At 38.9% G+C, this 115,343-nt stretch carries 101 protein-coding genes, 1 tRNA gene, 1 rRNA gene and 4 pseudogenes (1 of these 107 running past the window's edge); 66 read left to right on the top strand and 41 right to left on the bottom strand.

The window, feature by feature from the left end; genetic code table 11:
- Both CRT24_RS03075 and CRT24_RS03070 read left to right on the top strand, forming a co-directional pair.
- On the top strand, positions 1 to 818 hold the 3' portion of the coding sequence (locus tag CRT24_RS03075) for a RagB/SusD family nutrient uptake outer membrane protein (protein ID WP_099369776.1). Its footprint begins 775 nt before the window's first position; 818 of the gene's 1,593 nt are visible here — the last part of the coding sequence; its start codon lies off the left edge, out of view; its stop codon occupies positions 816 to 818.
- A 107-nt stretch (positions 819 to 925) separates the two neighbouring features.
- Positions 926 to 1,861 carry a glycoside hydrolase family 43 protein gene (locus CRT24_RS03070; RefSeq protein WP_099369775.1) on the top strand — a complete coding sequence of 312 codons (936 nt, stop codon included), beginning with the start codon at positions 926 to 928 and terminating at the stop codon, positions 1,859 to 1,861.
- Between the two features lie 1,196 nt (positions 1,862 to 3,057).
- Here the strand turns inward: CRT24_RS03070 and CRT24_RS03060 are convergent.
- Both CRT24_RS03060 and CRT24_RS03055 read right to left on the bottom strand, forming a co-directional pair.
- On the bottom strand, positions 3,058 to 3,249 hold the full coding sequence (locus CRT24_RS03060) for a cold-shock protein (protein WP_099369773.1): 192 nt from the start codon (positions 3,247 to 3,249) through the stop codon (positions 3,058 to 3,060).
- A gap of 305 nt (positions 3,250 to 3,554) precedes the next feature.
- Complete coding sequence (locus tag CRT24_RS03055; RefSeq protein WP_099369772.1) at positions 3,555 to 4,580, bottom strand: acyl-CoA desaturase; 1,026 nt, start codon at positions 4,578 to 4,580, stop codon at positions 3,555 to 3,557.
- A 908-nt stretch (positions 4,581 to 5,488) separates the two neighbouring features.
- Here CRT24_RS03055 and CRT24_RS03050 point away from each other — a divergent pair.
- The gene (locus CRT24_RS03050; RefSeq protein ID WP_099369771.1) at positions 5,489 to 6,814 is read left to right on the top strand and encodes an IS4 family transposase; all 1,326 of its coding nucleotides are present in this window, start codon (positions 5,489 to 5,491) and stop codon (positions 6,812 to 6,814) included.
- Between the two features lie 289 nt (positions 6,815 to 7,103).
- Here the strand turns inward: CRT24_RS03050 and CRT24_RS03045 are convergent, their stop codons facing one another.
- Positions 7,104 to 8,285, bottom strand: a complete 1,182-nt coding sequence (locus CRT24_RS03045; protein ID WP_099369770.1) for an MFS transporter — start codon at positions 8,283 to 8,285, stop codon at positions 7,104 to 7,106.
- Between the two features lie 241 nt (positions 8,286 to 8,526).
- Between CRT24_RS03045 and CRT24_RS03040 the strand changes: the two genes are divergently transcribed.
- The 6 genes from CRT24_RS03040 to CRT24_RS03010 all read left to right on the top strand — a co-directional run bounded on the left by CRT24_RS03040 (position 8,527) and on the right by CRT24_RS03010 (position 21,386).
- Positions 8,527 to 11,721 (top strand): S41 family peptidase, encoded by a 3,195-nt coding sequence (locus tag CRT24_RS03040; protein ID WP_099369769.1) that lies wholly within the window; start codon positions 8,527 to 8,529, stop codon positions 11,719 to 11,721.
- Positions 11,722 to 11,952: 231 nt separating this feature from the next.
- Positions 11,953 to 12,531 (top strand): sigma-70 family RNA polymerase sigma factor, encoded by a 579-nt coding sequence (locus CRT24_RS03035; RefSeq protein WP_099369768.1) that lies wholly within the window; start codon positions 11,953 to 11,955, stop codon positions 12,529 to 12,531.
- A 12-nt stretch (positions 12,532 to 12,543) separates the two neighbouring features.
- Complete coding sequence (locus tag CRT24_RS03030) at positions 12,544 to 13,548, top strand: FecR family protein (protein WP_099369767.1); 1,005 nt, start codon at positions 12,544 to 12,546, stop codon at positions 13,546 to 13,548.
- A 93-nt stretch (positions 13,549 to 13,641) separates the two neighbouring features.
- Positions 13,642 to 17,154 (top strand): TonB-dependent receptor, encoded by a 3,513-nt coding sequence (locus CRT24_RS03025; protein WP_099369766.1) that lies wholly within the window; start codon positions 13,642 to 13,644, stop codon positions 17,152 to 17,154.
- Positions 17,155 to 17,167: 13 nt separating this feature from the next.
- Positions 17,168 to 19,153 (top strand): RagB/SusD family nutrient uptake outer membrane protein, encoded by a 1,986-nt coding sequence (locus CRT24_RS03020; RefSeq protein WP_099369765.1) that lies wholly within the window; start codon positions 17,168 to 17,170, stop codon positions 19,151 to 19,153.
- 670 nt (positions 19,154 to 19,823) lie between these two features.
- Entirely contained in the window at positions 19,824 to 21,386 is a 1,563-nt protein-coding gene (locus CRT24_RS03010) for a calcineurin-like phosphoesterase C-terminal domain-containing protein (RefSeq protein WP_099369763.1), read from the top strand.
- A gap of 59 nt (positions 21,387 to 21,445) precedes the next feature.
- Here CRT24_RS03010 and CRT24_RS03005 read toward each other — a convergent pair whose 3' ends face one another.
- The 3 genes from CRT24_RS03005 to CRT24_RS02995 form a co-directional block, all read right to left on the bottom strand.
- Positions 21,446 to 21,697 carry a glycosyltransferase gene (locus CRT24_RS03005; protein WP_099369762.1) on the bottom strand — a complete coding sequence of 84 codons (252 nt, stop codon included), beginning with the start codon at positions 21,695 to 21,697 and terminating at the stop codon, positions 21,446 to 21,448.
- 252 nt (positions 21,698 to 21,949) lie between these two features.
- Entirely contained in the window at positions 21,950 to 22,876 is a 927-nt protein-coding gene (locus tag CRT24_RS03000; RefSeq protein ID WP_099369761.1) for a GT-D fold domain-containing glycosyltransferase, read from the bottom strand.
- Between the two features lie 230 nt (positions 22,877 to 23,106).
- Positions 23,107 to 25,323: an Ig-like domain-containing protein gene (locus tag CRT24_RS02995; RefSeq protein ID WP_099369760.1), complete on the bottom strand. Its 2,217-nt coding sequence runs from the start codon at positions 25,321 to 25,323 to the stop codon at positions 23,107 to 23,109.
- Between the two features lie 184 nt (positions 25,324 to 25,507).
- Here CRT24_RS02995 and CRT24_RS02990 point away from each other — a divergent pair.
- The 3 genes from CRT24_RS02990 (at position 25,508) to CRT24_RS02980 (ending at position 27,854) form a co-directional block, all read left to right on the top strand.
- Positions 25,508 to 25,580 (top strand) — tRNA-Lys (locus tag CRT24_RS02990).
- A 186-nt stretch (positions 25,581 to 25,766) separates the two neighbouring features.
- Positions 25,767 to 27,071: a site-specific integrase gene (locus tag CRT24_RS02985; protein ID WP_099369759.1), complete on the top strand. Its 1,305-nt coding sequence runs from the start codon at positions 25,767 to 25,769 to the stop codon at positions 27,069 to 27,071.
- Between the two features lie 507 nt (positions 27,072 to 27,578).
- Positions 27,579 to 27,854, top strand: coding sequence for a hypothetical protein (locus tag CRT24_RS02980; RefSeq protein ID WP_144034496.1), 276 nt, complete (start codon positions 27,579 to 27,581; stop codon positions 27,852 to 27,854).
- Between the two features lie 119 nt (positions 27,855 to 27,973).
- Here the strand turns inward: CRT24_RS02980 and CRT24_RS02975 are convergent, their stop codons facing one another.
- The 8 genes and pseudogenes from CRT24_RS02975 to CRT24_RS02940 all read right to left on the bottom strand — a co-directional run.
- Positions 27,974 to 28,423 (bottom strand): PhzF family phenazine biosynthesis protein, encoded by a 450-nt coding sequence (locus tag CRT24_RS02975; RefSeq protein WP_256962586.1) that lies wholly within the window; start codon positions 28,421 to 28,423, stop codon positions 27,974 to 27,976.
- Between the two features lie 221 nt (positions 28,424 to 28,644).
- Positions 28,645 to 30,438 (bottom strand): heavy metal translocating P-type ATPase, encoded by a 1,794-nt coding sequence (locus CRT24_RS02970; protein WP_099369758.1) that lies wholly within the window; start codon positions 30,436 to 30,438, stop codon positions 28,645 to 28,647.
- Between the two features lie 10 nt (positions 30,439 to 30,448).
- The gene (locus tag CRT24_RS02965) at positions 30,449 to 31,210 is read right to left on the bottom strand and encodes a phosphatase PAP2 family protein (protein ID WP_093099842.1); all 762 of its coding nucleotides are present in this window, start codon (positions 31,208 to 31,210) and stop codon (positions 30,449 to 30,451) included.
- An 11-nt stretch (positions 31,211 to 31,221) separates the two neighbouring features.
- The gene (locus CRT24_RS02960; protein ID WP_045754281.1) at positions 31,222 to 31,791 is read right to left on the bottom strand and encodes a cytochrome b/b6 domain-containing protein; all 570 of its coding nucleotides are present in this window, start codon (positions 31,789 to 31,791) and stop codon (positions 31,222 to 31,224) included.
- A 35-nt stretch (positions 31,792 to 31,826) separates the two neighbouring features.
- Positions 31,827 to 32,984 carry an efflux RND transporter periplasmic adaptor subunit gene (locus CRT24_RS02955; RefSeq protein ID WP_086946604.1) on the bottom strand — a complete coding sequence of 386 codons (1,158 nt, stop codon included), beginning with the start codon at positions 32,982 to 32,984 and terminating at the stop codon, positions 31,827 to 31,829.
- A gap of 66 nt (positions 32,985 to 33,050) precedes the next feature.
- The gene (locus CRT24_RS02950; RefSeq protein WP_099369757.1) at positions 33,051 to 37,391 is read right to left on the bottom strand and encodes a CusA/CzcA family heavy metal efflux RND transporter; all 4,341 of its coding nucleotides are present in this window, start codon (positions 37,389 to 37,391) and stop codon (positions 33,051 to 33,053) included.
- Positions 37,392 to 37,551: 160 nt separating this feature from the next.
- Positions 37,552 to 37,938 (bottom strand): hypothetical protein, encoded by a 387-nt coding sequence (locus tag CRT24_RS02945; RefSeq protein WP_045754278.1) that lies wholly within the window; start codon positions 37,936 to 37,938, stop codon positions 37,552 to 37,554.
- A 96-nt stretch (positions 37,939 to 38,034) separates the two neighbouring features.
- Positions 38,035 to 38,664, bottom strand: a pseudogene (locus CRT24_RS02940) (TraM recognition domain-containing protein); the annotation flags it as partial.
- A gap of 29 nt (positions 38,665 to 38,693) precedes the next feature.
- On the opposite strand from CRT24_RS02940, the gene CRT24_RS20590 reads away from it, so the two are divergent.
- Positions 38,694 to 38,954 carry a hypothetical protein gene (locus CRT24_RS20590; RefSeq protein ID WP_045754276.1) on the top strand — a complete coding sequence of 87 codons (261 nt, stop codon included), beginning with the start codon at positions 38,694 to 38,696 and terminating at the stop codon, positions 38,952 to 38,954.
- Between the two features lie 445 nt (positions 38,955 to 39,399).
- On the opposite strand, the gene CRT24_RS02935 is transcribed toward CRT24_RS20590, so the two are convergent.
- On the bottom strand, positions 39,400 to 40,245 hold the full coding sequence (locus CRT24_RS02935) for an AraC family transcriptional regulator (RefSeq protein ID WP_045754275.1): 846 nt from the start codon (positions 40,243 to 40,245) through the stop codon (positions 39,400 to 39,402).
- Between the two features lie 18 nt (positions 40,246 to 40,263).
- Positions 40,264 to 40,788 (bottom strand): FUSC family protein, encoded by a 525-nt coding sequence (locus CRT24_RS02930; RefSeq protein ID WP_045754274.1) that lies wholly within the window; start codon positions 40,786 to 40,788, stop codon positions 40,264 to 40,266.
- A 116-nt stretch (positions 40,789 to 40,904) separates the two neighbouring features.
- On the opposite strand from CRT24_RS02930, the gene CRT24_RS02925 reads away from it, so the two are divergent.
- From CRT24_RS02925 to CRT24_RS02915, 3 genes are all read left to right on the top strand, one after another.
- Positions 40,905 to 41,819, top strand: coding sequence for an AEC family transporter (locus CRT24_RS02925; RefSeq protein WP_045754273.1), 915 nt, complete (start codon positions 40,905 to 40,907; stop codon positions 41,817 to 41,819).
- 123 nt (positions 41,820 to 41,942) lie between these two features.
- Positions 41,943 to 42,722, top strand: coding sequence for an SDR family NAD(P)-dependent oxidoreductase (locus tag CRT24_RS02920; RefSeq protein ID WP_099369756.1), 780 nt, complete (start codon positions 41,943 to 41,945; stop codon positions 42,720 to 42,722).
- A gap of 33 nt (positions 42,723 to 42,755) precedes the next feature.
- Positions 42,756 to 43,229, top strand: coding sequence for a Dps family protein (locus tag CRT24_RS02915; protein ID WP_045754271.1), 474 nt, complete (start codon positions 42,756 to 42,758; stop codon positions 43,227 to 43,229).
- 1,011 nt (positions 43,230 to 44,240) lie between these two features.
- Here the strand turns inward: CRT24_RS02915 and CRT24_RS02905 are convergent.
- Positions 44,241 to 45,348 (bottom strand): annotated as a pseudogene (locus CRT24_RS02905) (IS3 family transposase).
- A gap of 180 nt (positions 45,349 to 45,528) precedes the next feature.
- Between CRT24_RS02905 and CRT24_RS02900 the strand changes: the two are divergent.
- The 3 genes and pseudogenes from CRT24_RS02900 to CRT24_RS21370 form a co-directional block, all read left to right on the top strand.
- On the top strand, positions 45,529 to 45,900 hold the full coding sequence (locus tag CRT24_RS02900) for a VOC family protein (protein WP_099369755.1): 372 nt from the start codon (positions 45,529 to 45,531) through the stop codon (positions 45,898 to 45,900).
- A gap of 41 nt (positions 45,901 to 45,941) precedes the next feature.
- Positions 45,942 to 46,541 (top strand): hypothetical protein, encoded by a 600-nt coding sequence (locus CRT24_RS02895; RefSeq protein WP_144034495.1) that lies wholly within the window; start codon positions 45,942 to 45,944, stop codon positions 46,539 to 46,541.
- Positions 46,542 to 46,915: 374 nt separating this feature from the next.
- Positions 46,916 to 47,014: pseudogene (locus tag CRT24_RS21370) on the top strand (DUF1801 domain-containing protein); the annotation flags it as partial.
- 39 nt (positions 47,015 to 47,053) lie between these two features.
- On the opposite strand, the gene CRT24_RS21175 reads toward CRT24_RS21370, so the two are convergent.
- Positions 47,054 to 47,461 (bottom strand): hypothetical protein, encoded by a 408-nt coding sequence (locus CRT24_RS21175; RefSeq protein WP_144034494.1) that lies wholly within the window; start codon positions 47,459 to 47,461, stop codon positions 47,054 to 47,056.
- A 191-nt stretch (positions 47,462 to 47,652) separates the two neighbouring features.
- Between CRT24_RS21175 and CRT24_RS02890 the strand changes: the two genes are divergently transcribed.
- From CRT24_RS02890 to CRT24_RS20575, 17 genes are all read left to right on the top strand, one after another.
- Positions 47,653 to 48,276, top strand: a complete 624-nt coding sequence (locus CRT24_RS02890; protein WP_218962566.1) for a patatin-like phospholipase family protein — start codon at positions 47,653 to 47,655, stop codon at positions 48,274 to 48,276.
- A 274-nt stretch (positions 48,277 to 48,550) separates the two neighbouring features.
- The gene (locus tag CRT24_RS21365) at positions 48,551 to 48,784 is read left to right on the top strand and encodes a RidA family protein (RefSeq protein ID WP_218962569.1); all 234 of its coding nucleotides are present in this window, start codon (positions 48,551 to 48,553) and stop codon (positions 48,782 to 48,784) included.
- Positions 48,785 to 49,083: 299 nt separating this feature from the next.
- Positions 49,084 to 49,959 (top strand): AraC family transcriptional regulator, encoded by an 876-nt coding sequence (locus CRT24_RS02875; RefSeq protein WP_144034492.1) that lies wholly within the window; start codon positions 49,084 to 49,086, stop codon positions 49,957 to 49,959.
- A gap of 290 nt (positions 49,960 to 50,249) precedes the next feature.
- Complete coding sequence (locus CRT24_RS02870; RefSeq protein ID WP_099369750.1) at positions 50,250 to 50,891, top strand: hypothetical protein; 642 nt, start codon at positions 50,250 to 50,252, stop codon at positions 50,889 to 50,891.
- Between the two features lie 75 nt (positions 50,892 to 50,966).
- Positions 50,967 to 51,818 (top strand): NAD(P)-dependent oxidoreductase, encoded by an 852-nt coding sequence (locus CRT24_RS02865; RefSeq protein ID WP_257213961.1) that lies wholly within the window; start codon positions 50,967 to 50,969, stop codon positions 51,816 to 51,818.
- A gap of 69 nt (positions 51,819 to 51,887) precedes the next feature.
- Positions 51,888 to 52,343, top strand: coding sequence for a DoxX family protein (locus CRT24_RS02860; protein WP_257213956.1), 456 nt, complete (start codon positions 51,888 to 51,890; stop codon positions 52,341 to 52,343).
- Between the two features lie 12 nt (positions 52,344 to 52,355).
- Positions 52,356 to 52,991 carry a LysE family translocator gene (locus CRT24_RS02855; protein ID WP_099369748.1) on the top strand — a complete coding sequence of 212 codons (636 nt, stop codon included), beginning with the start codon at positions 52,356 to 52,358 and terminating at the stop codon, positions 52,989 to 52,991.
- Between the two features lie 17 nt (positions 52,992 to 53,008).
- On the top strand, positions 53,009 to 53,446 hold the full coding sequence (locus CRT24_RS02850; RefSeq protein ID WP_099369813.1) for a carboxymuconolactone decarboxylase family protein: 438 nt from the start codon (positions 53,009 to 53,011) through the stop codon (positions 53,444 to 53,446).
- Between the two features lie 32 nt (positions 53,447 to 53,478).
- Complete coding sequence (locus CRT24_RS02845) at positions 53,479 to 54,075, top strand: hypothetical protein (RefSeq protein ID WP_099369747.1); 597 nt, start codon at positions 53,479 to 53,481, stop codon at positions 54,073 to 54,075.
- A gap of 11 nt (positions 54,076 to 54,086) precedes the next feature.
- Entirely contained in the window at positions 54,087 to 54,524 is a 438-nt protein-coding gene (locus tag CRT24_RS02840) for a hypothetical protein (RefSeq protein ID WP_134776054.1), read from the top strand.
- 183 nt (positions 54,525 to 54,707) lie between these two features.
- Entirely contained in the window at positions 54,708 to 55,376 is a 669-nt protein-coding gene (locus CRT24_RS02835) for a flavin reductase family protein (RefSeq protein ID WP_099369745.1), read from the top strand.
- 25 nt (positions 55,377 to 55,401) lie between these two features.
- Entirely contained in the window at positions 55,402 to 55,767 is a 366-nt protein-coding gene (locus CRT24_RS02830) for a nuclear transport factor 2 family protein (RefSeq protein ID WP_099369744.1), read from the top strand.
- 99 nt (positions 55,768 to 55,866) lie between these two features.
- Positions 55,867 to 56,889, top strand: a complete 1,023-nt coding sequence (locus CRT24_RS02825; RefSeq protein ID WP_180269050.1) for an alpha/beta fold hydrolase — start codon at positions 55,867 to 55,869, stop codon at positions 56,887 to 56,889.
- A 38-nt stretch (positions 56,890 to 56,927) separates the two neighbouring features.
- On the top strand, positions 56,928 to 57,776 hold the full coding sequence (locus CRT24_RS02820) for a sigma-70 family RNA polymerase sigma factor (RefSeq protein WP_099369742.1): 849 nt from the start codon (positions 56,928 to 56,930) through the stop codon (positions 57,774 to 57,776).
- A 35-nt stretch (positions 57,777 to 57,811) separates the two neighbouring features.
- Positions 57,812 to 58,396, top strand: a complete 585-nt coding sequence (locus CRT24_RS02815; protein ID WP_099369741.1) for an FMN-dependent NADH-azoreductase — start codon at positions 57,812 to 57,814, stop codon at positions 58,394 to 58,396.
- Between the two features lie 2 nt (positions 58,397 to 58,398).
- Positions 58,399 to 58,755, top strand: coding sequence for a nuclear transport factor 2 family protein (locus CRT24_RS02810; protein ID WP_099369740.1), 357 nt, complete (start codon positions 58,399 to 58,401; stop codon positions 58,753 to 58,755).
- 203 nt (positions 58,756 to 58,958) lie between these two features.
- Positions 58,959 to 59,234: a hypothetical protein gene (locus CRT24_RS20575; RefSeq protein ID WP_144034491.1), complete on the top strand. Its 276-nt coding sequence runs from the start codon at positions 58,959 to 58,961 to the stop codon at positions 59,232 to 59,234.
- Between the two features lie 224 nt (positions 59,235 to 59,458).
- Here CRT24_RS20575 and CRT24_RS02800 read toward each other — a convergent pair whose 3' ends face one another.
- Together CRT24_RS02800 and CRT24_RS21170 are read right to left on the bottom strand one after the other, a co-directional pair.
- The gene (locus tag CRT24_RS02800; RefSeq protein ID WP_099369738.1) at positions 59,459 to 59,752 is read right to left on the bottom strand and encodes a putative quinol monooxygenase; all 294 of its coding nucleotides are present in this window, start codon (positions 59,750 to 59,752) and stop codon (positions 59,459 to 59,461) included.
- Positions 59,753 to 60,090: 338 nt separating this feature from the next.
- On the bottom strand, positions 60,091 to 60,216 hold the full coding sequence (locus tag CRT24_RS21170; protein ID WP_257213955.1) for a hypothetical protein: 126 nt from the start codon (positions 60,214 to 60,216) through the stop codon (positions 60,091 to 60,093).
- Positions 60,217 to 60,673: 457 nt separating this feature from the next.
- On the opposite strand from CRT24_RS21170, the gene CRT24_RS02790 reads away from it, so the two are divergent.
- The 6 genes from CRT24_RS02790 (at position 60,674) to CRT24_RS02765 (ending at position 66,839) form a co-directional block, all read left to right on the top strand.
- Positions 60,674 to 61,654 (top strand): PD40 domain-containing protein, encoded by a 981-nt coding sequence (locus CRT24_RS02790; RefSeq protein WP_144034490.1) that lies wholly within the window; start codon positions 60,674 to 60,676, stop codon positions 61,652 to 61,654.
- Positions 61,655 to 61,670: 16 nt separating this feature from the next.
- The gene (locus tag CRT24_RS02785) at positions 61,671 to 62,273 is read left to right on the top strand and encodes a hypothetical protein (RefSeq protein WP_099369735.1); all 603 of its coding nucleotides are present in this window, start codon (positions 61,671 to 61,673) and stop codon (positions 62,271 to 62,273) included.
- 48 nt (positions 62,274 to 62,321) lie between these two features.
- Positions 62,322 to 64,352 carry a sensor histidine kinase gene (locus CRT24_RS02780; RefSeq protein ID WP_099369734.1) on the top strand — a complete coding sequence of 677 codons (2,031 nt, stop codon included), beginning with the start codon at positions 62,322 to 62,324 and terminating at the stop codon, positions 64,350 to 64,352.
- Positions 64,345 to 64,965: a response regulator transcription factor gene (locus CRT24_RS02775; RefSeq protein ID WP_099369733.1), complete on the top strand. Its 621-nt coding sequence runs from the start codon at positions 64,345 to 64,347 to the stop codon at positions 64,963 to 64,965. The genes CRT24_RS02780 and CRT24_RS02775 overlap by 8 nt, the downstream gene beginning before the upstream one ends.
- 152 nt (positions 64,966 to 65,117) lie before the next feature.
- A complete protein-coding gene (locus CRT24_RS02770) occupies positions 65,118 to 66,152 on the top strand; it encodes an OmpA family protein (RefSeq protein ID WP_180269049.1) in 1,035 nt (344 codons plus the stop codon).
- Positions 66,153 to 66,182: 30 nt separating this feature from the next.
- Positions 66,183 to 66,839 carry a hypothetical protein gene (locus CRT24_RS02765; RefSeq protein ID WP_144034489.1) on the top strand — a complete coding sequence of 219 codons (657 nt, stop codon included), beginning with the start codon at positions 66,183 to 66,185 and terminating at the stop codon, positions 66,837 to 66,839.
- 245 nt (positions 66,840 to 67,084) lie between these two features.
- Here the strand turns inward: CRT24_RS02765 and CRT24_RS02760 are convergent, their stop codons facing one another.
- From CRT24_RS02760 to serC, 4 genes are all read right to left on the bottom strand, one after another.
- Positions 67,085 to 67,852, bottom strand: a complete 768-nt coding sequence (locus CRT24_RS02760; RefSeq protein ID WP_099369730.1) for a DUF3050 domain-containing protein — start codon at positions 67,850 to 67,852, stop codon at positions 67,085 to 67,087.
- A 154-nt stretch (positions 67,853 to 68,006) separates the two neighbouring features.
- Complete coding sequence (locus tag CRT24_RS02755; protein ID WP_099369729.1) at positions 68,007 to 68,240, bottom strand: FMN-binding negative transcriptional regulator; 234 nt, start codon at positions 68,238 to 68,240, stop codon at positions 68,007 to 68,009.
- 57 nt (positions 68,241 to 68,297) lie between these two features.
- Positions 68,298 to 69,188 carry a DMT family transporter gene (locus tag CRT24_RS02750; protein WP_257213954.1) on the bottom strand — a complete coding sequence of 297 codons (891 nt, stop codon included), beginning with the start codon at positions 69,186 to 69,188 and terminating at the stop codon, positions 68,298 to 68,300.
- A 22-nt stretch (positions 69,189 to 69,210) separates the two neighbouring features.
- On the bottom strand, positions 69,211 to 70,293 hold the full coding sequence (serC, locus tag CRT24_RS02745) for a 3-phosphoserine/phosphohydroxythreonine transaminase (protein ID WP_099369727.1): 1,083 nt from the start codon (positions 70,291 to 70,293) through the stop codon (positions 69,211 to 69,213).
- A gap of 136 nt (positions 70,294 to 70,429) precedes the next feature.
- Here serC and CRT24_RS02740 point away from each other — a divergent pair, with 136 nt between their 5' ends.
- The 10 genes from CRT24_RS02740 to CRT24_RS02695 all read left to right on the top strand — a co-directional run bounded on the left by CRT24_RS02740 (position 70,430) and on the right by CRT24_RS02695 (position 83,923).
- Positions 70,430 to 71,890 (top strand): PLP-dependent aminotransferase family protein, encoded by a 1,461-nt coding sequence (locus tag CRT24_RS02740; RefSeq protein WP_257213953.1) that lies wholly within the window; start codon positions 70,430 to 70,432, stop codon positions 71,888 to 71,890.
- A 616-nt stretch (positions 71,891 to 72,506) separates the two neighbouring features.
- Complete coding sequence (locus CRT24_RS21165; RefSeq protein ID WP_257213960.1) at positions 72,507 to 72,626, top strand: ATP-binding protein; 120 nt, start codon at positions 72,507 to 72,509, stop codon at positions 72,624 to 72,626.
- Positions 72,627 to 74,494: 1,868 nt separating this feature from the next.
- The gene (locus CRT24_RS21160) at positions 74,495 to 74,617 is read left to right on the top strand and encodes a hypothetical protein (protein WP_257213952.1); all 123 of its coding nucleotides are present in this window, start codon (positions 74,495 to 74,497) and stop codon (positions 74,615 to 74,617) included.
- A 24-nt stretch (positions 74,618 to 74,641) separates the two neighbouring features.
- Positions 74,642 to 76,300, top strand: coding sequence for a hypothetical protein (locus tag CRT24_RS02725; RefSeq protein WP_099369725.1), 1,659 nt, complete (start codon positions 74,642 to 74,644; stop codon positions 76,298 to 76,300).
- Between the two features lie 102 nt (positions 76,301 to 76,402).
- A complete protein-coding gene (locus CRT24_RS02720) occupies positions 76,403 to 76,846 on the top strand; it encodes a DUF1080 domain-containing protein (protein ID WP_257213951.1) in 444 nt (147 codons plus the stop codon).
- A 126-nt stretch (positions 76,847 to 76,972) separates the two neighbouring features.
- Entirely contained in the window at positions 76,973 to 77,431 is a 459-nt protein-coding gene (locus CRT24_RS02715; protein WP_099369811.1) for a MaoC family dehydratase, read from the top strand.
- A gap of 20 nt (positions 77,432 to 77,451) precedes the next feature.
- On the top strand, positions 77,452 to 78,516 hold the full coding sequence (locus CRT24_RS02710; RefSeq protein ID WP_099369724.1) for a 3-oxoacyl-ACP synthase III family protein: 1,065 nt from the start codon (positions 77,452 to 77,454) through the stop codon (positions 78,514 to 78,516).
- Positions 78,517 to 78,660: 144 nt separating this feature from the next.
- Positions 78,661 to 81,900: a TonB-dependent receptor gene (locus CRT24_RS02705; protein WP_099369723.1), complete on the top strand. Its 3,240-nt coding sequence runs from the start codon at positions 78,661 to 78,663 to the stop codon at positions 81,898 to 81,900.
- A 10-nt stretch (positions 81,901 to 81,910) separates the two neighbouring features.
- Complete coding sequence (locus CRT24_RS02700) at positions 81,911 to 83,677, top strand: RagB/SusD family nutrient uptake outer membrane protein (protein WP_099369722.1); 1,767 nt, start codon at positions 81,911 to 81,913, stop codon at positions 83,675 to 83,677.
- 66 nt (positions 83,678 to 83,743) lie between these two features.
- A complete protein-coding gene (locus CRT24_RS02695) occupies positions 83,744 to 83,923 on the top strand; it encodes a DUF6496 domain-containing protein (RefSeq protein ID WP_099369721.1) in 180 nt (59 codons plus the stop codon).
- A 69-nt stretch (positions 83,924 to 83,992) separates the two neighbouring features.
- Here the strand turns inward: CRT24_RS02695 and CRT24_RS02690 are convergent, their stop codons facing one another.
- The 6 genes from CRT24_RS02690 to CRT24_RS02660 all read right to left on the bottom strand — a co-directional run bounded on the left by CRT24_RS02690 (position 83,993) and on the right by CRT24_RS02660 (position 89,143).
- Positions 83,993 to 85,213, bottom strand: coding sequence for an enolase C-terminal domain-like protein (locus CRT24_RS02690; RefSeq protein WP_099369720.1), 1,221 nt, complete (start codon positions 85,211 to 85,213; stop codon positions 83,993 to 83,995).
- A gap of 104 nt (positions 85,214 to 85,317) precedes the next feature.
- The gene (locus tag CRT24_RS02685; protein ID WP_099369719.1) at positions 85,318 to 85,530 is read right to left on the bottom strand and encodes a hypothetical protein; all 213 of its coding nucleotides are present in this window, start codon (positions 85,528 to 85,530) and stop codon (positions 85,318 to 85,320) included.
- Positions 85,531 to 85,928: 398 nt separating this feature from the next.
- Positions 85,929 to 86,246 carry a hypothetical protein gene (locus CRT24_RS02680; RefSeq protein ID WP_099369718.1) on the bottom strand — a complete coding sequence of 106 codons (318 nt, stop codon included), beginning with the start codon at positions 86,244 to 86,246 and terminating at the stop codon, positions 85,929 to 85,931.
- Positions 86,247 to 86,288: 42 nt separating this feature from the next.
- Entirely contained in the window at positions 86,289 to 87,218 is a 930-nt protein-coding gene (locus CRT24_RS02675; RefSeq protein WP_144034488.1) for a sensor histidine kinase KdpD, read from the bottom strand.
- An 849-nt stretch (positions 87,219 to 88,067) separates the two neighbouring features.
- Positions 88,068 to 88,451, bottom strand: coding sequence for a helix-turn-helix domain-containing protein (locus tag CRT24_RS21360; RefSeq protein WP_099369715.1), 384 nt, complete (start codon positions 88,449 to 88,451; stop codon positions 88,068 to 88,070).
- 284 nt (positions 88,452 to 88,735) lie between these two features.
- Positions 88,736 to 89,143, bottom strand: a complete 408-nt coding sequence (locus tag CRT24_RS02660; protein WP_099369714.1) for an AraC family transcriptional regulator — start codon at positions 89,141 to 89,143, stop codon at positions 88,736 to 88,738.
- 1,303 nt (positions 89,144 to 90,446) lie between these two features.
- Between CRT24_RS02660 and CRT24_RS20795 the strand changes: the two genes are divergently transcribed.
- The 3 genes and pseudogenes from CRT24_RS20795 to CRT24_RS02645 form a co-directional block, all read left to right on the top strand.
- On the top strand, positions 90,447 to 90,617 hold the full coding sequence (locus CRT24_RS20795) for a hypothetical protein (RefSeq protein ID WP_180269048.1): 171 nt from the start codon (positions 90,447 to 90,449) through the stop codon (positions 90,615 to 90,617).
- A 368-nt stretch (positions 90,618 to 90,985) separates the two neighbouring features.
- Positions 90,986 to 92,245 carry a fimbrillin family protein gene (locus CRT24_RS02650; protein ID WP_180269047.1) on the top strand — a complete coding sequence of 420 codons (1,260 nt, stop codon included), beginning with the start codon at positions 90,986 to 90,988 and terminating at the stop codon, positions 92,243 to 92,245.
- A 764-nt stretch (positions 92,246 to 93,009) separates the two neighbouring features.
- Positions 93,010 to 93,558: pseudogene (locus tag CRT24_RS02645) on the top strand (DUF6766 family protein); the annotation flags it as partial.
- Between the two features lie 99 nt (positions 93,559 to 93,657).
- Here CRT24_RS02645 and CRT24_RS02640 read toward each other — a convergent pair.
- On the bottom strand, positions 93,658 to 94,485 hold the full coding sequence (locus CRT24_RS02640; RefSeq protein WP_218962565.1) for a 2OG-Fe(II) oxygenase: 828 nt from the start codon (positions 94,483 to 94,485) through the stop codon (positions 93,658 to 93,660).
- A 295-nt stretch (positions 94,486 to 94,780) separates the two neighbouring features.
- Here CRT24_RS02640 and CRT24_RS02635 point away from each other — a divergent pair, with 295 nt between their 5' ends.
- The 3 genes from CRT24_RS02635 (at position 94,781) to CRT24_RS02625 (ending at position 97,428) form a co-directional block, all read left to right on the top strand.
- The gene (locus CRT24_RS02635; RefSeq protein WP_099369711.1) at positions 94,781 to 94,999 is read left to right on the top strand and encodes a hypothetical protein; all 219 of its coding nucleotides are present in this window, start codon (positions 94,781 to 94,783) and stop codon (positions 94,997 to 94,999) included.
- Between the two features lie 125 nt (positions 95,000 to 95,124).
- Positions 95,125 to 96,147, top strand: coding sequence for a nucleoside hydrolase (locus CRT24_RS02630; RefSeq protein ID WP_099369710.1), 1,023 nt, complete (start codon positions 95,125 to 95,127; stop codon positions 96,145 to 96,147).
- Between the two features lie 816 nt (positions 96,148 to 96,963).
- Positions 96,964 to 97,428 (top strand): hypothetical protein, encoded by a 465-nt coding sequence (locus tag CRT24_RS02625; RefSeq protein ID WP_099369709.1) that lies wholly within the window; start codon positions 96,964 to 96,966, stop codon positions 97,426 to 97,428.
- On the opposite strand, the gene CRT24_RS02620 is transcribed toward CRT24_RS02625, so the two are convergent.
- From CRT24_RS02620 to CRT24_RS02605, 4 genes are all read right to left on the bottom strand, one after another.
- Positions 97,425 to 98,180, bottom strand: a complete 756-nt coding sequence (locus CRT24_RS02620) for a LytTR family DNA-binding domain-containing protein (protein WP_099369708.1) — start codon at positions 98,178 to 98,180, stop codon at positions 97,425 to 97,427. The two genes, CRT24_RS02625 and CRT24_RS02620, sit on opposite strands and share 4 nt — an antisense overlap.
- A 1-nt stretch (position 98,181) precedes the next feature.
- On the bottom strand, positions 98,182 to 99,207 hold the full coding sequence (locus CRT24_RS02615) for a sensor histidine kinase (RefSeq protein WP_099369707.1): 1,026 nt from the start codon (positions 99,205 to 99,207) through the stop codon (positions 98,182 to 98,184).
- A 4-nt stretch (positions 99,208 to 99,211) separates the two neighbouring features.
- Positions 99,212 to 99,820: a type IV pilus biogenesis/stability protein PilW gene (locus tag CRT24_RS02610; RefSeq protein WP_099369706.1), complete on the bottom strand. Its 609-nt coding sequence runs from the start codon at positions 99,818 to 99,820 to the stop codon at positions 99,212 to 99,214.
- A gap of 89 nt (positions 99,821 to 99,909) precedes the next feature.
- On the bottom strand, positions 99,910 to 102,054 hold the full coding sequence (locus tag CRT24_RS02605; protein WP_099369705.1) for a TonB-dependent receptor: 2,145 nt from the start codon (positions 102,052 to 102,054) through the stop codon (positions 99,910 to 99,912).
- A 139-nt stretch (positions 102,055 to 102,193) separates the two neighbouring features.
- Between CRT24_RS02605 and CRT24_RS02600 the strand changes: the two genes are divergently transcribed.
- The 4 genes from CRT24_RS02600 (at position 102,194) to CRT24_RS02585 (ending at position 106,441) form a co-directional block, all read left to right on the top strand.
- On the top strand, positions 102,194 to 103,261 hold the full coding sequence (locus tag CRT24_RS02600) for an aminotransferase class I/II-fold pyridoxal phosphate-dependent enzyme (RefSeq protein WP_099369704.1): 1,068 nt from the start codon (positions 102,194 to 102,196) through the stop codon (positions 103,259 to 103,261).
- A 200-nt stretch (positions 103,262 to 103,461) separates the two neighbouring features.
- Positions 103,462 to 103,749, top strand: coding sequence for an HU family DNA-binding protein (locus tag CRT24_RS02595; protein ID WP_093099732.1), 288 nt, complete (start codon positions 103,462 to 103,464; stop codon positions 103,747 to 103,749).
- Between the two features lie 8 nt (positions 103,750 to 103,757).
- Positions 103,758 to 104,612 (top strand): hypothetical protein, encoded by an 855-nt coding sequence (locus tag CRT24_RS02590; RefSeq protein WP_099369703.1) that lies wholly within the window; start codon positions 103,758 to 103,760, stop codon positions 104,610 to 104,612.
- A gap of 275 nt (positions 104,613 to 104,887) precedes the next feature.
- Positions 104,888 to 106,441 (top strand): Rne/Rng family ribonuclease, encoded by a 1,554-nt coding sequence (locus CRT24_RS02585; protein ID WP_099369702.1) that lies wholly within the window; start codon positions 104,888 to 104,890, stop codon positions 106,439 to 106,441.
- 39 nt (positions 106,442 to 106,480) lie between these two features.
- Here CRT24_RS02585 and miaA read toward each other — a convergent pair whose 3' ends face one another.
- The 3 genes from miaA to CRT24_RS02570 all read right to left on the bottom strand — a co-directional run bounded on the left by miaA (position 106,481) and on the right by CRT24_RS02570 (position 109,407).
- The gene (gene miaA / locus CRT24_RS02580) at positions 106,481 to 107,413 is read right to left on the bottom strand and encodes a tRNA (adenosine(37)-N6)-dimethylallyltransferase MiaA (RefSeq protein WP_099369701.1); all 933 of its coding nucleotides are present in this window, start codon (positions 107,411 to 107,413) and stop codon (positions 106,481 to 106,483) included.
- Positions 107,392 to 108,564, bottom strand: a complete 1,173-nt coding sequence (locus tag CRT24_RS02575; RefSeq protein ID WP_099369700.1) for a Gfo/Idh/MocA family protein — start codon at positions 108,562 to 108,564, stop codon at positions 107,392 to 107,394. The genes miaA and CRT24_RS02575 overlap by 22 nt, the downstream gene beginning before the upstream one ends.
- A gap of 72 nt (positions 108,565 to 108,636) precedes the next feature.
- Positions 108,637 to 109,407: a hypothetical protein gene (locus tag CRT24_RS02570; RefSeq protein ID WP_099369699.1), complete on the bottom strand. Its 771-nt coding sequence runs from the start codon at positions 109,405 to 109,407 to the stop codon at positions 108,637 to 108,639.
- 78 nt (positions 109,408 to 109,485) lie between these two features.
- On the opposite strand from CRT24_RS02570, the gene def reads away from it, so the two are divergent.
- Entirely contained in the window at positions 109,486 to 110,073 is a 588-nt protein-coding gene (def, locus tag CRT24_RS02565; protein ID WP_099369698.1) for a peptide deformylase, read from the top strand.
- Positions 110,074 to 110,224: 151 nt separating this feature from the next.
- Here def and CRT24_RS02560 read toward each other — a convergent pair whose 3' ends face one another.
- From CRT24_RS02560 to CRT24_RS02550, 3 genes are all read right to left on the bottom strand, one after another.
- Positions 110,225 to 110,842 (bottom strand): trimeric intracellular cation channel family protein, encoded by a 618-nt coding sequence (locus CRT24_RS02560; RefSeq protein ID WP_099369697.1) that lies wholly within the window; start codon positions 110,840 to 110,842, stop codon positions 110,225 to 110,227.
- A 99-nt stretch (positions 110,843 to 110,941) separates the two neighbouring features.
- Positions 110,942 to 112,630 (bottom strand): M56 family metallopeptidase, encoded by a 1,689-nt coding sequence (locus CRT24_RS02555; RefSeq protein WP_099369696.1) that lies wholly within the window; start codon positions 112,628 to 112,630, stop codon positions 110,942 to 110,944.
- Positions 112,631 to 112,635: 5 nt separating this feature from the next.
- A complete protein-coding gene (locus CRT24_RS02550) occupies positions 112,636 to 112,995 on the bottom strand; it encodes a BlaI/MecI/CopY family transcriptional regulator (RefSeq protein WP_099369695.1) in 360 nt (119 codons plus the stop codon).
- A 215-nt stretch (positions 112,996 to 113,210) separates the two neighbouring features.
- Here CRT24_RS02550 and CRT24_RS02545 point away from each other — a divergent pair, with 215 nt between their 5' ends.
- The 3 genes from CRT24_RS02545 to CRT24_RS02535 all read left to right on the top strand — a co-directional run.
- Complete coding sequence (locus tag CRT24_RS02545; protein WP_099369694.1) at positions 113,211 to 114,131, top strand: NADP-dependent oxidoreductase; 921 nt, start codon at positions 113,211 to 113,213, stop codon at positions 114,129 to 114,131.
- A gap of 9 nt (positions 114,132 to 114,140) precedes the next feature.
- On the top strand, positions 114,141 to 114,506 hold the full coding sequence (locus tag CRT24_RS02540; RefSeq protein ID WP_099369693.1) for a TfoX/Sxy family protein: 366 nt from the start codon (positions 114,141 to 114,143) through the stop codon (positions 114,504 to 114,506).
- Positions 114,507 to 115,097: 591 nt separating this feature from the next.
- A 16S ribosomal RNA gene (locus CRT24_RS02535) occupies positions 115,098 to 115,343 on the top strand; the annotation flags it as partial.

Here is a 115,343-nt window from a genome sequence, read left to right as displayed (position 1 = left end):
CAACATTGATGTCCAAGGAACAGTACCGCGGTGGTTTTGACGATGTTATCACAAAGAACTACCCAGAGGTAGTTTGGGCGGTTAAGTTTACCGATCAAAACAACCTAGGTGGCGGTACTCAGTTCAATTTCTGGTTTAACCAAGATGCTAGTTACGGTGAAGGTTTCACTGATGGACCAATTTACTCATTCTTGGACTTCTTTGCTGATGGTAAATATGAGCAATTGTTTGAAAAAACTGAAGATAGATACCAATTCTGGAAAAGGACCAATAATGCGAGTGCAGAATGGTCTACCAAATGGGCTTATGATAAGTATAAGCACTATGGTGATGGTCATGGAGCAAAACAGAGCAATACTCGTCCAGAGATTTCTTTGATGCGCAGTGCTGAAATGCTATTGATTATGGCTGAGGCTTCTGCAGAATTAAACAATGGTCAAGGACTGGCTCACCTAACAAAACTTCAGAAAGCAAGGGGTGTGAAAAACTTGACTACTGCTGCATCTGGAGATAATCTTTTGGAAGCGATCTATGTTGAAAGAAGGAAAGAACTGTTGTGTGAGGGGGTTACTGGTTTGTATGACTTATTGAGATTACAAAAACCATTGATCAGATACCAAGAGACTCCGACTTACAAAGAAGGTCATTATACTTGGGGAGTTTCATATTTGAATGGCTATGTTGCCAATTCAGCAAACCCAACTGGTACTTTCCCATCTAATGATTATAGGTTATTGTGTCAGATTCCGCAATTGGAAATTGTAAACAATGAAGCTTTAACAGAAGCTGACCAAAACCCATACAGTGGAACAAAGTAATTTTTTGTTATCATAAATTTTGCAAGCCCCGGTAGGATTCTACCGGGGTTTATTTTTGTTAGGGTATTGAAATTGATTATATTTGGTTAAATCAACATAACCTAAACATGTTCAACAAAATTTTTTCTCTCTGTGTCTGTCTATGCTTTATATTTTCATCAAAAGCTCAAGAACAAGACTCAGCATTTATCTTTTCTTACTTTAAGAGCAATGGCGAAGATGGTCTTCACCTTGCCTATAGTGGAGACGGATTAAAATGGTCCGCATTAAAAGGAGACCAGTCTTTTTTGACTCCGGAACTCAGCCCTGACAAGTTAATGCGCGACCCTTGTATTATTAAGGGTGGTGATGGTCTCTATCACATGGTTTGGACCGTCAGCTGGACTCAAAAGGGGATTGGCCATGCTACTTCCAAGGATCTTATCAATTGGTCGGAGCAGCAGTACATTCCGGTTATGGAGCACGAACCTCATGCTAGAAATGCTTGGGCACCTGAGATAACCTATGATCCGTCTACCAAGCAATATATGATTTATTGGGCAACTACGATCACGGGAGAATTCCCTGAAACGCAAGTTGAGGCAGACAATGGCTATAACCACAGAATGTACTATACCTTGACCAAAGATTTCAAGGATTTTACTGAAACCATGCTTCTTTACGAGCCGGGGTTCAATTGTATTGATGCTACGATTCAAAAGAATGGTACAAAATGGATGATGGTCATCAAAGATGAAACCCGTGAACCGGCAGAAAAGAATCTAAAGCTTGCTTACGCTGATGATTTAGAAGGACCATATTCAGAAGCTAGCGAAAAAATAACAGCTGATTATTGGGCGGAAGGTCCCACCGTAATCAAGAATAATGGGGCATGGTATGTTTATTTTGATCGTTATATGGATAATCATTTTGGGGTGATCAAATCCAAGGATTTAAAGAATTGGACAGATGTATCTGATCAGTTGCAGTTTCCGGAAGGGATACGACACGGTACCATATTGAAGATTTCGAATAAAGAATTAAATAAGTTGAAGGCGTTGTAAGAGGTAAAATAGTTACACCCCTATAGGGTTGGGTGGGATGAAATAATCGTTTCTAAAATAGTTAAAGCCCTCACGGGCAATTTTATTAAGTTAGGGTGGTTTAAACATGCCACACCTATAGCGTTGGTTATTGAGATGATTATCTTGTGAAGCTTTCCCTTATGGTTGTGGAAGGTTTTTGAGACTCTTGTTCCAGGTACTGTGTCGGGCCTAGTCCTTAGGAAGGATAAATGATTTTTTTCGTAATTTTTTGAAATTGAAAAAATTTAAGGGTATTTATGCAAGAATCATTAAGAATAATAAAAAAATCGATACTTTATCTAATTTTCTTTTTCATAACGGCACCGTTTATTTTACGGAGTGGGTTTATTGAAGGAGGCCTTAAATTAAAGTATTTCCCCTTAGCTGGTCCATAATACTGCTCATTGTTTGTCTTAAGAAAAATTGAATATTTTAGGAAAAATCTGATAATTTTATTAGCTCCTATTATTTTTTTGACAATATTTGGGTTACACAGAAATGCGAAAGACCTAGTGCCAGCTATGTTCCTAAGATGAACCTTATCTTTGGATATAATTTAATTCCTTTTATAGTAAATTCAAACTAGTTTTATGAAGCTCTTTAGTTTGATTTTATTAATTTCAAGTGTTTTTTAATGTTTCTAATCCTGGTATTAGACAAGAAAGGTAATATAACTGACAAATGGTTTAAAGCTCCTATAAACAATTCATTAGTTACCTCATATTACATATATATATATTAAAATTCCAAAAGATTTTGTTAAATTTTGATTTCATGATTATATACTACGCTTTGTGTATTATGTAATTGCGGTATATAAATAAATATTTGATCTTGGAATATATCCGAAAGTCTATACAGGCGATTGATTAATTGACTACCTTACAATAGTTGACATTGTCTCATTCACTTTGCAAACCAATAGATTTCTCACTCACGCATCCTATTGCGAAATAGGGTCCATTGTTGAAATGGACCATGCCGGTCAACGCAGGGTTTTCAAAAATCATATTAGAAGTTCATTATTAATATTTATTTTTTTATCCCCGGTTTATTCTGTTCAGGACATAGCAGGATTATCGGGGATTTTTTCTTATGCGATATTTGATAAATATTCAAAAAAAATGGCCCTAACAAAAGTTAGAGCCAAATAATTAATATTGAATGGAGTATCCTTAAGCGATACGGACGTTAATAGCGTTCAATCCCTTCTGTCCGCGCTCAACGTCGTATGTAACATTGTCGTTCTCTCTGATATTGTCCCTAAGACCTGTTGAGTGTACAAATAGATCTTGACCACCCTCATTTGGTGTAATAAAACCAAATCCTTTGGTGTTATTGAAAAATTTTACTTTGCCTTCTTGCATCGTTTTAAAAATTAAATAAAAAAATTTTGTTTAGGCCATTGGCCAATAATTTGAAACAACCGTTTCAATAATCATTGTTGGCAAATTGATGTTTCTAAATGTAAACTGAAGAAGTACAGTCTCAAATAGAATCACATCGATCTGATGAAAACAAATTAGCAACTGGATTTACGGAACTAAAATAGATGGGAAAACCGATCGGTTTCAGAAAGCGTAGGCAGAGCCTGATTATATCCAAAGGTATTAAAAATTAATTAAATTCCAAAATTTATTTTCTCATTGATTTAATAACCTTAAAATGTGAGTTAAAAGCGCTCCAAAATGTAGGGGTATTCGTGATAAGATATATTAAATTCTCTACAAGTAGTTTTAACGATTCTGTTTATGTCAGGATAATGAATGTGACTAATTTTAGGAAATAGGTGGTGTTCAACCTGGAAATTAAGACCACCCAGCATCCAAGTCAAGAATTTATTCCTAGTAGCAAAATTTGAGGTAGACTGAAGTTGGTGGACCATCCATTCGTCTTCAACCCTAAAATTTTCAATTGTCTTGAATTCAGTCTTGGAAACGACATGTGCCAATTGAAATATAGTTGCTAAACAAATACCACAAACAATACTTGCTATCAACAGTCCAACCAATGTCGGGATTAAACCCACATAGAATATCGGTAATATGACAAAGACAAACATATGAACCGCCTTACTGATCCAGAAGATAACCTTCTCCCTGAAGGGTATCGAAATATTTATTGAATTTTGTCCAAGTCTCCCCCTTAAAAGCTTTTCATAGTCTTGGTAGAAAATCCAAGCGAGGTAAGATATGGAATATAAAAAAATAAAATATAAATGCTGGAACCTGTGATGTTTTTTGATTGGTTGGTCATGGTGAATACGCATAAATTTTATTTCTATATCGTGATCCTCACCATCGATGTTCGTATAAGTATGATGCGCAATGTTGTGCTTGAGTTTCCAAAGATATATATTCCCTCCCAAAAGGTTCAAGGAATAGCTTAAAACGGAATTGACTTTCCTGTTATCAGAAAAGGTATTGTGCCCTGCATCATGCATGATATTAAACCCAATGGCAGCCAAATTAACGCCCATTATTATACATAGAATTACACTTATTGTCCAATGGTTTTGGATAAATACCAATAAAACAAAATTGATAAGGAGAATAAATATTAATATTGTTGCCTTAATTGCTAATTTTCTGTTTCCAGTCTTCTTGATTTCATTGTTAATAAAATAGTCGTTAATTCTAATTTTAAGGGCTTTGGAAAAGGAAGTTTTGTCTTTTAAAAATTTTACTTTGGTACTCATACTATAGCAATATACTAATAAAGTATTGATTTTTACTGGCAATAAATTTAATTAATTTATATGTCATAGCAAAAAAATGCCGCATAAATATTATGTTATGAAGGTGAAGATTTATAATCATTATTGTTGAAATATAATTCTTGCTAGCTGACTATATCCATGGCCGTATAGTTTTTTACAAACTTGCTAAGTTAAATTAACGCTGATATTTTTGATTAATCCGAAAGTTTTTGGGGTTAGGAAATTTAAGCAAATTATTTCACCTATCTGTAAAGAACGAATGATGTATTTCTGCGAGATGGAACGATTTTGTTAGGGCTCCTGTTGCTGAAGTAATGGAGAATGTTTTGATAGCTTACTAGACTTATCTCCTTACTCTTTCTAATGTAGTATAGATAACTTTCAGGATCTGATTATTTCACCTTCCTGAGTTTGTGAAAGCTATCTTTTTGTCAATGAATTAATTGAATAAGTTACCATAGCAATTTCAATTTCCTAAACTAGTTCTATTTTTAGACCTTGAATTAACAACAGTTGTCCAGGGTAATATAGGTTTCCGAATACCTGTTTGGATGTTTGTCCTAGAGTTGTTTAGTTCGAGATAATAGATGTGAAGATCAACCATTACAGCATACTTAATACAATCTCTAAGGGGCTTTTTGGTCAACTAAAACAATGCATAGGTGCTTGGAGATGGATTGGAAACCTTGTATGGGACAACCTTCATGATATTCGAGAGGATATAGAATTTTAAGGTGGATGAACTTTACATTACTATTGATACTAGTTGCCTTTGGCGTATCACCCCTACAGGGCAATGTCATTAAGTTAAGAAAAAAATAAGGCCACAAATCACGTAAATGTTTAATTTTGAATTCACTACTAAACAAATCTAAACAAGCGTGTTTATGGCCGATGTAAAAATAGCACTTAAAATCATATCAGACCTAAAAAATTTTATTTCTATCTGTTTAACAGATCCTCTGCTGCTCAATCTTTTCAGGAATTCCAAAACCCATTTCACCCGGGACCGCAAGCTCAATTTCGAGAGATTGGTCCTGCTGATCGCCAAGATGTGCAAGCGGACCCTCTCTGTCGAACTGGAAGGTTTCTTTGGTGAGCTGGGCAAGAAGATCAGTTGCTCGGTGAGTGCCTTTTCCCAGCAGAGGAGCAAGCTGAGCCCCCTTTTCTTCCTGGTCTGGAACCGGGTGCTCTGCGAGAGCTTCCTGCGCCATGCACCGGGGGAAACCAGGAGACGGATGGGCTACCGGCTGATCGCAGTTGACGGCTCCAACCTTGCCCTGGTGAACACACCTTCCCTGCAGGCCCACTTTGGCGGCCAGAGCAACCAGAACTCGAGCTTCGTGCAGGCAAAGACCTTCTATCACTACGATGTGCTGAACGACCTGGTGACCCATGCCTGCATAGCCCCATACCGGACCAGCGAGCTGACCATGGCCTCCCATTGGATCGAGGAACTGCCCGTGGACTCCATTGCCATCTATGACAGGTGCTATTCGACGTTCAAGATGTTCGCGCTCCATAGCTGGCAGGAGAGCGAGCGCAAGTTCGTGATCAGGGCGAAGGATTCGCTGGAGTTCGTCAAGAGGTTCCTGAAGACKGGAAAGGTTTCCCAGGTCATCGAGCTTGCCCCAACCCAGGCCTCCATCRGCGGCCTGCGCCAGAGCGGGTTCGCCACGGACAGCTCAACAAGGATCCGCATACGCTTGGTCAGGGTAGAACTGCAGTCGACCACGGAGGTGATCGCGACCAACCTATGGCAGGAAGAGGGGTTTGARAACGATATGTTCGGGGACCTGTACTTCAGGCGCTGGGGAGTGGAGACGAACATCTCCAAACTGAAGAATACCATGCAGATGGAATCCTTCAGCGGRCTGACGGTGGAATCYGTCGAGCAGGATTTCTATGCAACKGTGATGATGTCAAACCTGCATTCGATACTGATCAGGGATGCCCAGGTCCAGCTCGACCGCGATACRTCCACGAAAAAGTACCCCCAAAAGGTCAACGGGAACAAATCCTTCGGAAAATTAAAGGAAAACCTGATAGCCATCTTTTTCAAAAACAGGGAAAGGGAAATCCTCAGGGAGCTCACGGCCTATTTCCTCAAGGACACATTGCCCATTCGAAAGGGAAGATCGTTCCCAAGGCAGCTTAAGACCTCGAATAAAAAGTGCAAGCACAGGACCTACACAAACTACAAACCGGCATGATAAAATCCTTAACTTAATGACATTGCCCATCGGGGTTGGATGACTAATCCCTGTATGGTTAAAACATTATAAACATGATTTCGGTGGCAGTTGGGGAAACCAGACAAAGACAAGCATAGCCAGCTACCACGAGACGATGCAAGCAATACAGCTTTCTGATTTTATGGATGGTGGGGACACGAGCCACGGCGAAGGGGCAAACAAGGCATAGAAGTAAGTCCAGCCATAGCGAGCCGACACCATTGGTGTGGCTTCAAATATGGCTGAAAAAGGTTTAGACCTTAATTTATTATTTTTCGTTGAAGATTTTCAGTCTGCTGACCATGATAAACATCAAGAAGCCAAACAGTGAAAAAATAGCGAATGAGTATCTTAGGCTGAACAACTCCGCAATATAACCGATCAATGGTGGTCCCATCAAGAATCCGAGGTAGGATATACTGGAAACCATTGCGAGAGCAACTCCTGCAGGGATTGTTTTGTGTTTACCTGTAACACTGTACACGGTTGGGACATTACATGCTACACCTAATCCGACCAACATAAATGCGAATGTACAAACCCATAGATTAGGGAAAACAACAGATGCTAGCATGCCTACGAACATCAGAACGCCACTGATTTGTAGAGTGCGCTGTCTACCATATCTGCCAATGAATGCATCTCCCAGGAATCTTCCTAGCGCCATCATAATCATAAATGATGCATAACCTAGTATCACGAGTTTTTCAGGAGCTTTTACTACATCACTGAAATATACACCGCTCCAGTCGAACATAGCACCTTCGGTTGCCATGCTGAAGAATCCGATGACACCTAATTGTACAATAAGGGAGTCTGGTTTGAACTTTGTTTTTTCTTTTTTTTCTGTCTTGGAGCCTTCTTCAGGAACCAAATACTGTTTGTTCAACAGGATATTCAAGACCATGATCAGGATAATACCTATAAAATGGGGGATTGTATTGATCTGGAAGTTGAGGGATAGAAGTCCTATCAAAGCACCCGTAAATCCTGCCAATGACCACGCTCCATGGAAAGAGGACATAATAGATCTTCCATAAAGTTCTTCTGCCAATACCCCTTGCGTATTTACGGCGATATTACACATGTTTCCGGTAACTCCAAAAAGGAATAATGAAGCGCCCAACATCCATGCATTTCCTGAAAACCCAATCAACAGAAGCACCAAGGCATATAGAAATGCTGCCCATGGCATCACTTTATGGCTGCCATATTTATTCACCAATGCTCCAGAAAGAGGCATTGTCAATAATTGACCAATCGGAAGCATTAACAGGATAGTCCCTAATTGAGCTTCAGAAAGTTCTAATGCTGATTTAATAGTAGGAATACGACTTGCCCAACTCGCAAAACCCAAGCCTTGGCCAAAGTAAAACAAAGTTACTGCAATGCGTATTCTGCTTTTCATGGATTGAGAGACATTCGCACCTGCCTCACCTAATGATGTCATTGTGTAATATTTGTTGCAAAATTAATACAATTATTTCGAATTGAGGCATTCTTTAGTGTAAAAAATACACACTTATAAGTCTTTATTAATCTTTGGGTTACATGATGCGCTAATAATGTTGTTATTTAAATCAGGGAGCTCTATTCAGCTTGCTGTTTGTTGTAAAATATTTGTCGAGTAATAATGGATTCTGATTTCGAATTGTACATTTGTTTATTAACAATTTATTACTGACCTTAAAATGAACAAATCACTATTAACCTTAGCTCTTCTATTAGGAGGAGCTACAGCATTGTCTGCCCAGGTTCAGCCCACATTTTTGTCACACCCTACCTTGAGCCCTGATGCTCAAACGATAGTTTTCAGTTTTGAAGGTGATCTTTGGAAAGTTCCTTCTGGTGGAGGTCCTGCTTTTCGTCTGACCGCCATGGAAGGAAATGAGGTGATGCCTAGGATTTCCCCAGATGGACAATGGTTGGCATTCTCGTCGAACCAAAACGGGAACATGGATGTTTACGTCATGCCTATGGCAGGTGGAAATATTCAACAGATTACTCACCATGAATCTACAGACGAGGTTGACAGTTGGAGTTGGGACAGTAAGCAGATATATTTTACTTCTGGCAGGGCCAACAGATTGAGCAGCTACCGTGTAAGTAAGGATGGTGGTACTGCAGAGCGGATTTTTCCACATTTCTTCAATTATATCCATGGAATGGTTGAGACACCAACTGGAGAATTGTTGTTCACAGATACTTGGGAAAGTTATACTGCGGCGAACAGGAAAAGATATAAAGGAGCTTTTAACCCCGATATAAAAGGATATCATCCTAAAACTAAAGCCTATAAAGAATATACCAACTACGAAGGGAAAGATTTATGGCCTACAGTTGATAATAAAGGTACGATCTATTTTGCTTCTGATGAGGCCAATGATGAGTATAACCTATACAGTATAAGCAATGGTACCAAGGTTGGATTGACTCAATTCAATGAGTCGATTCGTAATCCACAAGTTGCTGCGAATGGTTCCAAAGTTGTTTTTGAAAAGGGCTACCAGTTATTTGTTTACGATGTAGCTAGCAAAAACACCATGCAACCAGCAATTTCATTGAGTAGAAATCAAGTCTTGGGCAAGTCCAAGGAATTTGATGTTAAAGGTGCGATCAGCAATTTTGATGTTTCTCCGGATGGGAAGAAAATGGCCTTTGTATCAAGGGGAGAATTGTTTGTCAGTGATATTGATGGGAAGTTTATTCGGCAAATGCCAGGTCAAGGTGAAAGAATTACAGAAGTAAAATGGCTAAAGGATAATAAGACATTGTTGTTTAATCAAACTGTTGGAGGATATTTAAATTGGTACTCTCGTTCGGCAGATGGTAAGGGTGATGTAAAGCAATTGACACAAGACAAGAGAAACAATAGGCAGATCAGCATTAACAATGACCGGAGCAAAGCGGTTTACCTCAGCGGAAGAGATGAGGTTCGTTTATTGGATTTAAACAGTCTAAAAAGTGAGACTATAGTGAAGGATGAGATCTGGGCTTTCCAAAACTCCTCGCCATCATTTTCCCCAGATGATAAGTATGTCCTATTTACTGCGATCCGAAATTTTGAACAGGATATTTTCGTTTATCATATCGCTGATAAAAAAGCCATCAATTTAACGAATACGGGTGTGACTGAAGCTTCTCCTGTATGGTCGAAGGATGGGAAATATGTGTATTTTTCAAGTAATCGAACAAAGCCTGCGTATCCTACAGGGATGGAAAATGCGAGTTTATATCGTTTAGCATTGGAGAATTTCGATGAGCCTTATCGTATTGGGAAATTTGATGAATTATTCAAGGATGGCGAGAAAGATAAAGACAAAGAAAAAAAGGATAGTACAGCAAACAAGAACGACAAAAACAGCAAGGATAAAAAAGATGCTGATAAGCCAAAAGATGATAAAAAGGATGATAAAAAGAAAGTAATGGTATCTATTGATGTTCAAGGTCTATCGGATAGGATTACACAAGTAAGTCCTGCTGCTGGTACTCAATATAATCCGCAGACGTTTGCAAAAGGAGAGAAGTCTTACTTATTTTATCAATCTGACCATGAGGGTAAATGGGCGACCTACAGGATCACTTTCGAGCCTTTTGCCAACAGTAAAACCGAGAAGGTATTTGATGGTGGTATTCAAGATCTAGTGGAAGTTGATGGGAAGTACTTTGCATTGATTGGTAGCAATATCCAGAAATACAACATGGATCAAAATAAACTTGATGCGGTTGATATTAATTTCAAGTTCAATAGAGACCTGGACAAAGAATTCAAACAGATGTTCTATGAAACATGGGCCAATATTGAAGAGAACTATTATGACGAGAATTTCCATGGTGTTGATTGGGAAGGTATGAAAACGAAATATGCGAACTACCTCAACGGAATCAACAATAGGATGGACTTAAGGATTCTTCTAAATGATATGTTAGGGGAGTTGAACTCATCTCATATGGGTTTCAGCACTTTCGGTACAGATGAACGCAAGCAATTTAATTTTGTGACCAATGAATTAGGAGTAGTTTATGATGATAAAGATCCCTACAAGGTTACCCATATTGTTGCCAAGGGACCTGCATCAAAAAAGGAAGTTGATTTGAAAGTTGGAGATGTATTGGTTGCTGTAAATGGAAATAAGATTGACAAGTCCCAGGACCGTGATTCTTATTTGACGTGGCCATCTCTAGCCAAAGAAATTCAACTGACTGTGAATCGAGGAGGAAAGGAGCAAATCATCAACATCAGGCCGCAGAGCAATTCATCATTCAAGGAATTACTATATGATGAGTGGATCAAGGGGAATAGAAAGAAAGTTGATGATTTGAGCAAAAACCGAATTGCCTACTCGCATATGAAAAATATGGGCGGTGATGAGCTTCAATCCTTTTTGATCGATATGGCTGAGCAAGAAAACAATAAAGACGCAGTCATTTTAGATCTTAGATATAATACGGGTGGAAATGTTCATGACGAGGTATTACGCTTTTTATCGCAACGACCATATCTACAGTGGCAATATCGCGGTGGTAAGCGTTCTCCGCAAAGTAGCTTTTCTCCAGCTGGTAAGCCTATCGTACTGTTGATTAACGAACAGTCTTTAAGTGATGCTGAAATGACTGCTGCCGGTTTCAAGGCGTTGAAGCTTGGGAAAGTTATAGGTACTGAGACTTATCGATGGATTATATTTACCTCTGGAAAGGGATTGGTCGATGGGTCATTCTATCGATTGCCATCTTGGGGATGTTATACTTTGGATGGTCAGGACCTGGAATTGACAGGAGTTGCACCAGATATTGCTGTGAAGAATACTGTTGCAGATCGCGTAGCTGACAAAGACCCTCAATTGGAAAGAGCCGTTGATGAAATCCTAAAGGATTTGAAGAAATAGGCTTGTCGAGAGAGGTTTTGATAAATGAAGTGCCCCCGGAAAGTTAGAAGCTATTTGGGGGCTTTTTTTATGACTGATTGAATCAAGAGTTTTCGATTTTCATTGTTTTTATTGCGTTTCGATAGATTTTGGAAATAATTTTTAAAAAAAGTAATCAAAAAGTTGCAAACTGTATTTTAACCATTATTTTTATAATAAATTATACATAATACAAATAACCTAAATTATCTGATGAATCCATTGCCTTCAGTTTCTGGACTATCTTGGGAAGATTATGATCTTGTTTCAAGGCTTAAGAACAACGATAAGACAGCATTTTCGGAGATTTATTTTAAATATTGGGAGAATTTTTTCGACAGCAGTTATTCATTTTTAAGGGATGAGGAGCTAGCGAAGGATGTTCTTCATGATGTGTTCCTGGATATTTGGAGAATTCGTCATAAATTGGAAATTCGATACTCGATCAAGGCGTATATTAGTGTTTGTATCAAAAACAAATGTATTTTTGTCTTGAAAGAGAGGAAAAAGGTTGAAATGCTGAATATAGACAGCTTTGATATTATGACCTCAGAATACGACCAATTAGCATTAAAGGATATTGAATTCCAATTAAATCACGTTCTAAAGAATAAATTGACGAAAAAAAGTAGAACAATATTCGAGTTGAATAGGAATGAAGATTTGACGTACAAAGAAATTGCAGGACGGATGAACCTCAGTGTCAAATCTGTTGAGTATCATATGTCCAAGGTTTTGAGCTTGCTGAAAAAATCAATTTTAATTATTACAACCTCGATTTTATTCTTCTAATTACCGGAGAATATGGATGAAAAAAGCAAAGAAGATTTAGGGAAAGAAATCCACGATAGATTAATCCATTCCATTAAAAAAGATAGAAGGCGGAAGATTAAAAGAAATCTTTCGACGGTGTCTTTTATTTTGGTCTTTGCTATTGTTGGATGTTTAGTTTTTTTCAAGCAGGATCATATCCTTGATTTTTTCAAGAGAACTGAGGGGAAAGAAGTCACTGCAGACTTCCTAGCAGGTACCCTAACGGAACAGAACAATTCATTTTCTAAAACAGAACCTCTATCCGTTGGCAACGACGAATCCAAAGCTATTTTCTTAGATAAGGATAAAAAAATGGTCCTAAATATTTCCAGGCTTGGACTAGGAGAGGATGATATTCTAAATATTAAAACGGGTATTGGAGAAGTTTATAAAGTTGAGCTTCCGGACGGTTCAATTGTCAACCTCAATGCAAATTCCAATTTACATTATGCAGCTTCATATCCTAAAGATCGTAAATTGACTCTAGCAGGAGAAGCTTATTTCGAAGTGAAGAGTTTTAAAAAGGACAATAAAAAAGTCCCTTTTGAGGTCAAGACCGAACAGCAGACCATTCAGGTATTGGGCACTTCATTTAACGTGAAAACCACAGGTTCCTACGATGAAACTTTTTTATATAAGGGGAGCTTAAATGTAAAGGCTGTACATACTGGGGAAAACAATAAATTAAAGCCCGGCAATTTGATACGTGTAAATTCGAATCAGGCATTGATGAAGTCTCTTGATGAAGGGGAGATTGAAGAATATTTAGCTTGGAAAGATGGTTTTCTATATTATGATAACAGGAGCTTAGGATTTATCCTTGAAGACCTTCAAAAATATTATGATTTTAAGTTTGACCGTAATAGTGTTCCCGCAGAGAACTTCACTATTTATTTGGCTCGAGAAAACAAATTAGAGGAATTGATTTTGTTATTAGACGCTTCGAGTCATTCCATTCTACAACTAAACGACAAGGTTCTAACGTTTAGAAAATAAATTAAAATTTTTTTAGGGTAGTCGAAAGAATTGAACTCTATATAAGTAATGAAATTATAAAAGACCACTTTATAATCTATAACACCTACTTATATGAACAAAAAATTCTTTATTCCTTTTCAGGGCTATGAGATATTTGGGAAGCTGATAATTCCAAGGATAAATAAAGCTTCTAAATTAGCCATAGTAATTTCCTGTTTAGCATTGAATGGTTTTGCGCTTGGTTTTAGCCAGACCATTTCCTTAAATCTTAAGAATGTTTCTGCCAAGGAAGCCTTAAAAGAGGTTCGAAAAAAGAGCGGATTTCAGATTGTCTACAATGAATCCTTATTGTCTAATTCTTCGAGGGTAACTATTGTCGATTCAAAGATCAGCCTTCAAACAGCATTGAACAAGATCTTGGTGAATCAGGATGTAAGTTATGAGGTAAAAGATAAAATTATATTAATCAGACCTTCTGTAAAAGGAAATACTACGGAGGTCAAAACTGTTTCAAACACCGAATTGGTACAAGTTGCTGTTAAGGGTAGGGTGCTAGATAAAGAAGGGCAGCCTATTGCTCTTGCAACAGTTTCTGAAAAAGGCACTGCCAATAGCACGTCGACAAATGAAAACGGGGAATTTTCATTAAGAGTATCTGGTTCGAATGCTGTATTGGTTGTTACTTCCATGGGTTATGTTTCTCAATCTGTGTCGGCATCTACACAAGAGATGACCATAACATTAGCTGAAGAAGAGAATCTTATGGATGAGGTTGTGGTAGTAGGATATGGACAACAAAAGAAAGCTAATTTAACAGGTGCAGTTTCTACTGTAAGTGCAAAAGAATTAGAGGCCCGTCCTGTTCAAAATACTGCACAAGCGCTTCAGGGGATGGTACCGGGATTAAATGTTCAGAATGCAGGGTTGGGAGGCGAGTTGAATCAAACGATGAACATCAACATACGTGGTGCAGGTACGATTGGGGTAGGATCGAGCTCCTCACCTTTAATCCTAATAGACGGGATGGAAGGTGACATCAATGCCTTAAATCCAAATGATATTGAGAACATCACTGTTTTGAAGGATGCTGCTGCTTCTTCGATTTATGGTTCTCGTGCTCCATTCGGCGTGATTCTGATAACGACCAAAACGGGTAAATCAGGAAAAACTTTGGTAAACTATAATAACAACTTTCGCTTGAGCAAACCAAGGGGCTTGCCGACGATGTTGGATTCGCGAACTTTTGCCTATTATTTCAATGAGGTAAAAGCGAATGATGGTGAACAGGCTGTATTTTCTCAAGAAGTTCTGGATCGTATTACTGCGTATCAAAAAGGAGAAATCAATACGGTGAGTACTCCGGGTCCAAACGGCAGGTGGCAATATTATGGTGGTTCCAATGCGAATACCAATTGGTTTGATGAGGTATATAGAGACTATTCACCCTCACATGAACATACCCTCAGCGCGAATGGGGGCGGTGAGAAAGTTAATTTCTATACGTCTCTGAATTTAATGGATCAAAGTGGTTTGAACAAATATGCTGATGACAACTTCCAACGCTATTCATTTGCGAATAAAATTAATGTGAAGATTCATGATCGCATTGATTTGATGTCGAACACGAGGTTCGTGCGCGAGGATTATGAGAAGGCGAGTCATATGAATGATCTATATTATCATAATATCGCGAGGAGATGGCCAACAGTTCCTACCAGAGATGACAACGGACAGTTCACTGATGCCAGCGAGTTGGCACAATTAACTGAGGGCGGGCGTACCAAAGCTGTAAAAGACTTATTATATCAACAGCTCCAATTACAGGCGAGGCCATTGGATAATTGGAATATTACGGCGAATGTGAACTATAGAATTACCAATTCAAATGGCCATAACGAAATTTTAAAAGCATATAGCTATGATGTGGACAATAATCCATATCCATTAGCAGTAGGTTATAATGCTGCGGATTTTACAAGTGTATCCGAAAGCAATAGAAAAGACGAGTATTTCAGCACGAATATTTTTACGGATTATTCATTAAGGTTAAACGATGACCATAATTTTAAATTCTTGGTTGGTTTTAACTCTGAGCTGAATAAATATAGGACTCTTGCAGGATCGATGACCGATTTAATATCGGATAACATCCCAACATTGAATACTGCGACCTTGAATCCATTAACTTCGGGTGAATACCAACATTGGGCTACTGCTGGTTTTTTTGGGAGGTTAAACTATAATTATAAAGAGAAGTATTTATTTGAAGCGAATGGCAGGTACGATGGTTCATCAAGATTTCCTCGTGATTTAAGGTGGAATTTATTTCCTTCATTTTCTGCGGGATGGAACATCGCCAATGAAGATTTTTGGACTTGGGATGAGCAAATCTCTGTATTTAAGCTGAGAGGTTCATATGGTGAATTGGGGAACCAATATACTAATAACTGGTATCCGTTTTATTCCATTCTTCCCTTCAATGTAAATGGCAATTCTTGGTTGTTAAATGGTTTAAAGCAGAATTTAGCTGGGGCTCCTGGTTTAATTGCTTCGACATTAACATGGGAAAGAATTTCCAGCTGGAACATAGGGTTTGACCTTCAGGCCTTACAAAACCGTTTAGGAGTTACTTTTGAATTATTCCAACGCAATACCTTCAACATGATTGGTCCTGCTCCTGAACTTCCTGTTATTCTGGGTACAGAAGTTCCAAGGTTAAACAATGCAGAGATGAACTCTAAGGGATTTGAGGTTGAACTGAACTGGAAAGATAACATTGGCAACTTCAATTATTCTGTTCGTGGAGTATTTGCTGATGATAGACAAACCGTTACTGAATATCCAAATTTGACAGGTACCATCAGCAACTGGTACAATGGCAAGCGTAATGGGGAGATTTGGGGATATACTACGTTAGGTATTGCGCAGTCTCAAGAAGAAATGGATGCGCACTTGGCACACAGTAAACAGAACTTTGCTAGCAAATGGCAGGCAGGTGATATCATGTACCAAGATTTGAATGGTGATGGAATCGTTTCCGCTGGAGCAAATACCTTAAATGACCATGGTGATTTGAGCATTATCGGTAACTCACAGCCACGCTATCGCTATAGTTTAGATTTGAACGGATCATACAAAGGTTTTGATTTCAGGATGTTTTTCCAAGGGGTCGGAAAGCGTGACCATATGCCTAATGGACCTTATTTTTGGGGTGCTAGCGGTGGTATGTGGCAATCTGCTGGATTTGAAGAGAACTTGGATTTCTTCAGAGATGAGAATTCCGTTATGGTTCAAAATGGTGTATTGGACGTGAATATGGACTCATATCTTCCTAGACCGTATTTTAATACGACAAAGAATCAAAATGTTCAAACAAGGTACCTTCAGTCTGCGGCGTATTTACGTTTAAAGAATGCTCAAATTGGATACTCTTTTAATTCTTCGAGATTAAATACCATTGGAATTTCTAGGATTCGCTTATATGTATCTGGAGAAAACTTATTAACCTTTAGCAAGATGGCGAAGGTATTTGACCCTGAGACTGTAGGTCTTGGCGGCTGGAATGATGGAAAAACATATCCATTCTCTTCGGTTTATTCCTTTGGTCTTAATGTAAATTTCTAATCCAATCATTAACATGAAAACAACATTTAAAAACATCATATTCATGGGTCTTGCATTTGGAACCTTGTTTTCGACAAGCTGCAACAAATACTTGGACCGTGAGCCCCTTTCGAATATTACTCCTGGTGATTATTTGAATACGGAGGCCGACCTAGCCACTTATACTTTATCCCAATATTCCTTTCCTACACATTCAGGCTGGGGGATAGGGACATTTGCGAACGATAATCATACGGACAATCAATTAACAAGTTCGTATGCTACGCGATGGGTTCCTGGAGAATGGAAAGTACCTACTAACGGTGGGGAATACGATTTTAGCAATATCCGACAATTGAATTATTTCTTCGAGCAGGTTTTGCCTAAATGGAAAGAGAACAAAATTTCGGGAGCTACAGGCAATATTGAGCATTATATCGGAGAGGCTTATTTTCTGAGAGCTTATCAATATTTCAACAAGGTACAGGCATTGGGTGATTTTCCAATTGTCAGGAGTACCATGCAAGATAATTTAGGTCAGCTTGTTGATGCTTCAGTGAGGCAGCCTCGGAATGTAGTTGCTCGATTTATTTTGGCGGATCTAGACTCAGCCATTATGTTATTGAAGAGTCCGTCACCTAATCAGCAAAATAGAATCAATAAAAACGCGGCATTATTATTTAAGTCTCGTGTTGCCTTGCATGAGGCTACTTGGTTGAATTATCATAAGAATTCAGCTTTGGTACCTGGAACATCAAACTGGCCAGGAAAGAAATCACATCCTTCATTTACATTGCAGATCGATAATGAAATTGATTTTTTCTTAACTGAGGCGATGTCTGCATCTGAGCAAGTGGCTGATGCGGTGCCATTGGTGTCAAACACCCAAGATGATGGATACAACTCATCGGCAAATCCATATTTTGCGATGTTTGGTGATATGGACCTGAATAAATACAGTGAAGTATTATTGTGGAGAAGTTATTCTACTGTTCAGAATGTTTCACACAATGTAAACCATTATTTGAACACCAATGGAGGCAATACCGGTTATTCAAGAGGGTTGGTAGAAAACTTTACGATGGCCAATGGTTTACCTATTTATGCATCCGCTTCTGGTTATAAAGGCGATGACTCTATTTCAACAGTCAAGGCCGATCGAGATAATAGGCTTCAAATTTTTATGAAAGGACCTAGAGAGTTGCGGTTTACTGACCGTAACAATACAGATGGGAGTCCTATTTTAGAAGGTTATCCAGACATTACAGGACAGGCTGAGGTTCGCTATGTAACAGGTTATGCTCTCAAAAAGGGTTTGAGTTATTTGAATGGGCAGGCTGAGGGATCTGCAGGTACGACTGGTTCTATTGTCTTTAGAGCGGTGGAAGCATATTTAAATTATATTGAGGCGAGTTATTTAAAGAACAAGTCAATCAATGGAAAGGCTGCTGATTACTGGAGCAGAATACGTGAACGTGCTGGGGTAAATCCTGATTTTAATGTCACTATTGCTAACACCAATATGGCTGAAGAAGCAAAAAGAGATCTGGGGGCATATAGTAATGGAGTGGTATTAAATGATAAGATATTGTATAATATACGACGTGAGCGGAGATTGGAATTAATGGCAGAGGGATTCCGTTTTGGAGACCTTAAGCGTTGGAGGTCTTTAGATCAATTAAAAAACAACCCATTGATCTTAGAAGGCATCAAAGTTTGGGGGCCAATGGAAAAATGGTTTGTTAATGAAGCGGGAAGTGTTTTAATTCAACCTAATACTCCAGGTAAAACTGCAAATGTATCTTCAAAAGCCGAGAGTCCATATTTAAGACCGTACAGGATTAACTTAAGTTCTAACAACTTGGTTTTAAATGGATATAAATGGACCGAGGCACATTATCTAAGTCCAATTGCCTTTAACCATTTCTCGATTACCTCGTCGGATGGGACTCCACAAAATTCAACTTTATACCAAAATCCTGGCTGGCCTATTATAGCTGACCAAGGAGCAATTCAATAAAAAAGAAAAATATAATTTAGTTATTTTGTTAATAGAAAGGAGGAGCAATAGCTCCTCTTTTTAATTGAATCTAACTTTCTTTTTTGCTTTGTTTTTCTTGAAGATCAAGAAAGAGAATGTAAGGAAGGCTATAAAACCTATTCCAGCAAATATGGATCTCCAGAGTTCTTGCTGATTATTTTGTAGTATTATCAAAAGCGAAATACTGGCAAGAATGATATTGAGTATGAACGCAGGATTTACTTTTTTCATTGTGATTGAGGTTTATTTGAGAATAAGTTCGGAATTAATCTTGGTTTAAAGAAATAAAAAGGCAGCTCCCAATAGGAACTGCCTTTTCGCGTAATTATGGAAGAGTAATTTTAATTCTGTGGGAACTTTCATTCTTGCTCACTAAATTATGGATGAAATAAACATTTAATAATATTATTAATTAACTTAAGCGAAAGCACAATTATTATTTGAATTCTGGGGCGATCCTTTCTTAAGATGTTGTCATGCTTATATTAACTGGACAATAATATTTGCTCCGAATTATAATAAAAGCCTTTATTCCTGTAATATTTTTGATGTATATGGTTCGTTTTCAGACTGAAAATTTTAACTTAACATTGTCTTAATCTTCTATTAAACCACATGCCTTAAGTTTGAAATAAACAACCCATAACACATGAAAAAATTATATTGGTCTTTACTTGCATGCTTAATGACAAGTTCTGTATTCGGTCAAGAGATCGCCCGCGGAACTGTTTTTGTTGATGCGAATTCAAATGGAAAACTTGACAGAAAAGAAGTTGGCCTTGAAGGTGTCAGCGTGAGTAACGGTAGAGAGGTCGTGCAAACCGACCGCAATGGTAAATATGAACTTCCTGTTCAGAATGATAATATTATCTTCGTTGTCAAGCCTTCGGGATACCAATTAGCCAAAGACGCAGATAACCATTCTAAATTTTACTATATCCATAAGCCTGCTGGTTCGCCAGCGTTAAAATATCCTGGTGTCACTGCTACTGGTAAATTGCCTAAATCAATAGATTTTGCATTGACAGAAGCTGAAGAGCCACAAGCATTTTCAGCATTTGTATTCGGCGATCCTCAAGCATACACTGCTGAAGAAATGGAATTCTTCAAGAAAGGTGTCATTGATGAAGCAAAGACTAGAAAAGGCCCATTGTTTGGGATTAGTCTTGGGGATTTAGTGGGAGATGACCTTTCTCTACATCCTAGTTATAAGCAAACTATTGGACAAATGGGCTTGCCATGGTATAATGTTATGGGTAACCATGATATGAACTATGATGTTGAGCAAGATTCATTGGCTGATGAAGGTTTTGAAAAAACATTTGGACCAGCAAACTACTCTTTCAATGTTGGGGGTGCTCATTTTATTGTTCTTGATGACATTATCTATCCTCACCCTCAAACAGGTAAAGGATACCAAGGTGGATTGAGACCAGATCAAATTGAATTTGTTGCCAACGATTTGAAGTTTGTTCCAAAAGATAAATTGATTGTATTGGCATTCCATATTCCTTTAAATCCTGAAAATGGAAAGGGATTCCGCAATGAAGACAGACAGAAATTATTCGATATTCTAGCAGCATATCCTAATTCCTTGGGATTGTCTGCACATACTCACTATCAACAACAAAACTTGTATACAAGTGAGCATGGCTGGAAAGGTGCCAAACCTTTTCATGAATATAATGTTGGTACAACTTCAGGAGATTGGTATTCAGGTTTGCCAAATGAACAAGGCGTTCCAGTTTCAACGATGCGCGATGGTACTCCGAAAGGATATGCTATCTTGAATATCGACGGTAACCAGTATAAATTTGACTATAAAGTTGTCGGAAAAGATGATAATTACAGCATCGGATTATTTGGTCCTTCGGTGGTTAAGGCTAAGTATTCTGGTCGCTATAATATCTATGCTAACTTCTTTTTGGGTTCTCCAAATGATCAGGTACGTTATAGAATCGACAATGCCGATTGGATCATAATGGATAAAGTAGAAGGGACTGATCCTGCATATTTGAAGAGCCTGTTGGAATATGACGGTGCTGAATCTTTGGTTGTCGGCAGAAGACCAAGTGAACCTGTGAATTCAGCGCACCTTTGGAAACTGAAATTACCGAAGCTGAAAGCAGGTAAACATACTGTAGAAGTTGAAGCAGTGGATATGTTCGGAAGAACTCATTCCGCTAAGAAAGATATTGAAGTGATTCAATAAATTGTGAATTTGATGCAAAAGCCCCTTAAAAGGGGCTTTTTTTTATTGTGCGAATTCTTTTACTTCTTTTCTAAGCTTTTCATAAGCTCTACTCCCCAATTTCGACTCAAAAATTCTAAATCTTCATGGATAAACAATAGGTTTTCGAAACTAGCTTTTTGGAGCCCCATTTCATAAGCTTCGTTAATGCTATATATACCAGGGTTCCAAATCTGGATCATTTCATATGGAACACCAATAGTTTCTTCAATATTTTTCTTTAGCCTATCATAGTAGGTTTGATTATAAGAAGAGATAATTATGGAAATCATTTTTTAACCACTAAAATTAACAGGCGCAAAGATAAAATTAAACAAAAAGATATTATTACGGAAATCCGTAAAAACTACCACAGAAAATTAAATTAAATGAATTTTATTTTCCTGATTAATAGTGTGTGTGCCTAAATATCTTTGTTTGAATTAATTATCGGTTTTAGGGATGAATTTTAATGAATAACCAATGTAAACCGAAAGAAGGTTAAAATGATTTCTATATCTGGGAAGATAATTTGTCATTAATTTTTAAATTATACTCATTTCGTACTTTATACCTTGATTAGCTGTTGGTATGGGATCATTTTGGATAGTCTCTACTTGGCCAATCTTAATTCCATTGATTTCAGTTTCTGCAGTTGCTTGGGTTTGGTAGAAATAATTTTCAAGTTCTAAATGGCCCAAGTCTAAGGCTCTGAATCCTTCTTTGGCTAAATCATAAGCTATTACTGTAGCTGTTGGTCCCAAAGCAAGTATGATGAGTTTGTTTTCTCCCAATTCCTTAGCTGCTGAAAATATTTCCTGATAATGATTGTATGTATTGCTGTTTGGACATTCGATCCTTTGAATGCTTTTAGAGTTTTGATATATCGTTTTGTCTTTTCCTAAGGCGCTTCCCTTGCTTTCGATAATTAGCAAATCTTCATTCTCCCACACTTTTTTCCACAATGAAACTCTGTTTTCAATGTCAGTTGGTTTTTTATTTCTGTCGTCTAAATAGAATCTGCTGATTTGGGAATTCAGGTAGAGGTAATCCTTTCTCAAGAATTTGGAGATCTTATAAAACAGTTCGCTTAGATAATTCTCCCAAAAACCGATCGAACCTTCTGTTAGGTTTTCGTGATCTATATCTACTAAAGTCCTGGGCACTGCTAATTTCAAATTGTATTTCTCAATCTCGGTATCTTTTAAAATATTAACAAGTCTGTTTTTTAGGTGTGGATCGGAAGATTGGTATGGCAATGAATTGTTTCTTGGGCAAAGAAATTCACCATTCAGCATCAAGGTAAACTCATTATCTCCATATCTTGCTAATGAGCATTTTGAATTGATGATATAGTTGATGCTTTCCTCGAAATTTAAGACTTTGAGGTTATTGTTGAGCCTTGCATTTTTGGACTTGGGGGTATTGATTTTCCAGTCGATTTTATTAAGAACTTTATAGAAAATATTCATTGGATTTGTGGTGATAATTGGTTTTTAAAGTTAGTGAAGTAAAAATAGAGTATTTACTACGCAATTGAAGACTGGGTTTATTAGGAAATTAAAAATTGTAGATTTTTAGTTATGAATAACGAAGTGCTTGACTAAATGTCATAAAAAAAGGGCCTTTAAAATTAATTAAAGGCCCAGCATTAAACTACTATTCTATGGATTATGTTTGATTTGGATTTTCTTGACGGATTTTATGGTTGTTTCTCCAATATAATTTCTTCGGTCCACCAATATGGAATTGTTGTTGATCTATCGTAATGCCAGCGTGTTCCAAAGCCTTTGAGGGCATCAAAATTAATCTGAATTTTGTTTGGAGTAATATATTTTAAAATCGCTGGTCCGGATCCCCCCAACGCTTGAAAATTCAGCCGTATTTTATCTTCAGCGCTGCCAATAATGAGTCTTGAGCTAGGAGTGATCTTCTCAAATACTTTCGGGTTATTATCAAGGTCACGACCAAGAACTGCGTCTTTGAATGTGTATGTATTATTATTCTCAACAATCATGGTAAAATATTCTATCTTTTGATCTGCAAACACCTGTTTTAGCCAATCCCCTTTCCAATTTTTATGGTCTTCGGTGAAATAAATTGATTTTGCGTTCCATGTTCCGTTCAAGTCCCACAAAGCATTGAAGATGACATTTACTTCTGTTCCATCTTTCGTAAGGAAAGATGCTTCTACACGTTGCTGGCTGGTAGTTCCCAAAGTCCATTTATTGGTTGCAATTCCATTTTCATCGGTGGTTGATTCTGCCCTTTGAAGCCTGCCACCTCCATCATCAATTTTCCATTTTATTTTATAGTTAGGAGCAGGATTTCCCAGGACATCGGTTAGTTTCGCTGAAATTTCATTGTCTAGTTCAACCCCAGGTTTTCCGAACTGCAAATTACCTCCATAGACTTTGAGTGCTTCCGCTTTCACTTCGCCGTCATATGTAGCTTTAATATGTTTTTTTGCCATTATTCCAATCAAAGGCTGTTCAAAAACAATATCGAAAGTAAAATCTACTTTTTGCGAAATACCTGTCGCTGTTGCTTCAAAAATGATTCCTTGTGCACCATCCTTATGGTTGATCTGTATATTCGTATTTGAGATGTTTTCAATTCGTATTTGTGAAGATCTAACATTTCGCTCAGCAGAATTGGAAGATTGTGGAATAAGCGATTCCGGTTTTACAAAAACATCCTTAATCTGGAAGAAAGACAAGACTCTGTCTCCTAATGAATAAACTTTTGTATAAGGTGGCAAAACACGTTCGTAGATTTCCAACATCGAGTTCAAAATACTGCTTTGAGTTTTGTCCTTCATCAAAATAGAAAAGCTGTAGAAGTTAAATTTGATGTTCGACTCGAGCGGTTTGCCGACTTTAAAGTCCATTTTTTGTTCTGGAGGATTAGTGTTGGCTTTAGTGTGACTTCGATCTGCTTGCATTTTGGTATCCGAGAAATCTTCAGTAAATACAATAGCGATATTGCTGTAGAGTAATTTGACCGCTGCTATAGCGTTGTCTATCAGTCCCATAATAACTATTGCGCCTCCAATGGAAATTGTGGTTCCGGCGATTACAGCAACCGGACCCCAAATTCTTCCTGCTATGCTGGTTGCTTCAGTTACAATTACATGTCCCAATGCCCAGATTACTATACCCTTCATGATATTTGAATACTTTACCGCAGGTTTCATAAAGAGAGCTTCATAATCGTCCTCCAGCATAGTGTTGAAAGCTTTCAAATAGGACATGTTGTTAGCCTTCGCAATTAGCGGGAGGTTTAAATTCTCGCGGACTGCGATTTTTGCGATATCATTGAAACCCAAGTTTGAAAACTTGGCAGACTCTTGTTCATTTAATGTTTGTTTGATTAAGTTTCTGTACACATGCAAGTAGATGTTGCGGTCCTCTTGATTCATTTTCTGTAAGCCCTCCTCAAACTTTTGCTGCATACTTTTGAACCTCGTTTGGTCAGAAAACAATCCTCCTGTCAATCCATATATTTCCTGCTTTAGAACACTTTCGGAAGTGCTGAAAGAATACTGAGAGACTTCAAATGGAACTTGTAGATTGGCTTTTACCCCCTGAAGATCGATGAAATACTCCTTGGGAGCAACAGGTGGGATATATATAACTCCTGTGCTATCAGCCAAGCGGATTACTTCAATTGATTCGGTGCCGAACTTTATTGGGTAGCGTTCTTTTTCGAGTTTGAAGTCGAATTTTAATTCTATGGCTTCGCCTGGTAGGCCACTTGATTTGCTTATGGTAACCTCATTTTTTGAATTTGGTTTGTCTGGTCCATCGGGTCCTTCAGGTCCGTCGGGATCATCACCTAATCCTTTTTTAGTACAGGTAGTAAAAAGAAAAAAAGCTAGAACCAGGACGGCCGAAATGGTATATTTGAATTTATACATAGCTAATTAGTTTGGAATCCAAATGCTGTAATAGCATAAAAACAAATCTAGCCTTGTTAAAAGAGGTTATATATACCTATTAGTGGGTATTTTTGAGTTTCGTAGCGGAAGGATTGGGGAATTAAAAAAGGTATGGCAAATATTTGAATTGTTTGGGATGTCTTGTACCTTTGATTCATCAAACGACTTCGTAGCTCAGTTGGTAGAGCAACAGACTCTTAATCTGTGGGTCCTGAGTTCGAGCCTCAGCGGGGTCACTATCTAAAAAAGCCGTTTTTACTTGCGTAAAACGGCTTTTTTGCTTTCCTTAGGGTGGTTTTGGAACATCCTCCCTACACGTTTTGAAAAACCTCAAAACGGTGTGTTTTGCATAGTTTTTTGTTGAACTTCACGTAAAACCGTCACAAATACGTCACAAAGGTTTTCGTGGTAATGAAAAGATTATGGCAACCGTAAGCGCAAAGGTTTATGAACACCACAAAAAAGCAGATGGAACCTACAATGTGAAAATTAGGGTCTATCACAAAGAGGAAAAAAAAATTATAGACACTCCTCATTTCCTTTCCCTAAAACAACTCACCAAGGTGAAAGGAAAAAAAGAATTTAGTATTAAAGATCCTTTTGTCCTTGAAATAGTTGACAAGAAACTAAAGGACTACCGTAAAACGATCAGCGAGCTCGAGGAGAAGCTTGACTTTTTCACCGCGGGTTCATTAAGGGATTATCTCAAAAATATAGATGAAGAAATTGATTTTATCAAGTTCTGTGCGAACTGTATTCAACAAGAGAAGGATGACGGTCGTGATGGTTCTGCCGCTAACCATCGATCAGTCCGTAACCACCTCATTGATTTTTTTAATCGGGAAACTGTCTCAATAAATGAAATACATTTTAATATGCTCGTTCAGTTTGAACGTTACTTGAAATCTGAACGGACAATAACAAGAATAAACCAGTTGGGAAAGCCCGTTACTACTGTTTCAAAGCCTGTTTCGGATACTAGTTTATATAATTATATGAGAGATCTTCGTACATTATTTAATGAAGCGTTGAACCATTACAATAATGAAGATCTGGGCATTATATTGATTAAACACTATCCCTTCAAAAAATATAAGGTAGGTTCAGCTCCTCTTACCGAAAATAGAAATAATAATCTTGAAGAGGTTATTAGAATTCGAGATTGTAAAGTGTTACCTAACACTAGGGCTGAACTCGCTCGGGACTTATATATGCTCTCATTCTATTTGTGCGGGATGAATGCTGTTGATTTATTTAAAATATCTACTGACAATGTTCGAAATGGTCGGGTTGACTACAATCGATCTAAAACTAAGGGGAAACGAAAAGACAGAGCATTTATTAGTATAAGGATAATTGATGAAGCTACACCTTTATTGGAGAAATATATTGGAAAGTTATCACAAAGATATTCAAGCCGGACCACTTTCAATTCCTCATTAAAACATGGAATGAAGAAACTCCGAGAACTTTCGGGTGTACAGGTAGTAACGCTTTATGGTGCGCGCCATACCTTCGCAAATACAGCTAGAAATGACTGTAGGATGAGTAAAGATGATGTTGCTTTAGCACTCAACCATGTCGATAATGGAAATCGTGTTACAGATATTTATATCGCCAAGGATTGGAGAATTATAGATGACGTCCAAAATAAAGTAATGCAGTTCTTGAGGAAATCAGAGCCTAAAATTTTGGAACTGATTAGGAAGAAAGAAATAAGCAGGTAAAGCTGCTTAACTTGATTTGTATCCAACGATTACAATTCGTTGGATACAGACTTAATTTTTTAATATTTAAACTTTTACTCATGAAAAATTTACTTTTATTCTTTTTAACGTGTTTCTTGTCAACAATCGGGTTCTTTGCTGCGATCAGCATGAAGTCTCCTTGGATCGGATTCAGTGTAGCTTTTGGTGTATGGTTCTTATTCCTTTGGATTACAACAAAACCCCATAGAAAACATTGATTTTTATGATGATGGTGTGGTTAAAAAAGTCAAAACATCCTCTGTAAACTTCGAAAAGTCATCCTCCGAATAAGCAATATGGCACATTCCTTGCGGCATTATACACTCAACGTGAGAATTTGACTATTAGTGATTTCGATTTTGACCAATGCTCCAATTCGTTATGAAAATAATAAAAATCCTGTCTCTAATTACTGTACTATTTTTGATTACACCGGGATTAAAGAGCCAAGAGCGATCTGTTGAGGATATCCTTGATGTACTTGATATGAACTCCTGGTACTTGCCTTCCGCTGATTCAAAAGCAAAACTTTACGTAACATCCATTGGACATGGTGATACCGTGGTTTCCCTTCATGGTGGACCGGGAAACAACTTCTATTATCTTGTAGATGCATTTCGAAATAATACGCATTCGAATAGTTTTCTACTGTATGACCAGAGGGGAAGTCTGCTCTCGAGAGTGCCCGATTCGATTGCCAACACTTTGAATCTTATGGTACTAGTCGAGGATCTGGAACAGCTGAGAATAGAGACGGGATAAAACAAATTAACCTTGTTTGGGCATTCTTTTGGTTCAATGGTAGTTCTTTTTTATTATATCAAATATTCCATTTGCTTAAATGTTTTTTAGCTGATTCTATACTCATTCCACCATTTTTATCAGATGAATATTTCGCCTTTCAAATACAGTACGGCTGTTCCTCCCAGCTCAACTCTGTCACCCAATATCTTACAATGTACTTCGCCTGTTTTTTCTGAAAGTTGAAAAGCGAGTAATTCAGTTTTGCCTAATTGTCCAGCCCAATAAGGAGTGAGCGTTGTATGTGCAGAACCGCATACGGCATCTTCGTTAACGCCACATGCCGGAGCAAAAAAGCGGGAAACGAAATCATATTGATTACCTTTGGCGGTTACAATAATTCCTCGTGCATTTATTTTGGCAATTTTCGCTAAATCAGGGAGTAGAGAAGCAACATCCTCTTCCTTTTCAAATACCAGCATATAATCTGTCTTTCCTTTAAATGCGGCTATAGGTTTTTTGTCGGTAGCTGTTAACAGCTCGTCAGTCAATGATACTTCAGTGTACTCGTCTACTGGAAAATTTAGTATATAATTACCGTCCTGAACGGATACGGGCAGCTCTCCGCTGCGTGGCGAATAAAAAGGAATGACAATCCCCTTTTAAAATTGCTTAATTAGAAGCGATTCTTTTTAACAACCCTTTATGCCTTTCAACAGGTCATTATCGACCCTTCGGTCTTTATGGACGTTTTTATTTTGCTTGAACAGCGACCTTTGAAGGTTTTCCTGACAATTAACAAATGTTGTGGTTACGTTTTGTCCTTCAAAGCCCTTAATGCCGAGGTAATGGAAATCAGATCCACCACTTCCTGCAATCCTGCACCAATCAATGCCGGTAAAACACCGAAGGCTGCAATCAGCATCAGCACGGTACAAACGGCAATGCCAATGAAAACGGATTGACGGGCAATCTTCATTGTTTCTTTGGAAATGAGAATAGTATCACTCACTTTTTGCAGATTGTCTCTTAAAATCACCACATCAGCCGAATCGCTGGCGGCACTCGATCCTTTAGCACCCATCGCAATGCCTACATCGGCAACGGTTAACGACGGTGCATCGTTCACGCCATCACCCACCATTACAACCGGGCGAAATTCGTCGGGCATACTTTTCAGGATTTTCAGTTTGTCTTCCGGCAAACAGCCACCGTGCACTTCCGTAATGCCAATTTCTTTGGCAATGTTTTCAGAAATACTTTGCTTGTCGCCGGAAATCATCATAATTTTTTGGATACCCATTTTTATTAATTGGGCAATGGTTTGCCGGGCTTCGGGGCGCACTTCATCGGTAAAGGTGATTTCCCCTGCATATTTGTCATTCACCGAAACAAATAACGAGGTTTTTTCCGTTTTAATTGAAATGGGTTCGGTCGTTACAAAATTCAGTTTACCCACTTTCACCAGTTTGCCGTTTACTTTTCCTTCAATACCATTTCCTTCTATTTCCTTTAAATCTGTTGCCAGAGGAATCGGTTTATCCCCGATATATTTCATCACCGAAACCGCCAAAACGTGGGAAGACTGCTGTTCTACGCTGGCTACAAAATCAATCAGTTCGTCTTGCGAATAAGAATTTTCCGGGATGATGTCGTCCACAGTAAGATCGCCTTTGGTTAAGGTTCCGGTTTTATCGAAGGCGATGGCTTTCATTCTGTCCAGTTTTTCGATGACAGTCCCGGATTTTATCACCACCCCATTTCTGCTGGAACGGCTCATTCCGGCTATCAGGGCAATGGGAGCCGCCAGAATCAGCGGGCAGGGCGAAGCCACCACCAACACTTCGGCAATGCGGTTGGGATCTTTGGTAATCAAATAAGCAATTCCGGCAATTAAAAAAGCAACGATGGTAAAAGGCAAAGCGTACCGATCCGCCATTCGCACAAAATGTGCCGGCTCTTTTTCGGAATTATGCACCAATTGCACGAGTTGCTGGTACTGGCTGTCTTTGGCGAGTTTGGAAACCTGAATGGTAATGGCTCCCGAACCATTCACCGAACCCGACCATAAGCTGTTGCCTTTGGTTTTGTTGACGGGTTTGGATTCGCCCGTGAGCGAAGATTCGTCCAGCAGCACCTCTGCACTCAGTAAAATTCCGTCCACGGGAATAATTTCCTTGGGTTTTACGATGATGATGTCACCGATTTTAATATCCTCCACAGGAACATCATGTAAATCGTTTCCTGTTTTTTTATGAGCAATTCGGGGTGTATTATCAAGCAATGATTTTAAATCTTTCCGGGCTTTTTTCTGGGCATAATCTTCCAACGAATCACCTCCGGTAATCATAATGAGGATAATGAGTGCCGCCCAATAATTACCAACAGCTAAGGTTGCAGCAATGGCAGAAATCGCCAAAATATCCACGCCAAAATTCCCGGAACGAAGCACGTCGATCATTCCTTTCAGAAGAACAATGGACATCAAAATGCCGGTTGCCGTAATTAAGATTTTAGCATAATGCGGTTCTTTCAGGATAAATTCCAGAACAAGTGCCACTAAGGCAATGCTGAGAACGACAATGAATTTATATATATTTTTCATTTTTATAATTTTAAAAGTTTAAAGACAAACCTAATCCCATTGTTTTATTTTGATAAAACGGATATACAAGAGCACTATTTTTGCTATGATCTTTTGAAAATAATTGACTGACTTTTGGGAACAACCAATAGGCAACTTCTGTGGAGAGAATTCCAATACCGGCACCTGCAACCACATCACCCACCCAATGTTTATCATTCAAAATGCGATAAACTCCCGTAAAAACAGCAATTGGATAACCAGACAAACTTAACCAAATATTTTCATCCTGATATTCACGGAACATAAAATGTGCTGTTGTAAAAGCAGTTGTAGTATGTCCCGAAGGAAACGACAAATTATTAGAACCATCTGGTCGTTCTTCTCTCACCAAATGCTTGGTAGGTAATACGACAGCACTTGAAATCAGCAACGATGTGCCTAAAATAATACTTCGGTCTTTCAAATTATGTTTTCCTTTAAGTCCAATAGCATTTAATCCATAAACCAATATTGCAGGTACGTATTGGGTATAATTATCCAGTTTTATTTTATCCGGCTGATGCTCCCCAATTTCATATTGGGTGGAACGGTTCAGCTGTTTCAGGTCATCAGACGTCAGGCTTAGGATTCCGTATCCGATAAAAACAGAAGGTACAATCAGCTTTTTATATTTAAATTGATAGGCGTGGTCAAATGATTGATCCATCTTTTGACCTGTTACCAAACTATCCGTTTGTGCTATTCCCAATTGATAAACGCACAATATGAGTATCAATAATAAATGTCTCATTCTTAAATTTATTAATCATCTCCGCCAATCATTTTGGAAGCAATTCCCTTTTGAGCTGTTTTTTCTGCCAGCCAAATCCCGCCAAAATGCAAAATAATAAAAATCGGAAACCAGTAAATTGCCCATTTATGAATGGTTTCCATTGTATCTTTCAGGTCTCCATTCCACCATTTCAGGTAGGCTCCGGTGATGGATGAAACAATCACAAACAAGTAAAATAGCAGATAAATAAATCCCTGAAATTTTTCTTTTGCTGATGTATTTGCCGAAAAAGGATTTGGAAAACGAATGCCCTTTACCAACATATAAATGATGCGAACCGCAATGATTACAAAGAAAACATACGCTGCATATACGTGCCATTGCCACATAGGGTCCAGAATGCTTTTTACTGTTACGATGGTTTGTTCATTGGTTAAATCAATGCCTTGCATATTTTTTTCAATAGCTCCCAGAATGGCTTTTTTACCCATCCAGTTGATCCGAAGAAATCCGGTGATAAACAAAACCGTCATTAGTAGAGCTGTGCCCCAGTGTAAACCACGATGAAGCGGGGTAAATATTTTTGTTGAATTTCTCATTATTTTAAATTTTTATATCAGATTTTATCTGACTGTTATTCTTCATCTTCACTGGTATTTTTCAACTTCATCAATATGGTATAGGCGTTTTTGACCACGATTTTCTTACCTTGAAAATCAGCAAAGTTGAGGATTTCAACAAAGCCATTTTCGGAAATTCCCAATGTGACCGGGACCATCTTCCAGGTCTGTTTCCCGGTTTCTGTAAAGACATAACTTTTCCCTTCAAAATCCACCACGCTTTCTTCCGGAATAGCATTGGCAAAAGAATTTTCTGTTTTCACTTCGGCATTCATATACATTCCGGGAATGAGTGCAGGATCGTATTTTTCAAAATGACAATTAACCTCAGCCATGCCGCTTCCGTCCACGTCTTTACTCGTCAGCAAAATTTCACCGGCATATTTTTTTGAAGGATCTACATTGGTATAAGCCACAATCTGTTGCCCGGTTTTCAGCATTTCCAAATCCTTTTCATACACTTTTAAATTGAGGTGAATATCAGAAGGATTGATGAGTTTAAACAGCACATCCGAAGACGTTACATATTTGCCTACATTCACATTCACCTTGCTCACAAAACCGTTGATGGTACTATAGACAGGTACGCTCTGCTGAATATTTCCGGCAGATATCTTAGCCGGATTTATGTTGACCAACTTCAGTTGCTGGGCAATGGAATTCATCAGAATTTTCTGATCGCTCATAATGGATTGTGCCTGCTGCATCACTTTATCACTACTTGCCTGGCTTTGGTTGAGCTTAGTTTGTCGGTTATAATCCAGTTGGGCAAAGTGGTATTTGGATTTTGCCATCAGATAATCCTGCTGCAACTGTACAAACTGCGGATTTTCAATAACGGCAATTACCTGACCTTTAACTACTTTCATCCCTGGCAAAAGGCGGGTGCTTTTCAGATAGCCGCCCAGCGGTGTACTTACGGAAACCAGATTTTGCGGTGGTACATCAATTTTACCGTTGAGTTTCAATACGGTGGAAATATGCTGCATCGACAGTTCCGCGGTTTCAATGGGGGTATTGTGTAACTGTGCATCGGTGAAAATAACCGTGTTTTCGTCTTTCGGATTTGCAGTTTTGGTGGCGGTGGTTTCTTGTTTTTGTTGACATTGAACTGCGGAAAGCAGTACTATCAAGACCAAAAAATAAGAACCGTATAATTTTAATATTTTCATTTTCTTGTCTAATTATATATTGATTTGAAAAATTCTGTTTACTGTTTAAAATATCCTGTTCATCAACTACTGAATCGTGATATAATTCAGTTCAACCACGCTTTCGTTTAGTTTCAATAGGGCATCTGCATAATTGCTTTTGAGCAAAACTGCCTGATTGACGAGCATTACAAATTCCAGATAATTGATTTCTCCGTTAATGAATTGTTGCTGTGCTGTTTTGGTAATGATGTCTGCATTTTTCAGTTCATCAGTTTCGTAACGGTTGATGATTTCGAGATTCGTTTGATACATTTGCTTGAGCTGTTGCTGTTTTTTCTCTAATGCAAATTCCGTATTATGCCAATCGTTTTCCGCAATGCTTTCCGCCACTTTAGAAGCGTGAATTCTTGCCTTTTGTCCGCCTGAAAATATTGGAATGCCAACACCTACCATCACCGAATGAAACTGTGGTGTAGCAGAATACAGTTTATCATCAGGTCCCATACCTTTGAACGAATTGAGATTATAACCGATTTGCAAATCCGGAAGAAGTCTGGATTTTTCCACTTCGGTTTGTTTGCCGGCAACCGTTTTTTGCTGTTCCAATACATGTAACAAGGGATGCGAAGCATTTTCCTGAAGCAAAAGAACCGGTCTGGAATTTTCCAAAGGAAGATATTCCGTTTCGGAATTGAGCAACCAACTGAACTGCAACTGCAAGGTTTTTATTTCCTGCTGCACTTGTTTCAACTGAATCTCAATTGCCGATTTTTGGTTGGAAGCCGTTGTTTTTTCCAGAATATTGCTTTCTCCAGCTTTTAAACGCAAACTGGCTTTGTCTAAAAATTGGGTGTACAGTTGCAACGTTTCATTCAGCAATTTTTCCTTATCTTTCCAATACACCATCTGGAAATAACTTTGGCTGACGGCTTTTTTCAGTTCAAATTCTTTAAGCGAAACATTCAACTGGCTTTTTTTCCATTCTTCGGAATGCAAATTTTTCTGTTTCTGATACACAGTTGGAAAAGCGATGCTCTGTGAAATCCCGAATTTCATATCGTTGTATGCACTATTTATTTGTCCGTAATCTGCTGTAACTGCGGTTTGCGGAATATCGGCATTAGAAGTTTTAATCAATGCTTTGGCATAATCCGAACGCAGTTTTTCATTTTTCAGGTTGCGATTGTTTTGCAACGCTGTTTGCACGGCTTCATCTAAAGAAATTATGGTTTGTGCCTTCATTTTTATTCCTGAAAACAGCATAAAAATCAACAGAACAGAGGCGACATGTTTGGATTTTGGTTTTTTCATTTTAAATCCATTTTCGATATTGACATATAAAAGCGGTAGGACAAAAAGGGTGAGCAAAGTGGCCAATATCAGTCCGCCAATTACCACGGTCGCCAAAGGTCGCTGCACTTCTGCTCCAGCACCTGTGCTTATTGCCATCGGGATAAAGCCGAGGGAGGCAACGGCTGCGGTCATCAATACCGGACGCAATCGGCTTTCGCCGCCATCAATCACAATTCTGACGATATTTCTAATGCCGTTTTTATGCAGTCGGTTAAATTCTGAAATCAATACAATACCGTTCAAAACCGCTACGCCAAAAAGAGCGATAAAACCAACGGCAGCACTGATGCTGAAAGGCATTCCGCGTAAATTCAACATAAATACACCTCCGATGACCGACAACGGAATGGCGGTGTAAATCAGAAGACTTTCTTTAATCGACTTGAACGCCATAAACAACAGGACAAATATCAATGCCAATGCCAGCGGAACGGCAATCATCAACCGTTGTTTGGCGTTGTTCAGATTTTCAAAAGAACCGCCATACGTAATAGAATAGCCGGCCGGAAGTTTAATCTGTTTGTCCACTTTACCCTGCAATTCTTCCACAATGCTTTGCACATCACGGTCTTTGATGTTGAAGCCGACGACAATACGGCGTTGTGCATTTTCACGTTGAATTTGATTGGGACCTTCCACCACATCTACGGTTGCCAGCTGATTGAGCGGGATCTGATTGCCTGCAGGTGTTGGAACCAATAGATTTTGAATATCATTGATGTTTTTTCGGTCACTGGCATTCAGGCGTACTACCATATCAAAGCGTTTTTCGCCTTCAAAAACCAAACCTGTACTCTGTCCGGCAAATGCGGTATTAATCACCCGATTGACATCTGCAACAGAAAGATGATACTGAGCAATCACGGGACGATTGTATTTTACCACCACCTGCGGAAGCCCGGAAACCGGTTCTATATAAAGGTTTTGTGTACCTTTTACCGTTTCAATGATTTTACCGAGTTGGTTGGCATTTTGCACCAAAGAATCCAGATTATCGCCAAAGATTTTGATGACCACATCCTGTCTTGCACCGGTCATCAGTTCATTAAAACGCATCGCTACCGGATACTGAAAACCAACTGTAATACCGGGCACATCTTCCAGTGCTTTGCTCATTTTTTCTGATAATTCGGAAAACGTTTTGGCGGAAGTCCATTCTTTTTTGTCTTTCAGAATGACCATCATATCCGAAGCATCCATTGGCATCGGATCGGTAGGCACTTCTCCACTTCCTATCTTGGTGACCACTTTTTCCACTTCGGGGAAACGGGTTTTTAAGATATGGGCTGCTTTTTGCGTACTTTCAATCGTGGTGGTAAGGTTGCTGCCCGGTAAAACGCGGGTATCCACCGCAAAATCACCTTCTTCCAAAGACGGAATAAATTCGCCGCCCATTCTGCTTAGCAGAATTATTGCCGTGATGAACAATATCCCGATTATGGTAAAAATGGTTTTCGGAATGCGTAAAACTTTCAGCAAGGTTTTCAAATAAAGCGCTTCTACTTTCTTCATTACCCTGTCCGACCACGAAGGTTTTAAACTTCTTTTCTTCAACAAAACCGAACTCATCATCGGAATGTAGGTTAGGGAAAGCAGAAATGCACCTAATAATGCAAACGCCACCGTTTCTGCCATCGGGCGGAACATTTTCCCTTCAATCCCCTGCAATGTTAGGATCGGAATGTACACAATGAAGATGATAATTTGTCCGAAAACTGCACTGTTCATCATTCTTCCGGCAGATTCTGTAACTACACTATCCATATCATTGGACGGAATTTTCAGCAGGCTCTTGAACTTAGGATTGAGGGATAACTGATGCAGGACGGCTTCTACAATAATGACCGCTCCGTCGATGATTAATCCAAAATCCAGTGCACCCAAACTCATCAGATTGCCGCTCACCCCGAAAAGGTTCATCATACAAATGGCAAAAAGCATTGCTAGTGGAATCACCGAAGCCACGAGTAAGCCGGCTCTGAAATTTCCGAGAAATAAAACGAGGACAAATACCACGATTAAAGCACCTTCCATAAGGTTTCTCTCTACCGTGCTGATGGCATTATTCACCATTTTGGTACGGTCAAGAAAGGGTTCTATCACCACGCCTTCGGGCAGGGTTTTCTGGATTTGAGCCACTTTGGCTTTTACATCTTTGATGACCTGACTACTGTTGGCACCTTTCAGCATCATCACCACCGCACCCGAAACTTCGCCCTGATCGTTGTAAGTCATCGCTCCGTAACGGGTGGCAAAACCAATTTTGACATCAGCTACATCTTGGATAAACAGCGGTACATCGTTGTTTTTATTGGTAATGGAAATGTTTTGAATATCCTCAATATTGCCCACCAAACCTTCGCTCCGAATGTAGAGAACGGTTGGCCCTTTTTCGATATAAGCACCGCCGGTGTTCTGGTTATTGGCATTCAGTGCATCAAAAACATCATTGATGGTAATGCCGTAAGCATTAAGTCGGTCGGGATTCACGGCAATCTCGTATTGCTTCAATTTACCGCCAAAACTGCTGACTTCCGCTACGCCTTTGACCTGAAGTAGCTGTCGACGCACAATCCAATCCTGAATGGTACGGAGTTCCGTAACGTCGTATTTTTGTTCAAAACCTTCTTTAGGACGAACGACATATTGATAGATTTCGCCCAAACCGGTAGAAATCGGCCCTAATTGCGGTGTTCCGATACCTTGCGGAATTTCATTCTGAACCTGTTGCAGCCGCTCTGCCACTTGTTGTCTTGCCCAATACACATCAATACCATCATCAAAAACAATGGTAACCAAGGACAATCCGAAACGGGAGAAACTGCGGATTTCTTTGAGTCCGGAAATATTGGAGTTCGCCTGTTCAATTGGGAAAGTAACCAGACGTTCGATATCGGTTGCCCCAAAAGACGGAGCGATTGTAATAACCTGCACCTGATTATTGGTAATGTCCGGCACAGCATCAATCGGTAATTTGCTTACCTGATAAGAGCCAATGCCGATTAAACCAAGAACCAATAATGCTATAATGAGTTTGTTCTTTACAGAAAACTCAATGATTTTTGTAAGCATAATTTATTCTGTTAATCGTAAATGATAAATAAAGAGATTTGACGTTTCCAATACATGATCAATCCTACAGGCGGACACAAAATACACCGACTGCCCGAATGAAAGTATTATCAAACAGCAAATGCACGATGAAAGGATTCATCGTGGAAATCAAAAAAGATTAACAGAATTTCGGAGGTTGCCAGATGGCAGAACGGTAATTGTTATCAGAAAATGTATCGTCCAAAGGCAAGGTTTTGGGTTCTTTGCCTACAAGTTTTTTGGTTTCTATATCAAAACTAAAAGGGGGGACAAGTACAAAACTGATATTCAAAACATCGATATGTACGATAAACGGTAATTGTTTGTCTTGTTCATAATCGTCATCGTGTGGATGGTTTTCCAGATGGCTCCCGGCGTAATGAACTTCCAAAAATTGCAAAACAGTAACCTCCGGATTTTTTTCTTTGTGATCGAAATAATGCTCTATAAGTATAGGAAACTTCAATAACTGACCTAATTCAGTTGTCGAAATTAAATACACAGACAATAATAATATTGAAAACATTTTTTTCACTTAACAAAGTTAATAAAAAAGTCTGCTCTCTTTTATAAGACGCTGTAATTTAAAATATTTCAAAATAAATGATTTAAAAATTCAATATTATCCCTCCTGTATCAAATGCTGTAAATTCGGGTCGTTTTTTATACGCTCCATTTCACTTTCCACGATATGAACAATGTCTAATTTTATCTGACGATAATTGTTCTCAATATCCCGTTTCATATTATCTTCTCCGCTTTCATCGACAAAGGATAAAATTTCCGGTATCTTCTGGTACGCTTTTGTTTCGGCAGCAACTTTCTCGTTATCTACTACAATTTCTGCGTGAAATATCTTTTGTTCTATACGTTCGTCAAAGTTATCGGACACTGAACCGACAAACATACCTTGTGTAAGTGTACTGATTTTTGAAGCTGGAATAAGACTGTCTAATTGGGTAGAAATTGAAGTTGATTTGTCATTTCGGTTAATCGTCATACTTTGGCGTTTCTGTAATACTTTCCCAAAGCGTTCTGACAGGCTCTTTGCCGTTTCGCCCACGACCTGACCGCTAAAAATATTACCGACCGTGTTCTGAATTACCTTAGCTTCCTTATCTCCATAGTCACGAATTAATTGGGAAAAATCCTGAAAGCCTAAGCAAACCGCTACCTTATTACTTCTCGCCGTTGCAATAAGATTGTCCAAGCCTCTAAAATAAATTGTCGGTAACTCGTCTATAATGACAGGTGCTCTTTGGAGGCCATAACTATCTATATATGGAGCTGGAGTTGGCAAATTCATGGAAACAGGGCCTGGGATATGGCCTGGGGGGAGTCGGTGGAGCTGCCATTGCACAGAACGCCATAAAGGGAAAAGGCATCGTATGGAACATCCACGACAAGCAGTTCAATATTTTCAGGAGCTGTAAGGATTTCAATGAATTCATCTTAGAGAGATATCCCGAGGGCGTTCAGGAATGCATAGATAGACAGCCCGATCTTCAGCAGGTTCGAGCAGCTGTTGAAAAGATCAAGTAGACATTGACAATTCATTTTGTGTGTTATTTTGTTTTCATTCTCTATCGATTATCCCTAATTTTATTTTAGGGTCATATCGCTTTTTTATTAAAATCCTCATTGATAATGTAAAACGAACGTACCATACCGGTGCTATAAAATTCAAAAGGAAATTCATTATTATTGCACATTTGATTAGAGCATGGATGGTCACAGGATATTTTCCAGAGTTCTTTATTTTATGAACTGAAAACACTAATACAGTTTATCACAAATTTTTCTAGATTGTCTTTTTTTGGAGGGTTACAATTACTTCCATAATTGTTCTTCATTTTGCTGTGAACAGTGAATTTAATAAGGATAATTACTCTTATACTTTTGGCAGGTTTGTTTGGCTATGAGAAGTAGATTTTGACCGATTAATGAACTCATTTTGTAATAAAATTATTTTTTATAATTCCTTGTTTCATTTCTTTTTTTTAGAAAGATCATAAAGAGATGGACTGTGACCTGTGTTGTTCTTATAAAAATGAGAAAAATGGCTTTCATCATTAAATCCAAATTCTTCAGCAATTTGGCTCATGTTAAATTGTCCAGATTTCAGTCTTTTATTAATAAGCATCAAACGGTAATGATTAAGGTATTCTCGGTAATTTATATCAAAATTACGTTTGAAATAGGCACTGAAATACGTAGTGGCAATGTTGAAATGTGAAGCAATATTCTTTATTTTTACTTTGTCAGGAATGTAAATGTGCTGATGGATATATGAAATCAATTGTTCCCTTGCTGGAAAATGGTCATTTCCGTTAAGCGACATATCCTGCATAGCTTCCTTTATAATGCCGAAAACAGAAAGCACCTGATGAAAAACGACAGGTGATGTAACAACATTATGCGAGTTGTTGTAAAGAAGTATATTATCAATTGTATTTCGTAGTATTTGATGAATTTCCGGGCTAAATTCTAATTTAACTTCCTTCAAGATTTTGTTGTTCATAATGCTTTCAGGATTGTTATTCATATAATCTTGAAATTTCCAGTGCTCTTTACTGCTAAAATAGTCATCTGTAAATTTAATGCAGATGACCCTGGTTTTTGTATCCATTTTAAAATTATGCTCATCCTCCGGAGAAATCACAAATAAGTCTCCTGAACAATATGAAAGATGATTTTGATTAATCTGATGAATCCCCATTCCATCATAAATATACACCAGCTCAAAATAATTTTGACCGTGAATCGTAAGGTGAAACGAAGCTTCTTCAAAATCTAATATTTCTAACGGGAAAAACTGTTTTAGTTTAGTCATGCTTTGCTCTCTCAAAAATTACTTGTTCGTTTTTATTTTTATTTGCTCTATGACGATAGTAGCGACAAGAGAGAGAGTACATCCGGCAACAGATTCAAGAAAACGCATTAATCCTGACCGCCAGACAATTTCAAAAGCTTTGTCATGGGTGCTCAATCCAACAATAATAACAGTAATACATCCAATTTTTAACGCTCCTGTCCATTTAAAAACAGAAATAAAAATACAGGTACAGAACAATGCAATGCCAATTGACAAAAAAAGATTTGTAGTAAAGTAAACTATTATTGTTGTCAGCAAAACTCCTACAAATGTGCCCAAAAGTCGGTCTTTCATCAGACTTTTAGCATTTTTTGGGAGGTCATCAAAGACCACAATAGCGGATACGGCACACCATATACCACTTAAATAATCATCAGAAAGTTGTAGTAACTTATTAATCCCAAGACCTAAAAAATAAGAAATTAGGATAACAAGCGTAAGTAAAGAAGCTTTTACAACAATACCGGCATCTGGGGGGTCTTTAAAAATTTCAAATTTCACAAATTATTTTTCAGATAGGTTAATATAACACAAATATACAAACCTTTATTTATTTTATACATACATGGCGGTATTCCAATCTGCTAATTTTGCATAGTTAAAATATTATTGAAATTATGGTCAATTTTGTGATGATAGCATTCTGCATAATTGCCGGAATGATATTTCGAAAAGCAAAATTAATTCCGCAAGATGCACATAAGGGAATCAACACATGGATTTTATATCTGGCACTCCCTGCTGTTTCTTTTAAATATATTCCTAAGATTGAATGGAGCAGCCAAATGTTATTTCCTGCTCTTTCTCCTATATTGGTTTGGGCTGGATGCTGGATTTTTATGGAATTTTATTCCCGGTACAAAGGGTATGGTCAACGCTCCCGAAGTACACTTGAGCTTGCTGGAGGTTACAGCAATACGTCTTTTATAGGGTTTCCATTGATTATGGCATATTATGGCGAACAAGATTTAAGCATAGCCATCATTTGCGACCAAGTGATGTTTGTACTTTTATCCACTGTAGGTATAATTTCAGCAATTAAAGGAAACCGTTCAGATAAAGAAGGAATAAAAGCATCAGTTTTGGTTAAAAGATTGCTGACTTTTCCGCCCTTTATAGGTTGTATGGGTGCACTTATCTTATCTAAGGTGACAGATTTGAGCATAGCTGAACCTTTCTTTGATAAATTGGCAGCTACGGTAGGACCATTAGCTCTTTTTTCCGTAGGGTTACAATTGAAATTTAAGGGATGGAAACAGGAAATCTCCCAGATTTCAATGTCCATGCTATACAAATTAATGATTGCTCCGGCATTGGTTTTAATTGCTTCAATTTTGTTAGGAATTAAAGGAGATATTGCACGTATAAGCGTATTTGAAGCAGCAATGCCCACCCTTATTACTTCCAGTATTATTGCAGAACAATTCAGGCTTAATGCGAGGTTAATTAACCTGATTATCGGAGTTAGCATTTTAGTTGGTTTTATTACTACAGCATTCTGGAACAGCATTATGCAGTTATTGGTTATCTGACAGATTTTAGAATGATTAAATCTTTTCTACATCATTTTGTCATCGTTCTACAAATAGACTTGGCTGATAATAAAGTAAATTTGTAATATAAAGAACAGATAGCTAACCTTAGAAAGATGAAATATGGACAATTTCAAAGATAAAACAGTATTTGTAACCGGAGCAGGTGGCGGAATTGGAAAAGCAATTGCTTTGACTTTTGCTAAGAAAGGTGCCCATGTAGCTTTGGCAGATGTAAAAAAAGAATTCGTAGAAAAAGTGGCTAAAGAAATCAAATCAATTGGAGGTAAAGCTTTGGCCTTGGCTGTAGACGTAACAGATTATGCTTCCGTAAAAAGTGCAGTAAGTGAAACAATAAATACCTTTGGAAGTTTAGACGTAGCCGTAAATAACGCTGGTGTAGTGGGTATAGGAAGTATCGAGGAAATAGATGATCATGAATGGGACAGAGTACTTTCGGTAAATGCAAAAGGTGTTTTTATATGTACTAAAGCGGTGTTAGAAGTCATGAAACCACAAAAAAGCGGAGCCATTATCAATACGGCCTCTATAGCCGGCAAAATGGGTATGGCACATTTATCACACTATGTAGCTTCTAAATTTGCGGTGATTGGTTTTACCAATAGTATTGCAAAAGAGGTTGCCGAAACGGGAATTACCGTAAATGCTATTTGCCCTGGTATCATTGGTACAGGGATGTGGCGTGGTGAAGGTGGTATCGCAGACCGCTGGAAACAAGCCGGAGAAACCGAAAGTCAGTCATGGGAACGTAACAAGAAAACACTGATACCGCAAGGTGTGGATCAGAGTGCAGGGGATATTGCTGATGCGGTTTTATTCATCGCTTCTGCTCCCCATATCACAGGGCAAGCCATAGCTGTTGATGGTGGGATGACTATGTAAAAAAGTATTATTAATAAATAAAAAAATCAAGAAATGAAAACGCAAATTGGAATTAAAAGCGAAAACAGGCAGGCAGTAGCCGAAATTCTTTGTAAATTATTGGCAGATGAATTTGTATTGTACACCAAAACAAGAAATGCACACTGGAATGTTGAAGGACCTGACTTTCATTCTATGCACATTTTCTTCGAAGGTCAGTATCAACAATTGGCAGACTTGATGGATGGTGTAGCTGAACGTATCCGTACGATAGGTCATTATGCCCCCGGAACATTAAAAGAATTTTTGGAACTTACGCATCTTAGCGAAGTCACTAACCAAAAGAATGACAGTGCTGGTTTTATAACAGAACTCTTGGCTGATCATGATACTATAATCGATTTTATCAGGGGTAGTATTGATGCGGTTCAGGAAAAATATAACGATGCCGGTACCAGCGATTACATCACCGGATTTATTGAAACCCACGAAAAAATGGCGTGGATGTTAAGAGCACATTTGAAGTAGTAATCTATTAAATTCTCTTATATTATTGAACAAATGCAACTTTTAGTTAAACAAGTTGCATTTATTTATTATAGCTTATTAGGATAGATCTCATTTTCTATTTTTTAGTAAATTCTGATTTCGCCAAATGTTTTTAAAATTTAGCATTATTCCGCTTAATAACCTAATCTTGTTGTATACGTTAAAATCTTAGGTAGGTCTGAATATCAAGTTATTGTGGTTTCCATATGACAATTTCTTATAAATATTTGAAAAGAATTAATGAAATTTATTAGAATTAATCGATAAAAAGGTATAAATGAAGTAATTAACTTCCAATTTGGTTGATTTCCATAAATTGGTGGGAAAGTTTCCTAAACCCCAACTGTGATAAGTTTATCCAAAAACTGAAAGTAGTTTTAGGAAATTTTTTTGCTTCTCTTTTTTTATATTTCTTGTTCTGTTTTTTCAGTTGGTCCAACGTAAATATATGGTTTAGTAAATTTTCATTCAAGTATAAAATTTAATATTATGAATTAATACTTTAGCATGTAATGAACTTATCGACAATTAGACTCCCTAAAAACATTAATCAAAAATCCAACCTGTAATCCTTCATTATGGGAAATTAGAGGTCTCAAAGCTTTCTTGGAGGACCCTTTGAAATAACTTACTGTTTCCTTTAAATCAACCGTCACAAATACGTCACAGCTGTAAATTTTGAATAATAAAAAGAAGTTCATAAATTGCTAAAGCAAGCAGGAAACATAGATTTTTACTCCTGTTGAGGAGAGCCGGCCTGCAGACTCTTAATCTGTGGGTCCTGAGTTCGAGCCTCAGCGGGGTCACCTCTTGGGACAGGTCTAAAAATGATGTACTTGTCCCATTTTTTTTGCCCTGTAACTTGCTGTTATCCTGATAAATAAGAGCAATAGCAGAATTTAGTCTCGGAGTTCGATGTTGTACTGTAATCTTCCCCTAGCTAGCTACATTCAAAACTAAAAAATTTCAATCAGTTTTGCGATTGCTATCCTATTGGAATGTGGGAAATTCGGAGAGTTTTCCATATTTCAACAGGAACTCTGTCAGCGTTAATTGTCCCAATGAGGAATGGGGTCTTTCAATGTTGTACATCCATGCCCATGCATCTGCATATTTCCTTATTTCGGGCAAACTTTCAAACATATAGCTATCTAGTACATCTTGCCTGAATGTCCTGTTAAACCGTTCGATCAAACTGTTCTGTGTAGGCTTGCCCGGTTGGATAAACTCCCATTGTATACCGTTCTGCTCACACCATCCCCGCATAGACTCAGCAACAAACTCAGGACCATTGTCAGAACGGATCTTGTCGGGTTTGCCGCGCCACTCCAGTAGTTTTTCTAGTTCTCGGATCACCCGTTGTGCAGGCAGACTGGTGTCCATCGTAATAGAAAGAGCCTCCCGGCTGAAATCATCGATGGCGTTTAGTGTACGGATCGTTTTCCCACTGGCAAGCGTATCGTGCATGAAATCAAGGCTCCAGGTGATGTTCGGCCCAACAGGACACAGCAGTGGTGCTTTTACCCGAGCAGGAAGACGCTTCTTGCGCTTATTCCGCAAATTTAATCGCATGGCGGTGTATATTCTGTAAACACGTTTGTGGTTCCACATATATTGTAACTTTCGGAGACGGTGGTATATCATCCAGAAGCCCCATGTACGGTGCAGACTGGCCAGCTTTGAAAGCTGCTCGATGACTTCTGTGTCTTCTCTGCGCTTTGCACGGTAATAAAAACAGACGTACTGATATTAAATACGGCACAGGCCTGCCGGAGGCTCATCCCAAAATCTTCACGGGCATAACCTACAAGCTCACGCTTTTCGGCAGGCCCTAAAGCTTTTTTTCGATAACGTCTTTTAGCACGTTAATCTGAAGGGTCTGCTCGGCAACGATCTTTTTATATTGGGCCAGCTCCTTTTCCATTTCACGGAGTTGTTTGAGCTGAGATACTTCCATACCAGAGTATTTGCTCTTCCATGAATAGAATGTACCTTAGCTAATACCATGTTCCCGGCAAATATCGGAAACCGATTGTCCCGACTCCTGCTGTGATAAAATCTTAATGATCTGCGATTCGCTAAACTTACTTTTATTCATTGCCCCTAAATTATAAAACTACATTAATAATCGTAGCTGTTTGTAGGGAAGATTACAAAACTAGTTTTTAGGATGACACTTTTCAGGAATCGTTGATTTATTATATTTGAAAAATTATGCCTGCTGTTAAAGCTTAACAAAACAATTAACATACTCCATAAACAATAAATAGAAAACAAAATGACAAAACTTGATCCAATGATTGCCGTAAAAGATGTTGAAGTAAGTGCTGCATGGTATAGTAACATATTTGGGTTCAACATTGTACACGATGGAGTCCATTTTTCCGTTCTGACGAATAAAGACAATGAAATTGTGCTTTGCCTGCACGCTTGGGAAAGGGACGGTCACCCAACGATGAGAAACCAAAGTTTAACAGCAGGAAATGGCTTTTCTGATTGGAAGAAAGTGAAGCATAACCTCGAAGAAATCGAATGGACGGTTGAAGAAGAAATTCACCTAAATAAAAATTCACGCAGACAGGAATTCTCGTTCAGGGACCCCGATGGCTATTTCATAACGGTAACAGAATTTCACATATACGAAGGATAAAAAAACAGCATACATCATCAATCTAAATACATTTTTAAACCATGCAAACAACATCAAAAACTTTTAAAATTCTGTTTTATACACTTGTTGTGTTCAATATCGCGCTCTTAACCGCTTTAAGTTTTATACTACTAAATGGCTCAAATGGATTTATGGACGCTGAAAGGATTAACATTAAAGACAAAACCGGAAAAAACAGAATCGTAATTTCTAATATGGATAATATTCCGCCTCCCATCATCAATGGTAAAACATTTCAAAGGGCAGTTAATCCGGCAGGGGTTATTTTTTATGATAATCACGGTGATGAACGAGGGGGGATTGCCATAACTGATAATGAAACCACAAATTTAAATGCTATAGCTTTAGACTATCAAAATGCCGATGCTATTGGTGTTCTCGCTCAGGATAATAAAGAAGATAGTTATTTTAAAGCCGGTTTGATTATTAATGACAAAGACTTGTCTGGCAAACCAGGTCACAATATTAATAGAATTAACCTGGTAACAGAAAACGGAAATGCCGCTCTGATTATGAAAGATGCCAACGAGGTACCAAGAATTATCTTAAAGGTTGACAGTTTAGGGAATCCATCTATCGAAATGTTTGACAAAAATGGAAATCTTAATTGGAAACCATAAAATCATTGTAGTATCAACAAAATAAAAATAAACAAAGAGGAAATCATGGAAGCTGGAAACAATTTTTTTTCAGCTCGGCTTGTGCGTAATAAACAACATACGAAAAACTATAAAAAATGAATCATAGAAAAGAAGAATTGAATGAAGCCAAAGTTGCAATTATGTCACTTCTAAGCAAATGTAAAAAGCACTACCTAATTTAAAGGAAAATTATTCTCAACAAGCTTTACTTGAACGTAGAATTAAAGCGTTACAGATTGCCTTAAATTTGATTGAAAAAGCACAGTTAGAATTAGCAAATAATTGATAAAACAAGGCTTCCACCATAATCAAACCGAAAGTATTGGCGGAATGCAAAAAAATATGGACGGAAAATCCGACAAATCGTTTTAGAAACAGGGTTAAAGGAAGAAATAAAATGGGGTGCTCCAATTTATACCTACAATGGAAAAAATATAGTTTCAGTTGGGGCATTAAAGGCATCTGCCAATATTGGTTTTTTCAAAGGGGTGTTATTGAACGATACCCATAAAAGACATTTCCCCTGTTTGGAAATCAATATTAAGCGGAGCAATAAGGCTGACAAGATGCTTTTTGTCCGCCGTATCCAAGCTTGGAAACTTTTTAAGAATAAAGACAAAAGAACGGCATCCCAACAGGCTTTGTTTATCGATGTCTTCTAATTTAACATTGATGTCGTTCAGTTCCCTTTTCAGACATTTGGAATTGACATGACATTCTCTTTTTACCGCACTGTAATCATCGGATTTGAGTACATCGGCGACAAATAGCTTTCGGGCTTGGGAAAGGGTTGATTCCTGTTCAATCAGTTTCCTAACGACCAGATTTCGATGCTGTAAATACATGGACTTTTGTGTGCCTGTATTCCAATCCTCTAAGATGCTCTTGAATAAATCCATCGCTCCGTTTGAGAGTACCCAATGTCGAAGTTTACGTTCACAGCACTCGTTCAGCAAGAGCACATTGATTCTTGTTTTGCATCTTTTTTGACAATGGTAATACGGGTATCGTTTTGTTGAACCTCGGGAGAAGCTTCCACAGAGTTTTCTGTTTCAGAGAGGACACACTAAGATTCCCCTTAGATAAAACGTTGCTTTTAAATCATCTCTTTGGAACAGGCGGTATAATGGCTGTTGCTTTGGCATTAGGGATTCCAGCGAAAGAAATCTATGAGTTATACCTCAATAATGCTCAAATTTTATTCGGTAACAAAAGAGGATTTCTAAAGCGGTTCAAATTTTCTGCTCATAGTCGGGACTCATTAGAGAAACTAATAAAAGATAAATACAGAGAATATCATAATGGAGAAGATGGCGAAGACCCTCGGTTAAAGCATTGTAAAACACATGTCGCAATTCCTATTTACGATTTAATGGAAGGTAGACCTTCTGTTTTAAAAAGTAAATATCACGATGCTTTTGTAAGAGATTATCATATACCTGCTTATCAAGCAGCTTTAGCAACATCGGCTGCTCCAACCTATTTCGATCCTTTTTCTACAGAGTACATCGATTTGAATGGGTTGGAAAGACCATTTCAAAATAAGGTGGATGGAGGTGTCTTTGCCAATAATCCAACGTTAAACGGAATCATCGAAGCAAAAAATGCATTCAACCTTAATTTGTCTGACTTACCGGTATTGTCTATTGGTACAGGCCATCAACGTTTTTGTGATGCAGGATTGGATAAGAAGAAAAAACAATCCATTCCCTAAGCTCACGGTCGACTGATGAATGGTGTGAATAATATGACGTATGTCCATTTACTTTTTCTGCAATCCTTTTTAGCTTGACGGCTACTTCTTCGGCCCGTCCACGACTATTTGGAAATACTAAAACTTTGTTGGTATAGGTTTCTTTGTAGAGATCTTTCAGCAACAAATTAAAATTACGCCGGGCGCTTATGAACTATTCCGTCTGGCACAGGGACAACGTGTAGGCGATTTGTTGTTTATTTAGGGACAGACCGCTGTTGGCAAGGAAGGAAATCTGATAGGCATAGGTGACTTTGATGCACAGGCAAAAATGGCTTTTGAAAATCTGGACAAGGTATTGAGAGCTGGAGGTTCAAGTCTGAAAAACGTGGTAAAGGTCACTATCATGCTCCGTGACATGAAGAACTTTGAGAAGATTGTCGAATTGAGAGGCAAATACCTTACCCCCCCCCTTATCCGGCAGATACTATTTTTGAAGTATCGTCATTGTTTTCGCCGGATGCATTGATTGAGATTGAAGCCATTGCTGTGGCTGATGCGCTGGCAGATTGGGAAAAGTAATACGAAAATAAAACCAGTCACAGTAAGGAGTGGATAAGCAGTATCTACTCCTTGTTTATTCTGGACATTTATAGACAACTAAGTATAAATAACCATACATTATCAAATGATAATAATTGCGTATTTTAGTATTCTCTGATATACTAAGTTTGACATGAGAATAAACTTCACATTTCATAATTATCATTTTTCAATTTGGACGGAAAAGCATTCCCAGGACTATACTATTTTTTAGACATCTTCCTTATGATACAAAAACATTCAGATAACTTTGATCTGCTCAGAAATTTAAGGTCTAAAAAAAATGATGGACATATAGCGCCTTATTATCTGGCATCAAAAACGTGTCTTGAAGACTTGAAAATCACCAATCCCTTTAACAACTACTTTTATACTATAGGTCTGTATTATGGTGAGGGAGCTCGCATCAGGATAGGCACTACCGATTATGATTTAACACGAGGAAGCCTGTTGACGATTGGCCCCGGAATGACCTGTCAATGGCTCAATACCAGTTTTCCCTCAAATGACACCCTGTTTTTTTATGATGATATTTTCGTGAATAATTTCAGCAGGTCATTTTTCTATTCTCTCGAATTTTTTTGTCCCGATGAAAAGAGTGTAATGCAACTCACCGACAGGCAATTCGAGGAAATGCAACAGCTTTTCAGCACGCTTCGGGCAATAGCTGATAAGCCCGAAGCAGTATCGGGAATACTATATTCGATCCTGATCATTTCACAGAAATATTTCTGGAACCAGTACCGGGCCAATAAAAAGGAACTCAACGGTAAAGAACATACCGTTGTAAAGTTTAGAGAATTAGTTTCAAAGAATTTCTCGCAGTATAAAGATGTTGCTTTTTATGCAGAACAGTTGCATATATCACCAAAATACCTGAGCGAAATATTAGTAGAATACACCGGGCTTTCGGCGAAAAAATGGATTGAGTTCCATATCATGCAGGAGGCAAAGTACCTGTTGAGCTTTTGGAATATGTCTGTCAAGGAAGTGTCCTATCAACTTGGCTATACAGACTCTTCTCATTTTTCCCGTGCATTCAGAAGCTACGAAGGCCAGCTCCCCACTGAGTTCAAAAATACAATTGAAATTCCTGCATAATCGCGGGTTCTACATCAAAAACAGAAAAAACTACATTTTTTGCCGTCATACTTACAGTATTGACGGCTAGGCTCCTTCATATCTTCGTATGGTATTACATAAAACGTACAATGAAGTTTAGATAAGATGTATTTCTTTCGTTACGAAAAGACAAGACAAATCACCAACGGAAGAAAATATCCTGAATAGGTTGTCACGTTTTCTGCACTTCATGTGTCCATATTTTAAACAGTGGTTGACTGTAATAATTATCCGACCACAGCCTAACAAAAAGAAATTTGAAGGGAACGATGAAAGAAACAACGAAAATAAAATACTTGCTGGCCTGCTTGTTTTTCAGCATGTGCTACTTGCACAGCCGGGCGCAAGTTCCTGTAGAAATCACTGCAGGGAATTCGAGTTACTATTATCAGCATATGTTTTCCGGTAAAATCATAGCGGAAAAGCCGTTTGGATTTTTTAATGCGTCTTCTATTTTGCTTCCTTACGACAAAAAACGCGGAATTGAAGTGATGAGCCAATCGTATCTTACTTACGAAATAAATAAACGCTGGGCAACTGGTTTGGGTTCTATCTATGCACCGGGAAATCGGTTTGTGCCTTCGGTTTTTGTTTGGTTTTTCAATAAAAAAAATGATTTATCGTATCTCATTTTTACGAGAATGGATGTTTGGTCTAAACCCAGTCTTGAGCTGTTCGGTTCTGTGGAATATCAAGGAAGCAAAAATCAGGATTTTAATCTTTATGCGCGTTTGCAGCTTCAATATATTACTTCAATGCATAGGAACGGGCACTTAAAGAGCGTGCAATATGCAAGATTAGGAGTGGACAATAAAGGTGTACAATATGGTTTGGGTATAAACTTTGACCAATACGGCCCAAATACTGAACACTACAGCAACTTTGGACTTTTTGTGCGAAGAGTATTCTAACAGAACTTTTAAAATACAATTAAATATGAATATAGATAACATCAAAACAGAAAAACCCACAACAAAAGGGAGAGCATAACGGTACTTGGATTGGGTAATATGGGAGCCTCTTTAGCCCATACATTTATCAATCAAGGTTATGATACTGTTGTATGGAATCGCAATATTGAAAAATGTAAACCATTGATTCAGGCAGGTGCTGCAACTGTGGAAACCCTTGATGGAGCAGTTGCTGCCAGCAAGAATATTGTTATCTGCCTGTTAAACAATTTTGCGGTAGATGAAGTGCTTGGACAGCTAACCGGCTCGGTTGCCGGAAAAGTATTCATCAATTTAACGAGCGGTACTCCTGCCCAGGCTCGTGTTTTTGCGGAGTGGGCAGAAAGTCATAACGCTTCCTATATCGACGGAAAAATCTTGGCCGACCCACCCGATGTTGGGACACCAAAGGCTCAGTTTATGTTCAGCGGGAAGTCAGATGTTTTTATCTCCCAAGAACACATTTTGAAAAAATTGGGTACTATTACCTACTATGGCGAAGAGTACGGCGCAGCAGCGGTGGAATTTTTGGCTCAGGTAACTATTGGCTATGAATTTTTAATCGGCTTTTTGCATACCCTTCAATTGGTGCATCAGGAAGGTGTGGATTTAACCGCTTTTGCACAGCGGGTTGCGGGAACCCTACAGGGTTATGGCCCATTGCTGTCCCTAATGGTCAGTGAAATTCAGTTGGGTACTTACAAGCCCGACTTGGGGCCGCTTCAGGTTCAGGCCGCTATGTTTGATGACCTCATCAATCATCGAAAATCAAAAAATGTGGAAACTCTGCGCATGCAAGAGATCAAAAATCTCATGGACCGTAGAATAGCTGATGGGCATGGAGCGCAGGGATTTTCGAGTTTATTCGAACTAATAGGGAAACAATAGCAATTACCAGCATTGACCACAATATTTGAAGGGGATACAAACAAGATATAACTAGAATAAAAGAGGAAAATGATGAAACAGAAATTTTTTAATACGCACAATGATTATACAGGTCTGATCATTCGCCTGACAATCGTTATCGTTATGTTTCCACACGGAGCACGGGCTATGTTGGGCTGGTTTGGTGGCTATGGGTTTACCCAAACTTTGGAGGGGTTGCAACAGATGGGACATCCGTGGCTGGTGGGGCTATTGGTTATTGTAATAGAGTTCTTTGCACCCATTTTTATAATAATGGGCTTTGCCTCCCGTTTTTGGGCAATTGCATTGGGTGGACTTTTTATCGGAATAATTTTATTTGGCGGACATCTCGAGCATGGCTTTTTCATGAACTGGTTTGGCGATAAGGAAGGTGAAGGATTCGAATATCACTTGCTGATGCTCGGCTTATGTCTGGCACTTTTCATTCAGGGAAGTGGAAAATATTCACTGGACAATTTGATATCCAAAAAACTCACAGCTTAAATTTAAACAACGATGATTCCGATTCATGAACTTTTGTGGTTTGCTTTGGCTGCATTCCTGATGGTTATCAGCCCGGGGCCGAATATGATTTATCTTATTTCACAAAGCATTACGCAGGGTAAAACAGCCGGGCTTGTTTCACTAGTTGGCGTTATCTGTGGTTTTTTATTTCATATCGTCCTGGCGGGATTTGGATTGACTGCCATATTACTGGCTGTTCCCTTTGCTTACGGGATACTGAAAATTTCGGGCGCTATTTACTTGTTGTATTTGGCGTATCAGGCCATTAAACCCAATGGCAAAACATTTTTTGAAGTGAATGAGGATATCCCCAAAGACAAGCCTCGAAAACTGTTCCTGATGGGCTTTTTAACCAATCTGTTGAATCCCAAGATGGCTGTCTTTTACCTGTCTTTTTTTCCTCAATTTATCAAACCGGAATATGGCTCCATATTAGGTCAGAGTATGGCATTGGGTATTACACAGATTTTTATCAGCTTCACCATCAATTTTATTATTGTAATGACCGCTGCAAAAATGGCTTCTTTCCTTACAAAAAATCCACTTTGGGTAAGGGCGCAAAAATGGTTTATGGCCAGTGTACTGACTTTTTTAGCCATAAAAATGGTGATTTCAAAAGCTAAATAATGACAAACAAAATAAATATGGAAAACAGAATAGACATACAGCAGCTTGAGCCGGATGCATTCAAGGCAATGTTCGCTCTGGAAAATTACCTGCACAATTCAGGACTATCTAGAACGCAATTCTATCTGATTAAAATTCGTGCTTCGCAAATCAACGGTTGCGCTTTTTGTATCAACATGCACACTACGGATGCATTAAAGCAGGGTGAAACCGCACAGCGAATTTTCCTGCTCAACGCCTGGAAAGAAACCGGATTATTTACCGAGGAAGAGAAAATAATTTTAGCCATAACCGAGGAAGTAACCTTAATCAGCCAAAACGGGTTAAGAGATGAAACGTACAGAAAGGCCGAACAACTTTTTGATGGAAACCAGATTGCACAGATCATAATGGCGGTTGTTACGATAAATGCATGGAACAGGATTGTAATCAGTACCAAGAAAACAGTAGTATAAAAAGAATAATGAACTAAAAATGATACTCAATTATGCAAACAATTCCTAAACCATTCAAAATCCTGGTATCTGTCCTTGTAATTTCCAATGTCGTGTTGATGATTTGTATTGTCTACCTACATTTAAATAACAGGCCAAACTTTAATGCAGAAAGAATAAATATCAATGATGCTTCGGGAAAAAACCGTGTCGTTATTGCAAACACAGACCATATTCCCGAGCCCATTATTGATGGAAAAACGTATAAAAGAGCTTACGCCCCAGCAGGTCTTATATTCTATGACAAGAACGGCGACGAAAGAGGCGGTCTTGCTATTACCGATAATGAGCAGACTAACTTAAATGCCCTATCATTCGATTACCAGAATGCAGATGCCATTGGAATTCTCGCACAGGATAATAAAAGCGACAATTATTTCAGGGCTGGGCTGGTGATCAATGACAAAGACCTGTCGGGGAAACCCGGACATAATATCAACCGTATCAACCTGATAACGGAAAACGGGAATGCGGCTTTGGTAATGAAGGATAACAATGAAATACCGAGAATTATTCTAAAGGTTGATAGTGTGGGCAACCCGTCCATCGAAATGTTTGACAAAGACGGTAAGCTGAACTGGAAACAATAAACTCAAGCCTTATGAAACAGACATTAAAAACCGTCATCCTTATCATACCCATTCTTATGGCGGTGAATACTTTTGGTCAACAACAAAATCAAGTCGAAATGGAACAGAATAACGGAGAAGAGCGTACTGTTACGGAACATGTCGCCGTCATCGATAAAATCAGCATTCCCAAAAAAGCTATCGCGGAGTATTCCCAAAAATCGCTTTTCATCAGAAATATACTTCGGCAGCAGCCCGGCTTTGTAAAATATGAAATCTTTCAACAGACAGGCGATAGTGGAGACCTTCGGGTCATTACGGTTGCCACTTGGGCAGACCGACAGCGGATGGACGATGCCAGAGTGGTCATACGGGAGGCAATGCAAAAAGCGGGGATTAAAATGCCCGCCTTTTTAGAACAACATGGTATTACGATGGAAAGGGGTATCTATCAGATGGTCGAGGAGTGAGTCTTATAGATTTATAGCAGACTTGATAATTATCTTCAAGAAAGTATAAAACAGTGATGTCTTAATGTCTATAAGAGAACTTGACCGGATTCCGCAAGAAACGGATTTCAATAGATGCATGGTATCGTTAATTTTAAAAGGAACAGCAAAGCTGAGTAATGAAATCATAAAAGGTATTCTAACATGCACATTAAAAGTTACCCTTCCATTCTGTACTTCGGCACACCGGTAGTACTTATCAGTACCAAAAATCCAAATGGTACAGATAATCTTGCACCTATATCTTCGATCTTATGGTTGGGGTGGCGGTGCATCATTGGTCTTGGGACTTCCTCCCAAACTGCCAAAAACCTTTTGGTAACCAAAGAGGCCGTATTAAACCTGCCCTCGGTAAACGAGGCAAAGGCAGTGAACCTACTGGCCAGAACCACGGGTTCTAATCCCGTGCCCCAATCTAAAATGTTAAAGGGGTATCGTTTCGAAGAAAATAAATTTGAAATAGCAGGATTGACAGGGACCCCGTCCGAAACCATCAATGCCTGCCGGGTGAACGAATGCCCTGTACAAATGGAAGCTGTTGTCATGGCCATTCATAAATTGGCAGAGGATGAACCATCACAACAGGGGAAGATTATCACATTTGAACTTAAAATAAATAGGATATATCTCGACAAATCAATCATAATGAGCAATCATCCAAACCGGTTTGATCCCGACAAGTGGAAACCACTCATTATGAGCTTTCAGGAGTTTTATACGCTTGGCGATAAAGGACATGAATCGACGCTCGCAGAAATTCCTGAAATTTTATACAATACCAACGATAGAAAATCAGCACAGGAGGAAGTTTAGTGAAAACAAAAATAATGACTAAGAAATGATAACAAAGGACGAAATTTTAAATCTCGAGAACACACTTTACGGAGCCATCCAAAATAGGGATACGGAAGTGCTCGACAACCTATTGCATACTGATCTGCTTTTTATAATTCCCGGCGGTCAGACGGTAACCAAAGAAATGGATCTGCAAACGTATCGTGAGGGAAACTTAAAAGTAAACGAAATCACTCCCAAAGTAGAAGAACTGCATATTATAGCGGATCTGGCTATCATTACTTTGCAGGTGGAGTTAAAAGGGAACTATAATAACCAGCCTTTTGAAGCTAAATATAAATATATCCGTTTTTGGAAAAAGTTTCCCGAAGGCATAAAAGTAGTTGGCGGAAGCGGAATGGCTATTTAATCAAAAGCCTGTATAAGACACAGGAAATCGGCAAAACAGTAAAGATTAACAAAACAGGACGATGAGATTATGCTTCTATTTGCATGGTATATAAATAAGATGAAAGAAAAGTTCCTCATAACCTTGATAATTACCTCAATCAGCTGGCAGTTTTGTACAGCCCAAATTAATTCCATCAATGAATACAACCGTATCGAATTAAATGGTGTCATTCACAGCGTATTTATTAAAGGGGAAAATGCCCTGAACCCTGTTTTGCTAATATTGCACGGTGGTCCTGGGTTTTCTGATTTTTATTTTTGGCAAACACACAATAAGGAACTGGAACAGCGCTTCACGGTGGTTACATACGACCAAAGGGGAACGGGTTTATCCTACAACGATACCCTGCCTCCCGGAAGCATCACTATTGAACAGCTGGAAGATGATGCGCTAAGTTTAATACATATTCTTAAAGAGCGTTTTAAGAAAGAGAAAATATATTTGGTTGGTTATTCTTTTGGTTCTATTATGGGCATGCATCTGATTCAAAAGTATCCATCGCTATTTCAGGCTTACATTGGCGTGGGACAGGTTACCAGTATGTATTTGAATGAAAAGGTTTCGCTCGATTATTCAATTCAACAGGCCAGGTTAAAAAAAGACAGCGTAGCAATGGCTCAATTGCAAAAACTCCGTAAGCATTACCCGTCCCGCTCAAAAAATGGATTATCAGAACTGTATTTATCAAGAAAATGGCTCCGGCACTTTCATGGTGATTTTTGTGAAGGTACCAATGTTGGCCAGCTCTATAAAAATATGGATTCCTTTGCCACGCAATATTACAAAGATAGCCTGATAGCTAAGGGACAAGCCTTCACAATGAATGCCATGTGGGATGAAGTAATGCAGGTAGATTTATTTAAAACGGTTCGGGAAGTAAAAGTCCCCGTTTACTTTATCGCAGGGCGGTGTGACTATAATACCCCCTCCACACTTGCTTATAAATTTTTCAGGAAACTAAAAGCGCCTCAAAAACAATTCATTTGGTTTGAAAACTCAGGGCACTATGCAGCTTTTGTAGAACCGGAAAAATTTAATAGGATTATGGTGCAGGAAGTTCTGGCCGATAGAGGAACATAAAGCCTGAAATTCGCTAATATCAAAAATAGAATAAAAAGATGGAGAAACATTATAATAAGTTATTGACCTATGCCTACAATATTGTCGGTTCTTATGAAGATGCGAAAGATCTGGTACAGGATGTACTGGAAAAATACATTACATTGGATAAATCGAGCATCCGCCAGGAATCCAACTTTCTGATCAAGAGCACGATTAATCATGCCATAAATTTTAAAACCCGCCAAAGTAAAAAAGAAGTTTTCGGCGAATGGCTCCCCGAACCTGTTTCGTTTGATAATGCCGATGCAAAACTTATTAGGGACGAAACGGCAAGCTATACCATGCTCGTGCTGTTCGAGTACCTGAACCCAAAAGAAAGAGCGGCTTTCATATTGAAAGAGGGCTTCGATTATTCGCATGCTGAGATAGCCGAACTGCTTGAAATAAGCACCGAAAATTCACGTCAGCTATTGAGCAGGGCCAACAAACAATTGAAGGACAGTAAATACTCAAGTTATAGTCCACATTTGGGGCACTCATTTGAGACTGTAGGCAGGTATCAGAAAGCGTTGGCTCAGGCTGACATCGTGGAATTGCAGAACTTATTGGTAGACGACATAAAACTCAGTGCCGACGGAGGTACGAAGGTGCAGGTAGTGAGCGGTTCGGAAATAGGTAAAACAGCTACGGCCACTTTATTGGTTTATGTACAGCAGCATTTTCTGATGGGAAAAACATTTACCTTTCAATTTTTCAATCATCAACCTGCCATCTGCTTTTGGGAGCATGAAAAGCTCCATAACTGTCATATACTCCAATTAAGTGAAGATGGATTGATCCAGGAAATATATTCCATTGTAGACCCGGATAAGCTAAAAAATATTACCAAGCTGTCACATATTTAGTACTCAAATGGTCTTCCATAGAAATAGTAAAAAAGATGAAGACATTATTGAGAATTGACAGTAGCTTACGTGTAAAAAACTCCTATTCCCGCAATGCGGGAGACAATTTTGTACGGGCATGGAAAGAACTTAATCCGGAAGGGAGCATCAGTATACGGGAAGTAGGCACCTCCCACATTCCTCATCTTGAGCAGGAAGTACTTGAAAAATTTTATTCTGCCGGGGATACTTCAGACCGCCTAAAATTGTCTGACCAGTTGATAGCAGAACTATTCGGGTGTGATGAAATCCTTATCACAGTGCCTATGTATAATTTTGGTATCCCCTCTTCGCTGAAAGCATATTTCGATCTTGTGCTGCGGACAGGTAAAACTTTCAGATACGACGAGGACAAAGCAATCGGATTGCTTCAGAATAAAAAAGCATACGTTCTCTCCGCTATGGGGGAACTGGATTCAGCTTTGCCCAATCTAGTGGAATTGCATATGCAGCAGATATTGAACTTTATTGGCATTAGGGAAATTTACTATTATTCATTGGACGGAACGGATGATAAAGAATCTGTCAAACAACAACTAAACCATCAAAAAGAATTATTTACGAACATCTTAAACAAATAAAAATGGAACAGGCAGAAAAAGCAATCGAAGCATTTGTAAAAGCTGGCGACAATCGTGATGCAGCAGCATTGGAAAGTATCTTACATCCCGGCTTTCAGAATATACAGGACGGGTTTTTCGATGAGAACGGGATTTTTGTATTCTCGAAATCTGACTATATCGAACTCATCCGTACCAAGCGATTCGGAGGAAGCCCAAGGAGCTTGGTGATAAACAGCATAAAGCAATCAGACCATATGGTTATTGCACACGCGACGTTGGAAAGTGAGTTTCTTATCTTTCATTCATTGATAATATGCATTCGGGATAATGAGCATTGGAAAATAATAAATAACACACCCACAATCCAAGTGAAGTAGTTTTCAATGATGGCTGAATAAAATTCAGCCATCCTAAATAATCTTGAAGAATATTTTTTTTATTCCTTATTTCTGCATTCTAAACAATTATTCTCCAACCAATAGGGAACCGTCTAAAATTATGCTAATGGGTTAACAAATACTAACGTAAGAGCGGATCGGCACGCTCCGGTCGGAACTCAATAGGAGATAAATGCGAGTAAATGGATAAATTTTACAATGATAGGTTACACAAACTGGAAACAGTCATCAATGACTTCGAGATTGAAGCCGATTGTTCCATACAACGGATAGAAACCGTTATACACCATATCCTTGAATGCCTGTCCGAAATGAAAGGGTCTGTTCTGAAAAGAGGGTTTAAGAAAACTGATGAAGAAATCCGCTTTCAATTATTTCAATTTCTCTGTTTGTATCGCCTATTGTTACCCTGTCTCCAATTGTTCTACCTTTTGTTGATGCAGCTAAAGGCTTTATAATATTACTACTGCACTCCATCAATAATTTCAGTACCATTAATAATATAATCCACCAATTTCACGTTCAATTCTTTTTCATTACTAAGGAATTTGATTTTAACTGTGCTATTAAGTTCGACTCTATTATCAAAGAGAGATTCCCAACTAATGGATAGAACATTCCGTAGAATATGGGATCTAGATGAACTTTGACAGACTTCCATTTTAGAATAATTTTGGTATGTTTATTTAGCGGCTAAAACGTCCAATTTCTCAATAGATGGCGGATTAGCTAACAATTCAGGTGCATTTTCCATAAGCGCCTTTGCTATCTTACCGCCAAGATGTGCTTGTCTGCCTTCTTCATCTGAAAATGTGTCATAAATGCCAAATGTAGAAGAGTCAATACGGAACGCATACCAAGTAATAGTTCCGGCTTCTTCATTAGCAAGTGGCAACGCACTTGTAATAAACTCTTCAACGTTTTTTTCTTTTCCAGCTTTTGCTTCTAGTCGAACTAATAATCCTAATTTTTTCATGTCTTTTTATTTTTTTAAATTAAACATTTTTTTTAACAAATGTAGCTCATTTAAGTTTTTCAGACTTTTTTATTTGGTTCAAAAACTTATGAAAAAAGGTCAAGTACCGTTAAAACGTAGCCTTTGGGGATATCAATAAACCCATCCGTTTCAAGTTTTCGGGCTTCTTTGGTAAGTTGCACCACGATTTCCTTTAACTCCTTGATCTCACTTTCCTTTTCCGCTAAAATCTCGTCTTTTGTCCTGCTGACGTTCCATTGGTCTATCGAAGTGAGATGGTCAAGGAATGCCCTTAGAATCTTTTTCTGCTGTACGATGTTTTTCTGCTTTGATTTGGATTACCTTTTATCGTCCGCTATGAGCTTACCCAGTTCATCGCTGACGATATGGTTCACGTGCCTGAAAAACTCGATTTCGGTCGCTTCTTCGTTCTCCTTCAGAAAAGAATTGCAGGTGATGCTCATAGTATGCAAAATTCCTCTTGTGTACGCTCCTAGAGCCTTTTTAGGAAATGCAGGTCATAATGTCCCTTCCACCAAAAGAAAGGCATACTATATAGAACGGATGCTGCGCTTTTCCAAAACGTGGACGTGTGCGGAAATAAGTAAGGTTTTTCATGAACTTTATCTTTTGGTAACAGATAAATATACCATTAAAGCGTCCAATTGTAAAAAATAAGGGCGGTTTAACCTTTTACTTTTTCACTTGGCTTTTCCAGTAATTCTGTCCTCTCATTTCTAGTTTTCAATTTACGTTCGCAGTAATTACTAATTTCTCAGCTAAGAAACTGTGTAATTTTCCGGGTGCTATTTTTATTTACAGCCCTTGTCATATATCTTGGTCAAAAATCCTAGTTTTCGTGGATTGCATGCATTCGTACCCTACCGTAACTTTGAGAGTAAATATTTTAAAGATGAAGGAATGAAACACTTAGCTGCACCGATATTGATCACGATTTGTTGTTTTTTCCTCGGATGCTCCAAAGAGGAAAACAACGGCGGTGACAACCGAGCAGAGGATCTATATCTCTCGGAATTGAAAGGTACCATTTATTACGATTGGGCTACCGAAGGTATACTCAAAATAAGTTTGCCGGACGGGACGGGCGGATCGTTTATTCCCGACGACAGCAAACTCAACAACTTTGATATTTCACGGGATGGAAAGACGAAGCTGACGGTTGTTAACGTCAGCACTTTGGGACAATATGATGTCCGATTCACGATCAGCGATATCAATACAGGGGCCGTCGTTGAGGAATTTATCTATAACGGGCCTGGGCTCAGCGCTTATTGCAAGGGTCATCTCTCGCCGGATAACAGCTTGATTCTGGTCACCTCGAACGAAAAGGAAGACGGTATCACGGTTCTGAAAAGGAATGGTGAGTTTGTTTCCCGGATTGTGGATATCAATGGAGAACGGGTCGATTTTAATGTAAGTGCCCTATGGCTTCCGGACAACCATTTCCTCATGACCCATGGAGATTATATTATCCGTGTTGCTCCCCCATATACTTCCGGGACTTTGGTCAAGGAAATGGATTATGAAGATTGGGGTGAACTGGCGGTAGATCGGAAGGGTACCCAGCTCGCACTCCGGATCGGCAACCATATCCACACCATGGGTATCGATGGGTCCAATCTCAAGCAGGTGACCAACAGCAATTTTACGGAATCTGAGCCCGTATTCTCCCCAGATGGAAAATATCTGCTCCTTGGCAGTTACTATCGATATAGTGGCGAAGGCTTTGGGCGATTATGGCAACTGAGCATCATCCCCAATGACGGCAGGCAGTACACTACAAATCCCGATGCAGAAGACAATTCACCGGGTGTGATTCCTGTCATCTGGAAAGGGAAAGAAAAAATCGAAACCGGTAGCGGACAGATGGTATGGAGGTAATTTAAATTAAATAGCGATGAAGAAAATAATGTTGTACATGGTGTATATTCTTCTTTTGGGATGTGCCAAAGATGATGGTCCAACTCGGAAAAACGAAGATTTTAACAGCCTCTACGGCGGCATACCTTACAAAGGAACAGTCCAAGGACGGATGTCGCTGGAAGGCAATAGATTAGATCTTTCAGGAGATGGAACTATCGCTCTTATCGAGGACGCAAAAGATTCTGTATCCATTGTTTTTCTGGCGGATATCGACGATCTCGGCGAGATCAATATCAAGATACGTGGACGGTTCGACCGGGAGTCTTTTTATATGGGGAAAGAAAATTCCGATATATTTTTTAGAATTATGGATCAGACTATAAATGGAAAGTTTATCTCGGAAGCGCAGGAGATGTCCTTCGACGGAAATTTGAGACGGGATAAGGGTCAAATGAAAATGGTCGCCATATTCAAACAGGAGACCGAGAGCTTTCCCGAGGGAACAGGATTGGAACTTAATTTTGATACCAGTCGCGATATCACGGAAAATGACGACGGCGGATCTGGCTGTCAAATGCGCATGGTTCCGATATGGGGACCTAACGGCATGACTATGGGTATGGTGCCCGATTGTTAGTTTGTGTATTTATCCGTAATTTCAAAACAATCAGTGATTATATTCCAAATGACAGAGAAACTCGGATTGCTTGTTTTGTATTGGTTGTTTATAATAACATCGGGATTTAGTCAATCGAAAGACGACCTAAAACACTACAATGATAGTTTGTATCGCCAAATCCAACAAATACAAGAGCACGAAGCAAAGGCACAGGCGTTATTCGATCTAAGTTTTTTTTGGTCAGACTACGATACAGCGAAGGCGTTTTCGTATATACGCGAAGCTGAGAATGTCTTAGGGGAAAGAGGTAATTCCACGTATTATCGGGGATTGAAAAGCTTTTACCGTGCCTCAGTCTATTTTGATACCGATCCTGCCAAAGCCAAACAAAAATACATGGAGGCCGAAGGCAGCTTGAAAGGTGTAGGTGCAGAAAAACGTCTCGAGGCGTCACGTTACCGCGCACGGTTATGGGGCAGCTATGGTGCTTTATTGCAACGCGAAGGTAAAGCCCACGAATATGTGGAAATTCTAATAGAAAAAGTCATTCCCTTAGCCAAAAGTATCGCAGACTCATCCCTATTAGGGAATAATTATCAGAATGTCGCCATGAATTTAATGAATTTAGGCGATTATAAAAATGCAGATGACTATTATAACAAAGCGCTGCAGTTACTTAAAGGAAAGAAAGAGGCCTTGGAGGGACGCTTTACACTATTTATCAATGCAGCACGCAATGCTTTGCTGCACAAAAATTATCGTAAGTCGGGTGAATTTATAGACAGCGCGGCTGTATTGGCTGTTCAGGTCCCGAATTCATCCTACATTCCTATATATCATGCTGTCTCGGGAAGTCACTGGGCGGCAGTCAAAAATCATGAAAAAGCAGATGCACATTTTGAAAACGGCCTCTCCGCAGCAAAGACACAGAGCAACGAGGATATGGTCGCAACCCTACTTTTTGATCAATTTACCGCCTATCAGATGAACAACCGATATGCCGCTGCAAGGGAAAAGTTATTGGAAGTATTGCCTTATGTACAGCAGCAATCTTCTTTGCGAAACAAGCAGATGGTATATTACAATCTCGCTAATATCGCAACTAGATTAAATCAATATCAAGAGGCTGTGAAATGGTATGAAGCACATAAAAGCGTATCTGACACCCTTTTTTATGATCAAAGTCAAGCCCATATACAGGAATTGGAAAAAAAATATCAGACCTCGGAAAAAGAAAAAACTATTCTTCAGATAAAAACGGAAAATCAAAAACAGCAGCTTTCCCTACAAAATACGCGCATGTTGGTCGGTGTTCTGTTGTTAACCAGTATTATATTGGCCGCAGTTGGTTATAGTTGGCATAATGCCTTGAAGAACAAAAAAAGATTAGCCGCACACAAAGAAATGCTTTTACAGGAGGAGCTCAAAAACCACCGGCAGCAAGAAAAACTGAATTTGTATCATGCGATGCTGCAAGGACAGGAAAGCGAACGCAGTCGAATAGCTAGAGATCTGCACGATGGCTTGGGTGGAATGTTGGCAAATGTTAAATTGAAACTATCCGCAGTTGCCACCAATGTTGATAAACAAGACATTAATCAGGAATCCCATATGGAATTATACACCATTATCAATCAATTAGACCATTCGGTCAATGAACTGCGTCGGGTGGCACGTAATATGATGCCCGAGGCTTTATTGTACATGGGGCTGCAAGCGGCTTTGAAGGACCTATGCAATGCCATGAGCAATCCGGAATTAAAGATAGATTTCCAGACGACAAACTTGAATGACAATTATCCGCAACCTTTTCAAATCGCGGTGTACCGTATCGTGCAGGAACTATTAACCAATGCTGTAAAACACAGCGGAGCTTCGCAGGTTTGGGTGCAATGTAGTGAAGAAGATGGGAAGTTTTTCATTTCGGTGGAGGACAATGGCCGCGGATTTGATGCCAGGAATGACCTGTTCGAAAAAGAAGGAATAGGACTTTCCAATATCCGCAACCGCGCAGAAATATTAAATGGACAGTTTGATATCGATGCAACATTAGGTCGGGGAGCATCGTTTCATATTCAACTCGATATATATGGATAATGTTATCTCCGTCATCATTATTGACGACCATCCGTTGGTATTAAATGGTTTTGAGTTTATTCTAAATAGGAATGCCAATATCTTACTCAGAAAAACGTTTACCTGCGCTGCAGATGCTTTGAACTTTTTAATGACCGACCACATAGATGTCGTGCTGATGGATATCAATATGCCCGATATGAATGGAATCGACGCGACTGAAATTATACGAAAGTCGTACCCCGAGACACGGATAATCGCCATTAGCAATCTAAACGAAGGAAGTATTGCTTCGCGTATGATGCAGGCTGGCGCGGCCGGCTACCTCCTTAAGAATGTATCTGCAGAAGAACTGACAGAAGCTATACAAGCCGTATATGATGGAGAGCAGGTATTGAGCAAGGAAATGAACGATATATTGTCAGATAAACAGGATACCGTACCTAAAATCACGGAAAGGGAACGGGAAGTACTCGCTTTGATGGCAAAAGGATATACAACACCAAAGATTGGCGAACTCATGTTTATCAGTCCGCTGACAGTCGAAAGTCACCGGCGGAATCTACTGCAAAAGTTTTGCGTGACCAATTCCGTATCCCTGATACACAGGGCAACGGAAATGAAATTCATCTAAAAACCATGGCATGCCTGGATAAACGAAGAGACCATAGATCAATCATTTTAAAACGCATAAAACGTATACGGAATATGAATGTTAGCCAAGACACAAACCCGAATGAATCCACCAGCTGGGGGATGACAATTAAAAAAGCAAATAATATACATATGAAAAGAACAGTCACGATCGCCCTAATTACGGGTATGCTTCTAATGAGTTCCTGTAACAATTCCAACAAAGAAAACAATGCGGGAGGTGAAACACCGGTTAAGGGGACAGATACCCTTACTTTATCCCAACCGGAAGAAATTCCATCCCTGGAGCAGGACAGTACTGCTGATTTTGACATAAACAGCATTCCGGTCTCCACGGCAGAAATCGGTGACTTTCCATTCTTCACTGCTCCCGAAGGTGCTAAATACATTAACAGACCGAAAGTAAAAGATTTTGATTTTATCGTATTCGTGACACCTGAAAACATCTATGAAGTAGAGGGGAAAACTTTCAGGTCACATGTTCATAAAGACAGAGAGAGCAGTGTGGAGATCAGCGGTCGATACCTGAACAAAAGTTTTGAAGATGCGATCCTGAATGCCGGAGGGGTAAAGGTCTTTGAAGGTAACCTAACGAAAGAGCAAAAGGACAAATACAAGGAACTAGCCACCTATGGAGGAAGCAATGGAAGCCTGGATATCTGGAACGAAGTGGTTGTAATGTATGTGATCAGAAGACATGAGGGGAACGTCTATATAGCTATGGAAAAAGCTACGGGAAACAGTACTTCCATACAGATCGTGCAGGAAAAAGCCTTTGAGCAGACCATACAGAAAGTCACCTCGGCCGAGATAGAAAACGATTTGTTGAATGCGGGTAAATCTGTATTGCAGATAAATTTTGATACGGACAGAGCCACATTGAAAACAGATGGATTGGAAACTGTCCAGGAAATCATCAAGGTGTTAAGGGATAATCCGGAACTGAAAATAGCCATAAACGGATACACGGATAATTCGGGAGGAAAAGAACACAATCAAAAATTGTCGAAAGACCGGGCGTCAACAGTTAAAAAGGAAATTTTAAAAGCCGGCATAGGTGCCGACCGCTTAACATCAGCAGGATTCGGACAGGAGAATCCGGTAGCTACCAATGATACAGAGGAAGGGAAAGCGCAGAACCGAAGGGTGGAACTTTTAAAAATCTGAGCGATCGGATAAATAAAAAGAAAGAATACTATGATAAAAACAATCTTCACTAGGCTCAACAAACTATCGGTTTTGTCATTTGCGTTAGTTTTTCTTACAGGAAGCATTATGCTCTCTGCCTGCAGTAAGAATGATGATAAAGATCCAACAGAAACATCAGGTTCGGGGGTTCGGTTGAAACATCTTGTTACTGCCCCCCAAGTTGCCGGTTCTCTGGGCGAATCTATGCAGGGATATACGATGCAGGGCACGGGTGGGTTTACGAATACAGGAAATTATCCCGAAGTACCACATATCTATTATTATACCGTAAATTTTCAAAAAGACCTTAACGAGTATACCTATGCCGCGCGTTCGGTCAGTGCACAGACCGGAATGGGAAAAGATAGCAAAGGTGAAATATTGGAAATGTTCGATGATATAGAAGAAGTTGCAGACGGAAGGTTGGGGAAAGCGCCATATGAAAACGTATTTGCCCTACGATATAAGGATAATAAGAAAAGCGATTGGAGGTACGAACTACACATCAGGCTGGCTCATATCAATAATCAAGACAATCAGTTGATCACATTATCCGGGACGTTTGGGCCTTCTTCGCACCCGGATACAGAAGAAATCGCTCCGGACCCTATGAGCAGCAATGAAGCCATATCGGCCATGTTGACTTTGGTGGAACCGATAGAGTAAGCTATAGGGAATAGCCCCTAAGGCGGTTTAAATGGCGTTTGGTACGAGACAGCGGATTGGCGGATATGTCAAAAACAAACGGATCTATCCTTCTCCTATTTAGTTGGATTTCTTATCTAAAGACTGAAAACAAAAAAAGAGAGAGTCAGCTTTAACTGTCTCTAATAGAGATACTGAATTTGACCTTTTTGGTGGAACGGCACTCTTTTCAGCTTTCTGTATTTATATTATTTGCTTTCTTTCTTTTAAGAAATGCTCTCATAAATTGCATCCCATAAGTCAATTCTTTTTTGAAGGGCTAGTTTAGAAACAGATTGCATGTCTAACCATTTCTGATCATCACCTTGAGCTAATTCTTCTATCATTTTTAAAGCTAAGGGGCCGTGTTCATCTCCATCAAGATCGATATGTCTTTGAAAATAATAAATGAATTTATCTAACTCCGAATCGGGGAAATTTATCTTTATTTCCTTTAATATTGATGTGAACATATCTGGAATCAAACCTTCTCTACCAAATGTAAATGCTGCTGCAATTTTGTGTGACTCTTTAGTTTCAATAATATTAAATGTGGATTTTAAAAATTCTCTTATTCTGTTATCAGTATTTAAGTTTTCGATACTTTGATATATATTTTGTGTCCTTTGGATATCAATTAAAAATTCTCTTATATCTTCAGTTTTAGCACTCATCGATTCCATAGCATCTAAGTACATCTCAAAATGACTCATCCTATTCCCATCAATATATTGATCAGATTCCTCAGCTAAAACTATTTCATTAATCAAATATCTTGTATTAGCAAAATCAGATGCAAACCATGGAATGGAGACACATGTAAGTTCAATTTGCAATGCTTTCAGTAACGACATAAAATCCCAAACAGCATAAACATGTCCTTGGGTAAATAGTCTTAAATGATCTATAGTGGTGATTTTACGGTATAGAGGATGATTATTTAAATAATCTTTTTCTTCTTTTATATAAGCTTCTAAAATTTCAAATTGTTTCATGACGCAAAAGTAACTTTTATGTCCAACAGTGTTCAAATCCTAACCTGGAAATATTTTTTTTCACTACCAAACCATATTTCTGATTTGTGGTAAGGCCAAAATATGAAAAAAGGAGCTAACTCAATCGAGAAGGCTCCTGTTTTTTTTAAGTGTACTAAGCAATTGTAAAAATCCATCCGAGAATAAACATGTATTTGGTCTGCTCATTGGCTGTGGCAAAATTAGAACTCAATATCAGTTTACCCGAACTATTATCTACAACAAATGGCAGTTGCGTAACAATGGGAACATTGTCATTGACCGTAATGATTGTAGCAAAGCTGTATTGCTTCATAAAAGCAATTTTTTCGGAACTGTTCTCAAGCCTAAATGTACTGGGTATGAACATATTTCCTGCTGTATTTTAATTCATATTATTTCAAAAGATGTGTTTCATTTATAATCATCATCTTGCAAATTTTTTTGTTCCTGCCACACATAGAATTACCCCGACGGTAACGGCTAACATTCCGATACTTACTTTTTCGTGAAGTAGGAAAGAAGCTAATCCCAAGCCGAAAAACGGCTGTAATAACTGTAATTGTCCTATGGTAGCCGTTCCACCCTGTGCCATACCTTTGTACCAAAAAATAAAAGCAATGAACATACTGAACAGCGACACATAAGCCAAGCTAACCCAAGCCCCTGTACTAATGCCCTCAAACGATACTGGCATATAAATAAATGTAAGTGGAAACATTACAGGCAATGAAAGCACCAATGCCCATGAGATAACCTGCCAACCGCCCAATGTTTTTGTGAGCTTTGCCCCCTCCGCATAGCCCAAGCCACATAGAATGACTGCCCCGAGCATCAGCATATCGCCAACAGGCGAAGCTGTCAGACCTTGTGCCACCGCATAACCTACCACTAAAAGACTGCCGATAATTGAGAATACCCAAAATACAGGTCGTGGACGTTCGCCACCCCGAATGATACCGAATAAAGCCGTTGCAACAGGCAATATGCCGATAAAAACAATGGAATGTGCCGAAGTAACGTATTTCAACGCTAATGCGCTTAACAAAGGAAAACCTGCTACTCCACCAAGAGCTACAATAGCCAACGGAAAAATCTGTTTTCGGTCTGGGTATTTTTCCTTAAAGACAAACAAGGCGATAAGGGCAAGTATTCCCGCAATGGAAGCCCTTGCAACCGTAAGGAATACAGGATTAAATTCTAAAACCGCTACTCTCGTCGCAGGTAATGAACCGCTAAATAACACCACGCCAATAAAGCCGTTTAACCAACCTTGTGCCATGTTTTCTTTTATTTTACTCATACTTATTTCTGACATTGTATTATGTTAAGTTTTATTATCAAGCGTTCAACTTCTTATGGTTTTCATATTCCTGCATAACGGCTATTAAAGTTTTTGCGCTCTCAATAGGTAGTGCATTGTATAATGAAGCCCTAAACCCACCGTAATCTGCATATTGTTTGATGACCACAACCTTACGTTCTGCAGCGAAATCCAAAAACTCCTGTTCGTGTTCGGGATTGTTAGGTAAAAAGGTAACGTTCATTCTGCTTCGTTGTGAAATGTTGCTAACTCTGCCTGTAAAAAGGCTGTTCCTGTCAATTTCCTTATAAAGCAATCCGCTTTTTTCAATGTTTCTTTTTTCGATAGCCGGGACGCCACCTTGACTTTTCAGCCATTTGAGATTGAGCGAGGTTGCATAAATAGCGAATACCTGAGACGTAATGTAAAGCGGCTTATTATCTGCAGGTATCGCATAGTTAGATATATTGGGTATGTTTCGGTTTACTTTATCCAATATGTCATTTCTTATAATAATTATCGACACACCTGCCACCCCTGCATTTTTCTGTTCGCTGGCATATATCATTCCAAATTTTGTAACATCAATTTCCGAACTCAAAATGTCCGTTGACATATCGCATATAACGGGTACAGATGTTTTTGGCACAACCAATAGCGTTGTTCCATTGATTGTGTTGTTAGACGTGTAGTGGAAATGGGTATTATCTTCGGGAATATAGAAATCTGTGGGAATTGAACGGTATTCGTCATCTTTCCCCGATGCAACAACATTGACCTTTCCGTCAAGTCTCGCCTCATTAATGGCTTTGGATGCCCAAACGCCACTATCAAGATAAGAAGCTTCGGTATCATTATTTAATAGGTTGAGTGGGATTTGCGCAAAATGCTGACTTGCTCCATCTGCAAGAAATAGTACTGTATACTCTTGGGGAATACTCTTCAGCTCACGCAGAAGTGCTTCGGCTTCGGTAAGAATGTCGGCAAAGACAACAGACCTGTGTGATGTTTCCAACAAGGAAAGTCCGGTTTTGTTATAATCCCTGTTTGCATCAGCAGTCTTATTGTACACGAAATCGGGCAATACGGCAGTTCCGGCACTGAAATTATGAATTCTCATTTTATAGAAGTATTAGATTGAACAAATTTAAAGCTGAATTTAGAATAAACACAGTCACAGTTTTTGATATTTTAGTGGACACAGCTATCTTTGTGAGGTTGAAATTGATTTCATATTACATATTTGTAATAATAAATTGAAACTTGGACAGGGAACAATCCCAGATCTATATGTTACGATGAAAAAGGAGTTTTTATATAATGAGATAGCAGGTAATATTGCCAACAAAATTAGAACAGGTGTGTTGAAAGCAGGCGAACGCCTACCATCTGTAAGGAAGTTGAGCAAGGAACATGGAATTAGCATTAATACGGCGAAAAGGGTTTTTCTTGAACTGGAAGCCCAATCACTTGTACAGTCAAAACCGCAATCGGGTTATTTTACCAGTCCATTGAATTATTTAAAGCTACCGTTACCCGAAATAAGTCAACCTGTACCTGTTGCCAATATCCGGGAACCGGACGAATTAATGAACGGAGTTTATTCAACAATGGGGCGCAGGGATTTAACCCTATTTTCTATCGGTGTACCATCCGGCAATCTTCTACCATTGGCAAAGCTAAAAAAAGAAATCGTACTTGCCACGAGGGAACTGAAAGAGGGTGGAACAGAATACGAGCCACTACAGGGCAATGTGAAACTCCGTAGGATGGTGGCAGTTCGCTCGTTGGCTTGGGAAGGAAATTTAAAGGAAGATGATGTAATTACTACAAACGGTTGTATGAATGCCTTAGCGTTATGTCTAATGGCTTTGACCAAACGGGGTGACACCATTGCCCTCGAAAGTCCATGCTATCCCGGTATCCTCCAACTTGCTGTTAGTTTAGGATTGAAAGTCTTGGAAGTAGCCACACATCCTGTAACGGGAATAGACATTGATGCATTAACAAAAGTGTTACCTAAGATAGATGTATGCCTTTTAGTACCTAATTTCAATACGCCTTTGGGATATTGTATGCCCGATGAAAGTAAAAAAGAAATTGTAGGCCTGCTGTCAAAGGATAATATTCCGCTTATTGAGGATGATACTTACGGGGATATTCATTTTGGTAATGAACGTCCGAAATGCTGTAAGTCTTTTGACAGGGATGGCAATGTCCTGTGGTGCGGTTCGGTTTCCAAAACACTTGCCCCCGGGTACCGTGTAGGTTGGGTTGCTCCGGGCAAGTATAAGGAGCAGATACTTAAACTGAAACTTATACATTCTCTATCTTCGACCTCTGTCATTAATGAAGCGGTAGGAAACTTTATAATGACCGGAAGATATGAGAACCATCTTCGTCACTTACGCAGGACATTACAGGAAAATTATCAGAAATGTGCAGATGCCATAGCAGAGTATTTCCCCGAGGGAACCAAGATAAGCCGACCACAGGGCGGACTTGCCTTGTGGGTGGAATTTCCAAAAGATATTGATACGGGAGAATTATATAACTATGCACTTAAAAAACAAATAAGTATATCACCCGGAAGGATTTTTACACTACAAAACCAGTTTCATAATTGTATGCGTCTCTGCATTGGTCTGCCGTGGACAGATGACCTAAAGTTAAAATTGAAACGGCTTGGTAGCCTTGCAAAAATGATAAGGAATTAGCTTAGTCTTGCCGTATCAAATGCTGTAAATCGGGATCATTCTTGATGCGTTCCCTTTCGCTTTCTACAATATATTTAATGTACGATTTTTATTGCCTTAAATTTCCAAAAACGGTTTCGAGTTTTATACCAGCGGGGTTACTATCAAAAAAAAGTCGGATTACTTGAGGAAATCGGCTTTTTTGCTTTCCTTAGGGTGGTTTTGGAACATCCTCGTTACCCGTTTCGAAAACCCTCAAAACGGTGTGTTTTGCATAGTTTTTTGTTGAACCTCACGTAAAACCGCCACAAATACGTCACAAAGGTTTTCGTGGTAATGAAAAGATTATGGCAACCGTAGGCGCAGAGGTTTATGAACACCACAAAAAAGCAGATGGAACCTAGAATGTAAAAATTAGAGTCTATCACAAAGAGGAAACAAAAATTAGCGACACTCCTCCCGAAAGTCTCATAATCTTTTTCTCCCTGGTTCGAACCCAGGGGGGCGTACAAATTTAAAAGTCGTTTTTCTGAATGAAAATACGGCTTTTTTCGTTTCTAAGGGCAATTTGAATCATTTGCCCTTCACTTACCAGAGCTCATATCTTTAGGAGCTAGAAAAATTGTCCTAATTGGAAGTGTTGATATTCGATGACATCAGATTGCGGGCATTCGACAGTCAATATCGCGAAACATTGATGGCTGTCATAGACGACAGGTATGACAAAAGGTCTACAATAATATTTTCTCAGAAATAAGGAGAGCCCATTTGAAGAAACTTCATGAATTAATGGAATAGAAATCTCTCGCTTCAATCAGGTTGTATTATTCGATGAGAGTACCTTATTCATCACACCTTCCAACATTAACCTTCGTAATATTTTAACTGTCAGTTACAATTCATGTGAGGTCAAACTTTCAAGCAAATTCTCGAGTTCCTGAAAAACAGTTTTCAGAAAAAATGACAAAAGAAAACCTCTAAAAGTTTGCCGTTTTCAAATCACTTAATAAGGGTTGGTGTTCGGATAAAACAGAATGATAATAGTCATATTTTTCCACTATTTATAACCGGAGCAAAAAAGGAAAACCTTAAAATCATTAAATGAACTGAATAAATTCAGACTAACAAGAAGAATGACCGTTGAACAGATAGCCTTAGGGGGGTTGTTTAAAAACCACAGTATCTTGTTCCTGTTCCAGCAAGAACCTTTCATATTTGGAAGGAAACTGCGGATATAGAATTTACCTTATCCCAAGGGGAGTGGAGCGAACTTGAATTGGAAGGAGGTATTAATATTCTACTATTTGGCAACAGTTATCTGCATCATACCAAAAACGGGGGAAAGAAAATATCTTTTTTATTAGGGCTATATATGGCATTAGAGTATAGTTATTGACAAAAAAATAACAGCTAGCATTTCCAATTATATGGAGAATTTCAAAGTGAAATTTTTATAACAAAACTTAAATAGATTAAGGTCCCCTGGAGAAGGAGACCATTAATCAACCAATTATAAACCTATGTTTGTTATGAGAGGGCAATTTTAGTAAAAATTAACGTTATTAATGTATTTCACGTAAAAGTAATCATTTTTTTTAATTAATACTGTGTTTTTTGATAAATAAATTGTGTTATGTTGCGATTAATGTTGTGATGATTTGGATTTTTATTGATTTTTATCAAGAAATTATTAAAAAATCATATATTATTTTGATTAATGAGTTGTTTTGTGAAAACAAAACGCACGTTTATGTCTATAAAATTCTGTTAGTAGTATTTTTTAATATATAGAATACATTGTTCGAATTAAATTTATAAATTTTAGCGGTTAAAAAAGGTTTTAATTTGACTTTTTTTATTTTGAACATGCTTTAGACTGTTTTTTTTTTCTAAAGAAAGCTTTTTATTGACTTTATTGCTGGATGCGGGTTGTCTGTTTCCTAAAAAATTATTTTCTTTAGTAAGACTAGCGAGTTAAGATAAATACAAGGAAATATATTCGTTTAACATGGATCTTGAACATTATATTGACCAGCAGCTTTACAAATGCATCGGGAAAAAGGGAACTATTCAATTCAATACAAAATTGAATAATTCGATGTCAAAAGGGATAGTTTACGGAGGCCCCGATCATTCTATGGTGCTATTACATTTAACCTGCCATTCGTTAACGTCCTGTCTCACCCTAAAGGTCCTCAATCTGTCCTACAAACGATAAAGGATAATCCTACCTAAGTTAATGGGTGGGAACTAACTTTTGAACAAATAGCATTCCCGAAAGTATAATTATGGTAGCATGTATAAATGAAGAACAGTATATAACCTACAATCCAGGATTTTTAGTATGGGACAATCTGGACGATAATAAAAATAAAATGGTCTGATCAAGAGAATTTGTTATTCTTCAAGAACATCAGTAATAACCATTACTGCTGTAGCATAAAAACTACAGAATGAATTTCACTTTTCCCACAACACTTAAAAGCAGGCTGAAATCAATTAAATTTGCGTGGTTTTATTAAAAACCGACTCAAATAGTCAAATACTAAGTTTTTAAAAATGTCAAAATATAGCAAAATTTGTAAATCTAAAATTTATATTTCCCCAAAGATTACAATTTGTGAAGTGGAGTTAGAAGAGTCTATTGCAGCAGGTTCTGCTAAGATTATCCCTATGGGAAACAATGGAGATTACCAAGTGGATGAAAAATGGACTGAAGATAATTTTACCCAGGACGTAAGTTGGTAAATTAAATAGAAAATAAAAATTAAAATGAACGAGTTTATATCAAAGCAAAAAGTTTTCGCGTCAATTTTGTGCATCAGCCTTTTTTTTCTTTTTTCATGTTCTGAAAAACAGGATTTTTCTGTTAATGGAAAAGCGAGCCTCAGCGTTAACTTAATTGGAGAATCGATCAAAAATAGTAAAGCAACCTCTTCTGGAAATAATAACCAAAAAATTATTAAAGCTTCTCACAATGGCAGGCAAAAAGTGGCGAATGAAAAGGGCTATCAAATAAAGTTTGATAAAGATCATGTGGTGGAAGTAATATTAAATCCAGTTGAAGAAATAAATTTTGTCAATGAATTTCAGGGAGAGAGCAATAAAGAATTGAGGGCATCTAACAACTCAACTTCTATACAGCAACCTCTGGGAAGCAATATAAAATACCATGTTGCAATTTATAAAGGTGATAATCTAGTGCAACAAAAAACATTCTCTCCAAACGGAACTAATACCCCATTTACCGGTCTTGATGCAGGCTCAGGTTACAGTTTAGTTGCTTATTCATTTGGTAATACTTCAATAACTCAGATAAATGCATCTCAAAGACTTAGCGAAGCTTCTATACCACTTGAGTCAGACACGAAGTTTTTGTACTTTTTCAAAGGCAACATCAGCTTTTCTGGAGAAACAGAGAATAGAGTTGACGTAATACTGGACAATAAAATAGCTGAAATTAAAACTCTTAAATTGAATATAAATTCAGTAAAAATTCCTGGGAACTTCAATGCTATTAGGAATGTGTATTTGGACTCGTATGGTGAGGGCAATGCTAAAATAGCTGATGGAAGTCTAAGCTTTTCGTCAAATTTGATTCAGAAAGGATTTGATTTTCCAGCAATTGTCAATTCTAGGGAAATTATTTCAACCAATTCACTTCCTGTTAAAGTAGCAATTCCATCTGGAACGACAGGTGCTGTTCTAAAGATCGGATCTCTATCTATTGGGGGTGTGACAAAAAAGAATTTGGAAGTACCTCTGAATATTATTCCAGGAACCCGATATGAGATTACATTGAACATAAAGGAGTTTTCTAGCGATGGAATACAAATAGGAGACCTTATTTGGGCTCCTGGGAATTTAGTGTCGTTATATAATGGAACCTCCTGGGCATATTCATTTCTTTCAGATCAAGATCAATATTCTAAGGACGAAAAGTCAGGAGATTTTTGGATGGCGGGAAAAGTTATTCCCGGAAGAAGCTTTACTAATATGAACTCTCCGATTTCTAGATATAATGATTACCCCTCTGGTGATCCTTGCTCAAAAGTTTCCCCAGAATGGAGGACTCCTACCAAGGGTGATTTTCAAAAACTATTTTCAGGGGCAAAGTTTAACGGTAATCCTGGTATCCCTGGAACCTATGGAGCGTCATCTACTAAAGGTAGGTACTATGGACCATCCAGTCTTGTGGTAATTCCTTCCGATATTTCTGAACAGAAAAAATATTTATTTCTTCCGTATACTGGAACTTTTAGGAATGGAAATATCAGCCGAGACATGGTGGATGGTGCTAATTATTGGTCAGGCACGGCTGAGTCAAACGAAAACTACAATTCACTTCATGTTAGGCAGGGATATTCCAGTTTAGGAGGATGGTGGAAACTTGAACTTAATCCTATTCGTTGTGTAAAAGATGCAATATAATCAGATCTAAGTCTCAACTTAAAGACATTGGTTTATGTAGTAGTTTTTTAAACCCCAGAAATGTTTATTATATACTGGTAATGAAAATAATATAGAGGTGTTATGTTTCATTCTCAGGATCCTCGGACGATTTTGAAGGAACAGGACTGGCCCATTTCTGTTGAGATGCAGTTGTTGGCGGGCTTAGGAGATGGAAAACCAAGACCAACAGGCAATATGTGTTCGCCAGGGGCTAATGTAGTCTATAAGGGGAAAATTGCAGATTCGCATTGTTTGAATTCAACTTCCAAGACTTATGATAAAGATCAATGGGTAAAAGGCGAATTAATAGTTTACGGAGACTCTTTGATACAACATATTATTGAGGGAGATACTGTTCTAGAATATTCCAAACCTCAGATTGGAGGAGGAACCGCCAATGGTTTTGACCCTAAGATCAAGGTCGACGGAAAACTGTTGAGCAGTGGATTTATCACACTTCAGAGCGAAGGTCAACCTGTTGACTTTAAGAATATTTGGATAAAGGAGTTATACAAACCTAAATAGAAAAATCAACTTTACTTACCGTAGATTGTTTAATCTTACGTAAGATTAATGCAATAGAATTCCTATTTGATTTAATTAATGTTTAACTTGGTTCTTCTACCATACAAATTAAAAACTCAAAGAAACATGATTGTAATAAACAATTTTGAAGAATATAAAGCCCATGAAGGAAAGGTTCTGGGAGTATCTGACTGGCATAAAATTGATCAAGAGCAGATTAACCGTTTTGCGGATGCTACCTTGGACCATCAATGGATCCATACAGATGAGCAAAGAGCCAAAACAGAAGGACCTTTTAATTCGACTATTGCCCATGGATATCTTACTCTGTCGTTGATTCCTTACTTATGGAAACAAATTGCGGACGTGAGGAATGTGAAAATGGAAATCAATTACGGGATTGAGAACTTCAAATTTGGACAAGCAGTCCCTGTAAATGGTGAAGTGCAATTGCAAGCAACCGTAAAATCTATTACTAACCTGAGAGGAACTGTAAAAGCCATCATTAATGCAAAATTATTGATTAAAGATCAGGCCAAACCGGCATATCAAGGGGATGTTATTTTTCTTTATCATTTCAACTAACATAAAATTTCTTTATCAAGATGCTGAAATCTAAAATAATTGCAACAGGGGCGTATATACCAACAGAGATTATCCCGAACGAGAACTTTCTGAACCATACTTTTTATGATGCTGATCAAAAACTTATTCGACAGCCAAATCAAGAAATAATCCGAAAGTTCAAGAACATCACAGGGATATCTGAAAGAAGATATGCTGAAAAGAGCATAAAATCTTCTGACATGGCTAGTATTGCGGCCAAAGAAGCAATTATGATAGCAGGAATAGATCCTGAAACAATAGATCAGATTATTGTTGCACACAATTACGGCGATATTGATTCATTTGGCGGAACTCGTGAGATGGTTCCTTCCCTAGCATCTAAAGTCAAGCATAATCTAGGCATCAAGAATACAAAGTGCATACCTTATGATCTTATTTTTGGATGCCCCGGCTGGCTGCAAGGTGTTATCCATGCAGACTTAGCAATCCGTGCTAATGAAGCAAATACCTGTCTCATTATTGGTGTAGATACCTTGTCGCGGATTTTAGACCCCGCGGATCGTGATAGCATGATTTTTTCCGACGGTGCCGGAGCATGTATTCTTCAAAAAAATGAAGATGACAACAGTGGTATTTTAATTACTGCTGCCAGATCGCATTCTATCGAGGAACTGGATTATATTAGTTCTGGAGGTGGGAATTGCGGCACTAACAATGATACTCGCTTTATAAAAATGAAAGGTCGCAAGGTATATGAGTATGCCTTGACCTATGTTCCCCAAGCGATGAAGGAGTGTTTTGATGCTTCTGGGGAAAATATAGAAAATCTTAAAATGGTTTTTATCCATCAAGCCAATGAAAAAATGGATGAAGCAATAACATCTAGATTCTTTGAGCTATATGGCATAAATGAACTGCCGGCGAACGTTCTTCCGATGAATATAAGTACGATGGGAAATAGTTCTGTTGCGACCATTCCTACGCTATTGCATCAGGTATTGAAAGGGGAGATCGAGGGGTATTCATTAGAAAAAGGGGATCTTGTTCTTTTTGCTTCAGTAGGAGCGGGTATGAACATCAATGCGGCTTGTTATCGAGTTTAGGGGGAGTGTTTCGATAGGTTTTGCTTAATTCGATGTTGTGTTTGTTGCAACAAGCATAGTTTGTTAACATATTGTTAATATTTAGCTGATTACTTCTTAATGAATTACTTGTAGGTTTGGAGAATAATCTAAATCTACTAACCGATGAAAAAACACAGACTGCATGCATTGTATGTCTTAGGCATGGCGCTAACCTCATTTTCTCCAAACATGGTATTTGGAGGTAAAATGGCCAATGCAGAAACATCCATCAATCAACAAAAAGAAATTACTGGCCGCGTGTTTGATGCAACCGGAGTTCCTTTGTCAGGAGTTACAGTAATAAACCTACAAACCCAAGCATCAGCCCAATCAAATGAAGATGGATCCTTTAGTATTTCTGCTGAAAATGGTCAGCGATTGCGTTTTAGCTACCAAGGATTTGTTTCGCAGGAATTAACGATTCAGGATCAAAGCCAGGTTACTATACGTTTGGAGCTTGACAATACAGCCTTGGACGAGGTAGTTGTGGTAGGTTACGGAACACAAAAGAAAGCTAATCTAACTGGGGCAGTTGACCAAGTTGGTCCTGAAGTTTTCGAAGGTCGACCCTTAGCAAATGTTAGTCAAATGCTTCAAGGTGCTGTTCCGAACTTGAACATTATGCCTGCCGATGGTAAACCAACAAGAGCACCTAGTTTCAACATTCGCGGTACCACTTCAATAGGACAGGGCGGAAGTGCCTTGATCTTAATTGATGGTGTTGAAGGCGATCCTTCTATTTTAAACCCAAACGACATTGAATCCGTATCTGTTTTGAAAGACGCGTCATCAGCCGCAATATACGGTTCGAGAGGTACTTTCGGGGTGGTTTTGATTACCACAAAAAGAGCAAAAGAAGGGCGTAGCACCATTAATTATTCTGGAGGCCTGACTTCACAGTCTCCAACTACTTTGCCAGATTTTGTTACGGACGGTTATACCTATGCAGAGCGATTCTTCGCTGCCTATAATGCATGGAACAACTATTCTTCTATTCCAAGTAAATTGAACAAAACGCAAATATTTACTGTGGATTGGTTGGAAGAATTCCGCAAAAGAAAAGAAGCGGGGAATACTGAAACGGTTACCGTTAATGATAATGGTGAATATGTTTACTATGCGAATGAAGATTACTATGGCGCATTGTTAAAAGACAGAACCTTTGTACAAGACCACAATCTATCTGCGAGTGGTACTTCTGGAAAAATAGATTACTTCTTGTCAGGTAGGCTTTTTGATAATTCTGGTCTGTATAGGTACAATACCGACACATATAAGAGTTACAATACGAGAGCAAAAGCCGGATTGCAAGTGACTGACTGGTTGCGAGTAGAAAATAATATTGATTATTCATTTGTCAAATATCACGACCCTTCCACAGCTGGTGAAGGTGGAAATATATGGAGAAATATTGCAGATGAAGGTCACCCTTCTTCTCCGATCTATAATCCTGACGGCAGTTTTTCCTTTTCTGCAGCATATACACTTGGTGATTTTATCTACGGAAAGAATGGTACGGATTTCGAGAAAAAAGACCTTAGGAATACGACTTCCTTTGCTACCAAGTTTTTCAATAATACCTTTAGAATAAAGGGGGACCTAACATTCCGTAATAGAGATTATGGTTCTACTCGCGTTCGTGTACCCGTTCCTTACAGCGTAAAAGAAGGTGAAATTATTCCTCTAAAGACAGGAATGAATGATAATATTTATCAAGTAGCTCAAGAAACAAATTATTTGTTTACAAACCTATATGGTGAATATGAGAATACATTTGCCGAAGATCATTATTTTAAAGGATTGCTGGGTTATAATTATGAGCAACAGCGATATAATTCCACCTATATTACCAAAACAGGTTTGTTGACCACTGATGTTGATAATATTAATTTAGCACTTGGCGATGCGGTCCAAGCAACAGCAGGATATAATAGATACCGTCTTGCGGGTTTATTCTTCCGTTTAAACTATATCTATAAAGACCGTTACTTGTTTGAGGCAAATGGTCGTTATGATGGTTCATCAAAATTCCCGACCAACGAACAGTGGGCATTCTTCCCTTCGGTTTCTGCAGGTTGGAGAGTTTCTCAAGAACCATTCTGGGAAGTTAGTCCTGAAGCCATTTCTGAGTTCAAGATCAGGGCATCCTATGGCTCGCTAGGAAATGGTAATATTGCTCCTTATTCATTTTTGGATCTATATAATATCAATGCTTCAGGCAGGGTTTTGGATGGCAGAAAGAACATGTATACCAGTGTTCCTACTGTGATTCCTAACAACCTGACTTGGGAGACTGCCAGAACTGCCAACTTAGGGGTCGACCTTACTTTCTTAAACAACAAAATCAACTTTACTGGAGATATCTACCGCAGGGAAACATTGAATATGTACACTGCTGGTCAACAATTGCCGGAAATCTTTGGAGCTACTTCTCCTAAAGGTAACTATGCAGATATGACCACCACAGGTTTTGAAATGACCCTTTCTTATCGCGACCGTTTTCAAATTGGTGAGAAAGAACTAGGATTTGGAGTAAAAGCAACCTTGGCGGATTATAGATCTACGATTGATAGATTTAACAATGAAACAGGTAATTTGAACGATTACTATGCTGGAAAGAGATACGGGGAGATTTGGGGTTATACCACACAGGGTCTATTTTCATCACAAGAGGAAATTGACGGAGCACCCAAACAAACCTTGATCAAATCATCTAATTCAGGCAAAATTTATCCTGGTGATATTCGATTTGCAGACTTGGATGGAAATGGCGTTATCGATTATGGCAGCAACACATTGGATAATCATGGTGATTTGTCCGTGATTGGTAATGAAGAACCAAGGTATATTTATGGACTTAATCTAAACTTAGATTATTCGAATGTTTATTTCTCAGCGTTTTTTCAAGGAGTTGGAAAACAGGATTGGTACCCAAGTAATGAATCAATTTTCTGGGGACAATATAACAGACCTTATAACAACTTGCCTACTTGGCACCTGGACAATTATTGGACAGAAGACAATATGGGGGCATATTTTCCAAGATACGCAGGTTACAATACTTCTTTAAAACAAACTACCCAAACACGTTATCTCCAAAATGCAGCCTATATCCGTTTGAAAAATATTCAGTTGGGCTATAGTTTCCCTCAAAGCTTTGTTTCAAAACTTAAGTTACAAGGTTTGAGAGCTGGATTATCTGCTGAAAACTTGTGGACTTGGTCTCCGCTTTATAAGCGAACGAAAGATATTGATATTGCTAATATCGGAAGTTCTGACCCTGATATAGGTACGGGAAGCGGTGATGGATTTAACTATCCGACTATGAGAAGTATTAGTTTCAACTTATCTATCAATTTTTAAGAACTAAATTATGAAAAATATATTTTTAGCATTAAGTATTTCAGTTCTATTATTTACTTCATGCGAATTAAACGAGATACCAGAAGCTACTGCAACGGAAGATGATATCTTCGGCACAGAAAGTGGCTTAAAAACATACAGTTATTCTTTCTACAACAATATAACATCAGGTTCGGATGCATTCAAAGGAGATGCAATGGCTGATTATGGAGCAGTTAATAATCTGAATGATTTTATTGTCGATGGTTCATACTCTGCAGAAACTAGTACAGGCTGGTCATGGTCTGCACTGCGGAATATTAATCATTTCATTGTGAAATGCAACAACCCTAATTTAAGTGAGTCTGTCAAGAATAATTATATCGGAATAGCTCGCTTTTTCAGAGCTTGGTTCTATTATAATATGGTGGTTAGGTTTGGAGACGTGCCTTGGGTAGACCGTCCATTAGGATTGGAAGATGAAGAAAAATTGTATGGTAAAAGGGATTCTAGGGTACTTATCATGGAAAAAATAATGGAAGATCTAGACTTTGCCTATGCTAATATTGCTGCAACTTCTTCTGATGGTACGTTAGTAACCAAATGGACTGCGATGGGGCTTAAGTCACGGGTAGCATTGTTTGAAGGAACCTTCAGAAAATATCATAAAGAATTGAACTTAGCCTCCACTGCAAACCAATATCTGCAATTGGCAGCAACTGCTGCTGAGGAGGTAATGACTAAAGGCCCCCATAAATTAAATACCGCTGAAGGTCCTGATTTGTCGCAAAGGCAGTTATTTATCAGCACAAAACCGGTTACCAATGAAGTGATGTTGGCTGTAGCATTCAGCAGTGAATTGGCCATTATGAATGATGCAAACTGGTGGTGGACTTCAGCAACTTATGGTCCTAGATACAGCTTGGTAAGACCTTTTATCAATACTATCCTTAATATTGATGGAACGCCATATACGGACAAAGCAAACTTTATGACCGAAGAATTTTTTGAAGAATGTCAGAATAGAGATAAACGACTTGCTCAACTCATCCGTACCCCGGGGTATAGGAGAGGCGGTGCTTCAGCACCACCGAATTTTGCGAGTTTCACCTACACAGGATATCAACCGATCAAATATACAATGGATGATCCTTCTTATGATAATGGAGGGACAAATACAAATGCTGTCCCACTGATGCGCTATGCAGAAATTCTATTGAACTATGCTGAAGCTAAGGCTGAACTGGGCACATTGAATGACCAAGATTGGGCGAAAACTGTTGGGGCATTAAGAGAAAGAAGTGGAGTTACAGGAGGTACAAAAGTATTGCCATCTAAAATTGATACTTATTTACAAAAGACATTCTTTTCTGATGTCACCAGCCCTATTATTTTAGAAGTAAGAAGAGAGAGACAGGTTGAACTTGCTTTAGAAGGCTTCCGGTTCAATGATCTTAAGAGATGGAAAAGAGGGGAGTTGATGGCAAGTCTTCCTTGGACTGGAATTTATGTTCCAGCATTAGACAAACTGATTGACTTAGACCATGATGGCAAAGTGGATGTTGTATTTTTTGACGGTAACAAGGAAGCGCCGGGCATTTCCGTACCAGCAGGAATAGCTAAGGTGCCAATCGGTGGAAAAGCCAATAATTTTCAAACGATGACGTCTACTAATCACCTGGAATGGTTTAAGGCTCAACCACGGACATGGTATGCTGATGGAAGGCAGTATCTATACCCAATTCCAGCAAATTCAATTGTGCTAAACCCTCAATTGGATCAGAATCCAAATTGGTAGAATTTTTCCATCAACGAATTAACTTTCTCAAGTGTTCATTGGATAAGAACATTAATTCAAAACGCTATGGCAAAGTATTCAGAAAAGGCATCTGATAAGGTAGAAAAATCAATGCACGAGATGAAAGAAGGAAAGTTAAAAACTGGAACAGGCAAGAAGGTAACCTCGAAAAAGCAAGCAGTGGCAATTGGTTTGTCGGAAGCTAGGAAAGAGGGTGCGAAAGTTCCGAAAAAGAAATCTTTATAAGACAATAATTCAATTGTCAAAAAGAAAGAGCAGGTGATTTTAATTCCTGCTCTTTTTATTTGGTGGTTACTAGCCTATTGTTTTGAGTAATTGCATTCCAAATCCTGGAAGCATCGGCGGAATAAGTTTTCCGTCTTTAACGGTATAAGCTGTTAGGTCTACATCATCTGAGCTGCTGGTTACTCCTTCAATAGTGACTGTATTTCCTAATCCTCCGGCTAGGTGTGCGGTATAGTTTGTTTTTAATAATGATCCCCAAGCGTGTGGCGATGCAGAGGTGCCGGTTTTCACCAATTCAGGCATCATTTTGCGCCAGTTCGTAAATCCGAGGCCTTCAATATCTGTAAGTTGAACATCAAGAAGCTTCTGCTCAAACAGTTTTTTCAGGAATGCTTGATCAGGATCGGCTTCTCCGTCAGCTAATAGTGTATTTAGTTTTTCCGCTTTTACAAATTGTCTTAGTTTTTGGTAATCTTCGACGGTCTCATGAAAGGGCTCTTCGATCCAAAATAGCTTAATGCCAGCGATAGCCTGTAAATATTTTATGAAGTCATCCGATGTAAAACCATTATTGCCATCTACTAAGATTTCACAATCTGGAAATGCTGCAGCAACGGCTTTGGTCACTTCGATATCACGTTTCAATCCTTCACTGGCAGGCATCCATTTGTGACCTCTTCCAATTTTCAATTTAAACTGTCTATAGCCAACCCCATAGTCAAACTGGCATTCTTCCAAGATGCGGTCTATCCCGGCCGGTTTATCTTTGGGTTCTAGATCATCGAAATAAATCATGCCACTATAATACTTGGTAATAAAAGGATCTTTTTTACCAAGAAGTTCATAAACTGGTTTTTGTAGGATAACGCCGGCGAGGTCATGCAGTGCAATGTCAAAAGGGATGTTTTTCTCAGACAAGTTTCCAGTTTTTGTTGAAAAGAGGTCTGATACTTTCTTTCCTATCAGTTCTGGAACTAGCTTTTTCGCGTTTTGTTTAGAGCCTCGCAGGGATGCCCATCCCATTGCACCTTGGTCGGTGCGAAGGGCACAAATATCTAGATCGGGACCATATCCATGTAAATCAAGCTTAGCATTCTTGCCTACAAGTCGAGGGTAATTTAATTTTACACGAGAAAAAACAACGCTATCTATTTTATGTAACGCTAGATCCTTTTCTTGGTAGGGTAAATCTAAAGAGGAAAGTATATCTGTTCCGTAAGATTTAGAAGGTATAAGCATGGATGAAGCCAGGCTTATATTTAATGCACTTATAAAGTCTCTTCTTTTCATAATTTAGGTTTATGTCGTTGATAATTAGGACTTAATTTACAACATTTTTATCAAACAATAAGGGTTAAGGTCTGTTATATTGTTGTTACACAATCGTTTTAGCTCTAACTCTTTTCGCCATTTGAGTTTACTTGAAGGATTTCTGCTTTTTGTTTCAGGCAATGCAGGCTTGCAATATAATCGCTCAATGGATTGATGGGTTTGTTAAACTTCCAAGACCTCTTTTTCCTTAAGGTCTCCACGGCCTTATTCCAATCGCTCTTATGGGGACCGATAGGCCTTAGAAACCAGCCTGTGTCACGCTTTGCTATAGTCATTTTTTGCTTTATTCCATCTCAAGGAAAAACTTTCAGGAACCAATGGCCTTCATCGATTCAGGAGCGAGAAAACAATCTGAAACAGTAAGCAGAAATCTGTTGTCTGTGGAAAACTCGGCAAAAATTCCTAGGACTCTCTCTTTTACCTGATCATGGTTTATTTCTGCTACTTCTAGTACGTGATGAGCTTATTGAAGTACATTGAGATCTTCTTTCTGTATCCTCATTTGCGGATCCCGCCCCATTGCTCATACTCCATTTCTTTAACGGTTCAAGAGAGTATTAGGAAGGGCTGATGTCAATATGTACCTGTTCGGGAATTTTACGAGAGGTCGTCCCCCGGCAACCAGTACACCTGGTCCTCAGGGGTAGAGTCGTTCAAAACTATTCCTGAGCTTTCATGCTGTACCTGTCCATCTGCCCACGATAACAACACTGTTTTCTTTGTCAGATCCTATTAAAGGCAGTGAATTGTCTGGTGAGATCCCACCCCTTCTTATGCTGTTGCCGTATATCGGGAAAAAATTGAACTGATGGGCTGTCTTGCCGGCAACGTTATTTCCGATCGTAAATCTATTTCTATCGTAATTACCAGGCAGGTTTAATTCCGAGTTTGGCCTTTTTGCACCCTTTCTTGAGAATCGAATTCGTCGGATTTGGTTTAAACCGATTGGGTTCCGTTTTCCAGTATCCGGAATCTCAGTTTGCCATTCCATCCTCTAGGGCAACGCTGAAGACCGATCCCGAATCAGAACTGCTTACCTCGATCCTTCCCTTGTTGCGTTCCACAATGTCCCAGCAAAGGAGCAGCCCCATTCCATTCCCTTTTCGTTCTGGGTGCCGAGTGATTTTCCCTGTGGCATGCGGAATAAGGTCTCTAGAGTGGCTTTGTCCATTCCGGTGCCCTGATCTCGTATATGCACATATTGCATCCCTGATTCCCGATTCGAGGTAACCGTTATGACCCCATGTCGAAAACTGAATTTGATGGCGTTACCGATCAGGTTCCTAAATACGATAAGGATCTGGTCCCTGTTGGCCAGTACGCTATCGGTTTCACCCAATTTGCAATCTACCAACAGGTTCTTGGCCATGATCTGATCTCGATAACCCTCAATCGCCTCTTCGACCATGGACCTCAGCTGGAATGGTTCTCTCTGCTGGGATAGACCATTTCGGCTGCTGTTAGCCCACCTCAACAGAGTATCAAGTACTTCGGTCTGCCTTTGTAAGCTCTCTTGGATATCCTTGATATAGACCCTGGAAGCCACATTGCTGATTAGCTGCTCTTTGAGGCTCCAGATCAGGTTTTCAAAATCCACAAAAGGGGCCCTGACATCGTGTGCCAGCATGGAAATGATTTTTTCCTTTTCATAATTGACCTGCTGCAGCCTTTTTTTCTTTTGCTCAATGTCATCCATGTTTTTGTAGATCTTGAGCAGGAAGTAGTTTGTTATGTAAATGATGAACGCCAGTGCGCATACCAAATTGAATACGGCTCTGGTCCGTGGGACAGCCGAGTCAATTGAGTACCGGCCCTGGGAGAGGAAAATAAAGCCCATGGAAAGGATGACCGCTGCTCCGTAAATGACATGGGTTTTTCTATTTTCGTACATGAGCATGGACAGGATCATGATACACAGCAGGAAATACTCGGCACCATTGCTGAAAAATACTGCCCCGGCCAAGAAAAAAGCAAAATTGCTGATAAGAAGCGTATCTCTGGCAATTGTAGGATTTTTCTTGTATTGAAAAAAAAGATCGTTGCTAATGCACAGAGAGAATTTGAAAGGTTTATGGCCGAGAGGATTGGCCTATCCGAGAGGAGGTTCACAAATGAGAAGAACAGGGTAGGTGGTATACAGAAGCAGGCGATAAGGTTGACCATGCGTATTCGATCTTGCTGATTGGAGGTCATCCCGGCACGTGAACCGAGATTTAGCAGTTTGTGCCAGGACCGGCGGAGTCTTTCCATTCTGGGTAATGAGTGGAACAAAAATAAGAAAAAAGGCTTGCCGGCACAACCTTTAGGGACAATGGAATCTTGTGGGCTCGTTGGGCTGGGGTTAGTGTACAGGCCCTTGGGCACTCTTGTGGGCCAATTGTGTCCCCCAGTGCGTTCTAAGTATACCTCTGCCTTAGAGGAGACTGCGGAGGCCTGGGAAAAGTCAGGTCTTACGTGGAGGGGGGCTGCCAAATTCATCAGCAGATTGTATGGAACTCTCAAGGACTAAAGATAGGGAACAGTTTTTGAGTGTTGAGGTGCGAGGTTGCTTGAAGCAGTTTTTCTAAAGCTGAGGAGTGTCTGCCCTTCATGAGATTAACTTATCTTTGAGTTGCTCGGGAACGCAAAGTGGTCTCCCAGACGCATGTGCTTTACTATGTTTGCGAGTTGGGGTGGGAGGGCTGTCTGGTAAAATTACTGTAAACCCATGAAGGGGAACGATCGGTGGGGTTGGTGCCCAAAAAGGCTGCCGGATAATCTCTGTACTGTAACCCTATGCTGTTGGGGACTGAGAGTTTTCGTCTTGAGCTGGCTAAGGAAGAAGGACCATGAATGTTCGGGGGCACATTTTGTAACGTCTTCGAACTGCGGATGCAAATCGGATATAGGTCTTGAAACCGCCGGAACGGGCCAGAGATGAGAGTTTGATCTTTTCTGTGTCCTGGGAATTTAGGTCGATCTCTTTGATGTAATCTATCCTGAGGTTATCGATGAACTTAGAGAACGAGGTTCCATATGTTTGAATGAGTGCCCTGTTGATGTGACTAGGTTTGAATCCAATCTCGGAGGATATGCTTGTCAGTGAGCATTCGGGCAACAGATACCGTTTAGCTCCTACCCAATTGGCAATAGCTTCGTGAAGATCCCCTGTGGAGCGAGGTTCGTTTGTCTTATTGTAGTCTAAAGAAGTACCCATGTTTGAATCTGATTAAATTTCTCTGCGACATTGCTGAGGTCGCGCTTGGTCCTCCCATTCTCTCCTCTTTATATCTTATAGAAAGGAATGGTCTCCACCAAGAATTTCATGTCAATATATGAATATTTGGCGATTGCGAGAAATATTTTTCTGACCGCATGAGAGGCCCAAATATTTCCACTTCCATCTCTTCCAATTGTGAAAGTTCAGAGATCCTTTGGCGCAGAACAGGGAGGCTGCATTCCATCGGGAACCAGTTTGTCCAAATGGTCTGGCAGGTTTGCCTATTGCTGAAAACTGGAAGCCAAGGGATCCTGGGCTAGGATCGAAATGAATTCTCTGGGAGACATGTTGTACATTCGACGAATCGTAAAAGAGAATTTTCCATAGGTGCTGAATCCAGCAACCCGGCAAAGGTAGGAGATCTTCAGATCTCTTGCACTCTCTGACTCCTGGAGCATATCCTTCAGGTGATTTACCCGCAGCCTGTTTACGAAATGTGGGAAGGGGAGCCCGTATTCGCGATTGACTACGTGAGATACGTACTTCTTGTTCCAACCCAAATCCCGAGATACGAAGGTGAGGGATGATTGGGGCCTGAGATATCCCTTCCTGCCTACCCACTGCCTGACCGAACTTGCAACCCGTTCAAAAGTTTCCTTGTCAAGATATTCGTACTTGAATGCATTCATTTTTAATGGTTGATTTTGAGCCCCGCCAACTGGTCCGAATTATAGGTCCAGTTATGTGGGGGTGCTAGTGATTCAAGTTAAAAAAAAATTCCAGAACGGCACAACTTTCCGAATTTTTTCCAAAGCTGGGGAAGAGAAAGTTTCTGGGGCCTTTGTCCGACTGAATTCGCGAATTAAGGTTTTCCTCAAAGCGCTGATTTGTGAAATTTTGGGGACACGGGGGACCTTAACCAATAATTCAAGTTAACCCAGAAGGAACTTGAGGCCTTGCCAAACTGCCAAGAAAGTAAATATCCCGAGCATTGCGAGGGTCAGGTGGTAATGGTTTCTCCCGTCGGAGTTTCTGTTTTTTGAACTCATTTCAGTATTTTTTATCTCACTTCGCTTTTTCATGGTGGTTTGGGACTGCCCAAATAGAGGATATAGACACAAACAAGAACCGAGCCAACATTCGCCTGTTTAGTCCGGACGCCGAAATAGTGCCGCAACATTCCAGTTACACTATGCGGAGGCTATTTGTCAGAGGTGCCGATTCATGGGCTGAACTGCGTGGCCTTTATCAAGTGACTGATTGATTAAAAAAGCCGGTGAGAAAGCTCTCCTTTCTGGCCATATTTCCTTAGATAGTTCCATTGGCCAAATGGGGTAGTGGATCGCACCCATTTCAAGCCCGTGATACCAATTTAATTCTCCTAAGCCTATGTTATGGGCGGCTCTCTTTTACTGTGGCAGGGTTACGGAGTTCAATTTTTTGGCCATCTCATAGTTTTCCATAGCTCTAGAGTATTCGAAAGGGATGAGCTCCGGCCACTCTGCCAGCCCCTCTCTTATTGTCTCTAGGGCCTGTTTTTCCCCATGCTCCTCCGCTTCCTTCCGTGCAGCGCACTGAAGGCTATCAAGATACTCTTTTGTCGGGGGCGGAGGGAACTTTCGTCCATGTAGTCCTGAAGCAATGTTTCTTCGCAAGTCTTTTTTCACGATTTAAATCAGTTTGTGGCGATCGGTAACGCCGGTTGATATTTCACAAATATATGAAATATGTATAAAATATTGATGTTCAGCATTTTTTAACCTTAATCTGGAAGTTTGTTGGCAGAAATAAATTTTGTTTCGCAAGAGTACACGGAATTTCCGGAGAGTATTGATCCTGTCCTGTCGGACAATCTCCACAAATAAAATTTATCCCAGTTCCTGGAGCCGGATTTTATAGAGTTAAATATATTAACCCTGTGTATTTGCGCATGTTTTCACTGGATCGTCCCACGATTCAGGCGAAAAATAAGAAGAATCACACTGTTTAACAATGAAAAAACAATATTCAACACCTAAGATCGAAGCTTTGTGCGTATTCCTTGAGGAGGGCATCGCCGCGGGTTCTGCATTTGTCCGTCCACACAAAGGTTCGGACCAAGTCATGGAAAACTGGTATCAGGACGACACCCAGACCAAAGATTTCGATTGGAACGAACTATAATCGATTAATTTTAACAACTATCATCAGATGTATCAACAGATTTTTTCAAGAGGCATAGTGCTGAGGATCTTGGCCATGTGCATTATTTTTCCTGCATTCCTTTCCTGCAAAAAAGGTGATTCTGACTCATCTTCCTCCGTCTCGGCTGAGATAAGGGTAAATGTATCGGTGGGCGAACCGGAGGAGGACCGCCTCACGGTGGGCAGCAGCAGGTCGGTCAGAAGGACAAGTGAGCCCGATGTTCAGTCAGCCACTGTCCAGCTTGGGGGGGCAGGTCACTAGAGGTCGAACTTCACGGGGCCTCCTATGGACATTTCGGCTCTTACGCGGACGTGTCTGATACAAGGTCAAGCGGAGCTGCAAGCGCTGTGGTACAGGAACGCACCAAGGCATTGGGCGAAGGGGTGAGGTACAGGGTAGTGGTCTATGCTGAGGGTGGGAAACACATTGTGTCCCATGACTATACAGTTGGCAAGGGCAACCCAAAAGACCGCTTTCAACTGGATGCTGGCAAGACCTATACTTTCTTGGTGTATTCGGTCAACAGCCAGACAGAGCTTCCCGAAATCCAAAATGGGGGATCGATTTCCACGGCCAGGCTGGTTAACGTCAAGAGCTCACTTATGTTCTTCAAGAAAACGATGAAGCTCGGTTTCGGCGAGACTGACCTGAGTGCCGTACTGCAGCACCAGTTCAGCGAGATCACGACCATAGTTGAGATGGACAACAGCATGACGGGATCCATAGAGTCCATTCAGGGCATGCAGATCGGTTCTGCCAAAGAAAGTGCTACATTGAATATCTCGGACGGTTCCTTAAGCTATCCGCAAGAATCGGTAAGCCCAACGGTTACCTTTCCCGCAATTGCTGCGGGATCCAGGGTCATTACAAGCAATCCAGTGGCGCTGATCAGTCCCCAAACCAGTAGCGCCACGCTCAAGATCGCCTCATTGAGGATCGATTCGGAGACTAAGAACAATATTACCGTGCCCGGAATAAAAATAGTCCCTGGCCACAGATACAACCTGGTGCTCAAGTTCAGGACCTGCTCTGTGGACGTCACTGCAGAGGGCCTGAACTGGAGATATGCCCAGAAAAGCTGGGAAGAGGGAAATTGGTTCATCGCTTATGAAACATACACCGGGATCTATAAGACCGACGAGAATAAGTACTATAAGAACAACGAGGTCATAAAGAACGAGTTCAACGCACCCCGGGCGAATTACGGTTTCCAGTTCGACATCACCGAGATGGACAACGCCTTCAACATGAGCGTTAACGGACAGTACATTTTCGGCAGCTCCGATCTGGAACAGGTACAGTTCGAGACTGCGAGTTCACTGAAGATTAACCGTAACATACAGTTCGCTGACGGTTCCGAATATACTATCGGGGGCATTGATCAGATCTACAACATGAAGGGTACGCTCAATGCCCCTCTGCTGAGGATCATGATCAGTAGGAACGGGGAGGTAACGATGCTGGGAAGTAAGACCAACGGTGGTCCGCTATTTCCACTGAAGCTAATGGGGGGGGCAATCCTTCAAAAGGGTTGTCTGGAATTCAGAGGGAGAGAACAAGGTCGTCGTTACGCAGAAGGTCGCCGGAAGGACGATCATCATTGGTAAGGGTTCGGGGAAGAAAAGGATTTCCTGTCCCTAGAACCCACTAGATATTCAAATAATACTGGCGGTGCCGAACACTTTATTTTCAGCACCGGCAGTTCGGCTTAACAAGAGCCCGCTTTGTGGGATTCTGGCCCGCCTTAAGATACAGATGTACCCAGACTTCTACCGATGCTTAAATCTGAGGCTAGGGTCACCGGTCGGTCACTTTCACTTTTTGCAAGAAGTAGAAAATTTTACAGCTTTTCTTGGCCATGCTCGAGAATTGGTCTATATTTATGGTTTAACCATGCATCGGTTCGAGAGTCCTTGGACACATAGCTGAGAACGATCGATGGTCCTTCCTATTATTTGTACGGGCACGCACCGTACGGGCCGAACGCAACATGCCAACTATAATTAACAGGATAAACAAGCACCTAGAAATAGCAAAGCTGGAATCTGAGCTAAAAGAACTTAAACCGGTACTGAAGTGCATAGATGACCTCGTCTTCAAGGTTGACAAGAGCGGTACGGTCCTGGATTGCTGAACCAATAGGGCACAAGACCTTTTCTATGACATCGATTATATCATAAAGCCGAATGACAGGTAGAACTAAACGTTCCCCCCAGGTGTTAATCCTGTTGAATGGTACAAAACAATCTTCTGTATGTCAAGAAAAAACGCTTTTTTATACAGCAACGGGCTATCGGTAGTTTTTCTTTCCCTTTTTGCCGCAACCATATTTGGCCAGGTATTCTTTGGGTGGAAGTAATACAACGGGGAGCTCCTGGAAATGTGGATGCCTTCCCTATCACTGAGTGCTTACCTGTCTTCCGGACACTTTGCCTCGGCCACCTTTGAGAACTTTCAGAGCGAGTTCCTGCAGATGGCAATGTACGTGCTCCTTACGATCTCCCTGAGGCAAAAGGGGTCTGCTGAATCAAAATCGCTAGAGGGCAAAGATGTGGTGGACAGGGATCCAGACCCACACCGGCCGGGAGCTCCATGGCCAGTTAGGAAAGGTGGGTGGGCGCTCGCCCTCTACCGGAATTCCCTTTCACTGGCATTTGTCTCCCTTTTTGTCATCTGTTGGCTCGTGCATCTGATGGGTAGTCATGCAGAGTTCAATATGCAGCAACATGCCGAGGATTTGCCATCGCTGACCATCGTTCAGTATTTGCTCGAGCCCAAGTTCTGGTTCGAGTCCTTTCAAAATTGGCAGAGCAAGTTCATATCTGTGGCAGCGATAGTGGTCCTATCAATATTTCTTCGGCAACAGGGCTCTCCAGAATCCAAACCTGTGGATGCTCCCAGTTCTGAAACAGGAAAGTGATGGCCAATTTGGGGAACGTACCCATAAAGCTTGAGGCCCAACTTGCCCCATGGGGGACCTGTTTCCCTTTTGGGCATTTCGTGGAGTGAGGTATCGCCCTTAGAGTAATTTTGCCATCACCTTCTGGTACAGTTTGGCGAACAAGGTCTTTTTCAGCCTTCTGCGCTCAAAGTCGGTCCAGGCAGAAGCATCGTCTTCGGAATCCCTTCTCTTGACAAAGATAGAATTGTGCCCCTCCTTGAAAGCTATGGATTCACTTTCAGGCCGACCGTTTGAATAGTAATACAGGGCCAATGATCTTCTGCTCATCCCATCGGGACATGCCAAGGGGTTTGGCAAACCGTGATAGGATTTGGAGGTCGTAGAAAACATCGCAATAGAATTGAAATTCGGAGCAAACTTATCGACACAGCCTATCATTTCTTCATCCCATAATTCAAAGTGTCCACCATACTCGTCCTTCCAATCCTTGTTAAGATATACGATGATATTCACACGCCTATCTAACCCATTGATAGGATGCTTGTTGAAATCTGCATGAACTTTGAGTAACCCACCTTTTTTCGTCTCGTGCAAACCAGCACCTGAAAAATAAGGATCCCCAAATAAAGTCTCATCTATTCCAGTAAGTTCTTTTACAAAATTTAAAAAGGGTTCTGAATTTAAAAAATGCATCAACAACTTCGTCTTATCACCAAAAAGTTCCTCCCCATTTCCAGCCAATTTCTTCTGTAAAGGATCATTATAAACTATATTATTGCCCTTAGACAAATCAGGAAATTCGTCAACAACAGAGGATAAAAAATAAGGGTTGAAAAAATTTTCAAAATAAATGCTCGGAAATGGTTTCGCATTTTTATACTTGGTCTTATGCTCTTTAGCATACGCCAAAAGATCTTGATTGTGTGAATTAAGATATGGGTTCATTGTCTGTAAGTGTGATAACAGCTATTAAGCCATTTAAGTTAAAATTAGTTTGATATGGCAAAGTTCGCTAATAATCAACTACATGGAATAGAAAAATCGCATTAAACTTTCAATTGTCGATGTTCCGCTACGTAAAATCATCACTAAAATTAACTCTGCATTAAAAATTATCGAAATTCGCGATATCATTGGTTTTCAGTTATTTTAAATGTTGTGAAAGTTTTCTATTATTAAACCAAAACATTTGTCATCACAAACTGTTTATATCCAAATTATAAACTTTAAAACATCAAATATGAAAGGAATTTGGAAATTGAGAACAAGACCAGTGGCATTATTGATAATGCTTTTTGTATCTGTACAAGCCTGGGCGCAAGAAAAAGGATTAGATATCAATGTAGATATTGACAAAGGCGACGAAGGAATGTTTGCCAAACCATGGGTATGGGTAGTTGGCGGAGCCGTATTCATTCTATTATTGGTCGCTTTACTAAGAGGTGGAGGAAAAAAATAAACAATGGGAAAATAGGCTTTTAATTCGTTAAAAGCCTTTTTTGTTCAAATTGTTCGTCACCATATAGCATAGACCTTACAATTCTTTTTCTTATATTGAAGGTTCAGATACCTAAACTATAAATTATGAGTAAGCCTACGCCAAAATGGATTCATCTGTTGATATCCATCATGTTCATATTTGGTCATGTCCAAAATTCAATGGCCTCGAAAATCAACAACCCAGATTCCTCCAAAATCAAAGTGATTTTTGATACAGATATGGGACCCGACTATGACGACATCGGTGCCATAGCCCTGTTACATGCTTTTGCAGACCGAGGTGAAATTGAGATATTGGCAACTGTGGCTAGTGATTCTCATCAAGACATCCCTGCAACCATTGAGGTATATAATCGATATTTCAAAAAAGATAATATCCCCGTTGGAAAGACAACAAATCCTTTGGCTCCAAACTTCACCGCTGCAAACAATTGGAATAGAAAAATAATCGAACTATTCTGCCCCGAATTGTTGAATAAACAGTATCATCCTTCAGTGGAAATCTATAGAAAAGTACTGGCAGAACAACCCGATAACAGCGTAACAATAGTGACAGTAGGGTTTATGACCAATATTGCAGAATTACTAAAATCTAAAGCAGATAAATATTCTAACTTAACCGGACAGGAATTAGTGAACCAAAAAGTGAAAAACTGGGTGGCAATGGCTGGGGCCTTTCCGCAAGGAAAAGAATTCAATATTCACGAAGACGCTGAATCAGCAAAATATGCTTTTGAGAATTTCCAAAAGCCTATCCTTTTTACGGGCTTCGAAATTGGGGACAAAATAAAAACAGGTGGCAAAATTGCTGACTTAAATCTGAAGAATAGCCCTGTCTCAGTGGGATATAAAATCAATTTTGACACCTATGCCAAAGATAAAGTGAATTCTAGAAGCTCATGGGATCAAACCGCAGTATTAATAGCAGCAGATAATCCTGAAAAATATTTTTATCTCAGCGGAAATGGAACAATGATAGTAAGTGCAGATGGTTCGAATCACTGGGAGCCAAATGACAAAGGAAAACATAGGTTTGTTATCCATAAATTCCCTTACCAAAAGATAGAAGAAACCATAGATGAATTAATGCTCCACCAACCTGAATAAAGATTAGTATTACTTTGTTTAACAAAATGAAGAACTATTTAAGGCTAAAAAAAATCCAATCGATTGCCAGGTATACTAAATTGCTATGATCTTAATTAAGTACCTGGCGATATCTTAATATTGAAGACAGCAACTGTATACGATAATTCTTTTAATAAAATTTGTTAAAGTTATTGATGAGCGTTAGTGTGATAACCCATTAAACTTTGTTTCGTAAAATGTACGAGCTCTTGTTGCATTGATTGCAAGAATACCTCTTTACTGGCAAAAAAAACAAAAATGATTTCACCCACCAAGGTCTACGAACGCGGGAAAAAAGATATGCTTCCCCACAGTGTGGACATAATGGATGTGCTTGGCTCAGTGCAGTGCTTTTTAAACTAATAATCTTCATACAATAGTTCTAAAAAATTTGAATGAATTAATTAAAGACCATTATCTTAGAAAAGATAAGGTTTAGGGTTTAGTAAAATAAAACGCCCAAACTATGGAATTATTTTTTGTCTTTCTAAGTATGATCAAAATACATGTAACAACACGCATAATTAAACGCCATTTTTACAAAGAGTTTAATCGATTGAAAGTTAAATGTTTGTTGTTATATTCCTGTTAAGGAATTGATAAAAATTAATTAATGTTTTAATTGTAAAATATATGTTAAAGTAACATTTAACAAGAATTAATGCGCTGAAAAACAAATGTTTGAACAATCATTTTCAGACTGATAGTTTTGTGTGATTGTGATAATTTTCTAAAAATAACAAATATCTTTACTGAATGTCTTCATAAACAGTATTGATTTTAGGTAATTTAAAAATGAAGAAATATTTAATAATATTAGTGTGTGTCTTAACACTTGTAAACGTTTCTAGCGCTCAAGAAAATAAAGCGAAGGGCTGGATCTTTGGACCCTCCATTGGATATCAATATCAAAGTGGGAGTTTTTTGAAAGCTTCAGCATGGACATTATTTGCCCCTAATCAATCTCAATATATCAAATTTGATGCAGGTGCTAACTTCACTTGGATGCTAGATCAAACGACAGTCATACCAGAATTTGGAGTAACCTATTACCTCAATAATGTTGCCGTCTGGCCATTCATAAAAGGCGAAATCACACCCTATACAGCAACTGCTAAAGCAGGAATAAGTATTTTTTCAATGCTAGAACTATCTGCAGGATATGGATTCGACATAAATACAAAAGAAAACTTTAAACCAATTGATGGTTTTACAATTGGGGTAGGTATTAATGTACCTTTAAAATTTCACCTTAACTAACCTAACCAAGTTTTAAAATCCTGAACCCGTTCCCGACTAACAATAACATCTTTGCTAGGGTAATGAAACAATTCAATTCTAAGCCTGGAATTGGAATGGATAGAAATGTTTTTGATAGCCGAGATGTTGATTAAATGACCACGACTTATTCTAAAAAAATGCTCCGGATGTAATAAACCTTCAATTTGATCTAGACTGTGATCCAATAAATATTGGTCACTGTCCTTGGTAAAAATATACGTTCCTTTGTTTTCAGAATAAAAACATTCAATATCTTCGATGTTGATTAACTTAATGTTCTGGCCAATTTTTACTGTAAATCGGTTTTTAAAATTTGTGTGATTGTTGTTGAAAATCTCCTTAATCTGTTTGAGGTTTAATTCTTGTCGATCATCTCTTAAACGTTCGAATTTATCGATAGCAAATGACAATTCATCCTGGGAGATGGGCTTCAGTAAATAATCGATGCTATTCATCTTAAATGCCTTTAAGGCAAATTCATCGTAAGCTGTAGTAAATATAATGGAGCTATCTATATCATTCCCATCAAAGATTTCAAACGACAATGCATCTGATAGCTGTATATCGAGGAATATCAAGTCAGGACAGGCATTCTCAGAAAACCACTTTCTAGCTTGTGCTACTGAATGTAGCATTTTGACATCAACTAAACCTAAATCATTAAGTTTTCGCATCAGTAGTCTAGCAGCTGGTTTTTCATCCTCAATAATAACTGTAGAATAATCTTTCATCTTATAGCATTGGCATTTTAACAATAAACATGTCTTGAGATTTTGAAATATGAATATCTTTCTTGCTCGTAAGTAAGTATCGGTCGCGGATATTTCGCAATCCTATTTTTGTAGATGCGGAATGACTTGATTTTTCTTGCAAGTTGTTTTCAACGACCAACATGTCCGTTTCATCATAAATCCTTATTTTTAATGGTTGTTCTTCGGATATTTTATTGTGCTTTATGCAGTTTTCTAAAAGTAACTGTAAGGACAAAGGAACCGTTTTTTTATTCAGGTTCTTATCATCAATTAAGTTTTCGTATTGAATAGAGTTCTCAAACCTCAATTGTAAGAGAGTAATATAATCCTTAGCAAATTCCAATTCTTCCTTAATAGTTACATATTCCTGTTCTTTATGTTCCAAAATGTACCTGTAAATTCCTGATAATGATTTTGTGTATGAAATCGCGTTTTTTTGATCTTCCTCAATTAAGCCAATCAAGACATTAAGGCTGTTGAATAGAAAGTGCGGATCTATCTGGTTTTTTAAGGACTCCAGCTGGGCTGTCGCCTCGCCAGCAATAAGTTTTTGATGTGCTATCTGTCGGTTCTTGAATTGTTTGTAATAGTAAAAGCCATACCAGCCAAGACCTATCAGAATCGCAATTATAGTTATTGGAATATAGCCATACCAAAATTCATTCTGTATAAAATGATCAAACGACTTCCCGAGCCATAAAACTTCGATGGAAAAATTTATGAGAAAAACTACAATAGGTGCAAAAATGATGGTTAAAATAATATATCCAAGGATATGAGAAATTGCCTTGGACCTGTCGGGAATCAGCTTTTTCAACAATAAACCCGTAAAAGAACCAGTTAAATAAAGAAAAATACCATAGGCAATTCCGGCTACAGATTCTGGAGCAGTAATAAAAGACATTTCTAAGCTCCCAGTCGCAAATAAAACAAAAATTGCAATGCAAAAATAAATCATTAAACTAATGATGATTGCATATAACAACGAGGTTAGAAATGTCTTCATAAAATTATTTACACTCTTTTAGCAGCGCTTCTGCCCTTTCTTTTCCCCAAGTAGGATAAAATAATTCGGCGGGCTTTTCATCGCTGAATAAAGTTAATGCTTTCTGTAAACTTTCGCATTCTTCCTTGGTATCTCCACCCATATATTTCTTGGATTGAATATTGAATTCCGCTAAACCAATCAATGCTCTTGGATTTTTAGGATCCATCTTAATCGCAGTCTCATAATCTGCTATAATGGACGGAGATAATATCATGGCTTTGTTCATTGGGTCGCTGGTAAGGTCAGATGTGCTCGCTAAAGCCCTTAACACCAGCCATTCGGAATTTAAGTTTTCTTTAGGGATCAATTCATTGATCTTCTTCAATGCATTAGTCTTTTCTGCCTCATCCTGAATACCAAATGAATGAGTAATAAGTGTCAATGTTTGATAATATTTTGGTAGCCATTTATCCTGCTCTGCCTGGGCTATTCTTTCAAGTTGAGCACTGGCTTCTTTTGTCTTCCCAGTCCCCCATAATTGTAAGGCCTCACCCATAGCTTTCTCATAATTTCCTTGTCCATAGCTTGACAGGCAAAAGAATGTCAATACTGTTAAAATTAGTGTCTTCATGTTTTTTTGTTTTGTATAATAAATTTCCTAATTCCTATAAATGTTTTAAAATATCCTTTGATGAATTGTAGATAATAAATGATGAACTGTTACAATTGGTCCAATTGATTATCCTTTTTGTTTTTACTGATGGTCCAAAAAAATCCTAAGAATAAAAACCTTTTGGCAGTTGGGGTTATTGCTCTACTATCAAATCGTCCGTTTGAATTGGGTTGTGGACTAAATTCATAGGTGTAAATCGGCTTATTGCCCAATAAATTGGTAACTGAAAAAAATAGAATCTTCTGCTGTGTCAATAAAAATGACCAACTAAAGGAAAGGTCGTTCTGAGGTTTCGTCATAGATTGCATAAACCCCGATAAATTAGGATCGTGGTATGGGCGCCCAGAAATATAGGTATTCGTCAAACCCAATTGTGATCTAAGATTTGATATCCAATATTTACCTACAACAGAAAAATAATGCTTGGATAAATAGTCTGGTTGAACAGAAAATTCATAATTCCTTTCAAGCTTTTTGGCATCCGTATAGGAATACGAAATCCAATAATGCAAATTGGGAATGCTTTGGCTGTCTTTCCAGAAAAAATCTATTCCCTTTAGTTGGCCATATCCCTTATTCGTGAAGATTGAATTGTACTGTGGAATGACATCATTGTAGGTGATCAATCTTTTGTAATCCTTATAAAAACCTTCTAAACGGACCATCTGACCCTTATTTTGATAAGTGTAATTTAAGATATAGTGATCGGCAGATTGCCACAATAGGTCGCTCTGAAATTTGTAGATATCAACCCCGGGTTCTTGATGATATTTTCCATAGGAGAGGGAAAGAAGATGGTTCTTGAAAGGGTTATAACCTATTGCTGCCCTGGGTTCCAAAAAACGCTGGTTTCTCAAGTTATCGGTGTATCGCAAACCTAAATCAAACGTCAATTGAGGAAATATCCGATATTGACCTTCAGAAAATACTCCTATGATTGAACGATTGAAACCATAGGAAAACGGATTACTATCCGCAGGAATGAATTGCTCATTTATATCGGTTAGAAAATGCTCTCCACCGATCATCCAATTCCAGCGATTTGCATTTTTCTTGACCAATATTTTAGCGTGAGTACTTGTTTCTTTTGATGGAAGATTAAAATTGTAGTAGCCTAGTTTCTTATCTAGGTATCCAAGTCCCAAGCCAGCTTCAAGCTTCCAATTCGAAGGCAGGTAATATGAAAAATTGCTGTTCATATAGTAATTTTTGCTCTTTACGGAAGTGTTTATTTCTTGACTGTAAATAGCACTATAGTCGTCGAAGCTGAAATTTTCTGATGCAAATGAGGCATAAAGATTGAAGAAATGTTTGTCACCTTTATTTCTGAAAATCGCTTCCCCTGATGCCTGCTCGTATGGTTTGTGCCATTTTAAATCTTGCTTTATGATCCCTGTGTAAGGTTTGAGATTTGTATAGTTGGCATTAATACTTAGCGAACTATTTCCCCATTTTTGGGAATTGCTAGCTCCTAAACCTACGGTAGAAAATGAAAGTTCCGTTTTGGGTTGATCAATCATCTGTGAGCTGGTCAAATTGAGAATTCCCGATAGGGCATTCCCAAACTCTGCACCATAACCTCCAGTAGAAAAGTTGGTCCCCTTAAACAAAAATGGTGAAAAACGACCGCGAACAGGAACACCATTGGCGGATGCGGTATAGGGTTGATTTACCAAAATGCCATTTATGAAAGTCTGGGTTTCACTGGGGTCGCCGCCTCTAACCATCAATCGACCATTTTCACCCGCGATCTGCGCCCCTGGAAGTTTTCCCAAGGCCGCAATAATATTTCCCATACTTCCAGCAGTGGTCACTATATCCAATGGCGTTAATACAGAATTAGATTGGTTGCTGACACTGATCTGTCCCGCCCTAACAGTCACAGCTTCAATAGAGTTGCTCTCAGAAACCATCACAAGGTCGAAATATAAACTGTCTCGAATCTCAATTTCCAGTTGCTGTGTCGTATAACCAACACAACTCAAAACAAGACGCTGCTTCCCAGTGGTAGTCGTAGAAAACTTAAATTGACCCGTAGAATCGCTGGAAGATCCATCATAACTCCCAGCTATAAAAATATTTACATCTGAAATGCCTTGATGTTTCTGATTAGTTACCTTTCCACTGATGGTCTGTCCAGAAAGTGAAAATGAAAAGATAAATAACAGAAAAAGGGTTAGCCAAAATTTCATAATAGCGATTTTGTACAATAATATCCTTATAAATGAAATTGATAAATTATTTGAATCTCAATTGGAGAATAACCCTGATGAGTCGTGGAATCCGTAGTTTGAAAGGTTTTTGTACATTTGTGGTCAGATAACTTTTACCATGACCTCCTTTAGAAACCTTGATCAAACTACAGGACGAATTATTAGCCTTGACGGAATAGACTACCTTTTTTTTGGCGGAACTGCTTATTTGGGATTATTGTCGAATCCTGAATATATCGAATTATATAAGTCGGGTATCGACAAATACGGGCTGAATAATGGAACCTCAAGAACTAATAATGTACAACTAGGAATTTATGATGAGGTAGAATCCCATCTTGCAGAACGATTCGGATTCCAATCTTCAGCATTACTTTCGAGCGGTTATTTAGCAGGTCAAGTTGTGGTACGTTCGCTAAAAGCTAACAGAACTTTGCTGTACGCCCCAGGAAGCCATCCAGCACTTTGGATGGACCAAAGCCCAATTGTTACAGAAATTGATTTTGAAACTTGGTCCAAGAATACAATCGAGTTTATTAATAATGCTATTGAAACGGATTTTATCGTCGTCTCAAATTGTATAGACAACCTAACTCCCCAACGATATGACTTTTCAATCTTTAAAAATGTAAATCCGAATAAAAACCTTCTATTGGTTCTTGATGATTCACATGGGATAGGGGTGCTACATAAAAACAAAATATCTACAGATCTAGAGAATTTAAGAAAAGCCAACATTGAAATAGTTGTTTTGGCATCTCTGGCAAAAGGTATGGGAACGGATGCTGGAGTAGTTTTGGGAAGCAATGAAATCATTGCACAAATAAAGAAAAACCCAATTTTTAATGGTGCGTCACCAACTTCCCCAGCGGCCTTGTATGCTCTGATTAAAGGTGAAAAAATCTATGCTGAAGCATACGACAGAATGAAAGAAAACACTCAGCTATTAGCTAAATTAACCAGTGAAACAAACCTGAGCCACATACCGGATTTTCCAGTGTTCAGTTCTACCAAGCCATTTCTTTACAGAAATTTATTGAATCACAATATATTGATTTCTAGCTTTCCATATCCTTTAGCGACTAGTCCATTATTAAATAGAATAGTAATTTCGGCGTTGCACACTGAAAATGATGTTCGTCATCTGTCTGAAATATTGTGTTCAGAAAAATCATTAATACTTTGATAGTCAATAAAATAATTGTAGCTTTGCAAGCCTTTTGAAATGTAATATTGGGGAAGTAATCTACTAAATCATTGAATGATAGTGGTTTGGATTAAAAAAAAACGTAAAAATATTTCCATTACTCATTTTAAAAAGATACTTTTGCATCCCCAAACGGGCTGTTAAGCTTAGGGTATAGATTAATAAGAGTAAAAATAGATATGACTAAAGCAGAAATTATTGCAGAAATCTCTAACAAGACTGGTTTAGAGAAGGTTGATGTACAAGAAACCGTTGAAGCATTCTTCAAAGTAGTTAAAAGCGCTATGATTGGCGGTGAGAATGTTTACGTAAGAGGTTTTGGAAGTTTTGTGGTTAAAAAGAGAGCCGAAAAAACAGCACGTAACATCTCTAAAAACACAGCTATTATCATTCCTGAGCACTATGTGCCTAGCTTCAAACCTGCAAAAGTATTTGTAGAGAAAGTTAAAAACGGTAATAAAAAATAATCATCTACATGAAAAACACCAAGCAAATCCAGATCATCGTTTTAGCAGCAGTAGTCCTTGTGATAGGGTTCCTTTTGTTTAAACCTGTGAAGGGCTTGGTTAATGAAGATGAAAAAACTGCAGCAGCAGCAACTTCATCCCAAGGTGCTGCCGCTTCAGCTCAGTTTAACCTGAGCTCCGTTTCAGAAGCTGCAAAAAAAGGTTTAAACCCCGCAATTGTTAATGAAATATCAGATCTAGAAGCTAAAGCCAATAAAGCTGATGGTGCAGAAAAAGTGAAAATTTATCAGCAAATTGCCGATAAATGGAACGACGTCGAAAAATCAGTGCCTCAAGCTTATCTGTACGAGGAAATGGCAAAATTAGAACCTAAATTTGAATATTGGTTGAAATCCGGGGACAACTTTAGAAAAGGATACACAAATCTCCAAGATACGACCCTTGCAACAGCATTGAACCTCAAAGCAATCGAAGTTTATCAAAAAGCCGTAGATTTGAACGGCGCAAGCTTAGACGCAAAAACAGGATTAGGTGCAGCAATGGTTACGGGAACAAACAACCCAATGGCAGGAATCGCCATCTTGAGAGAAGTCGTGCAAGCAGACCCTAAAAACCTAGAGGCTAACAAAACTTTAGGCCTGTTCTCATTACAGTCGCGCCAATTCGACCGTGCTATCGATCGTTTTAAAATTGTAATTGAACAAAAACCTGATGCTGAATCTTATTTTTATTTAGCAACAGGATATGAAAATATAGGGATGAAGAATGAAGCCATCGCCGCTTTTCAGAAAAGCAAAGAAATGGCAGCAGATCCTAGTCTCTCCCAGTTCATCGATCGAAGGATCCAAGAACTAAGTAAGTAATTAACACATTTTTTAAAATCATTTAAAAACATTAAAGCTATGCCAAGCGGAAAAAAAAGAAAAAGACACAAAATGGCTACTCACAAACGTAAAAAACGTTTAAGAAAAAATAGACACAAGAAAAAATAAATATAAAGCCTAGCTTTATTATTCAAGTCATACAATCTATGATCGAGTAATCATCATAGATTGTTTTTTTCATTAAACGGTTTTATGTTTAACCGGACATTACACGTTGTGGAGCGAGTCCACAACAGTCCTTAATTTAGTAGCTGTTGGTAAAGGAATTAATTATCGATTCAGTCCCCGACAAAGGGGTGACTATTGCTTTACTACAGGACAAACAACTAGTAGAACTAAACAGGGAGCAAGCAGGCAACCATTATGCCGTAGGCGATATTTACTTAGGGAGAGTAAAGAAAATCATGCCCGGACTGAACGCCGCATTCGTAGACGTTGGATACGAAAAAGATGCATTCCTGCATTACCTCGACCTAGGACCTCAAGTACAATCCTTGATCAAATTAACAAGGGTAGTAAAGAACGGCAGTTATCAAGAGAAACTGCTCAATAGTTTGAAGCTTGAAAAGGACATTGACAAGGCTGGAAAAATATCTGATGTTTTAAGCCGAAATATGTTATTACCAGTGCAGATAGCCAAAGAACCTATCTCTACAAAAGGACCAAGGTTAAGCTCAGACTTATCCATAGCGGGACGATTCGTAGTACTGGTGCCATTTTCAAGTTCGGTTTCCATTTCCAAAAAGATAAAAGGCAGTGCCGAAAGAAATAGGCTCAAGAAAATTGTGGAAAGCATTAAACCCGCAAACTTCGGAGTAATTATAAGAACGGTATCGGAAGGGAAAGGAGTTGATGAACTCCAAAAAGACCTACTGGACCTAATATCCAAATGGGAATTGTTCACCAAACGCCTTAAGACTGCTGAACCCCCTCAGAAAGTGCTCGGTGAAATGGATCGTGCATCCACCATCCTGCGTGATATCCTAACAGATGAATTCACTCATATATATGTAAATGACAATGAAATCTTCGAGGAGGTAAAATCATATATTCAAGAGATATCGCCAGACCTGGAAAAAATAGTGAAATTCTATAAAGGAAAAGAACCTATTTTTGACCATTTCGGCGTAGAAAAGCAAATTAAGGCGTCATTCGGCAAGACTGTTAACCTCCAAGGTGGTGCATACCTCGTAGTAGAACACACAGAAGCACTACACGTCATCGACGTCAATAGCGGTAACAGAATTGCAAACAAAGAAAATCAAGAAGATAACGCACTCCTCGTAAATAAGGAAGCTGCAAAAGAAATTGCCCGACAGCTTAGGCTAAGGGATATGGGTGGAATTGTAGTAATCGATTTTATCGATATGCACAAAGCACCAAACAGAAAAGAATTGTATGGATTCTTAAAGGAATGCATGCTCAGCGATAGAGCTAGACATACCATTCTCCCTCCTAGTAAATTTGGACTCGTCCAAATAACTAGACAAAGAGTCAGACCCGAAATGAGCATCGTCACTAATGAAAAGTGCCCTGCTTGTGACGGAACAGGCGAAATTAGATCGAGTATCGTCCTTTTAGACGATATTGAAAACAATTTGAGCTTTATTCTGCAAGAACAAAACGAAGTAGGGGTAACACTATGTGTCCACCCATATATCGCCGCTTACATCAAATCTGGACTCATCTCCAGAAGAATGAAATGGTTCCTGAAATACTGGAAATGGATAAAAGTGAAAGAAGTGAGCGCTTATCACCTCACCGAATTTCACTTCTTCAACTCCAAAGACGAAGAAATCAAATTGTAATATAAAAAAGCAGGTTATATAATATATAGCCTGCTTTTTTTATTGGCTGTCAATCCAGATAATCCGAATGCCATCCCGCTCCATCTTGCGAAAATAGGTCATCTGCCGTTTCGCAAAACGATGGATTTCAGTCCGCAACTTCTCCTTAAACTGAGAAAAATCAAAATCCCTCTGCAAATATCGCGAGACGTACTTATATTCTAATCCAAACCATTGAAGCCGCTCATGGTCAATTCCAGAATTAATCAAGTCTTCAACTTCTTCCAACAAGCCTTCCTCCATCCTTGAATTCAACCGTACGTCAATTCTTTCTCGCCGAATCTCCAATGAAGGGTTTAACCCTAGGATTAAATAGTTCTTTACTAGTGGACCGTTTGAATTGGGAAGTTCATAATTTGATAAATATTCAAGAATCTCCAAAGACCTCACCAATCTCTTTTGATTGTTCCAATCAATTTTAAAATCTGCCGGAATGGAATAGGATTTTATTTTTTCAATCAGTTCCTCTTTGTCAAAAACTGAAAGCTCATTCTGCAATTCCCTGTTTTTAGGTACGGAACTGTAAGGCCTTGACTCTAAAAGACTTTGAATATAGGAGCCAGATCCTCCGCATAATATAGGCAACTTATTCCTACCCAATATATCTTGGTAGGCAACCAAAAAATCATTTTTAAACTCATCAACATCATATTTCTCATCCGGATTTATGATATCAATAAGGTGGTAGGGGATTTGATTATATTCTTTTAAATCTTTCCCTGTTCCTATATCTAGCTTTCTATATACTTGCCTGGAATCGGCGGAGATTATCTCTCCGTCAAAAACCTCTGCTAGTTTTACGGCTAATTTGGTCTTTCCAGAGGCTGTAGGACCAAGCACGATTAAAAGAAAATCAGGCGAAAGGTTCTCTTTCGCCTGATGTATAAACTGAATCAGTTCTGGAAATTTTGTTAAATCACGAACTTGGTCCATTTTTCATTGCTTTCATTGCTGGCAACTACCGTGTCAATAAATGCCATACCACGAACACCATCATTTACATTTGGAAAATCCAACTGCTCAGGTGTAGGCGTTTTACCATCTTTCTTGGCAGCAACAGTGGCCGCAAAATTACGGTAGATATTCGCAAATGACTCTAGTAAGCCCTCTGGGTGACCAGCAGGAATTCTCGTATTGTGTGTCGCAAATGTACTCAAGGTAAATGGAGCAGCATAAGCGTTTCCTGTGCGATAGTATTGTCTAGGCTGATCCAGCATCTTAACAATAAGATTGTTTGGATCCTCATTCGCCCATTCAACGCCACCTTTCTCACCATAAATACGGAACCTAACAGCATTTTCTTCTCCAGCGCAGATCTGAGAAGCTGTAAGAACTCCCTTGGCACCTTCAGTAAATCTTAACAATACTGATCCATCATCGTCCAATTGGCGGCCTTCAACAAATGATGTTAAGTCAGCACAAACCTCCGTAATCCTAAGGCCAGTAACATATTCCGCCAAATGAGCTACGTGTGTACCGATATCGCCCATAGCTAAGGATTTTCCTGAACGCTTAGGGTCTGTACGCCAGGCAGCACCTGCATTGCCCTCACGCTCTGTCAATCGACTCAACCAACCCTGTGGATACTCTACCAAAATCTTGCGGATCTTTCCGAAATGACCTTCCTTAATCATAGCTTTAGCTTGCTTTACCATAGGATAGCCCGAATAGGTATGAGTCAAACATAAAGTACGACCCGTACGCTCAACAATCTTTTGTAATTCTAAAGCCTCCTCCAAGGAAACAGTCATTGGCTTCTCAACAACAACGTCAAACCCGCTCTCTAATGCCAATTTTGCAGGCTCAAAGTGTAAAAAATTTGGAGTTACGATCGTTACAAAATCCATACGCTCCCCATCAGGAAGCTTCGCCTCTTGCTCGATCATCTCCTGATAACTTACATATACTCTCTCTTCAGGAACAAATAAATCTTCGCCCGATTGTAAAGAAATCTCTCTATTAACACTGAAAGTACCACATACTAACTCAATTTTGCCGTCCATAAAGGCAGCAATGCGGTGTACAGCTCCTATAAAGGCATCGTTTCCACCACCGACCATGCCCATGCGAAGTTTTCGTTTCATAAGGAATAAATTTCGATTGATTAAGCAATAAATATAATAAAACTTTAATGATTCCTAAGAATCATTAATAGATTAGCATACACTAAATACTAGTTTTATGCTTCCACTATTCTGATAAAGATAACCATTGGGGTGGTTTTCAGAAACTTCCAATAAATCCTTCTCACTGGATATAGAAAATTGCCGACCCTCACTTATCCAAAATGTTTCCGCTTCCCTATATCCTTTTTCCGTAAATCCGATTTTCTTCAAAGATGATTCCTGAGACCAATCAAGGTCTACATAAGTCATTATATCATTCGGGCGGAAATCTTTGATAAAACCACGGATTAACTTAGAAAGTCCACCAACCACAAGATGGTCAGATTTATGGCAAAATCTCAAGAGCTCAAATGATCTGTAATCTTCACCATGATCCTTCATCCTCCGCCCACCGCTGAAAATGGCAATGGAAACCAATTCTCCATCCTCATATAAACCATAACGATATTTTCCCGGCAGAGCAATCTGCAAATGTTGGTCCTCTTGAAATGTCATCGCCGTCCTCTTATCAATCCTTGCCAAAACCGTCTCCCGCGCATAAACCCTACGTGCATGTCCAGAAAGCGCCTTTATCCTATTCTTAATCTTTAGAGTTTGACTTGACAATTGCTGCGCAGTTAGGATAACCTTTCTTTTTACATCGTCACCAATATTGGCTCCAATTTTTTCAATGATGAATATATCAAAGGACAAATTAGGACAGGTGAGTTTCGTATAATCCGATTCTACTTGTAAATTACAGTCATGATCTAATTCCTCTTTGATATAATCATAGAGATTACCTATTTCCTGGGATACCATAACGCAAAAATAAGTCAATTCATTCAATATGGAACCTCTCCTAAATTATTAATACCTTTGTACCGTAAAGAGAAACAAATGAAATTACCTATAGTAGCATATGGAGATCCGGTTTTGCGTCAAAGAACCGAAGAGATTGATGAGGATTATCCAGAATTGAAACAGCTTATTGACAATATGTTTGAAACAATGTATGCAGCAAATGGAGTGGGGCTAGCAGCTCCGCAAATCGGTTTGCCTATTAGATTGTTTGTCATAGATGCATCACCATTCGGTGAAGATGATGAGGATGGACCGGGTGATCCTACAGCAAAAGATTTTAAACGCGTATTCATAAACCCTATTCTAGTCGAAGAAAATGGTGAAAAATGGGCCTTTTCCGAAGGATGCCTAAGTATACCTCATATCAATGAAGAAGTGTCCAGGAAAAAAGATGTAGTCATAAACTACTTGGACGAGAACTTTGAAGAACAGGAAGAATCGTTGACAGGATTGGCTGCAAGAGTAGTTCAGCACGAATATGACCACATCGAAGGAAAGCTATTCATCGATAAACTCGGCCCCCTGAAAAAAGCAATGTTGAAAAGTAAACTTGACAATATCTCTAAAGGATTGGTTAGAGTTTCTTATAAAATGTCATTTCCCCAACTGAAAAAGAAAAGATAATTTAATTTGCCGCAGTGGTCGGTGTCACCACCGACCACCAAATTCGCAGCGGTAAGTGTCCCCACCGATCATCAAATTGCCGTGGTTGGTATACCCACCAATCACTAAACTGTGAAAGTGTCTTATGTCTTATGTCTAATGTCTATTCCCTTCATTCAGACTTCTCCATCACCTGCACCGTAGGCAATGATAAATTATACTTAACAGATAAAAACCGTATCCCAAAAACTACAGCAGCACTGATAAAAGCATTTAAATTTTCATGAATAGGGGTGAGGGTCAAAAGAACATAAGTTATCGCACCAGCTAAACAGGCCGAAGCATAGATTTCCTTCCTCAAGATCAAAGGTGTAACGTTCATTAATACGTCACGTATTACACCACCCATACATGCTGAAAACATCCCCAACATAACAGCGGCTATAGCACTGCTCTCATAAGCTAGCGATTTCTCAACGCCTACAACAGTGAAAAAGCCAATCCCCAAAGCATCAAATAAAAATAAAGTGCGGGCAAAACTGTCCAAATGCTTGTTGAAAAGGATCGAAATAAATACCCCAACAAAAATAGCAATCAAATAATTGCCATCCTCAACCCAAACAGGTCGAATGTTTAAAAATACATCCCTAAGTGAACCGCCACCAATTGCCGTCACAAAACCCATAAAAGTGGCGCCAAAAATATCAATGCCGTAACGGTTAGCTGCCATAGCACCCGAAATAGCAAATACCATAGTTCCTAATAAATCAATGCCGTAGATCAGATCCATCCCTTTATGCTTTATTTTCTATGCAATAATACATAAATCATTAACCAAAAAGAAAGGCCTCTATGAGGCCTCCTTAAACTAAACAACGAAACAATGATATTATTTTTGGACTTTCTCCTTCCATTCAGGACTCTCAAAATATTCCTGAACTTTCTTGCTGTCCGATTCAATCTTCTTGAGCTGTTCTTTCCATTCTGCTGAATTGAAATGATCCTGAACCTTGGCCGTCTCCTTCTCTATTTTTGCCATCTGATCTTTCCAATCAGCACTCTCAAAATAAGATGCTACTTCTTTCCCGCTCTCCTCCATCTTCTTTACTTGCTGTTTCCACTCTGGAGAATTGAAATACTTTTCTACTTGCCCTGCCTCCTTTTCAATATTGGCAACCTGTTGTTTCCATGCCGAACTCTCAAAATATGCTGACATCTTTTTCCCATTCTCCTCCATATCCTTAATCATCTTTTTCCACTTTGGAGAATCGAATTTCTCCTTCATCTTCAAAGAATTCTCGCTAATCTTGGCCACTTGAGCTTTCCATTCCGGTGAATTGTAGTATTCTTGGATCTTTTTTGAATTCGATTCGATCGAGCGCAGCGTATTTCTGACCTCTAACGGCAATTCTGAAGTGTCCTTGACAACACTTCCTTTATAAGCGATCTTGACTGGTTCTTTAGGTGTAGGTGGTACTTTAACCGCAGGCTCTATTAAATTAATTTCTTCCCCGACTTGCTCTATAATAACTTCTGAATTATTGTTAATTTCAGAGGTTTTAATCTCTTTTTCCTGGGCTGTGGTTTTATTGATCGGAATAATAATCGCTAATAGCAATAGAGCAATTCCGCTTAAAATAACTGCCATCAATTGGGGTCTTACGTTTTTATAATTTGTTTCCATTTTGGTAATGCGTTTTATTCTTTTAAATAAATGTTTTCTATTTCCTGTAGCTGCCATGGTCAGGACAGGATGTAAACTCATTCTTAATTCCTCCAGTTCAACCAAGGCCTGAGCATATGAAATTGGAGTTGAAATATGTGCTACAACCATGTCGTCGCAAGCATGTTTTCGCTCTTTTTCCATAACTTTTGATAATGCCCACACGAAAGGATTAAAGAACAGGATAGTTTCAATTCCTACTTTCAACAGATTGAAAAGATAATCATGCCGCTTTACATGAGCTAGCTCATGCAGAAGGATTGCTTCTATCTGTGCCGGCTCCATCTTATTGGCATAAGCTAATGGAAATAGTATGAATGGCTTGATATGACCCAAGGTAATCGGAACTGAAATCTTGTTCGAAAGATATAAACCTACAGATTTTGTAACCTTTAATTTAGTTTTCGCTGTCGAATAGATGCCCTTCCAGTTCTCAGGTATAGAATCAAGACCTTTGTATTTTAATGTTCTTAACTTGATTAAACTATTGAACAGTAATATGACCTGAACCAAAAATCCAAATACATATCCAACAACGACATAAGGCAATAGATTCTCCAACTTAAAACCTTCTTGAGTTCCTATTATCATCAAGTTTTTTAGTTCCTCTGGATTAATGGTTCTTAAATCCAATACCTGCTCAGGTGATCGATAGAAGTAAATGAATGTGAAGATAAAACTGATGAAAATTGATATCTGTGTTCCAAATGCTGCATTATGTTTATTTTTTGCAGACAGCGATGGTTGCATTAAGATATATAGACTATATAATATATACCAAATAGATGCTTGCCAGATGGAATGGATAATACTCCAACCCAATGCATTCCCAAAGTTAATTATAGAATTTTCCATGGCCTTTAATTTTCTAATGATTTTAAGAAAGCTTTTATCTCATCCAACTCTTCCTTGCTTGCGCGCTCATTGCCCAAAGCTTGCATAACGAGTCTTGAAGTGGAACCATTGTAGACAGAATCAATCATTTTGTCCAGTATTTTTCCTTGTGTCTCCTCCTTTACTAATTGGGCTGTATATAAATGAGTCTTTGAACTTGTGTCTCGACTAACCATACCTTTATCATGCATGATCTGCATTAATTTAAGAATGGTCGTATAGCCCACATCCTTTTTGTCAAGTGATTCAAATACTTCCCTTACACTGCTCTGGCCATTGGACCATAGCACTTGTAATATTTCCAATTCGCTATCTGTCGGTTTCATATAAGTATTGTTAGTATCTACGAATGTTTTCGTACTCAAATCTACGAAACCTTTCGTAATACCAAAATATTTCTTTAATATTTTTTATGAAAAATAAACAAAACATTGAAAATCAACTAAATAATATGTAAATAATTTGTTTGAAATATTTGTAAACGTTAAATTCAAAACTAATTTTACGGTTAAAGCATTGTTTATATATAGGAGTGATTAAAATGAAAGCAATAATATATGATTCATTTGGAAATCTAGAATCAGGGAAATACGAGGATATGGCTAACCCTGAGCTGAAGCCGGGAACTGTGTTGATCAATGTGCTGTACGCAGGAGTGATACCATTTGATGTCAAAGTGATCGAGAAAGTAATCCCAATGCCACATATTAAGTTCCCTTTTATACCAGGAGCGGAATTTTCAGGAGTAATTTTACAGGTAGCCAAAGATGTCGACAATTGGCAGGTTGGCGATTATGTTTGTGGTAATCCAAATAGTTATGGTGGTGCTTTTGCCGATCAGATAGTCGTGAAAACTGAGGAATTGTGTAAAATTCCTGAAGGATTGGCACTTGAGTCCGCCGCCGCATGCCCCGTATCCTCCTTGGCCGCATGGCATGGGCTCTTTAACGAAGGGACATTGAATAAAGGAGATAAAGTATTGATAATTGGAGCAACCGGCAATGTGGGATCTTTTGCAGTTCAATTTGCAGCACAAGCTGAATTAATTGTGTGCGCTGTAGGCTCCGCGCAATATGAATATGATACCCTAGCATTGGGCGCAAACTATTATCTCGACTATAAAAAACAGGATTACCTGGAAAACTTGCCCAAATTTGACCTTATCCTCGATATGGTTGGTGGTGAAAATCAAAAAAAATTAATACCCCTCTTAAAAGAAGGAGCCGTATTTATCAGTTTGGTCAATGAGCCTGATCCCGAAGAATTGAACTTATATAATGTGAAAGGTCTTATGCTGAATTCAGGATCTAATCCAAAACAATTGGAAGAAATCCTCGAATTGATCCAAATCGGAGAAATAAAAGTGAAGATTTCCAAAGTCTTGCTTATGCAAGATGCTGTTATAGGATTAGAGGAAGTAAAAGATGGAAAAGAAAATGGAAAGGTAATATTGAAAAACTGATAAAGCTTTATGGCATACAATGAATTGTTAGCAGATCGGGTCAGGGAATATTTAGTAGAGAGGACGAATGAAAAGATCTCTGAAAAATCTATGTTTGGAGGATTGGCATTTTTAGTCAATGAAAAGATGTGCATCAATATTTCTTCTGATATGTTGATGTGCAGGTTTGATCCTCACCGAACAAAGGAACTGTTGGAAAGACGTGGAGTTGAACCAATGATTATGCGAGGGAAGAGTTTGGATGGATATTGTCTTGTAAATCCAGAAGGTTTTTCCAATAATGGTGACTTTGAATTTTGGATGGAAGTCTGCTTGGACTATAATCCAGTTGCCGCGATCTCAAAAAAAACGGCGAAAAAGAAAACAAAGAAATAAACATCCTTTTCTTTGCAAAACCCCTTTCGGTACCCTTATAATCCTTGTTTTGGCAGATTTCGAATGATTGTTTTTAAAATTATTCGCCAATGCCATAGTGAGTTACGTGTTTCAACAAAAAATTCTTGTTACAAACTCTTGGAAGTAATGTGCAAATCTCCCTATCTTTGCACCACTCCGCAAGGGAGGAACGGCGATAACGCCACTGAAATAAAGGTAGTAGAAAGGTGAATAACCTTAACACTTATCAGGAAAACAAAAAATATTTTAAAATTAATTTTGTTTTTTAAAATAAAGTTTCTACCTTTGCAGTCCCAACAAACGGGAGCGACAACAAAACGCAATGTTTGAGTCGATAAAAATGACAGTTCAGGAGTGCTCAGAACACTCTACGAAATACAGCCGAAGCGCGAAGCGGAGGCGAGATAAGTTCTTTAAATGATCATGTAGCGCAGCGGAGTTTCCAATAGGAGACATACGCTGAAAAGATATACAAGATAAATCAATTCAGGTATCCCGGAGCGGGAGGAAAACATTAAAAACAAGACGTTTCTATTTATTATGAATAGTCACGGTCTTACACTTCATTTTACAATGGAGAGTTTGATCCTGGCTCAGGATGAACGCTAGCGGCAGGCCTAATACATGCAAGTCGGACGGGATCCGGGAGTAGCTTGCTACTTCCGGTGAGAGTGGCGCACGGGTGCGTAACGCGTGAGCAACCTGCCCATATCAGGGGGATAGCCCGGAGAAATCCGGATTAACACCGCATGACACGCCGGGACGGCATCGTTCCGGCGTCAAATATTCATAGGATATGGATGGGCTCGCGTGACA

It is taken from the genome of Sphingobacterium sp. 1.A.5, assembly GCF_002734235.1.
Classification (GTDB): Bacteria; Bacteroidota; Bacteroidia; order Sphingobacteriales; family Sphingobacteriaceae; genus Sphingobacterium; species Sphingobacterium daejeonense.
The sequence above is the reverse complement of the archived record's forward strand: the minus strand, read 5'-3'. Positions and strand labels throughout refer to the sequence as shown.

Coding starts and splice junctions, on each gene's coding strand:
- CRT24_RS02950 (WP_099369757.1), bottom strand. CDS start 37,391: ATGCTTACAAAAATCATTGAGTTTTCTGTAAAGAACAAACTCATTATA.
- CRT24_RS02680 (WP_099369718.1), bottom strand. CDS start 86,246: ATGGAATGGCAAACTGAGATTCCGGATACTGGAAAACGGAACCCAATC.
- CRT24_RS02825 (WP_180269050.1), top strand. CDS start 55,867: ATGAAAGAAAAGTTCCTCATAACCTTGATAATTACCTCAATCAGCTGG.
- CRT24_RS21175 (WP_144034494.1), bottom strand. CDS start 47,461: ATGGATTTATTCAAGAGCATCTTAGAGGATTGGAATACAGGCACACAA.
- CRT24_RS03025 (WP_099369766.1), top strand. CDS start 13,642: ATGAACAAAAAATTCTTTATTCCTTTTCAGGGCTATGAGATATTTGGG.
- CRT24_RS02615 (WP_099369707.1), bottom strand. CDS start 99,207: ATGAAGACATTTCTAACCTCGTTGTTATATGCAATCATCATTAGTTTA.
- CRT24_RS02700 (WP_099369722.1), top strand. CDS start 81,911: ATGAAAAATATATTTTTAGCATTAAGTATTTCAGTTCTATTATTTACT.
- CRT24_RS02760 (WP_099369730.1), bottom strand. CDS start 67,852: ATGAAACAATTTGAAATTTTAGAAGCTTATATAAAAGAAGAAAAAGAT.
- CRT24_RS02620 (WP_099369708.1), bottom strand. CDS start 98,180: ATGAAAGATTATTCTACAGTTATTATTGAGGATGAAAAACCAGCTGCT.
- CRT24_RS03010 (WP_099369763.1), top strand. CDS start 19,824: ATGAAAAAATTATATTGGTCTTTACTTGCATGCTTAATGACAAGTTCT.
- CRT24_RS20575 (WP_144034491.1), top strand. CDS start 58,959: ATGGATAAATTTTACAATGATAGGTTACACAAACTGGAAACAGTCATC.
- CRT24_RS02570 (WP_099369699.1), bottom strand. CDS start 109,407: ATGGTATCCCAGGAAATAGGTAATCTCTATGATTATATCAAAGAGGAA.
- CRT24_RS02720 (WP_257213951.1), top strand. CDS start 76,403: ATGTTTCATTCTCAGGATCCTCGGACGATTTTGAAGGAACAGGACTGG.
- CRT24_RS02660 (WP_099369714.1), bottom strand. CDS start 89,143: ATGAATGCATTCAAGTACGAATATCTTGACAAGGAAACTTTTGAACGG.
- CRT24_RS02590 (WP_099369703.1), top strand. CDS start 103,758: ATGAAAAACACCAAGCAAATCCAGATCATCGTTTTAGCAGCAGTAGTC.
- CRT24_RS02955 (WP_086946604.1), bottom strand. CDS start 32,984: ATGAAAATATTAAAATTATACGGTTCTTATTTTTTGGTCTTGATAGTA.
- CRT24_RS02895 (WP_144034495.1), top strand. CDS start 45,942: ATGCAAACAACATCAAAAACTTTTAAAATTCTGTTTTATACACTTGTT.
- CRT24_RS02850 (WP_099369813.1), top strand. CDS start 53,009: ATGGAAAACAGAATAGACATACAGCAGCTTGAGCCGGATGCATTCAAG.
- CRT24_RS21360 (WP_099369715.1), bottom strand. CDS start 88,451: ATGGGTACTTCTTTAGACTACAATAAGACAAACGAACCTCGCTCCACA.
- CRT24_RS02550 (WP_099369695.1), bottom strand. CDS start 112,995: ATGAAACCGACAGATAGCGAATTGGAAATATTACAAGTGCTATGGTCC.
- CRT24_RS02800 (WP_099369738.1), bottom strand. CDS start 59,752: ATGAAAAAATTAGGATTATTAGTTCGACTAGAAGCAAAAGCTGGAAAA.
- CRT24_RS20795 (WP_180269048.1), top strand. CDS start 90,447: ATGAAAAAACAATATTCAACACCTAAGATCGAAGCTTTGTGCGTATTC.
- CRT24_RS03030 (WP_099369767.1), top strand. CDS start 12,544: ATGGATGAAAAAAGCAAAGAAGATTTAGGGAAAGAAATCCACGATAGA.
- CRT24_RS02770 (WP_180269049.1), top strand. CDS start 65,118: ATGAAAAGAACAGTCACGATCGCCCTAATTACGGGTATGCTTCTAATG.
- CRT24_RS02595 (WP_093099732.1), top strand. CDS start 103,462: ATGACTAAAGCAGAAATTATTGCAGAAATCTCTAACAAGACTGGTTTA.
- CRT24_RS02785 (WP_099369735.1), top strand. CDS start 61,671: ATGAAGAAAATAATGTTGTACATGGTGTATATTCTTCTTTTGGGATGT.
- CRT24_RS02555 (WP_099369696.1), bottom strand. CDS start 112,630: ATGGAAAATTCTATAATTAACTTTGGGAATGCATTGGGTTGGAGTATT.
- CRT24_RS03020 (WP_099369765.1), top strand. CDS start 17,168: ATGAAAACAACATTTAAAAACATCATATTCATGGGTCTTGCATTTGGA.
- CRT24_RS02755 (WP_099369729.1), bottom strand. CDS start 68,240: ATGTTCATACCCAGTACATTTAGGCTTGAGAACAGTTCCGAAAAAATT.
- CRT24_RS02695 (WP_099369721.1), top strand. CDS start 83,744: ATGGCAAAGTATTCAGAAAAGGCATCTGATAAGGTAGAAAAATCAATG.
- CRT24_RS03070 (WP_099369775.1), top strand. CDS start 926: ATGTTCAACAAAATTTTTTCTCTCTGTGTCTGTCTATGCTTTATATTT.
- miaA (WP_099369701.1), bottom strand. CDS start 107,413: ATGGACCAAGTTCGTGATTTAACAAAATTTCCAGAACTGATTCAGTTT.
- CRT24_RS02545 (WP_099369694.1), top strand. CDS start 113,211: ATGAAAGCAATAATATATGATTCATTTGGAAATCTAGAATCAGGGAAA.
- CRT24_RS02875 (WP_144034492.1), top strand. CDS start 49,084: ATGATACAAAAACATTCAGATAACTTTGATCTGCTCAGAAATTTAAGG.
- CRT24_RS02860 (WP_257213956.1), top strand. CDS start 51,888: ATGATGAAACAGAAATTTTTTAATACGCACAATGATTATACAGGTCTG.
- CRT24_RS02625 (WP_099369709.1), top strand. CDS start 96,964: ATGAAGAAATATTTAATAATATTAGTGTGTGTCTTAACACTTGTAAAC.
- CRT24_RS02750 (WP_257213954.1), bottom strand. CDS start 69,188: ATGTCAGAAATAAGTATGAGTAAAATAAAAGAAAACATGGCACAAGGT.
- CRT24_RS03000 (WP_099369761.1), bottom strand. CDS start 22,876: ATGAATATTTTCTATAAAGTTCTTAATAAAATCGACTGGAAAATCAAT.
- CRT24_RS02775 (WP_099369733.1), top strand. CDS start 64,345: ATGGATAATGTTATCTCCGTCATCATTATTGACGACCATCCGTTGGTA.
- CRT24_RS02605 (WP_099369705.1), bottom strand. CDS start 102,054: ATGAAATTTTGGCTAACCCTTTTTCTGTTATTTATCTTTTCATTTTCA.
- CRT24_RS02935 (WP_045754275.1), bottom strand. CDS start 40,245: ATGACTAAACTAAAACAGTTTTTCCCGTTAGAAATATTAGATTTTGAA.
- CRT24_RS02790 (WP_144034490.1), top strand. CDS start 60,674: ATGAAACACTTAGCTGCACCGATATTGATCACGATTTGTTGTTTTTTC.
- CRT24_RS02915 (WP_045754271.1), top strand. CDS start 42,756: ATGAAAACGCAAATTGGAATTAAAAGCGAAAACAGGCAGGCAGTAGCC.
- CRT24_RS02870 (WP_099369750.1), top strand. CDS start 50,250: ATGAAAGAAACAACGAAAATAAAATACTTGCTGGCCTGCTTGTTTTTC.
- CRT24_RS02985 (WP_099369759.1), top strand. CDS start 25,767: ATGGCAACCGTAAGCGCAAAGGTTTATGAACACCACAAAAAAGCAGAT.
- CRT24_RS02920 (WP_099369756.1), top strand. CDS start 41,943: ATGGACAATTTCAAAGATAAAACAGTATTTGTAACCGGAGCAGGTGGC.
- CRT24_RS02635 (WP_099369711.1), top strand. CDS start 94,781: ATGAAAGGAATTTGGAAATTGAGAACAAGACCAGTGGCATTATTGATA.
- CRT24_RS02710 (WP_099369724.1), top strand. CDS start 77,452: ATGCTGAAATCTAAAATAATTGCAACAGGGGCGTATATACCAACAGAG.
- CRT24_RS02980 (WP_144034496.1), top strand. CDS start 27,579: ATGAACTCCTGGTACTTGCCTTCCGCTGATTCAAAAGCAAAACTTTAC.
- CRT24_RS02820 (WP_099369742.1), top strand. CDS start 56,928: ATGGAGAAACATTATAATAAGTTATTGACCTATGCCTACAATATTGTC.
- CRT24_RS02600 (WP_099369704.1), top strand. CDS start 102,194: ATGACCTCCTTTAGAAACCTTGATCAAACTACAGGACGAATTATTAGC.
- CRT24_RS02705 (WP_099369723.1), top strand. CDS start 78,661: ATGAAAAAACACAGACTGCATGCATTGTATGTCTTAGGCATGGCGCTA.
- CRT24_RS02560 (WP_099369697.1), bottom strand. CDS start 110,842: ATGGATCTGATCTACGGCATTGATTTATTAGGAACTATGGTATTTGCT.
- CRT24_RS02900 (WP_099369755.1), top strand. CDS start 45,529: ATGACAAAACTTGATCCAATGATTGCCGTAAAAGATGTTGAAGTAAGT.
- CRT24_RS02715 (WP_099369811.1), top strand. CDS start 76,973: ATGATTGTAATAAACAATTTTGAAGAATATAAAGCCCATGAAGGAAAG.
- def (WP_099369698.1), top strand. CDS start 109,486: ATGAAATTACCTATAGTAGCATATGGAGATCCGGTTTTGCGTCAAAGA.
- CRT24_RS02830 (WP_099369744.1), top strand. CDS start 55,402: ATGATAACAAAGGACGAAATTTTAAATCTCGAGAACACACTTTACGGA.
- CRT24_RS02965 (WP_093099842.1), bottom strand. CDS start 31,210: ATGAGACATTTATTATTGATACTCATATTGTGCGTTTATCAATTGGGA.
- CRT24_RS02945 (WP_045754278.1), bottom strand. CDS start 37,938: ATGTTTTCAATATTATTATTGTCTGTGTATTTAATTTCGACAACTGAA.
- CRT24_RS03055 (WP_099369772.1), bottom strand. CDS start 4,580: ATGAGTACCAAAGTAAAATTTTTAAAAGACAAAACTTCCTTTTCCAAA.
- CRT24_RS02725 (WP_099369725.1), top strand. CDS start 74,642: ATGAACGAGTTTATATCAAAGCAAAAAGTTTTCGCGTCAATTTTGTGC.
- CRT24_RS02835 (WP_099369745.1), top strand. CDS start 54,708: ATGCACATTAAAAGTTACCCTTCCATTCTGTACTTCGGCACACCGGTA.
- serC (WP_099369727.1), bottom strand. CDS start 70,293: ATGAGAATTCATAATTTCAGTGCCGGAACTGCCGTATTGCCCGATTTC.
- CRT24_RS02925 (WP_045754273.1), top strand. CDS start 40,905: ATGGTCAATTTTGTGATGATAGCATTCTGCATAATTGCCGGAATGATA.
- CRT24_RS02610 (WP_099369706.1), bottom strand. CDS start 99,820: ATGAAGACACTAATTTTAACAGTATTGACATTCTTTTGCCTGTCAAGC.
- CRT24_RS02765 (WP_144034489.1), top strand. CDS start 66,183: ATGATAAAAACAATCTTCACTAGGCTCAACAAACTATCGGTTTTGTCA.
- CRT24_RS02575 (WP_099369700.1), bottom strand. CDS start 108,564: ATGAAACGAAAACTTCGCATGGGCATGGTCGGTGGTGGAAACGATGCC.
- CRT24_RS02630 (WP_099369710.1), top strand. CDS start 95,125: ATGAGTAAGCCTACGCCAAAATGGATTCATCTGTTGATATCCATCATG.
- CRT24_RS03040 (WP_099369769.1), top strand. CDS start 8,527: ATGAACAAATCACTATTAACCTTAGCTCTTCTATTAGGAGGAGCTACA.
- CRT24_RS20590 (WP_045754276.1), top strand. CDS start 38,694: ATGGAGCTGGAGTTGGCAAATTCATGGAAACAGGGCCTGGGATATGGC.
- CRT24_RS02640 (WP_218962565.1), bottom strand. CDS start 94,485: ATGAACCCATATCTTAATTCACACAATCAAGATCTTTTGGCGTATGCT.
- CRT24_RS02690 (WP_099369720.1), bottom strand. CDS start 85,213: ATGAAAAGAAGAGACTTTATAAGTGCATTAAATATAAGCCTGGCTTCA.
- CRT24_RS21170 (WP_257213955.1), bottom strand. CDS start 60,216: ATGAGCATCACCTGCAATTCTTTTCTGAAGGAGAACGAAGAAGCGACC.
- CRT24_RS02810 (WP_099369740.1), top strand. CDS start 58,399: ATGGAACAGGCAGAAAAAGCAATCGAAGCATTTGTAAAAGCTGGCGAC.
- CRT24_RS02960 (WP_045754281.1), bottom strand. CDS start 31,791: ATGAGAAATTCAACAAAAATATTTACCCCGCTTCATCGTGGTTTACAC.
- CRT24_RS02815 (WP_099369741.1), top strand. CDS start 57,812: ATGAAGACATTATTGAGAATTGACAGTAGCTTACGTGTAAAAAACTCC.
- CRT24_RS02970 (WP_099369758.1), bottom strand. CDS start 30,438: ATGAAAAATATATATAAATTCATTGTCGTTCTCAGCATTGCCTTAGTG.
- CRT24_RS03045 (WP_099369770.1), bottom strand. CDS start 8,285: ATGACATCATTAGGTGAGGCAGGTGCGAATGTCTCTCAATCCATGAAA.
- CRT24_RS02540 (WP_099369693.1), top strand. CDS start 114,141: ATGGCATACAATGAATTGTTAGCAGATCGGGTCAGGGAATATTTAGTA.
- CRT24_RS03005 (WP_099369762.1), bottom strand. CDS start 21,697: ATGATTTCCATAATTATCTCTTCTTATAATCAAACCTACTATGATAGG.
- CRT24_RS03060 (WP_099369773.1), bottom strand. CDS start 3,249: ATGCAAGAAGGCAAAGTAAAATTTTTCAATAACACCAAAGGATTTGGT.
- CRT24_RS02840 (WP_134776054.1), top strand. CDS start 54,087: ATGAAACAGACATTAAAAACCGTCATCCTTATCATACCCATTCTTATG.
- CRT24_RS02995 (WP_099369760.1), bottom strand. CDS start 25,323: ATGTATAAATTCAAATATACCATTTCGGCCGTCCTGGTTCTAGCTTTT.
- CRT24_RS02855 (WP_099369748.1), top strand. CDS start 52,356: ATGATTCCGATTCATGAACTTTTGTGGTTTGCTTTGGCTGCATTCCTG.
- CRT24_RS02685 (WP_099369719.1), bottom strand. CDS start 85,530: ATGACTATAGCAAAGCGTGACACAGGCTGGTTTCTAAGGCCTATCGGT.
- CRT24_RS02845 (WP_099369747.1), top strand. CDS start 53,479: ATGCAAACAATTCCTAAACCATTCAAAATCCTGGTATCTGTCCTTGTA.
- CRT24_RS02780 (WP_099369734.1), top strand. CDS start 62,322: ATGACAGAGAAACTCGGATTGCTTGTTTTGTATTGGTTGTTTATAATA.
- CRT24_RS03035 (WP_099369768.1), top strand. CDS start 11,953: ATGAATCCATTGCCTTCAGTTTCTGGACTATCTTGGGAAGATTATGAT.